We start from the raw sequence: 111,579 nt of genomic DNA on the forward strand, positions 1-111,579 counted from the left end.
CGCCGCCCGTATCGCCATAGACGCCGGTGGAGGAGAGGTAACCGACCCAACCGGCAGGCGCGATCGCGATGACGTCGCCGTAGCGCGTCAACACCGGATCCGGGCCCTTAGCGGGCGGCACGCTGGAGAGGATATGCGTCGCGCTGTGCAAGGCTGCGATGACCGACGCCGCGTCGTCAAAGGCAAGCGTGCCCTCGCGGCCGTCGCGCGTTGTCGCGGTCACGGTCCAGCCCCGCGCCAGGAGACGTCTGGCGAGACGGGTCCCGGTATAGCCCATTCCGAAAATCAGCATGTCGCTCATCGGCGGCCTTATTGCGCAGCCAAGGCACGAAGCCTAGACCTGCTTCCATGACCGACGCTTCTTCTGCTCCCGCCATTCCCGTCACCATTCATCGCGGCGACTATCGTCCGCCCGAATGGCAGATCCCCGACATCACGCTCGATTTCGCCCTGGGCATCACGATGACGCGGGTGACCGCTACGCTGTCGGTCGAGCGTGTCGCGCCCGCCCCCGCCCCTTTGCTGCTTCGCGGGGACGGGCTCACCGCAGCCGAGGTGCGTGTCGACGGCGCGGTGTGGAACGACTGGCGGATGGACGGAAGCGACCTGATCGTCGATCTCGGCCACCGCGGCGCGGCGAGCGTCGAGGTCGACACGGTGATCGACCCTGCTGCCAACACCCAGCTTTCAGGCCTTTATGCCTCGAATGGCATGCTGTGCACCCAGTGCGAGGCCGAGGGGTTCCGGCGCATCACCTTCCACCCCGACCGGCCCGATGTGCTGAGCCGCTACCGAGTGCGCATGACGGGCGACAAGACCGCCTTTCCGGTTCTGCTCTCCAACGGCAACCGGGTCGCGGCAGGCGAGGGCGCGGACGGTACCCATTGGGCGCTGTGGGAAGATCCGTGGCCCAAGCCCTCCTATCTCTTCGCGCTCGTCGCAGGCGATCTCGTCGTCAACCGCGACAGCTTCAAGACGAAGTCGGGCCGCGAAGTCGAACTGGGCATCTGGGTGCGCGCGGGCGATCTTGAGCGCACCCATCATGCGATGGCCGCGCTCAAGCACAGCATGCGGTGGGACGAGGAAATCTATGGGCGCGAATATGATCTCGACCTCTTCAACATCGTGGCGGTCAGCGATTTCAACATGGGAGCAATGGAAAATAAGGGGCTCAATATCTTCAACACCCGCTACATCCTTGCTGATCCCGACACCGCGACCGACGCGGATTTCGACGGTGTCGAGGGTGTCGTCGCGCACGAATATTTTCACAATTGGTCGGGCAACCGCGTTACCTGCCGGGACTGGTTCCAGCTGAGCCTCAAAGAGGGCTTCACCGTCTATCGCGACCAGAGTTTCTCGGCCGCGATGGGATCACCGGCGGTCAAACGCATTGAAGACGTGCGCCTCCTCCGCGCCGCGCAATTCCCGGAAGATGCGGGACCACTTGCCCATCCCATCCGGCCCGACAGCTATCAGGAGATTTCGAACTTCTACACCGCAACCGTCTACAACAAGGGCGCCGAAGTCATCCGGATGATGGCGACGCTGCTCGGAGCCGAGCGTTTCCGCAAGGGCACCGACCTTTATTTCGAGCGCCACGACGGCGAGGCGGCAACCTGCGAAGATTTCGTTCGCGCCATGGAGGAGGGCGGGGACATCGACCTCGGCCAGTTCCGCCGCTGGTACGAGCAGGCCGGAACGCCGAAACTCCATCTCGCGCTGGCCCAGGAAGGCAGGGAGTGGTTCCTCGACGTTACGCAGACGATTCCGGCGACGCCAGGGCAGGACACAAAGGCGCCGATGATGATGCCGCTGCGGCTTGCCGCTTTCGCGATGGATGGCAGCGGCGCGTTGCTTCCCGAGACGCTGGCGACGCTGACGGAAGCGGAGCAGCGCATCCCGCTCGGCCAGTTCGCGGCGCGGCCCGCGCTCTCGGTCAATCGGGGCTTTTCCGCACCGGTGATCATCGATCTCGAACGCGCGCCGGGCGAGCTTGCGTGGCTCGCGGCGCATGACGATGATCCCTTCGCGCGTTACGAGGCGCTCCAGCAGTTGATGCTCGACACGCTCGTCGCCGCCGTTTCGGGCGAGACGGACGACCGCGAGGCTTTGATCGGCGCCGTCGGGCAGACGCTGGAAGGCGCCGTCAACGATCCTGCCTTCGTCGCCGAAGCGGTACTGCTGCCCAGCGAAGCCTTCATCGGCGACCAGATGGTCACGGTCGACCCCGACGCAATCCGCCGCGAGCGGCTGGCGCTGCAGAGGGCGATCGGGACGGCGCTTGAGAAGAAATGGCGCGCGATCCTTGCGAAGACCGCGCCGGCTGCGACAGACCTCTCGCCCGAGGCGAAGGGGCGCCGCCGCCTACGCGGGGTGGCCCTCGCCTATCTGGCCGCAAGCGGACAGGAGGATGTGCCGGGCCTGGCCTTCGCGATCTTCTCGCAGGCCGACGGGATGACCGAACGCCAGGCAGCGCTTGCCACGCTCGCGCATGGAGACAGCGACGAGCGGACGCATGCGCTGGACATCTTCTATCAGCGCTATCGCGACAATCCGCTGGTGCTCGACAAATGGTTCCAGGTCCAGGCCTGGTCTCAGCGCGCCGATACGGCTGCGACCGTCGCTGAGCTCGCGCAGCATCCCGATTTCACGCTCACGAATCCCAATCGCGTGCGCTCGCTCTATGGTGCGTTTGCGGGCAATCAGGCCGCATTTCATCAGGCCGACGGCGCGGGCTACAGGCTGCTTGCCGATCTGGTGATCGCGCTCGATCCGAGAAACCCGCAAACGGCCGCGCGGATGATCCCGCCGCTGGGGCGCTGGAGACGGTTTGACGAGGGACGACAACTGCTGATGAAGGCCGAGCTTGAACGGATTCTGGCGCAGCCCGGGCTGTCGCGCGATGTGACCGAACAAGCGTCGAAGAGCCTGATGGGGTAAGGTCCGCGCGCGGTTTCAGCGTTTCGGGAGGGAGAAGAAGGGCACGCCTCCTTTCTAACCCGCCAGCCATCCCGCGACTTCGCCTGCGACCCTGTTCGCAGCTGCACTCAAGGCTTCACCTACCCGCTTCGGTTCGATCTTTCCGCCGACCGGCTCGCGCGCTTCGAAGCGACGCTGGGTGACGCTCTTGCCCCCGCTGTTCACCAGCATCGCCTGATAAACAACGACGGCCTCGTTGGTCGCCTCGTCGACGCCGAACTCCATCAACTGACCTGCAAGCTGTTCGCCCGGAGCTGTCAGATACTGCCCTTCATCGAGGACGACGCGGTTCGAGCGGGCCGCGACCGTTTCGGAGAGCAGGCGCTGGAACAGGCGCTGCGGCGCCTCGACCCATTGCGCATCCTTCACATAGGCAATGCTGGCATCATCCTGCTGCACGGGGATGCGCTGGGTACGCAGCTTCTGCGGCGCGGTGGGGATGAGGATGGTGAGCGCCTGTGCCTCGTTCGCGGTGCGAGCCTCGCCCGCCGAGGGCGAGACATCGGGGCTGAGCGTCAGCAGGAAGGGCGGTGGCTTGGCGCCGAAGCTGACGCAGGCGGACAGCGTCGCCGTCGCGAGAGCGGCGAGCACGGGGAGGCGTAGGCTGCGGAGCATGGCTGGATACCTCATGGCTTGTAATCGGGGAGCTTGCTGCCGCCGATTACCGCCCCAGCGCCCTGCTGGTCGAGCTTGTCGGTCAAGCTGGATAGCGAGGTGGAGGTACGGCGAAGGTCGCGGATCAGCGCGTTGGCTTCGGGGATTGTCGTTTCGCTGAAGGTCTTGAGGCCGGGGCGGGCGTCCGCGATCGCGCTTTCGAGCGTCTTCATGGATTCATTCGCGGACGCGAGCGTGTTGCGCAGATTCTGCATCGCGGGATCGACGTTACGGTCGATCGTCCCCTGCGCCGAGGCGGCGAGGTTCCCGATCTGCTCGGCTGCATTGCCCGTCTGCTGGATCGCGATGCGCGTGTCGGCAAGCGCTGCTTCGAGCGCCGGTCCGTTGCGGGCGAGGATCGCCGTGGATTGCTCGACATTTTTCAGGATGGCGGAAAAGCTCTCCTGATTCTTGTCGTCCGCGAGTTCGGCGAGCCGCTCGGTCAGGGTAGACAGGCGCTGAAGGAGCTGCGGCGCGGTGTTGAGGATCTCGCCGAGGCCGCCGACCCGGTTCGGTATCACGGGCTTGCCGGCGGGTCCCTTGTCCGTGATGGGCGGGGCGCCCTTCACCGCGCCGTCGAGCGAAATCTGGGAAACGCCGGTGAAACCGACACCCTCGAGCGCGGCGGTGGTCCCTTGAAGGATGGGGACGGTTTCGTCGACCTCGATGCGCACGCGCACGAATTGCGGATCGTCCCGCCACAGTTCGATCTGGCGCACCTGGCCCACTGGCACGCCCGAGAACTGGACCTGCGATCCCTTGTTCAGCCCGTCGACCGACTGCTTGAAGAATATGTCATACTCGCGCTTGGCGCCGCCGCTGTCATTTGCCATCCAGACGACGAAGATCGCAATCGCGAGGGTGAAGAAGAGCACGAAGGCGCCCACCAGCACATTGTTCGAGCGAGTTTCCATCAGCTTTTCCTGTCGTGCGCAGCGCGACCATGCGCGGTTGTCGCGGCGCGGCCGCGCGGCCCGTTGAAATAATCCTGTATCCAGGGATGCTCAGTGGCAAGCAGTTCCGGGATGGTGCCCACCGCGATCACCTTTTTCTCGGCGAGCACGGCGACGCGGTCGCAGGTCGCATAAAGCGAATCGAGATCGTGGGTAATGAGAAAGACCGTGAGGCCCATCGTGTCGGCGAGCTCGCGGATCAGCTCGTCAAACTTGGCAGCGCCGATTGGGTCGAGCCCGGCGGTGGGTTCATCAAGGAACAGGAGCGCAGGGTCGAGGGCCAGCGCGCGGGCCAGCCCGGCACGCTTGACCATGCCGCCCGAGAGTTCGGCCGGGAACTTGGGTCCGGCATCGGGCGGCAGGCCGACCATCGCGACCTTGTAGGCGGCGATCTCGTCGAGCAGGGCCTGGTCGAGCCTTGGATAATATTCGCGGAGCGGGACCTGGATATTTTCAGCGACGCTCAGCGTCGAGAAGAGCGCGCCGCCCTGAAACATCACACCCCAGCGACGGCGAAGGTCACGCGATTCCTCTTCATCGGCGATGGTGTCGAGCGACTTGCCATAAACCTCGATTTCGCCAGCGGCGGGGGTTTGCAGCCCGACGATCGAACGCATCAGCACCGACTTGCCGGTCCCGGAACCCCCGACGACGCCCAATATCTCCCCCGAGCGCACGTCGAGGTCGAGATGGTCGTGGATTACCGCGTCGCCAAACTGGTTGACGAGACCGCGTACGCGGATCGCGACGTCGAATTTCTCGGGCCGCACCGCGTCAGCCGACGCAAGCTCCTGCCGGATTTCGTCCTGCTCCTCTTCCTCGGTCATCAGTTCCACCCGATCGAGGAGAAGAAGACAGCGAAGAAGGCATCGAGGACGATGACGAGGAAGATCGCAGCGACCACCGCAGAGGTGGTGCGGCGGCCGACTTCCTCGGCATTCTGGCGCACCTGCATCCCCGAATAGCAGCCGGTGACCCCGACGAGGATGCCAAACACCGGGGCCTTGATCAGCATCGCCCAGAAATCGGTCATCGGGATGATCTCGCGCAGCCGCTGGATATAGGTGATCGGCGGGATGTCGAGCCCGACCCACGAAAAGACCCCGCCGCCTATGATCGCGCACAGGCTGGCGTAGAAGCCGAGGAGCGGCATGATGATCGTCGAGGCGGCGACGCGTGGGAGCACGATCGCCTCCATTGGCGAAACACCGATCGTTCGCATCGCGTCGACCTCTTCGGTCAATTTCATCGTGCCGATCTGCGCGGCGAAGGCCGATCCTGACCGGCCCGCGACCATGATCGCGGTCATCAGCAGACCAAGCTCGCGGATCGAGGCGCGACCGACGAGGTTGATTGTGAACACTTCCAACCCGAACTGGCGCAGCTGGACGGCCCCCTGCTGGGCGATGACAATACCGATGAGGAAGCTCATCAGACCGATGATCGGGAGCGCATCGACCCCAACGCTCTGGAACCGCGTCACGATCGCGTGCCAGCGGATTCGCCGACGTGCGCGCAGCTGAGTGATGAAGGCGACGATCATCGCGCCGAAGAAGCCGACAATGCCGATAAATTCGTTCCACACGCCGAGGCTCGCCGAACCAAGCTGCTCAAGCATGCGTGTCCACATGGGGCGGCGGTCGGGGTGGACGCGATAATCGCTCTTGTCTTCGGCCAGGGCCTTCAACAGCCGCTGCGCGTCCTCGCTGGCACCGGTGACTTTGGCATCATGCGCGCGGGCGGTGCGGGTTACGATCCAGGCGCCGACCGTGTCGATCCGCTCGACATCTGAAAGATCGAGTGCCGCGATCGGGCCGAGCGCGTCGAGCCGAGCCGGCAGGTCGCCGAGGCGCGCGAGGGTCAGGCGCCCCGTGAAGCGCACATCGACGCCGTCGGCTCCTTCGTCCGTTTCGAAATCCGCGCTGGCCGCCATTGCGCTTGGACCTTGGATGATTTGCCCAATAACGGCAAGCTAATCCGTGACATCCGTGCCGGACTTGGCCGGCAGGTGCTGGAAGGCTATGGCGCCGATATGGAAGTGCCCGCCGTCCCTCCGGTCGCCCACCGCGTCGCCATGTACGACATGGACCGCACGATCACGCGTGCGGGTACCTATAGCGGCTTTTTGATGCACGTCGCGCGGCGCCGGCAACCGTGGCGGCTGATGCTGCTGCCCCTCGTGGGTCTTGCGGGGATTGCCTACTCATTGCGGCTGATCGACCGGGCGCAGCTCAAGGCAATCAACCTTCGCCTCTTGGTCGGCAAACGCTTCAGCCGCGCCGAAATCGCCCCGCTGGCCGAGAGCTATGCCGACAAGGTCGTGGCGCGCGGCCTGCATCCGGCGGCGCTTGAGCAAATCGCGGCCGATCGTGCAGCCGGGTACCGGCTGCTCCTCGCGACCGCCTCCTTTCACCTCTATGTGGACGCGATCGCGCGGCGGCTGGGCATGGATGATGTGCTTGCGACGCGGCTCGACGAAGCCGATGGCGAGGACCATATTCACGCGCGACTGAGCGGCGACAATTGTTATGGCGAGGCGAAGTTCGCGCGCATCACCGGCTGGCTTGCCGACAATGCGATCACGCGCGAAGACGCTCATATTCGCGCCTATTCGGACCATGTTTCCGACCAGCCCATGCTCCGCTTTGCAGACGAAGCGGTTGCGACGACACCGTCTCGCAAGCTACGCCGTCTGGCGCCGAAAATGGGCTGGCAGGTGGTGGATTGGAGACGGCCCAAATAGCGCTTGGCTAGCGTCACCTGTGGGAAATCCCGAGGTGACGGCCAGAAGAGCCTCCGCGCGTCAGACCGCCGCGAGCGCCTGATCGAAATCGGCAATCAGATCGTCCGCATTCTCGATGCCGATCGACACGCGCACCAGATTATCGGTGATGCCGAGCGCCGCCTTTCGTTCGTCGGGAACCGACAAGTGCGTCATGGCCGCGGGGTGGCTGGCGAGCGTCTCGGTGCCCCCGAGGCTGACTGCGAGCTTGGCGATCTTGAGGGCGTCAAGAAAGCGGAAGCTCTCCGCCTCGCCGCCCTTGATGAAGAGCGAGAAGGTCGATCCCGCGCCCGTGCAGTGACGGTCGAAAATGTCCTTCTGGGATCCGGCATCGAGAAAGCCGAGATAACCCAGCCCCTCGACCTTTGGATGGTCCTTCAGGAAGGCGCAGACCTTTTCGGCATTCTCGCCTGCCCGGGTCATCCGCAATTCGACGGTCTCAAGGCTGCGCAGCAGCATCCAGGCCGTGTTGGGATCGCAGATCGTGCCGATCGTGTTGCGCATCATCCGGATGGGGCCGAGCCATTGCTTTGCTCCGAGCACGCCGCCCGCGACGAGATCGCTGTGGCCGCCGGCATATTTGGTGAGACTGTAAAGGACGATGTCGGCCCCATGCGCAAGCGGCTTCGACCAGAGCGGCCCGAGAAAGGTGTTGTCGATCGCGATGGGGGGACGCGCGTCCTCGGCAAAGGCGGCGTCGACCGCCGCTCGCATCGCCTCGACGTCGACGAGCGCGTTGGTGGGGTTGGCGGGGCTTTCAAGGTAGACCATCGCGACCTTGCCGCCCTGCTTGGCCGCCATGGCCTGCGCCTCGGCTAGGATCGCGTTCATTTCCTCGCGCGAAGCTTCGGCGGGAAAATCGACATAGGTGGCGCCAAAGCGCGACAATATCCGCGCGATCAGCGTCTCGGTTGCCGCATAGAGGGGGCCTGAATGAACGATGACATCATTCATGTTGACGTGGGCAAGCAGCAATGTCGCGATCGCCGACATGCCCGAGGAAAAGACGAGCGCGTCCTCGGCCCTTTCCCAGACGCCAAGCCGTGCCTCGAGTATCTCCTGGTTCGGGCCGTTGAAGCGCGAATAGACCAGGCCTTCGGCTCCCCCGGGGCGTTTGCCGGTGATACCCTCGAAGTGGCGCTTGCCCGCCGCGGCGCTTTCGAAGGCAAAGGTCGAAGTCAGGAAGATCGGCGGCTTCAGCGAGCCTTCGGACAGCATCGGGTCGTAACCATAGCCCATCATCAGCGTCGAGGGCGACAGGGCGTGGCCGCCGATTTCGGTGACGTCGGCCTTGGGCTTGCGGCGCGTGGTGCCGGTAAGGTCATTATTGTCGATGGCGGGCATGGTCGGACTCCGATGAATTGGTTTCACCTGCAACTAGCGCGCTTTTGAGCGCCGGTCACCCTGCCTTAACTCAGTCCTCGACGATAAGGCTGCGTTCGCGGGTTTCAGGGAGCAGCAGGGTCGCGACGCCGGCGAGCCCGATGATCAGCGCGACGTAGAAATAGAAGAGCCATTCAACGCCCTGACCCTTGAGCCAGAGCGCGACCATTTCGACCGTGCCGCCGAAGATCGCGTTGCCGATCGCGTAGGGCAGTGCGACGCCAAGCCCGCGGATGTGGGCGGGAAAAAGCTCGGCCTTCACCAGCGCATTATTTGCCGTGTAGCCGCTCTGCAAGGTGAGGGGGACAAGGATGACCAGCGTCGCCGCGATTGGCGAGGTGATGCGCTCGAGTGTGAAGAAGGTCGGCACGGCAACGACCGCCCCCCCGATGCCGAAAAGCAGCAGCATCGGCCGCCGCCCGAAACGGTCGGCGAGTGCGCCGAAGACAGGCTGCATCGCGGCGAACCAGAGCAGCGCCGCTGCTATGATCCAGGTCGCGGTTTCCTTGTCGAAGCCGACGCTGTTGAACAGGAATTTCTGCATATAGGTGATGTAGGTATAGGCACCGATCCCGCCGCCGGCAGACAAGAGGCCCACAAGAATGGCTTCGCGGCGGTGTTCGCGCCAAAGCCGCCGTGCGGTCGAGGCAGGACGGTCGGCCGCCTGGTTCTCGAAGGACGGCGTCTCGGCGAGATTTCGGCGCAGGACATAAACGCCGAGCGCCAGCAGCGCGCCGATCACGAAGGGGATGCGCCACCCCCAGGCGGTCAACTGGGCCTCCGTCAGAAAGGCTTGGAGAATGATGGCAACGAAGATCGCCGAGAGCTGGCCCCCGATCAGCGTCAGATACTGGAAGCTGGCCCAGAAGCCGCGGTGTTCGCGCGGCGCCATTTCGGAAAGATAAGTCGCGCTCGCCCCATATTCGCCGCCTAGCGACAGGCCCTGCAGGATGCGCGCGGTGACCAGAACCGCGGGTCCTGCGAGCCCCGCCTCGGCATAGGTGGGCGCAAGTGCAATCAACAGCGAGCCGCCGAACATCAGGGCCACCGACAGCGTCAGGCCTGCCTTGCGCCCGCGCGCGTCCGCAAAGCGTCCCATCACCCACGCGCCGATCGGCCGCATGACGAAACCGACGGCAAAGATCGTGGCGGTACTGAGCAATTGCGCGGTCGGATCGGCCTTGGGGAAGAAGACGGGCGCGAAATAGATGGCGAATGCGGCATAGGCGAACCAGTCGTACCATTCGACGAGATTGCCCGCCGAGCCGCCAATGATCGAGACGAGCCGTTTGCGCGGTATCGCAAGGGCCTTCATTGCGCTCCCCCTCTTCGTTGCGGTCAGCGGATGCCGATCACGGATAATTGCCGGCCGTAGCCCTTTTCACCGCGCAGGCACGCGCGGCGGTAGCTGAAATAATCGGCTTCCTGTGCGCACGTATCCTGCCCGCCAATTGCGACCGTGGGGACATGCGCTGCGGCGAGACGCGCCGCGACATAGGCTGCGATGTCAAACATCGCGTGGCCAGGCCGGCCGGCGGCGAAGAATCGTTCGTTCGCCGGATCGTCCGCAAGGAAGCGGCTCACGAAGTCTGCGTCGACCTCGTAAGAGGCGCGGCCGATGCAGGGCCCGATGGCGGCGGTGATGCGTGCGCGGCGGGCGCCAAGTTCCTCCATCGCCTCGAGCGTCGCCTCGGCGACGCCGGCGATGGCGCCCTTCCACCCGGCATGGGCGGCACCGACCACCCCGGCTTCCCGGTCGGCGAAGAGTATCGGAACGCAGTCAGCGGTGAGAATGGCGAGCAGGATTCCGGGCGTGCGGGTCGCAAGTGCGTCAGCCTTGGGCCGCGCGGCAAGATCGGTGGTCTCATCGACGATAATGCAGCGCCGGCCGTGCACCTGATACACCCCCGCAAGCGCTGCGCCGGGCAGGATAGCCGTGGCGGCCCGACGGCGGTTTTCGGCAATCAGCGCGGGGTCGTCGCCCGAACCGATGCCGCAGTTGAGCGACGCAAGATCGCCCGTGGACACGCCGCCCTGCCGCCCGAAAAAACCGTGAGGCAGCCCGCCGAGCGCGGCAGCGGTGGTAAAAGGGACCGTCACAGATCGAGTTTCCAGATTCGATCTTCGTCGACATGATTGCCCACGCGAAAGGCATTGCGGCCGACATCGACGAAACCGTAGCGGCGGTAGAAAGCCTGCGCGCGGGCGTTTTCCGAGAAAACCGAAAGGTAGAGAACAGCCGCGCGCTCGCGCGCCCAGGCGATGCCCCATTCGATCAGCGCGGGGGCGAGCCCGGTGCCTTTCGCATCCTCGCTGACGTAGAGCTGATGAAGTTCGATCGCGCCCGCCGCCGGTTGGTGTTCGGGCAGATCGAAATCGATCGGCCCGAGCTTGATGAAACCGGTAATGGCGCCGTCCTTGCCGCGCGCCAGCGCGATCGCCCAGTCGGGATCGGCAAGCTGTGCGCGGATGCGGTTGGGCGGGTTCCAGTCCGCGAGGAATGTGGCGAGGTCGTCGGGGGCATAGATGTGGCCGAAGGTGTGTCGGAACGAGCTCTCGGCAAAGGTGGAAAGAGCGTCGGCATCGCTGGCCTCAGCGCGAACGATAGCAATCATGAAGGTCCTCCCGGGTGCGCAAAACCCTCGGGCACCGGCCAGGTGGGTGCATGGATCGCCATTGCGCGAAAGAGTTCGCCCATCGCATCAGGCTCAACCAGCCGGTCGCGCTGACCGGCGAGTTCATCGGCGCGGTCCGGCGCAGCCGCAGCGAGCGCCTTCATCCGTGCGTCGATGCCGAGCCGCCTGAGCCATTCGCCCTGACTCACTGGCCCGGCCACCAGCGCTCCCCCCCCGAGCGCCGCAAAGGCAAGCGCCGAGAAATCCACATGCGCCGTCAGGTCGACCTCGCCCGGCTGCGCGAAGGGGTTCGCGAAGCGGTGATTCTTGACCGCCTGCAGCGTGTCGCCCGCGGCAGGGCCACTATAACCATAGTCGATGACCAGCATCGCGCCGCCACGGCGTGCGAGGCGAAAGGCGCAGCTCTGCATGATCGCGGCCGCAGCGGGCGCAGTCTCGACGATCGTGTCTTCGCCAAGATGGCGGAGCGCCTCGGGTACTGCTTCGTCGGCCGGGACGCTGCCCGCTCTGGGCATGAGCGCGCCGTGATCGCGCACGACCACGCGCTCGCGCCAGCCCTCGCCGGTGCGCACGAACTGGTGGATCGGCAGCGCGTCGAAGAATTCGTTGGCAACGATGATCGAGGCGACATCGTCTGGTGGGCTGGTGATGTCGCCATGATGCACGGCCGCAGGCAGCCGTGCGGCCTGCGCTGCGCGCAGCGCCGGGCTCGTCTCGACCAGATGGACGCCCTGCGGCACGGCGCCGAAGCGCGCCATCGCGCGTAACGCATCGCTGGCGAGCGTCCCGCGGCCGGGACCAAGCTCGACGTAGCAAAACGCCGGCCGGCCCGCGCGCAGCCACAGGTCCGCGATCCAGATCCCCACCATCTCGCCGAACATCTGGCTGATCTCCGGCGCCGTGGTGAAGTCCCCCGCGGCGCCGAGCGGATCGCGCGTCGCGTAATAATGCGCGTTGGCTGCCGCCATATAGTCAGCGACCGTCATTGCGCGCGTACTGGCGATCTGAAGCATGAGATGAGCAGGCGTTGGTGGGCCGTCAGGCAACGCTGTCGGTCCCCGCGATCGGCTCCACGCGCTGGCGACGTCCCTTTGCGGTTGCGACCAGCCAGACGCCCGCAACGAGCATCGGCACCGTCAAGGTCTGCCCCATCGTCAGTCCCCACGGCAGCGTGCCGAGCTGGACGTCGGGTTCGCGGACGAATTCGAGACCGAAGCGGCAGACGCCGTAAATGATCGCCGCCATGCCGAACAGGAAACCGGGTTTGTAACGCGCCTTCGTGCACCAGAATAAGTAGGCAAGGACCGCGAACATCATGATGCCTTCAAGGCCCGCCTCGTAGAGCTGGCTCGGGTGGCGCGGATCGATCGTCCCGCTATCGGGAAAGATGATCGCCCAAGGCACGGTGGTCGGCCGCCCCCACAGCTCGCCGTTCACGAAATTGGCAAGGCGGCCGAAGAAGAGGCCGAAGGGAACAACGCAGGCGATATAGTCGCAAAAGCGCAGAAAGCTGAGCTTTTCCTTGCGCGTTACATACCAGATCGCGATCAGCACGCCCGCGACACCGCCATGGAGCGACATGCCCCCGTCCCATAGTTTCAGTATCTCGACGGGAGCTTGGAGATAGTGGGCGAGGTTGTAGAACATTACATATCCCAGCCGCCCGCCGAGGATGATGCCGAGCATGGCATAAAAGATCATGTCGTCAGCGTGGCGGCGCGCCATCGGCGCACCGGGTTGTGCAATCAGCCGCAGAAGATACCAGTAGCCGACAAAAACACCGGCGAGGTAGGCGAGCGCGTACCAGCGGATGGGCAGGCCGAAGACGCTGAAGGCGATTTCGCTGTTTTCGCCCATCAAGTCGTGAAAATTGAGATATTGCGTTGCTTCCGTTAGGAGCGCAGAAATTGTCATATAGTCTCGGCCCTTCCCCAGGAGAGGCCTACCCCATAGGGGGTAAGCGCTGCGAGACCAAGAGGAGAGATATCCGATGCCATCCGCGCTCGATTTGCGCCTGGACGCCGCGTACAAGCTGATCACCGGTCCTGGGGGGCCAATCCAGGTCGGGACGATCGAGCGGGGCGGCCGCGAACTGCCTTTCATCACCAATGCACCGTCCAATATCGTCGATTATGCCGCCTATTTTTGTGCGCAGCATGGCGATGCGACCTTTCTGGTAGAGGGCAATGAGCGCCTGAGTTTTGCCGAATTCCATGCCGCGGCCCGCAAGGTCGCGGCGGGGCTGGTCGAAGGCTATGGGGTGAAGCGCGGCGACCGCATTGGCATCGCGATGCGCAATGCCAATGCTTGGTGCGTTGCCTATCTGGGTGCGCTGATGGCCGGAGGCTGTGCGACCTTGCTCAACGGCTGGTGGCAGGGCGCGGAGCTCGCCGCTGGGATTGAGGACAGCGGGACAAGGCTCGTCATCGCCGATCCGCAGCGCGCCGAACGGCTCGCCTGCGCCCAGCACAGCGCCAAGGTTGTCACCCTCGACATCACGCGCCCGATCGAGGAGGCGATCGCGCCGATCACCGCGGCAGGCGGCAGCGACGCGACCGCGCTGCCGCAGCTTGGTCCCGATGATCTGGCGACCATCCTCTTCACCTCGGGCTCGACGGGCCAGTCGAAGGGAGCCTATTCACGCCATCAGGCGGTTGTGCAGGGAACGTTCAACTATATCGCCCAGACCGCGAGCATCGTTCATCTGCTGACCGAGGACGGACAGATGACCGACCTCCAGCCCGCAACGCTGATCTGCACACCGCTATTCCATGTTACAGCCGAAATTCCCGTGTTCTTGCAGAGCTTTGCGCTCGGGCGAAAATTGGTGCTGATGCCCAAATGGAACGCTGAAGAAGCGATGCGGCTGATCCAGGATGAAAAGGTCAACTACTTCGTCGGCGTGCCGCTGATGAGCTATGAAATCCTCGTTCATCCGCATCGCGCGAAATATGATCTCTCGACATGCAAGAGCTATGCGGGGGGCGGCGCGCCGCGGCCACCCGAGCATGTGAAGCGCCTCGCCACCGAAATGGGCGAGGGCAAGCCACTGCTTGGCTACGGCCTTACCGAAACCAATGCGGTCGGGTGCGGGATCATCAACGAAAATTACCTCGCCAAGCCGCTCTCGACGGGTCCGGCGTCGAAGCCACTCGTCGATCTGGCGATCCTCGACGATAACGGCCGTGCGCTGCCCCAAGGCCAGGTCGGCGAGGTATGCATCCGCTCGATCGCCAATTTCGAAGGATATTGGAACAACCCGGAAGCGACAAAGGCCGCTTTTTTCGACAATGGCTATTTCCGGACCGGGGACCTTGGTTACCTCGATGAGGATGGATATCTCTTCATCGTCGACAGGAAGAAGGACATCATTATCCGCGGCGGCGAGAATATCAGCTGCCAGGAGGTCGAGGCGGCGATCTACGAGCACCCTGATGCGAAGGAATGTGCCGTTTTTGGCCTGCCCGACGAGCGACTTGGCGAAGTCGTTGGCGCCGTTGTGTGGATGGCGCCGGGCAGCAAGGCCGACGCTGCGATGCTGGCCGAATTCCTCGCGGAGCGGCTCGCGCCGTACAAGGTGCCGAGCAAGATCTGGCTGAGCGCTGAGGCGCTGCCCAAACTTGGCACGGAAAAGATCGACAAGGTAGCCCTGCGCAAGCAGTATCGGGAGGAATATGCAGCGGAGCACGCCGCGTAACCGCTGAACGCGGGGGAGCGAACCGGGAGCATGGGCGCCGCCGACACCCTTGACGCTTCGCCTCGGGCCGCCGGGCCGGTGCGCGTCTATCGCCACCGGCTTCCGGTGCGGCTTTGGCATTGGCTGAATGCCGCGACGCTGCTCGTCCTCCTGATGAGCGGGCTGATGATCTTCAACGCCCATCCGCGGCTCTACTGGGGCCAATATGGCGCAAACCACGACCATGCCTGGCTCGAGATCGGGTCGACGCGTGCAACGGGTTATCTGCGCGTCGGGTCGTGGAAGGTCGACACAACAGGCGTGCTCGGCCACTGGGCGGACGGTGATGGGGCGACGCAGCGCTGGGCTTTCCCAGGCTGGGCGACGATTCCCACCCGCTACAGCCTGGCGGATGGGCGGCGCTGGCACCTGAGCTTTGCCTGGGTGTTCGCGCTCGCGCTCAGTCTCTATATGGTTTGGACCCTGTTCGGCGGCCATCTGGCAAAGGATCTTCGCGTCCGGCGCGGCGAGTGGGCGCCGGGCGCCATCTGGCAGGACCTTAAGGCTCATGCGCAGCTGCGCCTGCCCACCGGCGAGGCGGCGCTACGCTATAATATCCTCCAGAAACTCAGCTATATCGGGGTTATCTTCCTGCTGCTGCCGCTGATGATCTTCACCGGCCTCGCCATGTCGCCCGGGTTCAACGCGACCGCCCCCTGGCTGATCGACCTGTTCGGCGGACGCCAGTCGGCGCGCTCGATCCATTTCATCGCCGCCACGTTCCTCCTGCTCTTCTTCCTCGTCCATGTCGCGATGGTGCTGCTCGCTGGACCCGCAAATGAATTGCGCTCGATCGTCACCGGCTGGTTCCGTCTGCCGCCTGCCAAAGGGGAAGGGCATGAATGACCTCATTCTGCCGCGGCGGCAGCTGATCGCGCGCGCGGGCGGTCTCGTCGCAGCTGCGGGCGCGCTGCCGCTCTTGTCAGGCTGCGATGCGATCAATGACGCGCCCGCCGTGCGCAAGATATTGTCGATGGGAGAGAAAATGCACCGCGCGAGCCAGCGGGCGCTGACCGACCGCGACGCACTCGCGCGCGAATTCACCCGCGCCGATCTCTCGCCTGTCTTTCGCTCAAACGGCACGCGGCTGCCCGAAGGCGATGCCTATGCTGCGCACGCCGCGCGCGGCTTCGCTGACTGGCGCGTTGCGGTGCGAGGACTCGTCGCGCGGCCGCTCGCGCTGTCGATGGCAGATATTCGCGCCATGCCGCAGCGCACCCAGATCACCCGTCACGACTGCGTCGAAGGCTGGAGCGCGGTGGGCGAATGGACAGGCGTTCAACTGGGCCGGGTTCTTGCCGCGGCAGGGCTGAAGGACAGCGCGCGCTATATCGTCTTTCGCTGCGCCGACCGCATCGGCGCGGCTGAATATTACGAAAGCTGCGACCTCGTCGACGCCCTGCATCCCCAGACGATTCTCGCCTGGGCCCTCAACCGGCAGCTGCTGCCGATCGCCAATGGCGCGCCGCTGCGCCTCCGCATCGAGCGCCAATTGGGTTACAAGCACGCCAAATATCTGCGCGCGATCGAAGCGGTTGCAAGCCTTGAGAATATCGGGGCAGGAAAAGGGGGTTACTGGGAAGATCGCGTGGACTATGAATGGTATGCGGGGATCTGAACAAGAAGAAGGAGGCCGCTCCCGATGTCCATTCTCCGACCCTTTCTCTCGCGCATCGTGCGCCAGGGCCGGCTTACCGTCATAGACCCGGACGGCGGTGAGGAATATTTTGGAACCGCCGCGCCGGGCTATCCCGATGTGACGATCCGCTTCACCAGTCGCAAGGGCATGCGCCGGATCATCCTCGACCCGCGGCTTGGCGCTGCCGAGGCCTTCATGGATGGTGAGATGCGGATCGAGCGCGGTGACATCATGGAGCTGATCACCCTCATCCGGGCGAACACGCCGTGGGATCGCGGCGCAAAGCTCAAGGACAAGACCGCGGTGGGCGAGGCCGTCGACTGGTTGAAAACGCGGATCAATTCGATCAACCGGCGAAGCCGCTCGCGTGCCAATGTCGCGCACCACTACGACATCGGCAACGATCTTTATCGCCTCTTCCTCGATAGCGACATGCAGTATAGCTGCGCCTATTGGGCGCGCGCCGGCATGACGCTGGAGGAGGCACAGGACGCCAAAAAGGCGCATATTGCGGCAAAGCTCGCGCTCGCGCCCGGGCAGCGCATTCTCGACATCGGCTGCGGCTGGGGCGGCATGGCGATCACCCTGGCGAAGCTCGCCGAGGTCGAGGTGCTTGGCATTACGCTGTCGGAAGAACAGCTGACGCTGGCAAAGGAGCGTGCCGCCGCGGCCGGGGTCGCCGATCGGGTCTCCTTCGAACTGATCGACTATCGCGACCTTGCGGCACGCGACGCCGGGCGTTTCGACCGCATCGTGTCGGTGGGCATGTTCGAGCATGTAGGCGCCCGCAACTTCGAAACCTTCTTTCGTGCCGCCGCCAATCTGATGACCGCGAACGGAGTCATGCTGCTCCACACCATCGGTCGCTTCGGCAAGCCGGGGGCAACCGACGCCTTCACCCGCAAGTATATTTTTCCGGGCGGCTACATCCCCGCGCTAAGCGAGACGCTCGCCGCGAGCGAAAAGAGTCGGCTGATCGTCACCGATGTTGAAACGCTGCGCCTTCATTATGCGCTGACCTTGCGCGAGTGGTACGCCCGCACCCTTGCTCATGAGGAAGAGATCGTCGGGATGATGGGCGAGCGGTTTTTCCGCATGTGGACCTTCTATCTTGCGGGGGCGACCTCCGCGTTCGAAAGCGGCGGAATGGGCAACTACCAGATCCAATTCGCGCGCAGCCGCCATGCGCTGCCGCTGACCCGCGACTATATAGCAGCAGCAGAACTGGGTTATGGGGGATGATGGCCGGCGAAGAAACTTCGCTCGCCTCGCTCGTCTCGCCGTCCTAGAGCGTGCCCCGGGGCGTCTGCCCATTTGTCTCTACGCTGGGATCGCACCATGACCCATTCACCCTTGTCGCAGGGCATCGCGCCCTTCCGGGCCATCGAGATCAGCCATCTTGCGCGACAATTACGTGCCGAAGGGCGCTCCGTGATTCATATGGAGTTCGGCCAGCCCTCCGACGGGGCACCGGCCGGGGCCGTCGCGGCGGCGAAAGCGGCGCTGGACGAGCCCGACATGGGCTATTGGGAGAGCGTTCCGCTGCGCCAGCGTATCGCACGGCACTATGGCGATCATTATGGGCTCGATCTCGACCCGCAGCGGATCTTGCTGACCTGCGGCGCGTCGCCGGCGCTCGTCCTTGCGCTCTTGACCGGGTTCGCGGCGGGGAGCCGCGTCATGACGGCGCGGCCCGGCTATGTCGCCTATCGCAATTCGCTGCGCGCGCTCGGGATGGTCCCCGTCGAGATCGAATGCGGCGCGCGCGACCGCTTTCAGATCCAGGCGCGCCATATTCGGGACGCTGATCCCGCGCCCGAGGGGCTGATCGTCGCCAGCCCTGCAAACCCTACCGGTACGATCATCCCGCCTGCCGCGCTCGCGGAGCTCGCCGATGCCTGTCGCTCGCGCGGAGTGCGCATCATCTCGGACGAAATCTATCACCGGCTAAGCTATGGCGCCGACACGCACAGCATGCTGCAATATGACCCCGATGCCTTTGTCATCAACAGCTTCTCGAAATATTACGGCATGCCCGGCTGGCGCCTCGGCTGGATCGTTTGCCCGGGTGGCCTCGTTGCCGAGGCACGGGCGCGGATGGGCAATCTTTTCCTCTCACCTCCCGCGCTCAGTCAGCAGGCTGCGCTCGCGGCTTTCGATTGCGAGGAAGAGCTTGATGCGCGCGTTGCCAGCTATCGCCGCAACCGAGAACGGCTGATCGAATGCCTCGCCCGCGTCGGCATCACCGACATTGCCCCGTCGGACGGCGCCTTCTACATCTATGCCTCGATCGCGCATCTGACCGACGACAGCATGTCGCTGTGCAAGCGCCTGCTTGACGAGACCGGCGTCGCCACCGCGCCGGGGCTCGATTTCGATCCCGAACGCGGTTCGCGCTTCATCCGCTTCAGCTATGCCGTGAGCACCGAATTGGCCGAGGAGGCCTGCGCTCGACTGGAAGCGTGGTTCGCCCTGCATTATCCCCCGCAGGACTGAGACAGGGCAACCGGCCGGAAGCTTAAGGCGCCATCAGGCCGTTGCGCCGGGCGGGCTCACCTGCTAGCCGCGCCCGCGTCATTTTCCGCCAAAAGGTTTAGCCATGTCCGAGTCCATCAAGCGCGTCGTCCTCGCCTATTCGGGGGGGCTCGACACCAGCGTCATCCTGAAATGGCTGCAGGTGACCTATGGCTGTGAGGTGGTGACCTTCACAGCGGACCTCGGTCAGGGCGAGGAGCTCGAGCCCGCACGCGCCAAGGCCGAGCTGATGGGCATCAGGCCCGAGCATATTTTCATCGACGACCTGCGCGAGGAATTCGTGCGCGATTTCGTCTTCCCGATGATGCGCGCGAATGCCCGTTATGAGGGCGATTATCTGCTCGGCACATCCATTGCCCGCCCGCTGATTTCGAAGCGACTGGTTGAGATTGCGAAAGAAACGGGCGCTGACGCGGTCGCGCACGGCGCGACGGGCAAGGGGAACGACCAGGTGCGCTTCGAGCTCTCCTGCTATGCGCTGAACCCCGACATCAAGGTTATCGCGCCGTGGCGCGAATGGGAGCTGACCAGCCGCACCGCGCTGATCGATTTTGCCGAAAAGAACCAGATTCCGGTTCCGAAGGACAAGCGCGGCGAAAGTCCCTTCTCGACCGACGCCAACCTTCTCCACACATCCTCCGAAGGCAAGGTGCTTGAGGATCCGTGGGAAGAGACGCCCGATTATGTCTATTCCCGGACGGTGAACCCCGAGGATGCCCCCGACGCCCCCGAATATATCACGGTCGATTTCGAAAAGGGTGACGGCGTCGCTCTGAACGGCCAGGCGATGTCGCCTGCAGCCCTGCTTGCTGCACTCAACGATCTCGGTCGCAAGCATGGCATCGGCCGTCTCGACCTCGTCGAAAACCGCTTCGTGGGCATGAAGTCGCGCGGCATGTACGAAACGCCGGGCGGCGAAATCTATGCGCGGGCGCACCGCGGGATCGAAAGCATCACGCTCGACCGCGGCGCGGCGCATCTCAAGGACGAGCTGATGCCGAAATATGCCGAGCTCATCTACAATGGTTTCTGGTTCGCGCCCGAGCGCGAGATGCTGCAGGCGGCAATCGACCATAGCCAGGCGAAGGTTTCCGGCACGGTGCGCGTGAAGCTCTACAAGGGCAGCGCGAGCGTGGTCGGTCGCAAGTCGCCGCATAGCCTCTACAGCGAACGACATGTGACCTTCGAGGACGACGCTGGCGCTTATGACCAGAAGGATGCGGCGGGCTTCATCAAGCTCAATGCACTGCGTCTGAAACTGCTGGCGAAGCGCGACCGCTAGGAGGTTTGCGGAACCTGCTGCGCCTCGGGCGCGTTCGATTCGTCGGATGCGCGGCCGGAGCGCGTCGCGTTCACTGCAAATTTATCGCCAGATCGTGCCAAAGTGAGGCCGGTCTGCACTATCGGCGTGTTCAAAAATGCAGCCAAAATGATAGCTTTGGCTCACTCCAGACGTTCGAAACAGCCAATCTGGAAACACTGATTCTCGTGGGGGGGGACTAGCTGCAATCTTGCTGTGAGGTTCCTATGTCGGTCCAAGCTTCGGGAGATTCTGCCACTTATGAATGGCAGCCCTGCTCCATCCTGTTTCCCCGCATCGGCACCATGCTCAGCCGTCATGGTGTGCGCACGCGCGTAATTCTCCCGGGTCATTATCTCGTCCGCCGATCGCGTACGCTCGGCGGGCGGATTTACCGGCGCGCGTCGGGAGGCGATGCAGACCTCGGTTGAGGCAGCTCGCCCGTGAAGATTGGCTGGCAACGGCGGCGCGACCTGCGCTAAGGCGCGCGGATGACTGCGACGCGCTTCTTCTCCGACAATGCTGCAGCCGTGCATCCTGCGGTGATGGAGGCTATAGCCGCTGCCAACCACGTCGATACCGCCTATGACGGCGACGCGCTCAGCCAATCGCTCGACGACGCATTTTCTCAGCTCTTCGAAACCCGCTGCGAAGTGGTCTGGATGGCGTCGGGGACAGCGGCCAACAGCATCATCCTCGCCCATTTTGTGCGGCCATGGCAGGGCATTTTCTGCCATGAAGAGGCGCATATCGAGGTCGATGAATGTGGGGCGCCAACCTTTTATTCGGGCGGTGCAAAGTTGATGCCGCTTCCCGGAAGCGGCGCCAAGATCGACGTTGAAGCGCTCCGAGAGCGGCTTGCCGCCATACGCAACGATGTCCATCAGGTTCAGCCCGCGGCAATCAGCATCACCAATGCAACCGAATATGGTCTCGCGTGGCGTCCGGACGAGATCGCTGCGATCGGCGAGGTTGCGCGCGCCGCGGGATTGAGGCTGCACATGGATGGCGCGCGCTTTGCCAATGCCATTGCCTTTCTCGACTGCGCCCCTGCGGATGTGACGTGGCGCGCGGGCGTTGATGCCTTGTCGTTCGGCTTTACGAAAAATGGCGCAATGATGGCTGAGGCGCTCGTTTTCTTTGGCGGATGCGGCGGTGCAGGGGTGCGCGAACTCAAGAAGCGCGGCGGGCATCTGCTCAGCAAGGGGCGCTTCGTCGCGGCGCAGATTCACGCGATGCTGCGAAACGACCTGTGGCTGGATAATGCGCGTGCGGCGAATGCCGGCGCGGTAGCGCTGGCCGCGGCCTGTGACAAGCGGCTGATCCACCCGGTCGAGGCAAATGAGTTGTTTGTCCGCCTGGCCGCAGAGGAAGCGACGCGTTTGCGGGCCGCGGGCTATGATTTTTATGACTGGGGCAAAGACGCGGCGCGCCTGGTCGTCAGCTGGGACCAGGACGCCGACGCGGTCGCACCGCTTGCCACTGCGATCGCTACCCTATGAGCGGGATGCAGCCGACGCTTCTCACGCCGCGCGTGCTCATCCCCTTCGCTTTGGTGACCCTGGTGTGGGGTTCGACGTGGATTGTGATCAAGGGGCAGCTCGGGGTTGTCCCGCCGAGCTGGTCGGTAACGTATCGTTTTACCGTGGCGGCGCTGGTGATGTTCGCCTTTGCCGCGCTGCGCCGCGAACGAATCTGGATCGACGCTCGCGCGCTGGCCTTCGCCGCGCTGCTCGGCGTGGCGCAGTTCACCTTCAACTTCAATTTCGTGTACCGCGCCGAACAGCATATCACCTCGGGCCTCGTTGCGGTGCTCTTCGCGTTGCTGATCGTGCCCAACACGCTGCTGGGCCGGGCCTTGTTGAAGACGCCGCTGGAGGGGCGATTCCTGCTCGGCGCCGGAATCGCGATCAGCGGGGTCGCCATGATGATCATCCACGAATATCAGGTCGCAGCGCTCGGCGCAGCGGCGGTGATCCTCGGAATCGTCTTGACCCTCTCGGGCGTACTCAGTGCCTCGATCGCCAATGTTATGCAGGGGACCGCCTTCGCACGCGCGCAATCGATGACGGTGATGATCGCCTGGGCGATGCTGTTCGGTGCCCTCGCCGACGGGGCCTTTGCCTGGATCACGACCGGACCGCCCGTGGTGGACATGCGCTTTGTCTACCTCGGCGGCATATTCTATCTCGGTGTCATCGCGAGTGCGGTAACCTTCCCGCTCTATTTCGGCATCATCCGCGCGGTGGGGCCCGGACAGGCGGCCTGGTCAAGCGTGCTGATCCCGATCATAGCGATGGGTTTCTCGACCCTGTTCGAAGGCTACCATTGGTCGTTGTTGTCGATCGCAGGCGGTGCTGTGGCGTTGGTCGGATTGGTGATCGCGGTCGCGAAGCGGCCGGCGCGGCCTTCGGTCAGCGGCAATATGGTGTCGCTTCCCTGCGAAGATGAGGCCGCTGATTAGCCCGCGCTGATTCGTTCAATATCGGCACCGACCGCCTGCAGCTTCTCTTCCAGCCGTTCATAGCCGCGATCAAGGTGATAGACGCGGTTGACCTCGGTCTGACCTTCGGCGGCGAGGCCTGCGATGATCAAGCTCATCGAGGCGCGCAGGTCGGTCGCCATGACCGGCGCACCGATCAGCCGTTCTACCCCGCGGACGACCGCGGTCCGACCCTTGACCTGAATGTCGCAGCCCATGCGGGCAAGTTCGGGAACGTGCATGTAGCGGTTCTCGAAAATCGTCTCGGTAAAGAGCGACGCGCCAGTGCCGAGCGTCGCCATCGCCATGAACTGCGCCTGCATGTCGGTCGGGAAGCCGGGGTAGGGGGCGGTCGAAAGCGTGACGGGGTAGGCGCGGCCTGTCATGGCAACGCGGATGCCCGCCTTGGTTTCCTCCACCGTGGCGCCCGCCTCGCGCAATGCGGCAAGCGTCGCTTCCATCTCGGCCGCCTTCGCACCGACCAGTTCCACATCGCCCTCGGTGATCACCGCAGCGCAGGCGTAGCTTCCCGCTTCGATCCGGTCGGCCATCACGCGATAGGTCGCGCCGTGCAGCCGGTCGACGCCTTCGATCGTCAGCGTCTCGGTGCCGATGCCGTCGATCATGGCGCCCATGGCGACGAGGCAGTTGCAAAGGTCGACAATCTCGGGTTCACGGGCCGCATTCTCAAGCACGCAACTTCCCTTGGCGAGCACCGCGGCCATCAGCGCATTCTCGGTCGCGCCGACCGAGACCACCGGAAAGGTATATTTGCCCCCAGGCAGCCGGCCGCCGCTCGGTGCGCTTGCTCTTACATAGCCCGAGGCAAGTTCAATCTCGGCGCCGAAGGCTTCAAGGGCTTTGAGGTGGAGATCGATTGGCCGGTTCCCGATCGCGCAGCCGCCCGGAAGGCTGACCGTCGCCTCGCCTGCGCGTGCGAGCAGCGGGCCGAGGACGAGGATCGAGGCGCGCATCTTGCGCACGATATCATAGGGAGCGACGGTCGATGTCAGTGTCGTCGTTCGGGCCGTCATGACCCGCCCGAAATCCTCGGGCCGCGATCCTTCTATTGTCGTCGAGCAACCGAGCTGGTTGAGAAGATGACCAAAGCCGTCGACGTCGGCGAGCCTCGGCAGGTTGCGAAGAGTCAGGGGCTCGTCGGTGAGCAGTGCGCAGGGGAGCAGCGTGAGCGCTGCATTCTTGGCGCCGGAAATAGGGATACGGCCCTTGAGTCGCTGGCCGCCGCGAATGACGATCTGATCCATCGGGTGTCTTTAGCCGATGCACGGGAGCGCGCAAGCGGCGCTGTCCTTGCGCACTTCACGGGCCTAGCTCGACCGTCCGGGTAATGCCGATCGCCTCCAGAAAGACCGTGTCATGGCTGACGACGAGCAGCGCCCCGTCATAGGCGGCAAGCCCAGCCTCGACCGCACCGAGCGAGTCGAGGTCGAGATGATTGGTGGGCTCATCGAGGATCAGCAGTTGCGGAGGCGTCGGCGCGCCGAGCGTGCAGGCGAGGCCCGCGCGCAGCATCTGACCGCCGCTCAGGGTCCCCGCGGCACGGTCGGCTGCAAGCGAACGAAAGCCGAAGCGTGCGAGCGCGGCGCGACATTGGTTGTTCGTTGTCCCGGGATTGAGACGCACAAAATTGTCCGCGATCGATCGAGCGGGATCGAGGAGCGATACGCGCTGGTCAAAGAAGGCGAAGGGGACCGGCGCTCGCACGCTGCCCTGCCACGGTTTCAGCGATCCCGCGATGAGGGCGAGCACGGTCGACTTGCCTGATCCATTGGGACCGGCAATGGCGATCCGCTCGGGACCGGTGATCATGAGCGAGAGATCGCGCACGACGGGTTTGCCCGGAAGATAGCCTGCGGTAACTCGGTCGAGCTTGAGCACCGTGCGCGACGGGGGCAGACCGCTTGACGCAAGTGCCACCGCGAGCGGATCCGCCGTCTCGACGCGGCGCCGCGCCTCGGCGAGCTGTGTCTCGGCGGCTTCGCGCTGTCGGTCGGCGAGACGGCTTCCGGCGGCGCGACTTTCTTCTGCGCGGCGCTTGCGGGCACCAAGGAGGATGTTCGGCATATCGCCGCGCGCCGCCTTGCGGCGTCCGCCCGCATCGCGCTTGTCCTGTTTCTCGCTTGCCGCCTGCACCCGGCGCCGAACCTCATCAACATTCTTTTCCGCATTCGCGAGCCTGGCTTCGGCGGCAGCCTGTTCGGCCTCCTTATGAGCTCGATAGGCGCTCCAGCCACCGCTCGTGCGCGTCGCCCCGAGCGCGGTCAGTTCGACGATCGCATCCATTTCCTCGAGCAGTTCGCGGTCGTGGCTGACAACAAGCGCGCCGCCGCGCCATCCCGCGAGCAGGTCGCGCACGGCTTCGCGGCCCTCGCGGTCGAGATTGTTCGTCGGCTCGTCGAGCAAGAGGAAATCGGGCGCGGCGAAGACGATGGCGGCGAGCGCAGCGCGCGTCCGCTGGCCTCCCGACAGCGCAATGAGCGGCGTCTCGAGGGGAAGCGGCAGGCGCGTCTTGGCGAGTGCCTCTTCGATGCGCGGCTCAACTGTCCAGTCGGTTTCGGCGATTTCGTCTACCGTGGCGTCGCCCGCTTCGGCCTTCCGCACGAGTGCGATTGCATCGCGCGCGCCGAAGAGGTCGACGATTGTTTCCATGTCAGGGACCTGCACCATCTGGCGCAGCATCGCGGTGCTGCCCTCGATGATGACACGTCCCGTCGGGGGGGAGAGTTCCTGCGCAATCAGACGCAGAAGCGTCGATTTTCCGACGCCGTTGCGGCCGACGATGCCGGTGCGCTCGCGCTGAAACTGGAGATTGAGGTCGGTGAAGACGGTCCGGCCGTCAGGGGTGGACCAGCGAAGATGGGCAATGGTGATCGAAGACATGGACAAGGGCTTTCCTGGCGGCAAGGCGTTCGGGCGTTGCGGTCAGTTTCTTGTCCATGACGGGGTCCACTCCGGTTCGTTCGGGCCGCCAATCTAGGGATTGCCGCTGCGCGGCGCAACGGGGATGGTCGGCTAGAGCCAGCCGATGCTCTTGAAGCGCCAATAGAGAAGCCCGCAGATGCCGCCCATCACCGCGAGCGCCAGGGGATAGCCGAAGCTCCAGCCGAGTTCGGGCATATGCGTGAAATTCATGCCGTAGATACCGGCAATCGCCGTTGGCACCGCGAGAATTGCCGCCCAGGCCGCGAGCTGGCGAGTGATCACGCCCTGGCGTTGCTGTTCGAGCAGCCCGTTGGTCTCGATCACGCTCGCGGCTATGTCGCGTAGTCCGGTCAGACGAAACTCCGCGCGTTGAACATGATCCCAGATGTCGCGAAAAAATGGGCGCACCGCATCATCGATGCACGGCAGCGGTGTCGTCGCGAGCTTGTAGGCGAGATCCTTCATCAATCCGGCAAGGCGCTGGAAACGGATGATTTCGTGTCGCTGGGCGTAAAGATGCCGGATTTCGGCGGCGTCGAGCGGTGTGTCCATCACGCTGTCCTCGAGGATCAGCATCTGGTCCTCGATCGCGTCGATCACAGGGAAATAGCCATCGACGATGAAGTCGAGAACGGCGTGGAGAACATAATCGGGGCCGTGGCCCAGCAGGGCGGGTGAGGCCTCGAGCCGCGCGCGCACCTCGGCGTGCCCCCGTGCCGAGCCGTGGCGGACAGAGATGATGAAATGGCGGCCGACGAAAAAAGCCGTTTCACCGGGCTGGATGGTGTCGGCTTCAAGATTGGCGGTCCGCGCGATGACGAAGAGCTGTTCGCCGTAGACGTCGGCCTTGGGGAGCTGGTTGGCCTTCAGCGCATCCTCAACCGCGAGCGGATGCAGGCCGAAACGCGCCGCGATTCGCTGTAGCTCCGTCTCGGTGGGCTCAAAGAGGCCGAGCCAGAAAAAGTCGCCCTCGGCGCATGGGTCGCAAGCTGCCTCATCGGGGTCGATGTCGCGCACCAGCTTGCCTTGGTTGTAAAGACGGGCGGCCATGATCGGCATCGGCGGGCATCCTGCTGCTTTGATGCGAGCATAGTCTCCAAGGGTGCCGCCGCAAAGCCGCTCAAAGCGTCATGCGATAAACGAGAAAGCCCGACCGTTCGGCAATGGCATCATAGAGACGGCGCGCGGTGTGATTGGTCTCGTGCGTCTGCCAATAGACGCGCGCCGCGCCCGCCTTGCGCGCTTCTTCGGCCACGCGCAGGATCAGCGCCGAGGCGATCCCTCGCCCGCGCGCGGCTTCGGCGGTAAACAGGTCCTGCAGGTAACAGATGTCGGCGATGGACGTCGTGCTGCGGTGATAGAGATAATGGACGAGGCCGACGAGTTCGCCTTCGGCCTCCGCGACGAGCGCATGGACCGGCTGGTCGGGGTCGAAAAAACGCACCCAGGTCGAGGAGGTGATATCCGGGGGGAGCGCCGTTGTCCCGCTGCGGCCGTAAAATTCATTATAGCCCTGCCACAGCGGAAGCCAGCGATCGAAGTCGCCTTGCACTGGCGGGCGGATCAGAAGCCTGGTGGTCATGGGATGTCGTGCCCTAGGCCGCCGGCAGCCGCGTGTCGGCGGCAATCCAATTGTCCTCCCACGTCACCCCGCCGTCGGCCGAATAGGCTTGTTCGAAGCGCGCCTCGTCGGCGGAGACGCGGGTAACGATGAACCGGACGAGGATGACCCGGCCGTCGACCCTGTCCTGCCCATAGAAAAGGCCGCGGCCTGCGGCGTCGAAACCGCCATAGACGGGGGCGGTGAGTTCGCCGCCCGCAGCGCTCGCATAGTTGAGGCTCCATTGACCGGTCATGCGATTGAAAAGCCGTAGCGAGCCGCCTTCGATCTTTCCCGCGTCACCTGATACGGAAAGATCAACGAAATTGGCGCGGCCGCCCATCAGCGGACGCACAACGCTGGTGCCGCGATATTCGCTCCAGTAGGCATCTGCCCCCGACAAGGGATTCTGCCGCACCTTCACGACCGTCGCCCATGTCCCAATCTCCCAATCGAAGGCGGAGCCACCTTCTGGTGCTGCGGATTTGGCGGGCGCAGGTTCGGCAGCAGCCGGGGCAGGGGCGAGGGCAAGGGCAGCACTGAGCAGCAGGGTGCGAGCGATCATGGGTCTTCCTTGGCAGGAGATACGCGATACCTCCATTGTGGCGCGGTGCAGCGAGGCTGTCCAACCGGGAAATGGGCACCAGAGCGCAGGGCAACAGAGCGCAGGATGGTTGCGTTCGCGCGCCTCTGACCGGGTCCAGACACATTTGAGACGCGAGGCTTGAGAAAGACTCGGGGGTCTTCGAAGCTGAGGTTGCAACACACCAGCTGAAGGAGACCCCCGATGCAAGTATTTCACCTGCCAGGCCGCGTTAGCAGAACCGCCCAGTTGATGTCTCGCCTGATCGGCGCGAAAGCCCCCGATAGCGAAGCGGCGATCAGGCGAGACATTGTTCATCGCTGGCGGCAGGCCATCCGCGAAGGGCTCTGCGCCGCTGCCGCGGCGAGGGCCGTGGGTGTCCCGCGCGCAACCCTCTACCGCTGGGAGAAGCGGCCCGAGCCGCTGAGCCGAAGGCCACTGCGGGTGCGCCAGCCGCGCTGGTCGCCAGCACTCGCCGAAGCGGTCGAGGAACTGCGGCTCGACAACCCCATGTGGGGCAAGCGCAAGATCGCCGTGCTGCTCGCCCGCGAAGGCTTCATGACCTCCGTCTCGACGGTCGGGCGCATCCTTCGAAGACTCGTCGCCAGAGGAGCAGTCGTCCCCGTGCCCCTGCTGCGCAGAAAACCCGGAGGACGCCGCTTCCGCTACAACAACAAGGAACGACACGCCCGTCGCCTGCCCAAAGGCCTCAGGCCATCGCTCCCAGGCCAGCTGGTCCAGATCGACACGCTGTTCATCAACATCCGACCCGGCAAGGCGATCAAGCACTTCACAGCCTATGATCCCGTCGCAAAGTGGACCCTCGGCAAGGTCGCCGCCAGCGCCACCGCCACCAATGCCACCGCCCTCCTCGACAAGCTCATCGCCGAAGCACCCTTCCCGATCACCGGTATCCAGGTCGACGGCGGCTCCGAGTTCAGGGCTGAGTTCGAGACCGCCTGCCAAATCCGCGGCCTCCCGCTCTTCGTCCTCCCTCCCAAAAGCCCCCAACTCAACGGCGCCGTCGAACGAAACCAGGGATGCTGGCGATACGAGTTCTACGAATCCTACGACCTGCCCCATCGCATCGATCAACTACAGCCATTCGTCGATGCCTTCGCACACCGCTTCAACCACGTCAGGCCACACGATGCTCTCGACATGAAAACCCCCGCCGAGTACCTCCAGTCCATCAGCTGCGGAAATCTCCAGCAGTCTCATATGTACTGAACCCGGACAGCCTCTTGCCCCCTTCGCCAATCCGGTATAGAGCGATGGTCAATGTCCGGCCGCCCCGTGAGGGGCGGCCCTTATTATTTCCGCTTGGAGAAACCCAGCCATGGCCAACGCCAATCCGACTCCGTTGATGCCGCACGCGACCGCCGCCTGGCTGGTCGATAACACCGGCCTCACCTTTGCCCAGATCGCCGAATTTTGCGGCATCCACATTCTCGAAGTGCAGGCTATTGCCGACGAGACCGCAGCGACAAAATATACTGGCCGCGACCCGGTACGCGCGCACGAATTGACCATGGAAGAGATTGAAAAGGGTCAGAATGACCCTGAATACAAGCTCAAGATGAGCGTGCAGGGGCAGGACACGATCCGCCGCACCCGAGGCCCGCGCTATACGCCGGTCAGCAAGCGCCAGGACAAGCCCGACGGTATCGCCTGGATCCTCAAGAATCATCCCGAGGTGTCGGATGGCGCGATCGGCAAGCTGATCGGCACGACGCGCAATACGATCAACGCGATCCGCGAGCGCAGCCATTGGAACAGCGCCAATATCGTTCCCAAGGACCCCGTGACGCTCGGCCTTTGTTCGCAGCGTGAGCTCGATGCACTCGTTGCCAAGGCAGCGAAGAAGGCCGGGATCAAGGCGCCCGAGGACAGCCGCTTCGAAGGCGACCGCGAAGCGCTCATCGAGGAACTGCGGGCCGAACGCACTGCAGCCGCCGAAGCGCGTGCCGCCGAGGAAGCTGAAGCCGGCGACGAAGCCTGAGGCGTGGCGAGCGACGGCGAGGATGACGGCATTCCGGCGGCCAGCGGTTCGCCGGATGCCTCGCTGACGCAGGACGACAGCTTTACCGCAACGAGCCATGCGGGCCTCACCTACCCATGGGGCGAGGCTGCCCCCGGGACGGGCGAGACGATCCGCATCGCCAACGGGATCCGCTGGGCGCGCATCCCGATGCCGGGCTCGCTCGGCCACATCAACAGCTGGCTTCTTGACGATGCGGATGGGGTTGCGGTCGTCGACACCGGCGTCTGCCTTACGCTGTGCTCCGACGCCTGGAAGGCGCTCTATGCGGGCGCGCTGAAAGGAGTGCCGATCACGCGCGTCATCGGCACCCATCTGCACCCCGACCATATCGGACTTGCCGGCTGGATCGCGAAGAAGCATGGCGTGAAGCTGTGGATGACGCGCGGCGAAATGCTCACCGCCCGGATGATCGTGAACGACACGAGCGAAACCGTCCCTGACGAGGCGCTCCGGCAGTCGCGCGCCGCGGGCTGGGACGAGGCGGCGATCGAGCGGCAGAAGAGCGAGGGCTGGGGCCGGTTCGGCATGATGGTTTTCCCCCTGCCGCGCAGCTATGTGCGAATAAAGGACGGCGACCGCATCGACATGGGCGCGCATCAGTGGCGCGTCGTCACGGGCTCCGGCCATAGTCCTGAACATGCCTGTCTATGGAACGAGCGCGAGGGTGTGCTCGTGTCGGGCGACCAGGTCCTCCCCCGGATCAGCTCGAATGTGTCGGTCAATATTACCGAACCCGATGCCGATCCGTTGGGCGAATGGCTCGCGTCGATCGACAAGCTGCTCGGCCTCGTTCCTCCCGACGTAATCACCTGCCCTGCGCACGGCGAGCCCTTCAAGGGGCTTCATGTTCGCTTGTCCGCGCTGCGCGATGAACACCGGATGCGGCTCTACCGGCTCGCCGAGACGATCGCCGACACGCCAATGCGCGCAGTCGACTGCTTCCCCCTGCTGTTCAACCGCCCGATCGGTGAGCATAATCAGGGTCTTGCAACCGGTGAAGCGCTCGCTCATCTCAAGCGTCTCGAAATCGAAGGACGGGTGCGAAAGGAAGACCGCGACGGTGTCTGGTGGTATCACGGAATGGTGTAACGCCGTCAGGCTGCTGGCCTCGCCTCAATCTCCCCGGTGCATGACCCAGCTGAATGCCAGCGCGTTGAAGATGGTGTAGAGGCCGTAGAGCAGCAGCCCGGTAAACCAGTTGCGCGTCGCGATCGCCATTGCACCAACGAGCAGCAAGAATTCGAAGACATAGGTCACATGAGGTCCGACGCGGTCGGCGAGGGGCCGCACCATCTGCTGCACCAGCGGGTCATCACTCTCCATAAAGGCGCGATGCATCGCGAAATTGCCCACGCCGGCGCAGAAAATGGCAAGGATCGCAATCAGCATAGGTTTGCAAATGGGGTCTTATCGCTGGAAATGCCAGCGGGATTGCGGTTATGGAGGGACAAAGGGAGGCGAAGCCCTTTATTCCGATCGAAAATCCTGCCCTCTTTCCCCCCGGAGAAGGACCCGTTCGATGAGACAAGCTGCGCGCCTCACGGCCGCCATTTTCCTGATTGCCGCCGGCGTGCGCCCGGCATGGTCGGCGGTGCCCGATCCCGCGCTTCCCGCGGCGATCGCCCCGATGGTTGTCGCAAGCATGGAAGCGCGCCCCTTGCCGCTTCCCGACCCTGTACGCGCGATGATCGAGGCTGCGATCGCGAGCGGCGAGCGCAAGGACGTCGAAACCGTGATTGCGCTCGCGAAGGCGACGAATCCGCGCTCGCTGACCGATATCGACGCGATTCTCGCCGCCTGGAAGGCGCAGGGCCAGGGCAAACCCGAGCCCGACCCGATCCGCCAGATGCTTGCGGCGGCGATGGCGAGCAAGAAGGACGGCGACGTCGAGGCGGTTGGCGCGCTGGCAAAAAAGACCAGCCCTGACCGGGTGGCCGACATCGATGCCTTGCTGATCGACTATCGTTCGAAGCGCGCTGCCGAGAAGAAGGCGGCCGCCGAGGCGGCGCGCGCGAAACTCGCGGCCTCGAAATTCTGGGAGAACTGGAAGGGCGAGGGACAGATCGGCGCATCGCACAGTAGCGGCAACACGGATTCGGTTGGGCTGAGCCTTGGCGTCGCGCTCAACCGGAAGGGGATCAACTGGAGCCACCGTCTGCGTGCGCAGGCCGATTACCAGCGGACGAACGGCCGCACGACGGTCGAGAAATTCCTGACCGAATATGAGCCGCAAGCCCGTATCGGCGACCACGCCTTCGCCTACGGGCTCGGGCGCTGGGAACGTGACCGGACCGCGGGCTATCACGCGCGCTGGAACCTGTCGGGAGGGCTTGGCTACAAGGTCATCGCGAAGAAGGACCTCACTCTCAATCTGAAGGCCGGGCCTGCCTGGCGCCAGATCGACCTCGTCTATGGAAACACCGAAAGTGAGCTCACGGGGCTTGCCGCGCTCGATCTCGGGTGGAAACTGTCGCCTACGCTCAGCCTGTCGCAGGTTGCCTCGACGATCATCGGCGAACGGACTACCACGACAAGTTCGCTCACTGCGCTCAACGCCAAGCTGACCGGCGCCCTGTCGGCGCGCGTGTCCTATTCGGCCGAGCTCGACACCAACCCGCCCGCCGGGGTCGAGAACCTCGACACGCTGACCCGCTTCACGCTGGTTTACGGCTTTTAGTCCAGCGCCTCGGTGCCGCCGATGTCCTGCCCCTCGGCGAGGAGACCGGTGCCGGGGACATGGTTGAATTCGATGCGGATACCATCGGGGTCCTCAAAGAGGATCGAATAATAGCCAGGCGCCCAGGGTTCCTCCTGCGGCGCGTGGACGATGGCGATATCGTCGCGGTGCCTGAGAAAGGCGTAGAGCCGGTCGACCGCAGCACGGTCGCGGAGGCGGAAATAGGCGTGGTGCAGCCCCGGTGTGCCCTGGTCGAAGCGTTTGCCTACATTCCCGGCAGTAGCGGGGCGCACGCCGATGGCGGTGCGGCCCCCCACTCCATAGAGCATGGCCTCATTGTCGAGCACGATCTTGAGCTCGAGATAGCGGATGAGCGCGCGCCAGAAGGCAGTCGAACGCACGAAGTCGCCCGCGGTCAGAATGACGTGCCCGACGCCGTTGAGATCGTTCATTCGCTCCGCTCCCAATAGTTCCGCATCAGGGCGCGCGACCAGTCGGGCTGGCGCACGTCGCCGCGCGGCAGAAATTCTGCCATGACTGGCTTGATGTCGAGCACCGGAGTGCCGTCGATCGCGTCAAGGCCTTCGACCTCGACCGAAAGGCCCTCGACCTTGACAATACGGCAGGTGGTAAGGCCGAGGCGGTTGGGGCGGTTCTTGCCGCGCTGCGCGAAGATGCCGACGAGCGGCCAGTCGGCACGGTTGCGCGGATGGCGGACACCGGTTTCGATCTTGTCTTCCGGCACCCGGTCGAAGAGGAAGATGACCTCCGCGTGGCTGAAATCCGAAAGTCCGGCGAGCGCGTCGGCCGTGAAGCGTGCGGGGTCGAGTTCGACCCGTGCGCGACTTGCGCCCCAATCGTCATCGATCGGTTCGCCGCGGCCGCCGCGGACGTGGCCTATGGGAGAAAGAGTCCAGCTCATGGCATCGGCCTCGTTTGAAGCTCACGGGTCACAAAGCGCATGATCTCGCGGCGATCCTCCTCCTCATGGCTCTCGCTCGCCTTCATCGCTACGCCCCCCAGGGCCATCATGAAGAGGGGAACGCCCGCAAAGATCGCGCCGAACAGCAGCGCGTCGGGGGCGAGCGAGCTAACCACCACGCCAATGATCACGAACATCGAAAGGAATCCGTACCAGGCGTAGGGGAAGATCCGGCCCGCCTTGGAGCGGCCAAGCGTTCCGGTGATGCGGGTGCCACCATCGCGGGGCTCCATCGAGGCATCGAGTTCAAGAGCCAATGCATTTTGTACGCCGCGCCGCGCATAGCGCAGCCGCATTCGATATTGGTCGCCTGAACCGAAGACGCGGGCCTTCGCGTCTTCCATCGGGTCAGCCATGATTGCCTGAAGCTTATGCGCGATCGCCTCGGGCGGGAGCGGTGAGACCAGATCGACCGCCCTTTGCCATCGTCCCGCCCCGTCCCGTCACACTCGCTCGAGCAGACCCTCGTCCCTGATCCGCTTCTGCCACACAAGCGGCGCGTTCACGTGGACGTTCTGGCCTTCGCTGTCGACCGCGACGGTGACGGGGAAATCCTTGACCTCGAATTCGTAGATCGCCTCCATTCCGAGATCGGCAAAACCGACGACCTTCGACCCCTTGATCGCGCGCGCGACAAGATAGGCCGCGCCGCCGACTGCCATCAGATAGGCGCTCTTGTGCTTGGCTATCGCGTTGGTCGCGGCGGGGCCGCGCTCGGCTTTGCCGACGCAGGCGAGCAGGCCCTGCTCGAGCATCATATCCATGAACTTGTCCATGCGCGTCGCCGTCGTCGGGCCAGCAGGGCCAACAATTTCCTCGCCAACCGGATCGACCGGGCCGACATAGTAGATGACGCGGCCCTTGAAATCGACGGGCAGCTCCTCGCCCTTCGCCAGCATGTCGGCGATGCGCTTGTGTGCAGCGTCGCGGCCGGTGAGCATCTTGCCATTGAGGAGGAGGCGGTCGCCCTGTTTCCAGCTCGCAACCACCTCGGGACTGAGAGTGTCGAGATCGACGCGGATCGCAGCCTTGTCGGGCGCCCAGTCGATCTCGGGATAGTCGGCGAGCACCGGCGGCTCGAGGTACGCCGGGCCGCTGCCGTCGAGCGTGACATGGGCGTGGCGCGTTGCGGCGCAATTGGGGATCATCGCGACGGGCTTCGACGCGGCGTGGGTCGGCCAATCCCTGATCTTGACGTCGAGCACGGTCGAGAGCCCGCCGAGCCCCTGCGCGCCGATGCCGAGCGCATTGACCTTTTCATAAAGTTCGATGCGCAGTTCCTCGATCGGGTTGCCTGGCCCGCGCGCGAGAAGTTCGGTCATGTCAATCGGGTCCATCAGCGATTGCTTTGCAAGCAGCATCGCCTTTTCGGCGGTCCCTCCAATGCCGATGCCAAGCATGCCCGGCGGGCACCAGCCCGCGCCCATCTGCGGCACCATTTCGAGCACCCAGTCGACGATCGAATCGCTCGGGTTCAGCATCTTGAACTTCGACTTGTTCTCGCTGCCGCCGCCCTTGGCTGCAACTTCGATATGGACCTTGTCACCGGGAACCATCTCGACATTGAGGACCGAGGGCGTGTTGTCCTTGGTATTGACCCGGCTGAACGCTGGATCGGCGAGGATCGAGGCGCGCAGTTTGTTGTCAGGGTGGAGATAGGCGCGGCGGACACCCTCGTCGACGACCTGCTGCAGGCTGCGCGGACTGTCGAGGCGGCAGTCCATGCCCCATTTGATGAAGACGGTCACGATACCCGTATCCTGGCAGATCGGGCGGTGTCCTTCGGCGCACATGCGACTATTCGAGAGGATCTGCGCCATCGCGTCCTTTGCGGCCGGCGACACCTCGCGCTCATAGGCCGCAGCGAGCGCGCGGATATAGTCCATCGGATGGAAATAGCTGATGTACTGGAGCGCGTCGGCGATGGTTTCGACGAGGTCATCCTCGCGGATGATGACGGTGTTCATATGCAGCCCTCTTGCCCGTGGTTCGGAGTCGGGGCTTCCCCTAGACCCGAGGGCGCGCGACGAAAAGGGGGCTTGCCAACCCGCGCAGGGTCAACGCCTTGTCACTGACACTCGGCGCACTTGCCCCGCACCTCGATGACCGGGCGTTCGGCAGCGAAGCCTGCGGCCTCGGCCGCCGCGCGGACACCATCCGACAGACGGTCATTGTCGACATGTACCGCGGCCCCGCAGGTATCGCAGATCAGAAAGATGCAATCGTGCAAACAGCCCGGGTGACTGTTTGCGACAAAGGCGTTGGCGCTTTCGACCCGGCGCACGAGGTTGTTGGCGACGAACAGGTCGAGGATGCGATAGACGCTGTTGGGGGCTACGCGCTTGCCGCGCTTCTGCGAGACGATATCCGCGATTTCGTAGGCACTCGCGGGCTTGCCGATTTCGGCGACCGCGTCGAAAATCTGGGCGCGCATGTCGGTCCACGCCTCGCCCGCGCTTTCCAATGCCCTTTGCGCGGCCGCGGAAAGCGAGGCTCCGCTGGCCTCGACGTGTGGATGATCATGCTTGCCCATCGGCGATTCCTCAGCGCGCCGCGCGGGTCTGCCGACGCCAAATGAATGTAGGACTTTCGGGGGGCGCCCGCAAGGCGCGGGGACGCTCTGCCTTCAGCGCGCGGCGCGGCGATTGAGATCGTGGCCAAGCGCGACCACGGCAACGCCAATCATCGTCGCCAGAACCTCGCTCCCATCATGAGGCCGCGACAGCGCCCCTGCCATCATGCCAAGCCCGAAACTCCCGACTGCAAAGGGCATCATATAGCCGTGGCTCAGCACCCCGGCGACCAGCGTCACCAGCGCAAAACCGATCGCGACGATCAGCCCGACCTCGTGGAAAAGGTGATTTTCCAGCACCCCGCTGACGGAGGCGATCGATGCGAAGAAGATGGTGCTGGCAAGACAATGGACGAGGCAGAGTCCCGAAAGCCCCATCGCGAGCTGATCGCCCGAAAGCGAGGTCAGCGGCCGCGCCTCGCGCGCAGCCCGAATGACCGCGCCGAGGCGCGTGCGGGCAGGGACAAGGCTGGCGACTTCGATCACCCGATTCTCCGTAACGGCATTTGCGATGCCTGATATGGCATAACATGACAGAGGTTACAATATCACATCGCAAGATTCTACGGGGACGCCCGCCGCGCCGCCGGACCGCGGCGGGGACGAACTCAATCCACGTCGAAAAGTCCCGCGAGCTGTTCGACCATCGTGCCGCCCAGTTGTTCGGCGTCCATGATCGTTACCGCGCGGCTGTAGTAGCGCGTGACATCGTGTCCGATTCCGATTGCGCAAAGTTCGACCGGTGACCGGGTCTCGATCCATTCGATGACCTGGCGCAGATGCTGGTCGAGATAGGCGCCATGGTTGACCGAGAGCGTGCTGTCGTCCACCGGCGCGCCGTCGCTGATCACCATGAGGATTCGGCGTTCCTCGGGGCGATTCACGATCCGGCTATGGGCCCAAATCAGCGCCTCGCCGTCAATATTTTCCTTGAGCAGTCCCTCGCGCATCATCAGCCCGAGCGATTTGCGCGCACGGCGATAGGGTTCGTCAGCCGGCTTGTAGATGATATGCCTGAGGTCGTTGAGGCGGCCCGGATGCGGCGGACGCCCGGCGGCGAGCCAGTCCTCGCGGCTCTGTCCGCCCTTCCACGTCCGAGTGGTAAAGCCGAGGATTTCGGTCTTGACCCCGCAGCGCTCGAGGGTGCGCGCAAGGATATCGGCGCTGATCGCGGCGATGCTGATCGGCCGCCCGCGCATCGAGCCCGAATTGTCGATCAGCAGCGTGACGACGGTATCGCGAAAATCGGTGTCGCGCTCGATCTTGTAGGAGAGCGAATGGCCGGGCGAGACAATGACCCGCGCGAGGCGGGCGGCGTCAAGTTGCCCTTCCTCCTGATCAAAATCCCACGAGCGGTTCTGCTGCGCCATCAATCGTCGCTGTAGTCGGTTCGCAAGCTTCGTCACCGCGCCCTGCAGGTGCGTCATCTGCTGGTCGAGATAGGCGCGCAGCCGCGTCAGTTCGTCGGCGTCGCACAATTCGGTCGCGGCGATGATCTCGTCGTGCTTTTCGGTGAAGCGAATATAATTGAAGTCGGGAACGTCGGTCGGCAGCCGGTTCGGGCGCACGGGCAGCATGCCCTCGTCGCCTTCGCCCCCCATCTCTGGCTCGCCGTCAGCCTCCATCTCATCCGCGTTCGGATCGGTGTCGCCCTCGTCGGCCTGATCGCCGGCCATTTCGGCGCGCGCGTCGACCTGGCTTTCCCCGCTGCCGCCCTCTTCGCTTTCCTGCTCCTCCTGGCGCTCCTCAGCCTCGCTCTCGTTGTCCTCGCCCCCGTCCTCGGCGCCTTCCTCGACGGGCTCGTCGCTGTAAATGAGGTCGAGGTGGCGGAGCGCGAGCTTCGCGGTTTCGGCAAAGGCCGCCTGGTCGTCGAGCAGCATCGAGAGGGCCGTCAGGTCGCCCCCGGCCTCCTTGTTGATCCATTCGCGCACCAGCGAGAGACCGGCTTCGGTGCCCTGCGGCGCCTGGTCGCCCGTCAGTGCCTCGCGCAGCATCAGCTCAAGGGCGCTCGAAATCGGGACATCTTCGCGGGTCTGCGCCCGGCTGATCGGGTCCGAGCGCATCCGCATAGCAAGGCTGGCCGCCAGATTGCCTCGCATCCCTGCCATATGCCGTGCACCGAGCGCCTCGACCCGCGCGCGTTCCATCGCGTCGAAGGCGGCGGCCGCCAGGGGTTCGGCGGGGCGCCCTGCTGCATGGAGCTTCTCGCTGTGATGCTTCATGCGCAGCGCATAGGCATCGGCGAAGCCGCGCGCTTCGGCGACCTGGTCGGCGGGAAGGGTGCGCGAAGGTGTGGGCACCTTTATCGCCTTGCCGATCTGCGCGGGCGCGTCTGCGGTAAAGCCGACCTCTACTTCCGGGTCGCGCGTCACCGCTCGCGCGACGCTCGAGAGCGCAGTCTTCAGGTCGTCGAGAGGGGAGGGATTGGTCATGGGGCTTCGGCGTCGGGAATCCGTTTGCAGAGGATGTTGTCGCGTTCCTTGGGCGTTGCGGGATCGGGAAGCAAGCGGAAGACGTGGGGAAGATGCGTCGGCGTGCGTTCGGGCCGCGTGTGCTTGTCCGCGACGACATCGATGAAATCGCGGCACGCGGCCGCGCTGCGCAAGAAATTGCTGTGTCCGGTCGAGCCACGCGAGACGTCGGTCGTATCGATGACGGTCAGGCCGGGAATCCCGGCGGGATAGCAGCGTTTAGGCAGTCCCTTTTCTTCCAGATCGGCGGCTTTGAACGGGTCGAAGCAATAGGGCGAGCCAAGCCTTGGATAACCGTGTAGCGCGCGCGAGGCAGCGAGCGCCTTGTCGCGCAGCGAGGTGTAGATCGTCATATGGCGTCCCCGCTCGACCCTTTCGGGAGCGAGGACATCGTCGCGGATGTCGCGTTCGAATGTCTCGCGATCGATGTCGGGGGAGGCGAGGACGATATTCGAGATGTTGGTCTCTCGCGCGGCGCGCCGCGACAGACGGTCGGCCGCCGCGACGGCGGGGATGACCAACCGGGCGCCCAGTGAGTGCGAGACGATGACGATTTCCTTGGCCCATGGCCGGTCGGCGAGCGTCCGCAGGAAGGTCCCAAAATGACGTACGTCGTGATACATGTTGGTTTCGTCGACCACATATTTCAGCACCTCGCCCTGCGAGGGCCAGCTATAGAGGATCACTGGACCGTCGAAGCCAGTCATTCGCGCAATTTGAGCGGCGTCCTTCGATGTCGTCTCGAATGTTTCGCGATAGCCATGGACGTAAAGAAGGATGCGTCCGTGCCTGCGATCGGTCTCGTCCTCGAGCGCTCGCCACCAGTCGCTTTCGTTCTCGAAAGCCATTGGGGTGCGAAATTTTTTCTCTTTCGCCCTCGCCTCGCGTGGCTCTGCGATGCGGCCGTAACGCAGGGTGTAGCCGCGATGGCGGGTAAGGGTGATCGCGGGCGTGCGGCAATCGGGCAGCCGGCTGGTCACAAAGAAAAGCGGTAGTGCTGCTGAATCGATCTGCTCGCCCGCCTTCGGCGAGCAGCGTGCGTCGGCGACATAGTCGGCGTGGCGGACGTCGCCATAGTCGACCGGCGTGATGCAGCCGGTGAGACTGAGCGCGGCGAGCGGGGCCATCCACGCCGAATGTCGGTTCATGCCGCGACCCTGCCCCATCGCTTGCGACTAGGCGGCAAGCCGCCAGATCTCGCTGCCCCTCGCGCCGAGCGGGCCGGAGAGGGCGGGCGCGGGCGCGGGCTTCACTTGCCGATCACGCTTTCGGGCAGGTCCTCGCCGAAGACCCGCTGATAATATTCGGCGACGATCATCCGTTCGGCCTCGTCGCACTTGTTGAGGAACGACAGGCGGAAGGCGAAGCCGATGTTGTTGAAGATCGCGGCATTCTGCGCCCAACTGATCACCGTGCGGGGGCTCATAACGGTCGAGATGTCGCCATTGATGAAACCCTGGCGGGTCAGATCTGCGACCTTGACCATATTGGCGACCGTCGCATCGTCGGTGCCCGGGACCTTGGCGAGGATGATCGCGCTTTCGGTCGCGGCAGGCAGATAGTTCAGCGTGACGACGATGTTCCAGCGGTCCATCTGTCCCTGGTTGATCTGCTGCGTCCCATGATAGAGGCCGCTCGTGTCGCCCAGCCCGACCGTGTTCGCGGTCGCGAACAGGCGGAAATGCGGGTTGGGGCGGATCACCCGGTTCTGGTCGAGCAGGGTCAGCTTGCCCTCCGCCTCCAGCACGCGCTGGATGACAAACATCACGTCGGGACGGCCCGCGTCATATTCGTCGAAAACGAGCGCGGTCGGGGTCTGCAACGCCCAGGGGAGCAGCCCTTCGCGAAATTCGGTGACCTGCTGGCCGTCGCGCAGCACGATCGCATCGCGACCGACGAGGTCGATGCGGCTGATATGCGCGTCGAGGTTGACGCGGATGCACGGCCATTTGAGGCGTGCTGCAACCTGTTCGATGTGCGTCGACTTGCCGGTGCCGTGATAGCCCTGCACCATCACACGACGGTTGAACTTGAACCCCGCCAGGATCGCGAGCGTCGTGTCGCCGTCGAAGACATAGGCAGGGTCGAGGTCGGGAACCCGTTCGTCGGCTTCGCTGAACGCGGGAATCTTCATGTCGATGTCGACCCCGAAGACCTCGCGCGCATCGACCTCGGTATCGGGCGCGGCGAGCAGCGTCGAGCCGTGATGGTCGGGGAGGCTGTTGGGGAGATCGGTCATCGTTGGTCGCCTTTCAAACCTTCTCTCCTGAGAGGAGAAGGATACGCAGCCTTGCCGGCTGGCCGACCAGGCGAAGGGGGATGAGGGTAGCGAAGCGCAGCTTCGCGCGAGCCAGGGGCCCGCATACCCCTCAACCAGCTTCGACCAGGCAACGAGCTGCCAAGTCTTCGCAGCCCCTCCCAGGGGAGAGGGAGTGGGAGAGTTCGGCTAGCGCGTATCCTCATGGGTTGCTGCTTGCAACGCCTTATTCAGAAGACGCCGAGCGCCTTCAGCACCGCAGCCTGGTCGTAATAGGGGCGCTCGCAGATGATCTTGTCGCTACCGGGCGCGAATTCGAAGCTAGCCGCCATGCGGATGCGGAAAGTCTTTCCCGTGGGTTCGACTGTGCGCAGTCCAAGCTTGAGCGGCCCCAGATGCGTGCCGGTCAGCCAGAATTCGACCAGAACCGTATCGGTTGCGGCATCGGCAGCGATTGCGATGACTTCGTTTGCCTGATCGGGAAAAGGCTCGCGCGACGAGGCAAAGTAGGAGCGCACCGCTGCCTCGCCATCGAAGACCGTGCCGGGGCCGAGCAGCTCGTAGCGTGGATGTTCGAAGGTTGCGAGAACGCCGTCCCAATCATGCGTGATCTCAAGCGCCATATGGCGGCGGACGGTTTCGATGCGCTTGTCGTCGAGATCGCTCATGGCCTCTCTCCCTATGCGAAAACGCGGCTCTTCCTCAAAAGCTGGTATGCTGCGACGACTTCGCTAAGCCGCGTTTCGTGGCTGCGGTCGCCGCCGTTGCGGTCGGGGTGATACTTGCGGACGAGCTCGCTGTAGCGGCGGCGAAGCGCGGCGCGGTCGGCATCAGGAGCGAGTGCCATGGTCTGCAGTGCACGATGCTCCTCGCGGCTGAAGCGCGGATCGGCGGCTTCGCGCCGAGCTTCGTCCATCCGCTGACGGAACCGGGCGCCCAGCGCGTCCATCGGGTCCCTGAAATCCGCCCAGCGCGGCGGCAGGTCGGCGCTTCCGGCGGCTCGAAAGGCACGGCTTTCGGTCTCCCAGCCAGCGGTCGGCGACTGGGCGGCCATGATCTGGTCCGCGCTCATGCCCTCGAAGAAATTATAGCCTGCATTGAACTCGCGGACATGGTCGAGGCAGAGCCAGCGCCAGGGCGGCGGGCCGTCGGGCGAGCGATGGGGCGAGAGGGGCGCGCGAAACTCGCCGGGTTCGCGGCAACCCGGAACGGCGCAAGCGGCTTCGCGCGGAACGCGGCCGTGGAATCGGTTGGGTCGGGGGCTTGTCATGCTGTGCTTTCGTGCCCAACATGGGGGCATGAGCGAAAAAGGTCCAGTGCAACGCGAAATGGAGGGGCTGCTTTCCGCTGCTTTTCCGGGTGCTTCCTTCACTCTCAGCAACGACAGCGCGAAGCATCATGGCCATGCGGGGGACGACGGCAGCGGCGAATCGCATTTCAGCCTCGCGATCGAATGGGCGGGCTTTGCCGGGCAGTCGCGCGTCGCGCGTCAGCGCGCGGTGAACAAGGCGCTCGGCGATTTGCCTGGAGAGCGCGTCCACGCGCTCGCGATCCGGGCGAAAGCACCCGGAGAATAGGGGACGTCGATGGGGAGCGAGCGGGTCTATCAGTACAGCTTCGCGAGCGTCTATCCGCATTATGTCGCCAAGGCGGAGCGCAAGGGGCGCACCAAGGCCGAGGTCGACGAGATCATCCGCTGGCTGACAGGTTACAGCCAGAAGCAGCTCGAGAAGCTGATCGCGGCCAAGACAGATTTGCGCCACTTTTTTGGCGAGGCTCCCGCGATGAACAGCGCGCGCAGCCTGATCAAGGGGGTGGTCTGCGGCGTCCGGGTCGAAGATATCGAAGAGCCGCTGATGCGCGAAATCCGCTACCTCGACAAGCTGATCGACGAACTCGCCAGGGGTAAGGCGATGGACAAGATCCTGCGGAGGCCCGACTAGAGCTGGAAGGAACTTCCGATTGTATAGCGTCATCACCCCCTCGACCCACGACATCGGCGCCTTCGACGTGCGGCGGACCTTGCCTGACAAGGAACGTACGATGGTCGGTCCCTTCATTTTCGTCGACCAGTTCGGTCCGGCGCATTTCGATATCGGGCAGGGGATGGACGTGCGGCCGCATCCCCATATCAACCTTGCGACCCTCACCTATTTGTTCGAGGGAGCGATCGACCACCGCGACAGCCTCGGCACCTATGCGACGATCCGCCCCGGCGCATGCAACCTGATGACCGCAGGGAGCGGGATCGTCCATTCGGAGCGCACCCCCGCCGCTGAGCGCGCGACGGGGTCGGCGATCTCGGGCATGCAGACATGGCTCGCGCTCCCCGACAGCAAGGAAGAGATCGACCCTGCGTTTGAGCATGTCGCGGCCGAGGAATTGCCGCTGGTCGAGGATGGCAAGGTCTCGGCACGCGTTATCATGGGCAGCCTCTGGGGCGCCACGGCCCCCACGACGCAGCACAGCGCGACCATCTACGCCGATATATTGATGAACGCCGACGCCAGCCTGCCTATCGAGGCCGAGGCCGATGAACGCGCGGTGCTTGTTGCACTGGGCGACGCCAGCCTCGATGGCGAGGCCCTTGAGCGGTACAGCCTCTATATCCTGAAGCCTGGCGAAGCGATGACGCTGCGTGCCGCGTCCGACGCGCGCGTGATGCTGCTCGGCGGCGAAGCCTTTACGACGCCCCGGCACCTGTGGTGGAATTTCGTCAGCTCGTCGCGCGACCGGATCACCGCGGCAAAGCACGACTGGAAGGACCGCAAGTTCCCGCTCGTTCCTGGCGATAGCGAAGAGTTCATCCCGATTCCGGAGGTGCCGCGGACACCGAGCTATCCATGAGTGCGGCGCTCGCCCTCGCGCTTGCCCTGTCGGCGCCCGCCCCGCTTCCGGGTCCGGTCTTCGAGTGTAGTTTCGGCGCCAAGGAGCTGCGCGTCACGCAGGAGAAAGGTGCACTCGTTTATCGCTATGGGACGAAGGCAAAGGCCGAACTGAGGATCGTTGCCGATGCTAAGAGCGGCCGCGTCTTTTATCACCGCACCCTCTATCCGCGCGGCGAGGACCAGACGCTGCGCTTTGTGAACGGCGATTATTCCTATGTCGTTTTCGCCCATTGGACCGCTCCGCCCTCGAACGACATCGAATTTGGCGTTCCCGCCGCCCAATATGGCGGGCTGATCGTGATGCGGGGCGAGGCGATCATTTCGACGCGCATCTGCAAGCAAGGGGGCGACATGGTCGAATGGCCGATCTTCAAGACCTTGCCGACCGATGCGGATAATCTGACGCCGCCGGTGTGATCCGGGGATCCGACCGCGGGCGCGATGATCTGGGCGCTTGCCTGTCGGACGCCGCTTCGCCAGACAGTTTCGAAATGAAACCAGAGGAGCGATGCATGAACGGCGATTTCGAGCAGGTGCGGCTGGCGCTTTCGACCGGCGTCGAGCTGGACGCGGTCGATATGGGGCCAAGGGACGCGCCAGCGCTGATCTTCCTGCACGGCTTTCCCGAATCGCACCGCACATGGCGGCACCAGCTTCCTCATTTTTCCGCGCGGTTTCGCTGCATAGCGCCGGACCAGCGCGGCTATCGCGGCTCATCCAAGCCGCAGGACGCAAAAGCCTATACGCCCGACAAGCTGATCGCGGACATTTTTGCGCTGGCCGACGCGCTGGGCATCGGAGAGTTCACGATCGTCGGCCACGACTGGGGCGGGGCGATTGCCTGGGGCGTGGCGCTCGGCGGCCAGCCCGGCGGCCTGCATCCCGAATGGGCAGGACGGGTGAGGCGCGCGGTGATCGCCAATGCGCCGCATCCCGCAATCTTTCAGCGGCTCTTGGCTGTCGATGCCAGGCAGCGGGCCGCGAGCCAGTATATCCGCATTTTCCGTGACCCCGCGAGCGATGCGATCCTCGAGGAACAGGGCATCGCGGGCCTCCTCGCCCACGCCTTCGAGGGGCGCGTGCCGAGCGGCGGAATCCAGCCGCCCGACGAGATCGCCCGGTTGCTCAGCGACTGGGAGGACCGCGACGCCTGCCGCGCAATGGTCAACTGGTATCGCGCCTCGCCAATGAACGTACCTGCAATGGACGAGCCATTCGTCGAGCCGCCCGCCGCCCCCTTCCCTAAGTTGACGATTCCGGCGCTCGTGATCTGGGCGCTCGACGATGTCGCGCTGCCTGCCTGCAATCTGGAAGGCATTGAGGAGCACGTTCCCGGCGTGACGGTCACAAAAGTACCGGGCTGCGGCCATTTTGTGCCCTGGGAGGCGCCGGAGGCGGTCAATGCCGCGATGGACGCCTTTCTCGAGCAGACGGTCGGGACCGCCTGAACCGGTCAGGCGATCCTCATTCCTCGGGTAGGAGCAGGCACCCGCTTGCGCCCGCAAAGCGCGCGCTGCGCGAGGCGAGCAACGGGACGCTGCCCGTAACAGTTTTCGTCTCGGGATCCTCGCGCACCGATACCATCTCCATGCCTGGCTCGAAGTCACTTTGGCAGCTTTCGAGGCTGCGGCCCTGAACGTAGCGGCACGAGCAGCCGATCCGCGCGGCATAGGCCGAGCCCAGCTCGGCCTGCGCCTTGAACGAGGGGAGTTTCCAGACGAGCAGGAGTGCGAGCAGGGCAAGCGCGATCAGCGCCCAGGGCAGGCATCCCGTCCTGCGGCTTGCTCGGCCACGCGCTCGCCCGGAGGGAGGCAACTGCGGCATTGGCTCGGGCGTTGCCGGCTCGGGCGAGTTGGTGTTAGTCACGGGACGCCATGATCACCAAAAAAGCCATGCTGGCAAGTGCCGCGCTCGCGCTCCTCGCTGCCTGGCCGCTGACGCAGGCGGCGGTTCAGGGGGCGATGGCGCCCGCCGCGCCCGCACCGCGTTTCGGCGCGTCGCTGCCGTCCGAGCCTGTCGACGCTCCGCCGCTGCTGCCCGCGCTCGATCCGCCGATCAAGGCGAAGGCCGACGCGCTGTTCACCGACGCAGACGCGGTGGGGGAGACGCGCGCGCTGCTGGTGCTTCGCAACGGCGAACTCGTCTATGAACGCTATGGCGCGGGCTTTGGCCCGGACAGCAAGCTGATCAGCTGGTCGATGGCGAAGAGCATCACCGCGGTACTCGTCGGATTCCTCGTCTCCGACGGGCAATTATCCCTCGACGGTCCCGCGCCGGTCGCAGCGTGGCAGCGCACCGGCGATCCGCGCGGGGCGATCGCGCTCAAGCATCTGCTCCACATGTCCTCGGGGCTCGAGCACGTCGAGGAGGGGGAACCCGTCTGGGCAGGCGACACGGTGGCAATGCTGTTTGGGGGCGGCGCGCAGGATATGGCGGGCTTTGCCGAAGCGAAGCCTGCCGTGGCGCGGCCGGGTGAGCTTTTCAACTACAGCTCGGCGACGAGCGTGATCCTTGCCGACATTCTCGCCAATACGCTCACACCCGCGCGAGGCCCCGAGGCACGGCGCGAGGCGGTGCGGGAATTCATCGCAGGCCGGCTGACCGAGCCGCTTGGCATGACCAGCCTCACGCCCGAGTTCGATGCGCGCGGTACGATGGTCGGCGGCTCGATCATGCATGCGACCGCGCGCGATTACGCGAAATTTGGCGAGTTTCTTCGCAATCACGGGGTGGTGAACGGCCAGCGCCTGCTTCCTGAAAGCTGGATGCGCTTCATGCTGACGCCTTCGCCAACGGACGGCGGCTACGGCGGCCATATCTGGCTCAACCGCGCGCGGCCCGCCGGGGTAACCGCCGCGCTGTGGCCCGACCGCGGTCCCAACGACCTGTTCGCCTGTATCGGCCACCAGGGCCAGTACATCATCGTCTCGCCCTCGCAGCGCCTGACGATCGTGCGGCTGGGGATCACGAAGGACGACCAGTTTCCGGAACTTCGCCGGCATCTGGCGGATTTGCAGGCGGCGTTCTAGGCTCCCCAACTCCTGCGAAAGAGGGGATGGGTCAGAGCAGGAACTCGCCCGTCAGCATCGTGACGCATTTCCCCGATAATTCCACCGCATCCCCCTCAAGCCGGCAGCCGACATGGCCGCCGCGGGCACTCGCCTGATAGGCTGTGAAGGCCTCGCGGCCGAGCCGCGCCGTCCAATAGGGGGTCAGCACACAGTGCGCCGATCCGGTCACCGGATCCTCATCAATGCCGGCGCCGGGCGCGAAAGCGCGGCTGATGACGTCGGCGCCCGAAGGATCGCCTTCGCCTGGGGCGGTTGCGATATAGAGAAGGTCGCCGCCGGCTTTGAGGGCACGAAAATCGGGTTCGAGCGCGCGGACGTGCGCGGCGTCCGCGTAGACGATCAGCGCATAGCCGCCCTCATGCCACAAGGTTTCGACCGGCTCGCCGCCCATTGCGCCAACAATCTCCGGCATCGCTTTCGGCGCAGGCGGATAGGCGGGAAGCGCCATTCGGTAGCCCGAATCCTCGCCCTCGCCCTCGCGCGCGACCCGTAATATTCCGGCCTTGCGCGTGCGAAAACGCATGTCGCTCCGCCAAGGCGCTGCCGACAGCAGCGCATGTCCGCTTGCGAGCGTCGCATGGCCGCACAGCGCGACCTCGACCCCTGGCGTGAACCAGCGCAGCTCATAATCCGCCTCGCCGGTCTCGTCGGGGATCAGAAAAGCGGTTTCGGCTAGATTGTTCTCGGCCGCGATCGCCTGCAGCGTTGCGTCATCGAGCCATGACTCGAGCGGCATGACTGCGGCAGGATTGCCGGTGAACGGGCGGTCGGCAAAAGCGTCGACCTGCGTGATGGGGAGCCGCCGCCAGCTCATGGATAGAGCAGCCCGCTGGTCCAGCCTTCGCTTTCGCGGACGAAGAGGGTGCGTTCATGGAGGCGGTGAGCGCGATCCTGCCAGAACTCGATCCGCTCGGGGATCACCCGCCAGCCCGACCAGCGCGGCGGGCGCGGCACGTCCTGTCCCGCGAAACGCGCTTGCACCTCGGCGAAGCGGGCCTCGAAGGTCGCGCGGCTATCGAGCGGACGCGACTGGTCGCTCGCCCAGGCACCAAGCTGACTATCGCGGCTGCGCGTTGCGAAATAGGCGTCGGCAATGTTGTCCGCAACGGGCTCGGCCGGTCCCTCGATGCGAATCTGGCGGCGCAGCGACTTCCAGTGAAACAGCAGCGCGACCTGCCGGTTTTCGGCGAGTTCGCTGCCCTTGCGGCTGTCGAGATTGGTGTAGAAGACGAAGCCGTCGGGCCCGTGTCCCTTCAGGAGCACCATGCGAACCGAGGGGCGGCCGTCCGGGGTCGCGGTGGCAAGCGCCATCGCGTTCGAATCATTGGGCTCGCTGGCGCGCGCTTCAGCGAACCAGCTGTCGAACAGGGCGAAGGGGTTTGTCGTCATGGCCCGGCTTCTACTGCGCCGCCGCTCCGCGGTCGAGCAAAAGCCGGCCAGGGTCCGGGGGAGCAAGGGAGAGGAGCGCCGGGGAACTTGACCGGCTTTCCTCTCATTCCCACATCGCGCGCGCAATCGGGCCTTTCCGGCCAACATCTTATCGGGCTACAGGAGAAAAATGGCAGATCCCTATTCCACCCTCGGCATCGCGAAAACGGCGAGCGAAGCTGAAATCAAGTCGGCCTATCGCAAGCTCGCGAAAGAGCTGCACCCCGACCGGAACAAGGACAATCCGAAAGCGGCGGAGAGATTCTCCGACGTCACCAAGGCTTATGATCTGCTCTCCGACAAGGCGAAGCGGGCCCAGTTCGACCGCGGCGAGATCGACGCCGACGGCAATCCTGCCATGCCATTCGGCTACGGCGGCGGCGGCTTTCGCGGCGACCCGCGCGGGGGACAGGGCGGTTTCGCAGGCTTTGGCGGCGAGGGCGCCGATTTTGGCGATATCTTCGAGGGGTTGTTCGGCGGCCGCGGCGGCGGCAGCCCCTTTGGCGGTTTCGGGGGTCGCAGCGCGCCGCCCCCCAAGGGCGCCAACGTCGCCTATCGCCTTTCGGTCTCATTTGTCGATGCCGCGACGCAGGCGATGCAGCGCATCACTTTGGCCGACGGGAAGACGATCGACCTCAAGCTTCCCGCCGGGGTCGAAACGGGGACGCAGATGCGCCTTGCGGGCAAGGGACAGCCGGGGCCAGGCGGCAATGGTGACGGGATCGTTACGATCACCGTCAAGGACCATCCCTTCTTCGAGCGCGACGGTGCCCACATCCGCCTCGACTTGCCCATTACGCTCGGCGAGGCGGTCAAGGGCGCGAAGGTCAAGGTTCCCACAGTCGATGGGCCGGTGATGTTGTCAATTCCGCCGGGCTCGTCCTCGGGCCGGGTGATGCGGCTCAAGGGCAAGGGCTTCAGCCAGAAGGGAGGCGGGCGCGGCGACCAGCTGGTCCGGCTGATGATCGACTTGCCGAAGGACGATGCCGGGCTGGTGAAGCTCGTGGACCAATGGACCGACAAGCGGCCGGTCAGGGCCGAGCTCGGCGTGTGATGCGTGGGTGATCGCAGCCAGACGGACTCCGCCGCCGCGATCGAGCGCGAAGTTGCCGAGGAAGTCGGCAGGGAATTTCTCGCAGAGGGTCATTCGCCCCATTCGCCCGAAGCGCGCGCCGAGCGCGCCAAGCGGACGCTTTTGCGCGCCCGCGCACAGGGCATCATCGAGCGGGGGCGTGAGCGGCTCGGGCCGGGCACGCGCGCCTTTCACATCGTCCGCCGGGTGATCATCGGCACCTATACCGACGGCTTCATTCATGCTGGCAATCTAGCCTATCTCGCGCTGATCGCGCTCTTTCCTTTCTTCATTCTTCTCGCGGCGGCCCTCAGCCTCTTTGGCGGGAGCGCAGGGGGCGAGGCTGCGATCGACGCGGTCTTTTCGATCATGCCGCCGACCGTCGCCAAGGCGCTTTCGGGACCGATTCGCGAGGTCATGGGTGCGCGCACCGGTCTTTTTCTATGGCTTGGCGCGCTCGTCGCATTGTGGACCGTCGGCAGCCTCGTCGAGACAATCCGGGACATTCTCCGCCGTGCCTACGGCACCCATTTCAGCCGCGGCTTCTTTCATTACCGATTGCTGTCGATCGGTATCATCACCGGTGCGGTGGTGCTGATGCTTCTTTCGTTCAGTATGCAGGTGCTGATCGTGGGTATCGAGCAGTTCGTGACGCGGGTGCTGCCGGCGCAATTTCAGGCGGCGGGGGTCGTGCTGATCTCGCGCAGCGTTTCGGGGCTGGGACTTTTCATCGCCATCTACCTCCTCTTCTACTCGCTCACGCCGGCCAAGTATCGCAGGCAGAAAAATTGCCCCAAATGGCCGGGTGCACTGTTCACCACCCTGTGGTGGATCGGGGTCACCCTGGCGCTTCCGCCTTTGCTGGCCAGCCTGCTCAGCTATGACGCGACCTATGGCAGCCTGGCCGGCGTCATGGTCGCGCTTTTCTTTTTCTACCTTGTCGGATTGGGTATGGTGATCGGCGCCGAGCTGAACGCCGCGCTCGTCGAGGTTGAGGATTTGGGGCACGACGCTATTGGGCGCGTGGACGATGCCATCGTGGAAGACAATAAGGTCGGAGAAACCAAATGACGGGTCTGATGAAGGGCAAGCGCGGGCTGATCATGGGCCTTGCGAACGACAAATCGCTCGCATGGGGCATTGCCAAGGCGCTGCACGGCGCGGAGGCCGAACTTGCCATCAGCTATCAGGGCGATGTGATGCTGAAGCGGGTGAAGCCGCTCGCCGACGAACTCGGCTGCGATTTCCTCATCGACTGCGACGTCTCCGACATGGCAAATCTCGACAAGGCTTTCGCGACGCTCTCCGCGCGCTGGCCGACGATCGATTTTGTCGTTCACGCGATCGGCTACACCAACAAGGAGGCGCTGCGCGGTCATTATGCCGATATCGGCCTTGACGACTTTTTGATGACGATGAACATCAGCGTCTACAGCTTCACCGCCGTGGCGCAGCGCGCGTCGAAGATGATGACGCCCTATGATCCTGAAACGGGGAAGGGTGGCGGCTCGCTGCTGACGCTGAGCTATTATGGCGCAGAGAAGGTCATCCCGCATTACAATGTCATGGGCGTCGCCAAGTCGGCGCTGGAGACCAGCGTGAAGTATCTTGCGAACGACTATGGCCCGCAGGGGGTGCGGGTGAACGCCATTTCGGCAGGACCGATCAAGACCTTGGCGGCCAGCGGAATCGGCGACTTCCGCCTGATCCTCAAGTGGAATGAATTCAACGCCCCGCTGCGCCGCAACGTCACGATCGACGATGTCGGCGGCTCGGCGCTCTATCTGCTGAGCGATCTTGCCTCGGGCGTCACGGGCGAAACGCACCATGTCGACGCGGGCTACCACACCGTTGGGATGAAGCAGGAAGACGCGCCGGATATCGCACTTGCCTGACGGCATCGTCATCCGCGCCGCAGCGGCGGCGGATGGCGAGGCGATTGACGCGATCATTCGCGCGGCCTTTGCTGGCTCCGAATTCGGCTACCAGGGCGAAGCTGAACTTGTGCGCAGGATCGAAGCCGATGGCGATCTGCTTGTCTCGCTCGTCGCCGAAGCGGACGGGACAATCGCCGGACATCTGCTTTTCAGCCGGATGGACGTGGAAGCCGACGGCGCCAAGCTTCTCGCCGGAGGCCTTGCGCCCGTGTCGGTCGCGCCCGAACGGCAGGGGCTTGGGATTGGCGATGCATTGATCCGGGCGGGGCTGGACGCCTTGCGCGCGAGCGGCGTCGCCATCAGCTTCGTCTTGGGTCACGAGACCTATTATCCGCGCTTTGGCTATTCGCCCCTCCTCGCAGCCCGCTTTGCCTCACCTTTTGCGGGGCCGCATTTCATGGCGATGATGCTGGACTCGGATGCACCCTGGCCGCTAGGCGGACGGGCGGATTATGCACCCGCATTCGGCCGGATGGGATAGGCGATGAGTTTCAACAGCTTTGGACGTGTACTGCGATTCACGACCTGGGGCGAGAGCCACGGACCGGCGCTCGGCGCGGTCGTTGACGGGTGTCCGCCGCGTCTGTCGCTCTCCGAGGCAGACATCCAGCCGTTCCTGGACAAGCGTCGTCCGGGCCAGTCGCGACACACGACGCAGCGGCAGGAGCCTGACCAGGTCCGCATCCTGTCAGGGGTTTTCGAGGGCAAGACCACCGGCACTCCGATCAGCCTGATGATCGAGAATGTCGATCAGCGCTCAAAAGACTATGGCGAGATCGCGCAGGCCTATCGGCCGGGACACGCGGACTATTCCTATGACGCCAAATACGGGATTCGCGACTATCGCGGCGGCGGCCGGTCGAGCGCACGCGAGACCGCGGCGCGGGTCGCGGCGGGCGGGGTAGCGCGGCTCGTAATCCCCGAGGTACAGATCCATGCATGGGTCGCCGAGATTGGCGGGGATGCAATCGATCCTGCGAACTTCGATCTCGAAGAGATAGGCCGCAATCCTTTCTTCTGTCCCGATCCTGCTGCTGCGCAGCGCTGGGAAGGCATGATGGACAGGGCGCGCAAGGCGGGCAGTTCGCTGGGGGCCGTCATCGAATGTGCAGCGAGCGGGGTTCCTGCCGGCTGGGGGGCGCCCGTCTACGCCAAGCTCGATGCCGACCTTGCCGCCGCGATGATGGGAATCAATGCCGTGAAGGGCGTCGAAATCGGGGCCGGCTTCCACGCGGCGCGGCTGCGCGGCGAGGAGAATGCCGACGCGATGCGACCAGCGACCGACGGCAGCAATCGACCCGATTTCCTGTCGAACAATGCGGGCGGTATTGCAGGCGGCATCTCGACGGGGCAGCCGGTGGTGGTGCGCGTCGCCTTCAAGCCCACAAGTTCGATCCTGACCCCTGTTCCCACCGTCAATCGCGCCGGCGAGGCGGCCGATATCGTCACCAAGGGCCGTCACGACCCCTGCGTCGGCATCCGCGGGGCCCCGGTCGTCGAGGCGATGATGGCTTTGGTCCTTGCCGACCATAAACTGCTCCACCGCGCCCAATGCGGGTAAGGCACGCATGATCGAGGCGGTGCGCGCGGCCATCGAGGCGCACCAGGCGGCGCTTTCGCTCCTGATTCTGGCCGCGATGTTTGTCGGATTTCTGCTGGAACGATTGCCAGCGACCGTGATCGCGATTCTCGGCGCCTGCACCTATCTCGCGCTTGGCATCCTCGATGCCGAGGCGGCCTATTCGGTTTTCTCCAACTCGGCCCCGATCGTCATCGGCGCGATGTTCGTGCTATCGGGTGCGCTCCTTCGCACCGGCGTGATCCAGCGCGTCGCCGACGCCATCATGGCGCGGGCCGAAAAACAGCCACGTCTCGCCATTGTCGAGGTGTTGCTCGGTGCGCTCGTCGCCTCGGCCTTTCTCAACAATACGCCTGTTGTCGTCGTGCTCCTGCCGATCATGATGAAGTTGGCAGACGTGACAGGGATCAGCGCGAAAAAATTGCTGATGCCGCTCTCGATTGCTGCGGTGCTCGGGGGCACGCTGACGCTGATCGGAACCTCGACCAACCTCGTCGTCGACGGCATCGTCCGCGACGCCGGGATGCCGCGCTTCGGCATTTTCGAGATCACGCCGATCGGCCTCGTCACCGCTGCGTCGGGTATGATCGGGCTTGCAATGATGTGGTGGCTGCTGCCGAGTGACAAACCGATCCCCGGTGCGGCGGGGACGCACGACGCGCACCAGTATCTGACCGAACTTGTGCTCGGCGATGACGATGCTCTTGTTGGCATGACGGTGGAGGCGTTTCGCGATCTGCCGCGCTCAGGCCGCGTTGTCGGAGTGCGCCGCGGCGCGACTGTGGTCCACGGCGCCGAGCTCGACCACTGGACGCTGGCGCCGGGCGACCGGCTCGTCGTGCGCATCGACGGTCAGACGCTGATGACCTGGCGCGAGCAGAGGCGTTTCCTCCTCGGGATCGGCGGCGGGACACCGTCTGCGAACGACATGGTGGTCGAAACGATGATCGCGCCGACCCATCCCTCGATCGGCCAGCGGCTTGCCGATATCCCCTTTCTCCAGAAAATCCGCGCGCGCATCATCGGGCTCGACCGGCCGCTCCACGAAGCGGGCCCTGACCTTGCAAATGTACGTATTCGCCCTGCTGACCGACTGCTCGTTACTGGCGGTCCGCGCGAGGTGGAGGCGCTGCGCGACAACCCTGGGCTGATTGGCGCCGACCTTGCCAAGACGCGGGCCTTTCGCCGCCGCAAGGCGTGGATCGCGATCCTGTGCATGGCGGGTGTCGTAGGTCTTGCGGCGCTCGACGTGATGCCGATTGGCGCCGCGGCCATTATCGCCATCGGGGTTATCCTCGTCACTCGCTGCATCGACAGCGACGAGGCATGGGGCACGATCGATGGCGATGTGCTGATCCTGATTTTCGCAATGCTCGCGGTCGGGCTCGCGCTCGAAAAGAGCGGCGCGGTCGCGATGATGGTGGGGGGGGTCGAGCCGCTTCTCGCCGATGCACCCCGCTGGGTGCTGGTTTTCGGCATCTACTTTGCCGCCTTGATCCTTTCCGAGCTGCTCAGCAACAATGCTGTCGCGGCGCTGATGACCCCGGTTACGCTTGCCCTTGCTGCCGAGCTCGGCGTCGATCCGCGACCCCTCGTCATCGCGCTGATGATCGGCGCGTCGGCCTGTTTTGCAACGCCGATCGGCTATCAGACCAACACCATCGTCTATGCCGCGGGCGACTATCGCTTCGTCGATTTCGTCAAGATCGGGGTACCGCTCAACATCATCACGGGCATCTCGAGCTGCCTTGCGATTGTCATATTTCTGACCTGACAGCGGCGGTTGCGCGGTTTCTCTCGCGCCGTTAGGGTCGCGCGCTTCATGTTCGCACAAGGGGAGACATTGATGGCCGAAGCAAGCATCGTGGCGCCGGCCGGGGGAGAAGAGGCGCGCGCCAGACGCCTGCAATGGCGGATGCTTATCGGCTTCATGGCGGGCCTGCTCGCGGGGCTGGCGGTCTATTACGGCGCCGCGGATGCGCCCTGGGTGGGTGCGGTTACCACCTATGTCACGGGACCGGTCGGGCAGATTTTCCTGCGGCTGCTCTTCATGCTCGTCATTCCGCTACTCGTGTCGGCACTCATCGTGGGCGTCGCCGAAATGGGGGAAATGCGCGCGCTCAAGACCGTCGGGCTACGCACACTTGTCTACACCGTCGTTGTGTCCTCGATTGCGGTCGCGGTCAGCCTGGTGGTCGTCAATCTGCTTCAGCCCGGGGCGGGCGTTGACCCCGTGCTTGCCAAGACGCTGCTTGCCGAAGGCGCGGCGCGCGCGGGCACTATCATCCAGAGCGCGCATGAGTCGAAATCGGGAGTCGCGGCGGTCGTCGCGATCGTCCCCGACAATTTCTTCAATGCGATGAGCCAGAACGACGTGCTTGCGGTGATGTTCTTTGCGCTTTTCTTCGGCATCGGGCTGATGCTCGTCCAGACGCCGCAGACGCAGGTGCTCAAAACCGCGATCGAAGGCGTCTTCGAGGTGGCGATGAAGCTGATCGGGCTCGTCATCCAGCTCGCGCCGATTGCGATCTTCTGTTTCATGTTCAACCTTGCGGCCCAATTTGGGTGGGACCTGATTGTCCGCCTGTCGGCCTATGTCGGGGTCGTGCTGCTCGCGCTGGGGCTCCAGATGTTCGTCATCTTCCCGATCATCCTGAAAACGCTCGCGCGGAAATCGCCAGTCGCCTTCTTCCGCGAGACACAGGAGGCCTTCGTAATGGCCTTCGCCACCGCCTCGTCGAATGCGACGCTGCCAACGTCGCTCCGGGTTGCGCACGATCAGCTTCGGCTCCCGGACCGGGTTGCGCGTTTCGTGCTGACGATCGGGGCCACCGCGAACCAGAATGGCACCGCGATGTTCGAGGGCGTCACGGTGATCTTCCTTGCGCAATTTTTCGGTATAGATCTCACGCTGACGCAGCAGATTTCCGTGATGCTCGTCTGCATTCTCGGCGGTATCGGCACCGCGGGGGTTCCCGCGGGATCGCTACCTGTCATCGCGCTGATTCTCGCCTCGGTCGGGGTCCCCCCCGAGGGGATCGGCCTCGTGCTGGGCGTCGACCGCTTCCTCGACATGTGCCGAACCGTTCTCAACGTCATCGGCGATCTGGTCGCGGCGACCGTCGTGGCGGCGGGCGTCGATGAGACGCCGGCGGAGGCACCGCCGCCCGCCTGATCATCTATTGATCGCGCTGCGCGCGGATGCGGTCACCGCGGTTCGGACGCGCTGCGGCCGGGCGTTCGGCGCGCGGCGCGGGACGTTCCGCAGAGGCGCGCGGCGGGGGGACAGGGCGAGCAGCCGGAGCAGGGCGAGCGGCCGGCGCGCCGCGCGCCGCGGGCGCGCTGCGCTCTGGCCTGGCGACAGGCTGACGCGCGGTCGGCTTACTCGCCGAAGGCGGCCGCGGCGTCGCCGCATCGCGCGCAGGACGACCCGTCAACACCGAGCGGATCTGGGGTTTCTTCCCGTCAGGTCGCGTTGCCGCGGGCGGGGGCTTGGGACTTCCAGGCCGCGTGCCGTGCGGCGGCCGGTTTGCGTCATCATTTCCACTCCAGCCACCGGGGCGTCCCGGCCGGCCCTGATGATCGCCTTTGCCACCGTGCCCGTCCGGTTTGCTGTGGTCGCCCGGCCGACCTGGTCGGCCGCCGTAGCTGCCACCCTTTCCGCCGTGATGGCGCCACCAGGCGCGGCGGCCACCCCAATAGTTCAGATGGCGGCCGCTTAGCGGATAGCGATTGCGGTACCTGTCGAACATCCACAGGCCATAGCCAGGGTAATAATAACTGTCGTACCACCCTCCGCCGAAACCGATCTGCACGAAACCGCTGCCATAGTCGCCCGAATCGTAGCAATCATAGCCATATCCGTCGTCATAGGCGTAGGGATCATAGTCATAATAATCGCCCGCACACACGCCCGAGGAAGCGTAGCTTGCCCCGTAGACGTCGCCGTAATAGCAGCCGCCGAGCGTGCTGGTCGCCAGCGCGCCGATGGCGAGGGAGAAGGGGCGCCGAAATATGCTGGCCATCATCTTGTCCTTTATGAGAGCCCATGATGAGGACACTCTGTCTTGAAACCCGGAATGCGCGAGTCGAGTTGAATTTGCGGTGAATGGGACCGGGCCCCGCCTTCACGCATTACTTGCATTGATGTCAGTAGTTGGATAGGCTGATCCAAAGCCACAATGACAGAGGATGCTGATCGCGATGAATGCCCCTGCACGGATCGAATGGTCGGAAGCGCGCTTTGGTCCCGATACGCAGCATTGGCTGCCGCGCAACCCCGACAGCGCGCTCGATCATATTCCCGGCGAGGATGGTCTGCCGATCCTCGGCAACACGCTTGACCAACTTCGCGACTATCCTGCCTTCACGCGGCGCATGGTCGCAAAATATGGCCATGTTTATCGCAACAACAGCTTTGGCGGACGCAGCGTTTCGCTTCACGGACCGGACGCCAATGAGTTGGTGATGTTCGATCGCGAGAAGATTTTCTCGTCCGAACAAGGTTGGGGTCCGGTTCTCAACCTGCTCTTCCCGCGCGGGCTGATGCTGATGGATTTCGAAAAGCATCGCGCCGATCGCAAGACGCTGTCGGTCGCCTTCAAACCCGAACCGATGCGCCACTATGCTGAATCGCTTAACGAGGGGATCCGACATCGCGTCGCAGCATGGAGCGGCAGCACCTTCAAATTCTATCCGGCGATCAAGGAACTGACCCTCGATCTCGCCGCGACCAGTTTTCTTGGCATTCCGTGGGGACCCGAGGCCGACAAGGTCAACAAGGCCTTCGTCGACATGGTGCAGGCGTCGATAGGCGTCGTGCGCGTGCCGCTCCCCTTCACTGCGATGGGCCGCGGGGCAAAGGGCCGTGCCTATCTGGTCGATTATTTCAGCCGGATGGTGCCCGACCGCCGCGAAGGCTCAGGCGCCGACATTTTCAGCCAGATCTGCCGTGCCCTCGACGACAATGGCGATCATCTGCCGGTCGATGCGATCGTCGACCATATGAACTTCCTGATGATGGCCGCGCACGATACCATCACCAGCTCGATCACCACGCTCGTCTGGCAGCTTGCTGATCATCCCGAATGGCAGGACCGGCTGCGTGAGGAGATGCTGCGCGTCGCGCCGGCGGGCGAGGGCGTCGGGCATAACAGCCTCGGAGAGCTTGAGCTTACCGAATGGGCCTTCAAGGAGGCATTGCGGCTCGTGCCCCCCGTGCCGAGCTTCCCGCGCCGGGCGCTCAAGGATTTCGAATTCGGGGGCTACCGAATTCCTGCGGGCACCTCGGTCGGGGTCAGTCCCGCCTTCACGCACATGATGGAGGAGCATTGGCCCGAGCCTGAAAAGTTCGATCCAATGCGCTTTTCGCCCGAGGTCGCGCGCGAGCGGCACAAATATGCATGGGTCCCCTTCGGCGGCGGCGCGCATATGTGCCTCGGGCTGCACTTTGCATATATGCAGGCGAAAATCTTCTTCCATCATGTGCTCACGACGCACCGTATCGTCGTCGCGCAGGGGTATGAGCCGGAGTGGCAAATATTGCCGATTCCACGTCCCAAGGACGGGCTTGTGGTGACGTTCCAGCCGCTCTGAGCTTGCCGCCCGGCGCGCGATGCCCCAGTTGGGGAGGATGGCAAGCCTGCGTCCCTATCTGCTCTGGTTCGGCATCGCCGTCCTGCTCACGCTCGCTGCAATCCGCGGCATGGCGTGGCTGCGCGCGCATCCTGAGCATAACCCTGCCGCCCGTTTCGAGCTTGCGCACCGGCAGGGCTGGGCAACGCACCGCAAGCTGGCGACGCTTGTGGAAGACGATGCGGGATGTTTTGCGGCCTTCGACCGGGCGGGCGCCGGCTATTTGCGAAGGCCGCCAATGGGAAAGGGCGCCTGCCGCGCCTCGCAGCGCATGCTGCTGACCGGCAATCGCTTCGTGCCGACGATGCGTCCCGCGAATGCCGCGCCGGGGTGCGCGGTGACCGCGGCGATGATCCTGTGGACCCGCGATATTGTCCAACCGCTTGCGCGCAAATATTTCGGGCAGCGAGTGGTCGAAATGGAAAACCTCGGTGCCTACAATTGCCGGACGATCGCTGGACGCCCAGCGCAGAGCGAGCATTCCACTGCCAATGCAATCGACATTTCGGCCTTCATGCTTGCCGACGGGACGCGCATCTCGCTGATCGGCGACTGGGACGATAATGATGTGCGCAGCGAGTTTCTCCGCGCGGTTCGCGATGAATCGTGCGGCCTGTTCTCGACCGTCCTCTCACCCGACTATAACGAAGCGCACGCCGATCATTTCCACCTCGACATGGCAGTGCGGACGGCGGGCTGGACGATTTGCCACTAGAATTCGATTCAAGGGGAACTGCCGCTTAGGCAGCCGTCCCGACGGCATCGGACACCTTCGCAAAGCCGTCGCGGGCAGCAAGACGCTCCAGCCCGCGCGCGATGCGGCGGGCAAGGCCCGGTCCTTCGAACACCATCGCCGAATAGATCTGAATGAGGCTCGCCCCGGCGCGGATGCGTTCCCACGCCTGTTCGGCAGTCGCAATGCCGCCGACGCCGACCAGCGGCAGCCCGCTGCCGCTCGCGGTCCGAAAATCCTTGAGCCGCTGGAGCGCGAGGTTGCCAAGCGGCGCGCCCGAGAGGCCACCCGCTTCGCCCGCATGGCGCGAGGCGAGCGGCGGACGCTCGATCGTCGTGTTCGACACGATCACCGCCGCCAGCTTCTTGTCGAGCGCAACCGCGACGATGTCGTCGATGTCGGCGGGTGCGAGGTCCGGCGCGACTTTCAGGAACACCGGCTTCGGTGTCTCGCCATGCGCCGCCGCGACCGCGTCGAGCAAGGCCTCGAGCGCGCCCTTGTCCTGGAGCGCGCGAAGTCCAGGCGTGTTCGGCGATGAGATATTTACCGTCAGATAGTCGGCGAGCGGCGCCATGGCCGCGGTGCCCTTCGCATAGTCTGCGATGCGGTCGGCGCTGTCCTTGTTCGCCCCGATATTGATGCCGAGCGGTACGGGAAGACCAAAAGAGCGCAGGCAGGCAATGTGCTCGGCTGCCGCTGCCTGACCGCCGTTGTTGAAGCCCATGCGGTTGATGATCGCACCGTCCTCGACCAGCCGGAACAGCCGCGGGCGCGGATTGCCCTCCTGCGGCAGAGGGGTGAGCGTACCGACCTCGACGAAGCCAAAGCCAAAGTGCGGCATCGCATGGGCGACGCGGGCATCCTTGTCGAAGCCTGGGGCAAGCCCAACCGGATTGGGAAAGGCGATTCCGGCGAGCCTGGTCGCAAGCGCCGGGCTCGTCAGCGCGCGCCGGGCACGGGGTAGCGGCTGGAGCGCGCGGAGCGTCAGTTTATGCGCTGCCTCGCCATCGCTCGCGTGGACAAGCGGGCGCACGCAGGCATAGGCGGCATCGGCGGCGGAAGCGAAAAGCGACATGGGCCCGCCATTGCGCTGCGCGGGGCGCTATGGCAAGCCCGCGATGGCCGAAAAATCGGGAGAAAATCGTGTCGCATCGCCGCCTTGCCCTTGCTGCCTCCGTCTGCGTCGCCGCGCTCGCCCTGTCGGGGTGCGCTGCCCCAAATGCGCAGGTGGCTGCCGCGCCGGCCGCCCAGGAGCCGGCGCCTGCGGGCGCGGGCCTCGACGAGTTCTTCCGGAAATATGACGCGGCGCAGCTGTCGCTGAGCCCAGAGGCGAAAGCCTATCGCGGCATCCGCGACGAAGACTATGGCCGCTGGGATGATGTCGGTGACGAGGCTGCGGTGGCGCGGGACAAGCTGTTGCAGGCGTCGGCGGCCGCGATGCGCTCCAGCTTTGATCCCGCGGCGCTTGATGCCAACGATGCGCTGTCGTTCGAGTTGTTCAACGCGCAGGCTGAACGCAATGCGCGCCTGTTTCCGTTCCGTGACTACAGCTATATTTTCAACCAGATGAGCGGGTCGCAGAGCCAGATGCCCGCCTTTCTGATCAATATTCACCGCGTCACCGGTGCCGAAGACGCACTCGCCTATATCGAGCGTATCAAAGGAATGGGCCCACTGCTTGACGCGTTGAGCGCGCAGTCCGCCGAACGTGCGGCGCGGGGTATTCAGCCGCCTCAATGGGTCTATGGCTACGTCATCGCAGATATCCGCAACCTGACGACGAGCGATCCAGCCCGCCCTGCACCGAATGCGGTGCTCGCCGATTTTTCGGCAAAGGTCTCGAAACTCGACATCGACGCGGACGCGAAGGCGCGGCTCGTCAGCGATGCTCAGGCAGCCTGGCAGGATCATGCGTATCCCGCCTACCGGCGTCTGCTCGCCGAAATGGAGCGCCAGCAGGCTACGGCGCCGAGTGAGGACGGCGTCTGGCGGCTGCCCGACGGTGCGGCCTATTATCAGGCGTTGCTCGCCAGCTATACGACCACCAACATGACGGCGCAGCAGATCCACGACCTCGGTCTGTCCGAGGTTGCCCGCATCCACGACGCGATGCAGGCGATAATGGCGAAGGTCGGGTTCAAGGGTACGCTGGCGCAATTCTTCGACCATCTGCGCACAAGCCCCCAATATTATCACACGACGCGCAGCGCCTATCTTGCCGAGGTCGACGCACATGTGAAGGCGATGGAGGCGCAATTACCTGCCTTCTTCAACACCCTGCCCAAGGCGCCGCTGCAGGTGAAGGCGGTCGAAGCGTTCAGGGAGGAATCGGCGGGGAAGGCCTTTTATCAGTCGCCCTCGCCCGACGGGACGCGGCCGGGCACCTATTATGTCAACCTTTATGACCTTAAGGACATGTCGAAGACCGAGCTCGAGGCGCTGGTCTACCACGAAGGCATCCCGGGTCATCATTTGCAGCGCGCGGTGCAAACCGAGCTCGAAGGCCTGCCCCCTTTTCGCCGCTTCGGCAATTTTACCGCCTATACCGAAGGCTGGGGCCTCTACGCGGAGGAATTGGGCAAGGACATGGGTTTCTACACCGATCCCTACAGCGATTTTGGCCGCCTCGGCATGGAGCTGTGGCGCGCGTGCCGGCTCGTCGTGGATACTGGAATCCACGACAAACGCTGGAGCCGCGCCCAGGCGATCGCCTATCTGAAGGCCAACACTCCCAATCCTGACGGTGATATCGAGAAAGCGGTCGAGCGCTATATCGTCTATCCGGGACAGGCGACCGCCTATACAGTGGGCAAGCTCAAGATCATGGAGCTGCGCACCCGCGCCGAGGCGGCGCTCGGCGATCGCTTCGATATTCGCGCCTTCCACGATGTCGTGCTGCAATCGGGGCCCGTGCCGCTCGACATATTGGAGCGTCGGGTCGATGGCTGGATGGCTGGTGAAAAGGAATAGCTTTGGATAAATTGCGGCTTGACGCACCGCAACAAAAGGAAAATTATACGGATCGTAAACAGGCGGCAATAAAGCTGCCGGGGGTCGGTCTCGTCATGTCGGACACTATTTTGCCGCCAGAGGGCGCGAACGGCGATGCGCCGTTTGAACTGCAATATTTTCCGCCGGATCCCGATCTCGCGGACATGGTGTCCAGTTTTTACGTCGCGCGGATCAACATGCCGCATTTTGACGAGTATGAACGCGCTGACCGGCCGCAATTCCGCTTCGTCACGGCGGCGGACGGCGAATATGTCTTTGCCGATGGTCATCGCTCGCCCGTCTGCCGTGCCAACATCGTCGGTCCAACAAGTGGTCGCGTGCGCGCGATCAGCCATTGCCCCACGCGCATGTTCGGTTTCGGTCTGCTTCCGGCTGGGTGGGGGGCCCTGATGGGTGACCATGCCGAAAAGCTTACCGACCGTGCGATCGACGCGGCCGACCTTTTCGGTGACTGGGTAGATGCTGTCGCCACCGCCCTTGCAAGGGCCGCCGACGTCACCGAGCAGCTGGTTATCGGCAATAATTTCGCGCGCGAGGTGCTGCAGAAACAGGAAGCGGCGCCGATGTGGTTCATCCGCACGGTCGACAAGTGGCTCACCGACACCGCATCGCCGCAAGTCGCCGATCTCGTCGAGGCCACGGGCATGTCGATCCGCTCGGTCGAACGCATGACCAAACATTATTACGGCCTGTCGCCGCGAATGCTGGCGCGCAAGTACCGCGCGGTACGCGCCGCTTCGGCGCTCGCGCGAGGCGAAAATCTCGACACCGCGCAGCTGGGCGACGCCTTTTACGACCAGTCGCATCTGATCCGCGAGATCAAGCGCTTTGCCGGGGCGACACCCGGACAGCTGAGCCGCCCTTCTCGCTATACCGAGGCCACAACCCGCGGCCGCAAGGAGCTCGCAGGCAAGGTCAGTCCGCTCGTGTCGGAAACCTAGCGCGCATTAACCATCTAAGGCGATCACGCTGTCATTTTTGGCGTTTCCATACAATCGCGAATCGCTGCGCGCGCCTAATCGGAAGCTGCGACCCAGAAGAGCTCTTCCTCTTTGCGAGGACTGAGACCTTCATCTTGGCACTCATTTGGCTTCGGCCGGATGGGTGCCTTTTTTTATCGTGCGCAAATGCGCCCTCGGTTGCGCGCCGCGGGAGCGGTGCCTATATAAGTGGAGTAAATTGCTCCAGTTAAGAATCGTTCGCAAGAATGCGAACGGGGAAACGATGCGACTGTCAAACCTTGCCGATTATGCCGTGGTGCTGATGAGCGCCGCCGCGCGACAGTGCGGATCGGTCCCGCTGCACGCGGCCTTGCTCGCTGAGCAGACCGGGATTCCTGGCCCCACTGCGCAAAAGCTGGTGAGCAGCCTTGCGCGCGCCGGTCTGCTTGTCGCCTCGCGTGGCAGCGGCGGCGGGGTACGGCTTGCGCGGCCTGCGGCCGCGATCAACGTCGCGGAGATTATCGAAGCGGTCGAGGGTCCGATTGCGTTGACGGCTTGCTGCGACGACGGCCGTCACGACTGCGGCTTTGAGGGCAGCTGTCAGGTGCAGCCGCATTTCAGCGTCGTCAACGGTGCGGTGCGTGCAGCGCTTGCCGAGATCAGCCTGGCGAGCCTTGCCGTTGTCCCGGCCAGAGCGGGGCATGCTCGACAATCCGATCCTGCCCCGGCCGGCAAGCCGGTAGCGGCTCCGGCCTTCGCCGGGACAACGAGTTAGAGATATGACCGATAACACCGAAACTCCCGTCAAGGATCAGGCTGCGCGCGAGGCTGCCCTGCGCGTCGCTGATTATGAGCATGGCTGGTCCGCCGATATTGAGCAGGAATTCGCGCCCAAGGGGCTTTCGGAAGATATTGTCCGCTTCATCAGTGCGAAGAAGAACGAGCCCGAGTGGATGCTCGACTGGCGGCTCAAGGCCTATCGCCACTGGCTCACGATGACGCCGCCCGACTGGGCAAAGCTCAACGTCCCGCCGATCGACTATCAGGATGCTTATTATTATGCCGCGCCGAAGGCCAAGCCGAAGCTGAACAGTCTCGACGAGGTCGATCCCGAAATCCTCGAGGTCTACAAGAAGCTCGGCATCCCGATCGAGGAGCAAAAGGTACTTGCCGGCGTCGAAGGCGCGCGCAAGGTTGCGGTCGATGCCGTCTTCGACAGCGTCAGCGTCGCGACGACTTTCCGCGAAGAACTCAAGAAGGCGGGCGTTATTTTCCTGTCGATCAGCGAGGCGATCCGCGAACATCCCGAGCTCGTCAAAAAGTGGCTCGGCAAGGTCGTGCCGCAGCATGACAATTATTTCGCGGCCTTGAATTGCGCGGTCTTTTCGGACGGTACCTTCGTCTATGTGCCCAAGGGCGTTCGCTGTCCAATGGAGCTGTCGACCTATTTTCGCATCAATGCCGAGAATACGGGACAGTTCGAGCGCACGCTGATCGTCGCCGACAAGGGCGCGTATGTGAGCTATCTCGAAGGCTGCACAGCGCCGATGCGTGACGAGAACCAACTCCACGCCGCGGTGGTCGAGCTCGTCGCCCTGGACGATGCCGAGATCAAATATTCGACCGTTCAGAATTGGTACCCGGGCGACGCCGACGGCAAGGGCGGCATCTACAATTTCGTGACCAAGCGCGCGCTCTGCCAGGGCGCAAGATCCAAGGTATCATGGACGCAGGTCGAAACCGGCAGCGCGATCACGTGGAAATATCCAAGCTGTGTGCTGAACGGCGATGACAGCGTTGGCGAATTCTACTCGGTCGCGGTCACCAACAATTATCAGCAGGCCGACACCGGCACCAAGATGATCCATAATGGCAAGCGCACCCGCTCGACGATTGTCTCGAAGGGCATCAGCGCGGGCCGGTCGAACAACACCTATCGCGGGTTGGTTCGTGTCGCGCCCAATGCCGAGGGCGTGCGAAACTTCACCCAGTGTGACAGCCTTCTGCTCGGCGACCGCTGCGGTGCGCACACCGTGCCCTACATCGAGGTTCGCAATCCCTCGGCGCAGGTCGAGCATGAGGCGACGACCAGCAAGATCAGCGATGACCAACTTTTTTACGCGATGCAGCGCGGCCTTTCGCAGGAAGAGGCGGTGGCGCTGATCGTCAACGGCTTCGCCAAGGAGGTGTTGCAGCAACTGCCGATGGAATTTGCGGTCGAGGCGCAGAAGCTGTTGGGGATCAGTCTGGAAGGAAGCGTCGGGTGATGTTTCGGTCGCACTTTCGCAGGCGGCGTCCGGTCGTATCGGGTTCGCACCCGGAACTGGTCGCGAACCCCCATAACCAGATCGGCGGCGCACACGAATTTGTCGCAGTTCCGCAGGACGAGGCCCTGATGGTCAATGGCAGTCCCGTCCAGATTGAAGCCAATGAATACAGGATCGACGGCAATGCTAAGAATTGAAAATCTCCACGCAACGGTCGCCGACAAGCCGATCCTGAAAGGGCTCTCACTCACTATCAACGCGGGTGAAATCCACGCGATCATGGGCCCCAATGGCGCGGGCAAGTCGACGCTGTCCTATGTTCTTGGCGGGCGCCCCGGCTATGACGTCACGGAGGGTTCAGCGACGTTTGAGGGGCAGGATCTGCTCGAGATGGAGCCGCACGAACGCGCCGCTGCCGGCCTTTTTCTGGGTTTTCAATATCCAGTCGAAATCCCCGGTGTCTCGAACGTCCAGTTTCTGCGCGAAAGTCTCAATGCCCAGCGCAAGGCACGCGGCGAGGAGCCGCTCTCGGGCGGCGATTTCCTGAAGGTCGCGCGCGAAAAGGCGGGACTCTTGAAGCTCGACATGGATATGCTCAAACGTCCGGTGAACGTCGGCTTTTCGGGCGGCGAAAAGAAGCGCAACGAGATGGTGCAGATGGGCGTCCTCGACCCGAGGCTCGCGATTCTCGACGAAACCGACTCAGGTCTGGACATTGATGCGCTGCGCATCGTGGGCGACGGGATCAATGCGATCATGCGCCGCCCGGACAAGGCGGTGCTGCTGATCACCCACTATCAGCGCTTGCTCGACTATGTAGAGCCCGATTTTGTCCACGTCCTCGCAGCTGGGCGCATCGTCAAGTCGGGCGGCGCAGAGCTCGCCCTCGAACTCGAACGCGAGGGCTATGCGGAGATCGCGGCTTGACCATCACCGCTCTTCCGTCCCGCCGCGACGAAGCGTGGCGCTATAGCGACATCGAGGCGGTCGCTGCGGCGTGGCCGCTCGCTCCGGCCGAGACGATCGTCGTCCCCGCGGGCGGGGATTTTCGGCGGGCGATCGTGCAAGATGCCGGCACGATCCACCGGATCGAAATGAGCGTCGGCAAAAGCGCGGCTGCCTCGCTTCACATCCTCAATATTGGCGGACTCTACGGTCGGATTGAAGTCGCCGTGACACTCCACGAAGGCGCCGACTTCACACTCGGCGCGGCGCAGATCGGGGGCGGCACACAGAATCTCGAGATCGTCACGACAATCATCCATGCCGAACCCGGCGCGACATCGCGGCAGAAGATACGCTCGGTTCTCGCCGGCACTGCGACCGGCACCTATCTCGGAAAGGTCGCGGTGGCGCGCGATGCGCAGCAGACCGACAGTGAGCAGAACGTGAAGGCGATGCTGCTCGACCGCAGTGCGACCGCCAATGCGAAGCCCGAGCTCGAGATCTTCGCGGACGACGTCAAGTGCGCGCACGGCTGCGCGATTGGCGAACTCGATGGCGAGGCGCTTTTCTATATGCAGTCGCGCGGGATGCCCCCCGCGGCGGCGAAGACGATATTGCTTCAGGCGTTCGTCGCCGGGGTGTTCGACGGGGCGTCGGATGAGGCACGGCTCCAGGACCTGGCGCTCGCAAAACTTGGAGAGCTGGTGTGAGCACGAAAACCGCCGTTCGCGCGCTGCCCGATGTCCGCGCCGATTTTCCCGGTCTGACCCCCGGCTGGCACTATCTCGACACCGCGGCTACCGCGCAGAAGCCGCAGGCCGTGATTGACGCGACAGTGAAGGCGATGGGCCGCGACTACGCGACTGTTCATCGCGGCGTCTACGCGCGCTCGGCCGACATGACGCTCGCCTATGAGGCGGCCCGGCGGCGGATTGCGGCATTTATCGGCGCGCGCGAGCATGACGTCACCTTTGTGCGCGGGGCGACCGAGGCGATCAATCTGGTCGCCTACAGCCACCCCCGCAAGGGCCGGGTCCTGCTCTCAATTCTCGAACATCACAGCAATATCGTGCCGTGGCAGCTCGCGGGGTGGCAAGTCGATGTCTGCCCGCTGACCGAGGATGGGCGCATAGACCTTGTTGCGGCCGAAAAGCTGCTCACGGCTGAGCATAGCATGGTCGCCTTTGCCCATGTCTCGAATGTGCTCGGCAGCCCGCTCGATGTCGCGCGCGCGGCGGAACTTGCTCACCGCGTCGGCGCTGAACTCCTGATCGATGGGTGCCAGGCCGTGCCCCGATTGCCGGTCGACGTCGGGGCCTTGGGCTGCGACTATTATGTGTTTTCCGGGCACAAGCTTTATGGCCCCACCGGGATCGGGGTACTTTGGAGCAACAAGCTCGAGGCGCTGCCGCCGTGGCAGGGTGGCGGGTCGATGATCGACCGCGTGACCTTCGAGAAGACGAGCTATGCTCCGGCTCCAACCCGCTTCGAGGCCGGAACGCCGGCGATCGTCGAGGCGCTGGCGCTGGCCGAAGCGGTGGAATATGTCGCGCAGCAAGGGGTCGAGGCGATCCACGCGCATGAATGCGCGCTGGTGGCATCGCTGCGCGATCAGCTTGCGCGCAAGAATAGCATTACCCTTTTTGGCCCCGCGAACAGCGCAGGGATCGTGAGCTTTGCGATGGCGGGGGTGCACCCTCACGATATCGGAACGATCCTGGACGAGAATGGGGTCGCTATCCGCGCCGGACACCATTGCGCGCAGCCGCTGATGGACCATCTGGGTGTGCCGGCCACGGCGCGGGCAAGCTTCGGACTTTACAGCAATCAGGATGATGTGACCGCGCTGATCGAAGGGCTGGCGCGCGTCGAAAGGATTTTCGGATGAACGAGGAACGCACGATTCGGGTCGAGGAAGTGGAAAGCGTGTCGCCGCCGCCGAAGGCGCGCGTCGAGGACGCCGAGCCCGCTGCCGACAAGCTCGAGCGCAAGCGCGATTATCTGGAGGGTTTTCTTGCCGCAAAGCCGGCCGAGGTTGATCCGCACGGGGTCGGCGGCGACCTTTACGAAGCCGTGGTGAACGCGCTCAAGGATATCTACGACCCTGAAATCCCGGTGAATATCTATGATCTTGGGCTCATCTACAATGTCGAGATCAACGACGGCCACGTGATGATCACCATGACACTGACGACGCCGCATTGCCCGGTCGCAGAATCAATGCCCGGCGAGGTTGAACTTCGCGTTGGCGCGGTGCCCGGGGTCGGCGATGCCGAGGTTAACCTTGTGTGGGATCCGCCCTGGAGTCCTGCGAGCATGAGTGATGAAGCGCGTCTTGAACTGGGGATGCTGTAACCGCCCTCCCGCCCTTTCGGGGGTTGGGGGTGGGCGCAGCGTCAAACCATCCCTATATAAAGCCGAGTGACCGCCCACCTCTCCCGCGATCGCGGGAGGAGGGAGATGATGATTATGACCGATACCCAGACCCGCATCCGTCCTGCCGCAGTGACGCTCACTCCCGCCGCGGAGGCGCGGATTGCGAAGCTGATGGCGTCAGCGCCCGAGGGCGCCATCGGCGTCAAGCTGTCGACCCCCCGGCGCGGCTGCTCGGGGCTCGCCTATTCGGTCGATTATGTCACCGAGGCCGACCGATTCGACGAGAAGATCGAAACCCCGGGTGGAACCTTCTACATCGATGGTGCTTCGGTCCTCTACTTGATCGGCAGCGTCATGGACTGGGTGGAGGATGACTTCTCCGCAGGATTCGTCTTCGAAAACCCCAATGCAAAGGGCGCGTGCGGCTGCGGCGAGAGCTTCACCGTATAGAAGACGAAACAGGGAGTTCTCCCGTGCCGCCGGACTTGCGCAGCCGGGGCCCTCGCGCCAATGTCGCGCGCATGATCAAGCGACTCCTTGCGGCCTTCAGCCTGTTTGTCATCGTCCTTCCGTCGCTCGCCGCGGCGCAGGGTGTCACCTCTTCTGCCGATCCGCGCGCGACCGAGGCCGGGCGCGAGATACTGGAAAAGGGCGGCTCGGCCGCCGATGCCCAAATGGCGATGATGCTGGTCCTGACTCTGGTGGAGCCGCAGTCGAGCGGCGTCGGCGGCGGCGGGTTCTTCCTGTATCACGATGCCAGGACGGGCGAGATCACGACGATCGACGGCCGCGAAACGGCGCCTGATGCTGCGAAGCCCGATCGCTTCCTCGGCAAGGACGGCAAGCCGCGGGGCTTCATGGATGTCGTCCCCGGCGGGCTTTCGGTGGGCGTTCCTGGCAATATTCGCCTGATGCAGGAGGTGCACAAGCGCTGGGGCAAGCTGCCTTGGGCTGATCTCTTCGCACCGGCGATTGCACTTGCAGACAAGGGCTTCGAGGTCACCCCCGTCCTCCACAATCTGATGAACAGCTATGCCGATGTCTGGAAGGATTTTCCCGAGATACGCGCGATCTACTATGTCGATGACAAGCCCGCGCCGGTGGGAACGGTCATCAAGAATCCCGCCTATGCAACGATGCTCCGTGAGGTGGCGGCGCGGGGCCCCGACGCTTTTTACAGCGGCGCCAATGCGCAGGCTATCGTCAAGGCGGTGACGCAGGCGCCGCGGAACCCAGCGAAGATGACGCTTGCCGACCTTGCAGCCTACCAGGCGAAGGAGCGACCCGCGATCTGTACGACCTACCGCATTTACAAAGTTTGCGGCATGGCGCCCCCCTCGTCGGGCGCGACCACGGTATTCGGCATTCTGGGCATGCTCGAAGCCTATGACATGAAGGCGATGGGCAAGGATAATGTGATGAGCTGGCATCTGCTCGCCGAGGCGATGCAGCTCGCCTATGCCGATCGCGGACACTATCTTGGCGATAGTGATTTCGTGGACGTTCCAGTGAAGGGTCTGCTCGACAAGCAGTATCTCGCCGCCCGCCGCATGCTGATATCGCCCTATGGGGTGCGCAGCACCTATCCGGTCGGCACGCCGCCGGGTGCCGAGCCGCGCACGCCATCAGGCCCGGTCGCCGAACATGGAACGACCCATTTTGTCGCGGTCGACCGTGAAGGAAATGTCGCGTCGATGACCTCGACCGTCGAGTCGATCTTTGGCAGCCATCTGGTCGCCAACGGCTATGTGCTTAACAACGAACTCACCGATTTCACCTTTGCGAGCGAGCAGGACGGCAAACCCGTTGCCAACCGGGTCGAAGCGGGCAAGCGGCCGCTCTCCTCGATGTCGCCCACGATCGTCTATGGCCCCGATGGTCAGCCGATCCTCGCTCTCGGTTCGGCGGGCGGCAAGCGTATCATCATGCATGTGACCAAGACGCTGATCGGCGTTCTCGACTGGGGGCTGACCGCGGAACAGGCGATCGCGCTCCCCAATCTCTTCTTCGACGAGCAAGGCGCAATCATCGAGGATAATGCAATGGGCAAGATCCTCGCGCAGCAATCGGCCGTGTTCGGCAAGCCGATCCGTCCCGCGAATTTCGGGTCGAAGGTCAATGCCGCCGAGCGAACGCCGACAGGCTGGCGCGGCGCCGCCGATCCGCGTACGCCCGGTAGCTGGGCGTACGCCGATCCGACGGCTGCCGCCGAATAATATCCAGGCGACTTATCCTCCCGGGAGAGAAGAGGCATGAAGCTTGAAAATCCGCATCTCGACCATTTCCCGAGTCTGGTCGCGATGTTCTTCGACCGCGCGACGCGCGGCGGTGACGACCCGTTCCTGTGGCGCAAGGTGGATCGCGCGTGGCAACCGCTGAGTTGGCGGCAGGTTGCGCATCAGGTGGCGGCACTCGCGCACAATTTGCGCGAATTGGGGTTGAAAGAGGGCGACCGGGTGGTGCTGGTCAGCGAAAATCGACCCGAATTCTGCATCGCGGACCTTGGCATCATGGCCGCAGGCTGCATCACCGTTCCGACCTACACAACCAACACGGAGCGTGATCACCAGCATATTCTGGACAACAGCGGTGCGCGCGCGGTGATCGTGTCGACCGCCAAGCTTGCGCGCGTGCTGATGCCCGCCGTCTTGCGCTCAAACGCCAATATCGTGGTCAGCATGGAGTCGCTGCGCGTGGGCCAGCAGGGCGACGTCCGGGTGCTCGACTGGGGCCCGCTCGTCGCGGGTGGCGAAGCGCATCTGGAGTATGCAAGGGCGCGGGGGCTCACGATGAAGCGCGAGGATCTTGCCTGCCTCATCTACACGAGCGGCACTGGCGGCGCCCCGCGCGGGGTGATGCAGCATCATGGCGCCATTCTGCACAATGGCGCCGGTGCGGCCGAGATTCTGGTCAATGACTTCGGGATCGGCGACGAAGAGGTGTTCCTCTCCTTCCTGCCGCTCAGCCACGCCTATGAGCATTCCGGCGGACAGTTCCTGCCGATCATGGTTGGCGCACAAATATATTACAGCGAGGGACTCGAGAAGCTCGTCTCGAACATCGAGGAGACAAAGCCGACGATCATGGTCGTCGTCCCGCGTTTGTTTGAGGTCATCCGCGCCCGGATGATCAAGTCGGTCGAAAAGCAGGGCAAGCTTGCAAACTGGATGCTCTCGCAGGCGCTGCGTGTCGGCGAGAAGGATTATGAACGCCGCATGGGTCTTCTCGATCGCCCGGTCGATCTTATCCTCAACAAGCTTTTCCGGCCCAAGATCCAGCAGCGCTTCGGTGGCCGGATGAAGGCGCTGGTCTCGGGCGGGGCGCCTCTCAACCCCGAAATCGGTGTATTCTTCCACTCGATCGGCCTCACGCTGCTTCAGGGCTATGGTCAGACCGAGGCGGGGCCGGTGATCAGTTGCAACCGCCCGTCGGCGGGGCTCAAGATGGATACGGTCGGCCCGCCGCTCATGAATACCGAGGTGCGGATTGCCGATGATGGAGAGATTTGTGTGCGCGGCGAACTCGTCATGCAGGGCTATTGGCGCAATGAGGCGGAAACCCAGCGGGTTCTCGTCCCCGATCCCGCCGAACCCGACAAGGGGCCGTGGCTCCACACCGGGGACATCGGCCATATCGACCCCAAGGGCCGCATCGTCATTACCGACCGCAAGAAGGATCTGATCGTCAACGACAAGGGGGACAATGTCTCCCCGCAGCGGGTCGAGGGCATGCTGACGCTCCAGCCCGAAATTCTCCAGGCGATGGTCTATGGCGACAAGCGCCCGCACCTCGTCGGCATCCTCGTTCCCGACCCCGAATGGGCGGCCGAATGGGCCGAGGCCGAGGGGCTGCCCCGGGAGCTTGAGCTGCTGCGCGAGCATGAAAAATTCCGCGCCGCGGTGCGCTCGGCGGTCGATCGTGTGAATGACCAGCTTTCCGTCATCGAAAAGGTACGAAAATTCGATTTCGCCGACGAACCCTTCACGATCGAGAATGAGCAGATGACGCCTTCGATGAAGATCCGCCGCCATGTGCTGAAAGAGGTCTATGCGGGCAAGATCGCAGCGCTGTACGGGAGTTAGACGAACTCGGGTCCGTCGCCTGCCGGGACGTAGGTCTTGCAATTGGCAGGCGGGCTGCGACCCGAAGAGCTCGGCGCAAACCGGGCCCGCCTGCCGCTGAACCGGGGGCTCAGCCGGCGTCCCCCGCCGGTTTGCGATAGGGGACGAAGTCGCCGAAGACGCAGGTCGGGCCGCGGATACCGCTCGAGCGGTCGACCAGGTGGAAGAAATCCCCATTGCAGACTTGCGATCCGAACTGCTTGATCACCATGATGTCGCTGTCGCGCGCGAGGCCCGGGCAACTTCCCTTAAGGTCGTTACGGTAAACGAGATTGCTTCCAGAGCGGTAGAGCAGAATGGTGTCCGACACGCGGATCGCGTCGTTGGTCCGGAAGCCTGGGAGGCATTTTTCAGGGGCGCCTGCCACCTTGCCTGCGAGCTGCTTGTCGAGCGTCTCGGCCTGTTTGGGCGTGAGCGCTGCCGCTCCTGCCTCGGCCGTGCCGGACGGCGCGCAGCTTGCGAGAATCGGGCCGGTTGCCGTCATCAACGCGGCGGCGCAGAGGAGATTCCATTGAGCCATGATCACACTCCTTGCACTATGCGGGGGCCGTAAAGCCTACCCAATGAATGGGGGCTGAAATGGCGGGCGATGTCACGCGGCATCCTTGAGCGCGCGGATCCGTCCAAGTTCGGCTGCGCTCGGTGCGCGCAAGAAAGGGTTGGTCGCTCGCTCGTCGCCGATCGTCGTGGGGACGGTCGCCTCGCCCGCGGCGCGCGCGGCCTCGACCTCGGCAAGGCGCGCTGCCAGCGCATCATTGTCGGGCTCGACGGTCACCGCGAAGCGCGCGTTCGACAGCGTATATTCATGCGCGCAATAAACGCGCGTCGCATCGTCGAGGGTGCCGAGTCGCTGCATATTGGCAAACATCTGTTCCGCCGTACCCTCGAACAGGCGGCCGCAACCCATCGCAAACATCGTGTCGCCGACGAAGATCGCGCCGTCGTCGGCAAAATGATAGGCGATATGGCCCGCGGTGTGTGCGGGCACGTCCCATATGTTCGCGACATGCGTGCCGAGCTGGACACGATCGCCCCCTGCCACCAGCCGGTCGGCGGTGGGAATACGCTCGCGCTCGGCCGCCGGGGCGATGATCTCGCAGCCGGTCTTCGCCTTTATGCTGGCGTTGCCGCCGGTGTGATCGGGGTGCCAGTGGGTGTTCCAGATTGCAGTGATCGTCCAGGCGCGCGCGTCAGCCTCGGCGAGCACCGGCTCGGCTACCGCGGGGTCGACCACCACCGTCTCCAGGCTTTGCGGATCGTGGACGAGCCAGACATAATTGTCGCTGAGGACGGGGATACGGACGATATCGAGCTGTGCCACGATTGTCTCCTTTCGCTTCCGGCCTCTTGCTCTCCTTCGACGGAGCGGGCAGCCTTCAGCCTTGGTGGTCGGTAATGCCTCTACCAGTTTCCGCTGTTCGGCATTGATGCCCAAGGCTCCTGCGGGGGCAAGTGACCGTCCTGCAGCAGTTCGACCGAAATGCCGTCGGGCGACCGCACGAAGGCCATATGCCCATCGCGCGGCGGCCGATTGATGGTCACGCCCGCGTCCATCAGCCGCTGGCAGGTCGCGTAAATATCATCGACGCGATAGGCGAGGTGACCGAAGTTGCGCCCGCCCGTGTAGGTCTCGGCCGGGCTGCCGTCTTCGGGCGGCCAATTATAGGTCAGCTCGACCTCGGCAATCTCCTCCTGGCCGGGAGCGGCAAGGAATATCAGTGTGAAGCGCCCTGCTTCATTGTCAAAGCGGCGAACCTCCTCGAGCCCGATGAGCTTGAAGAAGGCAACGGTCGCGTCGGGGTCGGTGACGCGGATCATGGTGTGAAGATATTTGGTCATGCCCTTATCTAGGCGCGAAGGGGCCGTCCTTCAAACGCTTCGAACATCGCGAGCAGTTCCTCGGGCACCGGTGCCGGTGCGCCGCGCGCCTCTGCGACGTGGACGCTGACCTCAAGGCCCGCTGCACGAAGGTCGTCGCGCCCCGATCCGTGCAACTCGAAGAGGAAGGTCATCGAGCTTCGCCCGACCCGCGAGCAGCGCACGCAAATGTCGATCTGCTCATCGAGAAGGATAGGCGCCCTGTAGTCGACTTCGGCCCGCGCGACATGGAATTCGGGGCTCTCGTGATGCGGCCAACGGTCATAAACCCCCACCGCACGCCAGTATTCGGTGATGCCGATGTCGAAATATTCAAGATAACGGCTGTTGAACACTACCGCTTGCGCGTCGATTTCGGCGTAGCGGACGCGTTTGGTAAGGTGGAAACGGAAATCGCTGCGGGCCATGATTTTCTTTCAGACAGGGGTCGCGATAGGCGCGACAGGGGTGCCGGTCGCAAAACGTGCGACCGTGTCGATCAGAAGCGCGATGTCGCCCTCGCGGGAGAGACGGTGATCGCCTCCCTTGACCAGCGTGATCTGGACGTCATCGCTCGCCAGCGCCGCCGACAGGCGAAAGCTGACCTCGGGAGGAACGTCACCGTCCGCCTGTCCATGGAGCAGGCGCACCGGACAGCTAAGCGGAATTTCAGCGCCCAGAAGACGGTTCGCCTCGCCGGACTGCCAGAAGGCGCGGGTTGTGACATAAGGTTGCTCGCTATAGGGCGTCGCCTCGATCAACGCGCCTTCGGCGAGGATGATCGCCTTTTCTTCCGGCGTGAAACCCCAGTCGGTAAAATCGGGCGCCGCGGCGATGCCGACCAGCCCCGCGAGCCGGCCTGGTCCGTCACGCCCCTGAAGCAGCAGCGCCACCAGCAGCATCAGCCAGCCACCCATCGATGATCCAACGAGCAGCACCGGGCCGTCCGTCTTGGCGTCGATCAGGTCCAGCACGTCGCCGCGCCAGTCGAGCAGTGTCTGGTCGCGAAACAGTCCGTCCGACGCGCCGCAGCCCGCATAATCGAGAAGCAGGCAGGCGCGTCCTTCGGCCGCAGCCCAGGCGAACAGCGCGCTCGCCTTTCCTCCTTCCATGTCGGACATATAGCCGGGAAGAAAGACGATCGTCGGCCCGGCGCCTTCGACATGGCGATAGGCGAGGCGGGGGCGACCGGTTCGGTCGAGATAGGCAGGCAGGGGATGCTCCGACATGAAACGCGGTCAGATAACCCAGTCGACCGTCTGCATCTGCATCACGGCCTGTCCCTTGGCACGGCGCTGTTCGACCATGATGCGGTTGAGACGCTGAATCGTATCGCTGCCGGTGGTGATGCACCATCCGGGGACGAACGCATGAACGAGCGCGCACAGCCCGCCCCAGATCATCGTCAGGCCAAAGCGCGAGGCGACACCGAAATGTTCGATGTAATTTTCGTCGACGCTTCGCGGATGGTCGAGGAACAGGCGCTTGAACATGAAGGTTCCTTTCCGGTTGCCGCTTCCCCTAGCGGGGGCAGGCGATCCGGGCAAGGCAGGCCCACATCGTTCGCGGTTCTCAGCGCGCCTCCGAACGAGAGGCAAACCTCACTCTGCCAGGAACGCATCAAGCGCCTTGGCGAACACCTCGGGCTGGTCGAGCATGATGAAATGGCGGCTACCCGTCACCATTTGCGCCTTGAAGTTCGCTACGCCCTCATATTGAGGCTCGAAGGCTGCCTTGGCGGCGTCGGCGGTCATGATGCTGTCGTCCTGCGCATAGAGCAAGGTGACTGGCGCCGCGATTTGCCCGAGTTCTCCGCGCAGGTCGGTAGTCAGATCATCGTAGAAAAGCTGGGCGCTCACCCGTGGGTCGGCGTCTCGCATCCAGCCTGCCACTGCGATACGGCCCGCGGGGGTGTTCGACATGCCCCCGGCCATGCTTGCCGGGCCGGGATCGGCGACGGGGGCCGCTGGCTTCGGCGCCCCATATTGCGCGCGCATCGCGGCCGCCATCGCTTCGGCACGCGGCTTCATCATCGCGGCCGTCGCACCGGGTGCGAAGATGGTGCCGATAAATGGTACCGCGTCGACAACCATCAGCTTGCCGACTTTCTGCGGCGCGCGCGACGCGATCATCAATCCGGTCAACCCGCCGAGCGAATGGCCGACGATGGCAGGGGCGGGGCGCCCCGCGTTGATGATGCAATCGGCGATATAGTCTGCGACCTCGTGCATCATCGGTTCGAGCACCGGACCTTCCGCGTTGACTCCCGCTTCGTCTCCAAACCCGCGCACCTGCACCAGATGGAGCCGATATCGGCCCTCCAGCTGCTGAGCGCTTGAACCCCACACTGCGCGCGGCGAGGAAAGCCCGGGGATCAAGACGACGTCCGGGCCTTCGCCCTCGACCTCGACGGTGATCCGCTTGCCCTTGATGTATGGCGCAGTGCAGGAGGTCGCGGGCGGGGCGGCGTCAGCATGGGCCGCGAGATTGGCGAGGAGGAGCGCGAAGAGCGCCACGACGGGGACAGGTTTTCGCATGACCTCAATCCTTCAGGAAAATCTCTTCGATGGGGAGGCCGAACAGGTCGGCGATGCGGAACGCCAGGGGAAGCGATGGGTCATATTTGCCCGTCTCGATCGCGTTGACCGACTGGCGCGATACTTCGAGGCGTTCGGCAAGATCGCCCTGGCTCCAGTCACGCTCGGCGCGCAAAACCTTGAGGCGGTTCTTCACGCGCACCCCCCGTCTCCGAACGTCAGCTTGTTGACCGCGGCACCTACCCCCAGCCCGAGGCACCAGATTGGAAATACCCAGAAGACGGGAAGGCGCGGGACGTCGGTATAGATTTCAAGAATGCCCCAACTGCTCGCGACGCCGAGGGCGAGCGCTGTTGCAACCAGCGCTTTGCGGATCTCGAGCAGGCGCAGATATTCGTCGGTGAGCTCACTGAAATAGCGTCCGATTGCCCAGATGAAGCCGAAGACCGCAAGACCCGGCAGCAGCGCGATCGCGACGCTGAGGGGCGTCGCAGGCGAGCCCTTCGGCAAGAGCGAGCCTGCCAGAAAGATCGCGGCCACGTAGGTTACCGATACGACCATCATTCGGCCGAGATAACGGCGCTGCGCCGGGTTCATCGTCATGTGTCAAGCTCCCTTGTTGAACTGTAAAGGAACATTGACACTACTCAGCGCAAAAGTCAAGTAACATTGACAAAGTGCTTGGTTTGCTTGTCTAAGATGCGCGAAAGGCTGCGCGAATGCTGGCGATTTACCGGATCAGCCGACTGGGCCAGCCGACGCGCACCAAGGTGTCGCTTGGGTCTGAAACAGCGAATTCATACATTCCCCACGGCGTGTGAGTCGGCGCCTTGACCGGGCCGAGGATCGCGTCCCGGACGGTCTTTGCGATCTCAGCCACCTTGTCGGTGTAGAAATAGAGGCCGAAGGGATTTTGTCCCGCCACCAGCCATTCGGGAGGCGACTCGCTCGTAAGGTGAAGCTGCCAGCCTGCGCCATCATCGAGCAGGCGATAGCTGCCATGGTCGCTTACGAGTTTCAGCCCAAGCCGCTCGTAAAAGGCCGTGCTGGCGTCTAGGTCGCGGCAAGGCAGGATCGCGGCGATGCTGTGGCGGGGTGCGTCGGACATGGCGCCAGCATAGCCTTTGCGCCGCGCTCCGCCAATCGACTCCAATCCGCCCCTTGCCGCTCCCCGCGCATACTGGCAAAGGGGCCCGGCAATTCCGCCCCGAAAGGCCTGTTTTCACGATGTCCGACATGATCCGCGTCACCCTTCCCGACGGCTCTGCCCGAGAAGTTGCGCGCGGGACCACCCCGGCGCAGATTGCGGCGGCCATCGGCCCTGGTCTTGCGAAGGCGGCGCTCGCTGCCAGGGTCGACGGCGAAGTGCGCGACATCATGCGTCCGCTCGAAGCCGACGCGACCCTCGCGCTCATTACAAGCCGCGACGAAGCTGACGCACTCGAACTCGTGCGTCACGATTATGCGCATATCCTGGCTGAAGCGGTGCAAGCGCTGTGGCCTGGAACGCAGATCACTTTCGGTCCCGCGACCGAGGACGGTTTCTACTACGATGTGAAGGCGCCCGAGAGCCGCGATCCCTTCTCGATGGACGACCTGCCCGCGATCGAGGAGAAAATGCGCGAGATCATTCGCGCTGACAAGCCGCTCCGCCGCGAGGTATGGAGCCGCGACGCGCTCATTGCCAAATGGGAAAAGGAGGGCGAGGTCTTCAAGGCCGAGTGGGCGAAGGAACTGCCCGAGGGCGAGGAGCTGACGGTCTACTGGTCGGGCGACGACTGGCTCGACATGTGCCGGGGCCCCCATCTTGCGAGCACTGGCAAGGTCGATCCCCAGGCTTTCAAGCTGATGCGGGTCGCGGGGGCCTATTGGCGCGGCGACCAGAAGAATGCACAGCTGACCCGCATCTACGGTACCGGTTGGCTCAACAAGAAGCAGCTCGATGCGCACCTTCACAAGCTCGAGGAAGCTGCGAAGCGCGACCATCGCCGGCTTGGCCGCGAGATGGACCTCTTCCACCTGCAGGAGGAGGCGCACGGGAGTGTCTTCTGGCATCCACATGGCTATATCGTCTGGCGCGAACTGGAAGCCTATATGCGCCGCGCCATCGACGGCGCGGGCTACAGGGAAGTCAAGACGCCGCAGGTCATGGACGCGCGCCAGTGGGAACAATCGGGCCACTGGGGAAAATATCGCGAGAATATGTTCGTCATCCCCGACGAAATCCCCAACACCGCGGACGAAGGTCCGCTCGTGTCGGACGAGGCGCAGTGGATGGCGTTGAAGCCAATGAACTGTCCCGCGCACGTCCTGATCTTCCGCCAGGGGATCAAGTCGTACCGCGACTTGCCGCTGCGGATATATGAAAATGGCTGTTGCCACCGTAACGAGCCGCATGGCGCGCTTCACGGCCTGATGCGCGTGCGCCAGTTCACGCAGGACGACGCGCATATCTTTTGCCGCGAGGATCAGATCATCGATGAAGTGCGCCGCTTCTGCGCGCTCGCCGATCGCATCTACAAGGACTTCGGCTTTTCCTATGCGATCAAGCTCGCGCTGCGTCCGGAAAAGCGGTTCGGCAGCGAGGAAATGTGGGACCTGTCGGAGGCGGAGCTGCGTGACGCGGTAGTCCGCGCGGGGCTTGCCACCGATGAATATGGGTGGGAAGAGCTGCCGGGCGAGGGCGCCTTTTATGCGCCCAAGCTCGAATGGCATCTCACGGACGCGATCGGTCGCACCTGGCAGGTGGGAACCATCCAGTCCGACCGGGTTCTCCCCGAGCGTCTCGACGCAAGCTACATCGGCGAGGATGGCGAGCGCCACCGCCCGATCATGCTCCACCGCGCGATCTTCGGTAGTTACGAGCGCTTCATCGGAATCCTGATCGAGCATTTCGCAGGCCGCTTTCCGACCTGGCTCGCGCCAGTCCAGGCGGTGGTTGCCACGATCGTATCCGACGCCGACGATTATGCGAGTGACTTTGCGGCGCAACTTCGCAAGGCGGGCATCCGCGTCGAGAGCGATCTTCGCAACGAGAAGATCAACTACAAGGTACGCGAGCACAGCCTCGCCAAGGTCCCTCATCTCCTTGTCGTCGGCAAGCGCGAAGCCGAGGAAGGCACGGTCGCGGTCCGCACGCTGGGTCAGGAGGGGCAGCGCATCATGCCGCAAGCCGAGGCGATTGCGATGCTGAAGGCTGAGGCCACGCCGCCCGACCTGCGCACGGCTTGACAGCGCTGGGCGAGATACTCGGATTTGCGCCGCTGACACTTGCGGGTGCGGCGGCGATGACCTTTGGAGCCGCCTATGTGCGCGGGCTGACCGGCTTCGGGATGGCGATCATCCTCGTGCCGCTGCTGGGGCTTATCATCCCGCCCGCGCAGGCGGTGGTTCTCGGCATATTGCTGCAGTTGCTCATCGGCCCGGTGGGAATAGGACTGATCCACGCCGACGCTGACCGGCAAACCGCGCTTCCGATCGGTCTGATCGCCATGGCAACGACGCCGATCGGAATGGCGGTGCTCGACGTTACGCGCCCCGACGTCGCGCGGCTGCTGATTACGGTGGTTGCAGTCGGAGCCTTCGTTGCCGTGCTGCTGCCAAAGCAGCCCGAGGGGCACCGGCCGGGACGCGGCGCGGTGGTCGGCACCGGGGTTGCCTCGGGAATATTGACGGGCTTTGCGGCGATGCCGGGACCTCCCGTGGTGCCCTTCTATCTTCGCCGCCACCTCGAGCCGCGCGTCGCGCGCGCCTCGATGCTCCTCATCTTCTTTCTGACCTCGATCGCCGGGACGGCGGCGGCGCTGTGGGTGGGCATCGCGACGCAGCGGCTCTTCCTGATCGCCCTGCTGCTCTTCGTCCCGATGTGGCTCGGCAATCGGGCCGGGGGGCGCCATTTCGGCCGCGTGCCGCCGCATGTCTGGCAGGCGATGGTTGCGGTGGTACTGGGCATTGCTGCCATTTCGGCGGTGGTCCGGCTGCTGAACTAGAGGCTTCGCAGTGCGCGCGCGGGGCGCGCCGAGAGCAAGGGCCAGCTTCCCGCGATACCGATCAGAAAGGATAGGCCGGCGCCGCCAAGCAGGGTCAGGCCGACGATGGCGGGATCGGGCGCAAAGCGAAAATCGAAGAGCTGCGTGACCACATACCAGGCCGAGGCGAGGCCCAGTCCGAGCGCCAAAATTGCAAGCACCCCCGCGAGCAGGCCGTATTCGACTCCCTGCGCTGCGAGTATCTGTCCGCGCGTTGCGCCGAGAAGTTTCAGGATTACGCTGTCATAGACGCGCCGCTCGCGGCTCGCCGCAATCGCGCCGATCAGAACCGCTATGCCGGCGAGGATCGCAATGCTTGCCGCGGCGGCGATCGCCTGGCTCATCTGGGTGAGAAGAGCTGTCACCTGCGTCACCACGTCGCGCACCGCGACGAGCGAGGCCGAGGGGAAGGCGCGCGGAATGTCGCGGGCGAGCGCGGCTTCGGCCGCCGGACCGACCGCCACGGTTGCGACCATATTATGCGGCGCAGCGTCGAAGCTTCCCGGCGAGAAGACGAGGACGTAGTTAAGGCCGAAATTGTCCCATTCGACCGCGCGCAAGGAGGCGACCCTTGCTTGCACTTCCACGCCCAGCACATTGACTGTCAGGGTATCGCCAAGTTTCAGACCCAGCGATCTGGCGACCTCCTGCTCGACGCTGACCAGGGGCGGGCCCTGGTAGTTTGCCGGCCACCAGCTGCCGCCGACCAGAGCGCTTCCTTGCGGCAGCTCGGCGCTATAGGTGAGGCCGCGATCGCCGCGAAGCACCCATGCGCCCTCGGGCAGCTCCGCGAGCTCGTCGACGCGCTGGCCTGCAAATTCCGTGATGCTACCCCGCAGCGCCGGGATGAGGTTGATCTCGGCCTTTGGCTCCGCGTGCGTCACCAGCCCGCGAAAGCGCTCCGCATTATCGCGGGGCACGTCGAGAACGAAAAAGCTCGGCGCACGCTGAGGCACGGTTCGCGCGATTTCGGCCGTTATGCTCGTCTGGATTGCGGCGAGGGTGACGAAGAGGGTGAGGCCAAGCCCCAGCGCAACGACGAGTGCGCCCGTTGCGGCGCCCGGCCGGTGAAGATTGGCGAGCGCGAGACGCAGAAGCGGACGGCGCGGCCGCGGCAACCTGCTCGCGCCGCGTCGCACCAGCCAGCCGAGCCCCACAAGAAGGAGGAGAAGTCCTGCCGCGGCGCCAACAAAGCCGAGCGCGAACCAGGGCTCGCGCGCGGTACCGACCGCAAGTGCGACAATGGCAGCAAGCGCCGCGCCGACCGCAAGGACGGTGCGCTTCTCGGGCCGCGCGGGTCGGTCGACGGTGGCGCGGAACAGACCTGCCGAGGGCACCTGGCGCGCCGCTGCGAGGGGAGGAAGGGCGAAAGCGACAGCGATCAGCAGGCCATAAGCGGCGCTGACGACAAGCGGCAGCGGATAGATGGCCAGTCCTGGCTTCACCGGCAACACATCGCCCGCAATGGCCGTGATAATCGTCGGCGCAAGCGCCCCCACTGCAAGGCCAAGGACAATGGCGCCAGCTGCAACCACGAGGATTTGGAGCGCATAGATGCGCATCACAGCGGCGCTGTCGGCGCCGAGGACTTTCAGCGTCGCGAGCGCCGGACGCTTGCCCGCGAGATAACTTGCAACCCCGTTACCGACCCCAATGCCCGCGATGACGAGCGCGGCAAGCCCGACCAGTGACAGGAACTGGCCCATGCGCTCGATAAAGCGCCGCGTGCCTGGTGCGCCGTTGTTGCGGTCGGTAATGTCCCAGCCGGCATCGGGACAAGCGGCGGCGAGCCGTTTGCCTGCCGCCTTGACGTCGGCACCTGTCGGCAGACGGATGCGGTACTTGCTTTCGTAAAGGCTCCCGGGTTGGATCAGTTGCGTCGCGGGGAGGTCCCCCAGCCCGATAATCGCGACCGGTCCGAGCGTGAAGCCCTCGCCCAGCCGGTCAGGCTCATCGGCGATGATGCCCTCCACAACAAATGTTTTTTCGCCGAATTTCACACTGGACTCGCGTTCGAGGCCGAGCCGGGAGGCGAGATCCTGGCCGATCCAGATGCGCCCGGGGGGCGGCGCGCCATGGCGCGCGCCCTCCTCGAGCCGCAGCGTGCCGTAGAGCGGATAGGCGTCGTCGACGGCTTTGAGCTCGGACAAGAGCGCCTCGCCGTCCGCATTGTTCGCCATGGCGCGCAGCCGCACAGTGGCCGAGACGCGGCCTTCGCGGCGAAAGGCGGCCATTTCGTCCGCGGTCGCTTCGCGCTGGGGCAGGCCAAATTCGATATCACCGCCGAGAATCGTCTGCCCGCGCGCTTCAAGCTCGGACGTGATGCCGCGGGTCAGGCTGCCGATTGCGGCAAGCGTTGCGACGCCGAGGAAGAGACAGACCGCGAGCAGCCGGAGCCCGCGGATGCGCGCGGCAAGGTCGCGGCGGGCGATCCGCCAGAGGACCGCGAGGGGGATGCTCAAGATCCCAGCCTCAAAACAGACAAGGGGCTCAAGCCGCGCGCTCCTCGATCCGCCCGTCATGCATCGTGATTACACGGTCGCAGTGTTCGGCAAGCTCGGGGTCGTGGGTGATGATGAGGAGCGTCGCGCCCAGGGCGGCGCGGCGGGAAAAGATCAATTCGATGATGGAGTGGCCAGTCGCGGTGTCGAGATTCCCAGTCGGTTCGTCGGCAAAAATAATCTCAGGTTCGCTCGCCATAGCGCGCGCAATGGCCACGCGCTGCTGCTCACCTCCTGATAGCTGCGCGGGATAATGGGTCAGCCGATGCCCAAGACCCACGGCCTCCAGTTCGGCCCGTGCGCGGCGAAAGGGGTCGGCCACGCCCGCAAGTTCGAGCGGTACTGCAACATTTTCCAGAGCCGTCATCGTCGGCAGCAGGTGAAAGGCCTGGAGCACGATACCGATCCGTCCGCGCCTCGCCCGAGCAAGCTCATCCTCGTCCATCGCCGTGAAATCGAGGCCTGCAACGCGGATGCTGCCACCGTTTGCGCGTTCGAGCCCGGCAAGAACCGCCATCAGCGAGCTTTTGCCGGACCCCGATGGCCCGAGCAGCGCGACCGACGTGCCGGCCTCGACCTCGAAATCCACGCCGCGCAATATTTCGACGGGGGCCTTGTCGCTCCCGAGCGTCAGCGTCACATTATGGGCGGCGATCGCCAGCTCTGGCGCCAGAGAGGTCTGGAGTCGGGGAGCGTCGGGCAAGGAAGGAACCCTTTGGAATGAAAACGGCCGGATGGCGTTCTGTCGGGATATATGGTTGCGCAATCGCGCTTTGCCAACCACTCGCCGCGTGCGGCAGCGCCGATGCGCCGCCGGCGCCGCGCGAAGAGGCGAAAGCCGACGCACCCGCAGCGCTCCCCTCCGACGCGCCGCTTGTCATAGCCTTTGGCGACAGTCTCTATGCCGGCTACCGGCTAGGGCCCAGGGAAGGCCTTGCGCCGCAGCTTCAGGCGCAGCTTCTCGCCGACGGAATTCGCGTGCGTGTCCAGAACGCCGGCGTTTCGGGCGACACCACCGCGGCAGGACGACAGCGCCTCTCCTTCGTCCTCGACAATGCGAAATCCAAACCTGCGCTCGTGGTGCTGGGGCTCGGCGGCAACGACATGCTGCGCGGTATCGGTCCCGACCAGACGCGCGCCAATCTCGACGCCATGCTCGCCGAGCTTAAACGGCGCGGCATTCCGGTGCTGTTGACCGGAATGGTTGCGGCGCCCAACCTAGGGGCCGACTACGCCAAGGCGTTCAACCCGATCTTCCCCGAGCTCGCGACGAAATATGGGGCGAGCCTCTATCCCTTCATCCTCGACGATGTGGTCACCGACCCGTCGCTGATGCTCGACGACCATGTTCATCCCAATGCCAAGGGGGTGAAGGCGATCGTGCAGGGGCTCGCACCGCTGGTCGAAGCGGCGCTGCCGGAGCCCCAATAGTCCGCAACGCTTCGGACGTGCCGCCGGCGACGAAGTGATCTGCCGCCAATTTCCGGCGCGGCAGCCACCGAGAATTTGTCTCGCGGCCTTCGGCTTGCAAGCGATCGATCTAGGCGAGAAGTTTCTCCGCTCGCGCCCGCCAGCTGGCCGCGAGCGCCTCCGTCTCGGCGAGCCTGCGCAGGGCGTCGGGCTCGCGTTTTCCAGCGCCTCCGATCAGCAGGGCAAACACGCGCGCGACGGTCCAGTCGGGCAGTGAGCTCTCGACACGCTCGAGCGCATCGCCCTCGGCGACCGTGCCTTCTTCGATCACGCGGTAATACCAGCCGCTGCGCCCACTGCTCACCACCGTCGCGGGAACACTGGCGACGCCGAAACGGTGCCCGAGCTTCCAGCAGGGCTGGCGTCCCTGGCTGATCTCGACCAGCGCGCTGCCGAGTCGGAACCGGTCACCGATGCAGACAATTTCTTCGGTGAGGCCGCTCGTCGAGATATTCTCCCCAAACGCGCCCGGCGCGGCGAGAAGTGCATGGTCGGCGAGCTTTTCGCGCCAGAAGGGATAATGATCGCGCGGATAGTGATGGATTGCCTTGTCCGGGCCGCCGTGGACCGAAAGGTCAGCCTGCTCATCGCCCTCGATGCCGAGGAAACCGACGCGCCTCGGCCCCGTAACGGGGATTTTGGCAATTGCGCTCGCTTCGCCCTTGTCGCCGAAGCGCCGTGCTTTTCCGGTCAGGACCGTGTCGATGGTGATACTCATGCAGGACTGCCGCGCGGGCCGAAGAGGATGATCGCGGCTCCGCCGAGGCAGAAAAGCCCGCCAAGAAGGTCCCAGCGATCAGGCCGAGCACCTTCGACTGCCCACAACCACAGAAGTGCCGCCACGATATATACGCCGCCGTAGGCGGCATAGGCGCGCCCCGCATGATTGGCATCGACGAGTGTCAGAAGCCAGGCAAAGAGCGCCAGCGAGGCCATGCCGGGCAGGAGCCAGACGGCAGACTTGCCCATCCGCAGCCACGCCCAGAAGGCAAAGCATCCGGCAATCTCGGCGAGTGCGGCCCCGATATAAGCGAAAGCGGTCATGCCTCACCGTGGCCCGGCGATGCCCGAAAGGGAAGGGGGTATGGGAAGGGCGGCGGGATCGTCTCGATCGGGAGATGCCTCGTTTCCACTAAACGCCAAGTCCCAGCCCGGAACCGACGCGGCCGCGATCAAGCACGGCATTGCGTCCCCGTCTGATGGGAGCATATTCGTGACCCGTACCGGGTCGATGACGTGCGGTCCAAAGGAGGATTGCAGCGCTGCTTCTGCCTCACGGCCGCAAAGCGCCTCGAGCTCACGAAAGAAGCGGTTTCGTCCGTATCCCCGCGGGCCAAATCGCGGCACCTTTTGCAGCAGCTCTTTTGAGGAGAGCGAGGTCATAGTGTCCGCCCGCCGCTTCGATGACAGGGGGCTGGGCTGAAAATCGCACGGGCCGCGACGGTCTTCAATCGATCGGCTTGCATTGCCGAGAGATGCAAGGGTCCGCGGCGTGCCCGATACAAGGAAAAGGGGCGGCCCCGCAGGACCGCCCCTCTCGCTTAATCCTGTCGGAACGGATCAGAAGGCAAAGCCGACGCCAACGGCGAAGGTGTCGAAATCGCTGAAGTTGCCAATGAACTGGTGACGATATTCGACCTTGCCGTAGAGGTTCGTGCCAAGCTTGTGCTCGTAGCCGACGCCCGCATAAGGATCGTCGATGTCGCTGAACGTGTAACCGCCCGCGGCGTAGAGCTTGCCCTTCTCGCCGATCTTCGCGCCGACGCGGCCGCCGGCCGAGAACTGAACGTCGGCACCGTCGATCAGCACCTTGTCGCCGGCCACTTCGGCGCCGACGAAAGTCGTCGAGCCGAGGTCGAAGTCATAGCCGGCCGCAGCGCCCAGGGTGGCGTCGTCGAGACCACTGCCGGTGACGTAGCCGCCGCGCACTTCGACGCGGGCTTCGCCGCCTTCGGCGGCCATGGCGGGGACGGCAACAACGGCCGAGAGGAGAGCGGCTGCAACTGCGAACTTCTTCATTTTCTCTTCCTTTTTCTCTGAGAGGGACCGCGCCCTTTGGGTCGGGGCCCGCGCCCCTAGATGGCGTTCGGACCTGTCGCGTCAATGAACGGTCCGTTCAGAATTAGACAATTTTCTTACCTGTGTTATTTTTACAACACGGTACAGAAAGGCGCCGCTGGTCAGAGTCCGCACGCGGACCCTTGGAAACGTGCCGGTTTGATCCGGATTTCAAGGATTTATCCCGCAGCTGCGGGGCTCGCCGAAAGGAACGGCGCGCGAATGCCTTATCCCAGCGCGGCCTGCTTTTCCTCGGCGATGCGGTCGAGTTCGGCGCGCGTCGGCTTGGTCGCCGCGCTTTTCAGCTGCCCGCAGGCTGCCATGATGTCTCGCCCGCGCGGCGTGCGGATGGGGGCAGAGATGCCGGCCTCGAAAATCAGGTTACTGAACGCGCGCACCCGTTCGGGCGAGGAGCATTCATAGGGTGCACCGGGCCACGGGTTGAAGGGAATGAGATTGACCTTGGCGGGCAGCCTGTACTGCTTGATGAGGCGCACAAGCTCGCGGGCATCCTCGTCGCCGTCATTCTTGTCCTTCAGCATCACATATTCAAATGTGATGCGGCGCGCGTTGTTCGCGCCCGGATAGGCGGCACAGGCCGCGAGAAGTTCCTCGATGCCATATTTGCGGTTGAGAGGCACGATCTCGTCACGGATTTCCTTGGTCACCGCGTGGAGCGAGACGGCGAGATTGACGCCGATCTCTTCGCCGGCGCGCGCCATCATCGGGACAACGCCGCTGGTCGAAAGGGTGATGCGCCGCTTCGACAGCGCGAGGCCATCGCCGTCCATGACGATCTTCAGCGCGCCCTTGACCTCGTCGAAATTGTAGAGAGGCTCGCCCATGCCCATCATGACGATGTTGGTGAGCATCCGGCCGTCGGCGGTGTAGTGCCCCGCGTCATCATCCTCGTCGTCGGCGCCCCCCGCCATCGTCCCCTTTGGCCATTCGCCGAGCGCATCGCGCGCGAGAAGCACCTGCCCCACGATCTCGCCGGCGGTCAGGTTGCGCACGAGGCGCATGGTGCCGGTGTGGCAGAAACGGCAGTTCAGGGTGCAGCCCACCTGGCTCGACACGCAGAGCGTTCCGCGATCGGCGTCCGGGATGAACACCATCTCATATTCCTGGCCGTCGGCAGCGGCGAGCAGCCATTTGCGCGTGCCGTCGTTTGATACCTGCGCGGTCACGACCGTGGGCCGGCCGATGATGAAGCGCTCGGTCAGCCAAGGGCGCATCGACTTTGCAATATCGGTCATCGCGCCGAATTCGGTGACGCCCCGATGATAGATCCAGTGCCAGATCTGCTTGCTGCGCAGCTTTGCAGCCTTGGCGTCGAGCCCGGCGTCCTCGAGCGCGGCGCGAATCCCTTCGCGTGTCAGGCCGACGAGATCGACGCGATTGCCGCCGCGCAGCGGAACGGTGCCCGTGGTAACCGGGTCGATATGGCCTGGGATCTGCATGATGCGCGCGCATATAGGGCGGAAGGGCAGTTTGCGCAATCCGCGAGCTCCTCCCCGCAGCCACACCGCGGGCAGGAGGTGGGGGTCAGAGCGCCTTGAGTAATGCCAGCCGCTCGGCGACGGCGCCCTCGGCCTCGGCATTCCGCAGCGGCAGAACGTTGCGCACGAGGATCTCCGATGGGGTCGGCTCGAGCGCGAAAAGCGACATCACCTCGTCGGCGAAGTCGCCGAGCGGCATATAATTCTCGCGCGTCGATTGGCCCGGAGTGAGTTCGGTACGCACCGCGGGCGGCGCGAGCTCGATCACCTCGACCTTGCCTTCGAGCTGGACGCGCAATGCCTGCGTGTAACTATGCAGCGCCGCCTTCGTCGCCGAATAGGTCGGTGCCTTGGGCAGCGGAACGAAGGCGAGGCCCGAGGTAATGTTGACGATCGCGCTGTCGGGCGCGGTGACCAGATGATCGATCAGTGCGTCAATCAGCCGGATCGGACCAAGCAGGTTGGTGATCACCGTCGCTTCCGCGTCGGCGAGCTCGCGCCTGGCGTCGATCGTCTCGTACATCATCACGCCCGCGTTGTTGACGAGGACATTGATGGCCGGGAAGCGGTCGGTCACCTCCTTCGCGAAGTCGGCGATGGCGTCGGGGTCGGCGACGTCGAGTGGCACCGCATGGAGGTTTGCCCGGCCGGCAGCGGCGGCCTTTAGCTTCGCAGGGTTGCGGCCAGTGACAATCACATGATTGCCGGCGTCATGCCAGCGCTGCGCCAGCGCGAGGCCTATGCCCGAGCCGCCGCCAGTCAGTAGGATAGTGTTGCCGGTGGTCTTCATCGCGCGAACTCCTCAACTCAGGTGGTGAGGACGCCTATTTATGCCTATACTCTCCAAAGGAAAGTAGGCACCCGAAAGTGCTATAGTTACTCATGAGAGAGAAATGGGTTTTTCAACATGCTACAGCCTGAAAAAAGGTCCCCCGGCCCTGACGCGCCGGTCGATCCGCGCGTCGAGACGCTCGTCAACGAGCTGATCGGGCGAGTCGCGGACAAGTGGACGCTTCTCGTGCTCGAGGAGCTGGAAGAGCATGGGACCTGCCGCTTTACCCGCCTCGCGAAGCTCGTCCCCGGCATTAGCCAGAAGATGCTGACACAGACACTGCGTGCGATGGAGCGCGACGGCCTGGTTCACCGCACCGTCCACCCTGTGATTCCGCCGAAGGTCGAATATCGGCTGACCGACCTCGGTCGTAGTCTGGGCGAGGCTTTTTGCGGCGTCTGGCACTGGGCCGAGGCGCACCTGGGCGAGGTCGAGGCCGCGCGGGCCGCGTTCGACGGGCGCGACTGACGCGCCCACCCCTTTTACTTGCGGCGGGTCGTCACCTGAAGCGGCCGGGCTCGCGCCGCGTCTGCCACCACCCGTTTGGCCTCGTTTAAGGCGATTGCGCGGGTTTCGCGGCGGCATTCACGCACTTCGTTCCTGCCCTCAAGGTCATAATCGGAGGCCGTCCCGCACACGCTGACGACGGCGCGCCAGATGCGGCGGTCGAGAGCCTTGGCGCCCTTTTCGGTCGCAAGGTCGAGATCGCTGTGGGTGACGACCGCGGTTCGAGGTTGGGTGACCGCCTGCGCTGTCGCGGGCTGCGCGAACGAGACGGCGGCGAGAGCGGCGAGGATCAGAAGCTTGGACATCTTTTGTCTCCATCGTCCGGCTGTGAGGGAGGGGAGGAAGCCGGTGAACCCAAGGTAGAGGGCCAGGCAGAGACAGAGGAGCAACGATGTTGCGCGAGTATTCTGCAAAATTGCAGAATGCCATCGCGGTGGCTATTGGGCAAAAGACGCCATGTTCGATTGGGACGATCTTAAATCCTTTCTCGCGGTCGCGGAAACGGGCAGTACGCTTGCCGCAGCCCAGGCGCTGCGCGTCAGCCAGACGACGGTTGCGCGTCGCATCGCAGCGCTCGAGGCGGCGACGGGGCTCAATCTCTTCGAGCGCCGACAGGCGGGTTACGCACTGACTCCGGTGGGTGAGGCGATGATGCCGAGCGCATCGGCGGTCCGCGATGCGGCGGCTCGCTTCAGCGAAGCTGCAGGGGCCCGCTCGCGCGACGCTGGCGGGACGGTCAGCGTCACGGTGATGGAAATCTTCGCAATCACCATCCTTCCGCCGATCCTGCGCGATCTGCGCGCAGCGCACCCCGAAATCCATATCCACCTTGATACCGCGGATGAGCCACGCGATCTCGGCGCTGGCGCGGCGGACATCGCGATCCGCAGCAGCAAGCAGCCAGCGGGTGCGGGTCTTGTGGGGCGACGGATCGCCGACAACAGCTGGACGGTCTATTGCAGCCGCGATTATGCCGACCTTCACGGAATCCCGCGGAGCCGCGATGAACTGGTAACGCATCCCTTCATCGGCGGTGGAGGCTCGGTATGGGAGCCCTATCAGGCGTGGCTGCGGCAATATCGGCTCGAGGAATCGGTGGTCATGCAATATGATTCGGCCTCGGGCCTGCTCGCAGGGGTGCGCGCCGGCATGGGGCTCACCATCCTGCCCGCCTTCCTCGCCGATCGCGAACCGGACCTCATCCGCTGTCTGCCGCCGAAGGCGGAAGATACGACGGGCTTGTGGTTGCTCACCCACGAGCGGCTGCGCCATGTGCCGCGCGTGCGCACGGTGCTCGATTTTCTGGCGAGCGCGCTGACGAGACTGGCACGGAGCTAGGCCGTGGACTCATAAGCGTTGATCCAGAGGCGTGCTGAGAAGAGCTTGATGGCGGCGAGGAAGTTGTCGGCTCGCTTGTCGTATCGGGTGGCCAAGCCTCTGGCGTGTTTGAGTTTTCCGAAGAAGCGTTCGATCAGGTTGCGATATCGGTAGAGGAAGGTGCTGAACACAAAGCCCTGCCTGCGATTGCGCTTGGCGGGAATGTTGGCGAAGCCGCCTTGTGCTGTGATCCGCGCGCGGATGGCGTCGCTGTCATAGGCCTTGTCGGCGAGGAAGGTGCTGCCTTCCGGCACGGCGCCGAGCAGCGGATCAGCTTGTTTGCAATCGCTCGCCTGTCCTTCGGACAAGTGCAGCTGGATCGGCAGGCCTCGTCCATCAACCAGTGCGTGGATCTTGGTCGTCAAACCGCCGCGGGAACGTCCCATGCAGCGATTTGGGTCCCCCTTTTTAAGGTCGCACCGTGCTGGTGGACCCGGATGGAGGAACTGTCGATCATCACCAACTCGCCGTCGAAGGCATGGGAAACTGCCGTCAGCAGCCGATCCCACACACCGGCTTTGCGCCAGCGCACGAAGCGATTGTAGCAGGTGGTGTGTGGACCATAGCGTTCCGGAATATCCGCCCAGGGGCTGCCTGTGCGGAACCGCCACAATATCCCGTTGATCACCCGGCGATCATCCACACGTGGCACGCCCCGCGGCTTGTTCGGAAGCAGCGGCTCGATCACAGACCATTCGAAATCTGTCAGCTCAAAACGGCGACGCATCTCCAAGACTCCTTTCCCGAGCCTTGAATCAATCACTGCCGCCTCGCGCAACTCAGTTTATGAGTTTACCGCCTAGATTAACCCACGCGCGCGCAGCCGAGCGCCGCAGCATCGATCGCAGTTGCGGCGCCGCGCAGGCGGTAGGTGTCCGCGATGGCTCCTCCGCGCGCCGAGACGCTTTCAATGCTCATGCTCGGCGCTGAGCGCATCGCTGCGACAATCCCCGCGTCCATCCGCGCGTCGCTCGCCCAGCCGTGCACGCCATTGCCCGCGAGGATGAAGCGGCGGCTGCCGATCGTCAGCCTCAGTTCGGCGCCGTCGCGGCGCGCCTTCGACAGGCGCACGTAGAATTGGCCCCGTATGCCCGATTTGGGCCAATAGCCGACGCTCGCATAGGCTTTGACTTCGGGCGCGCCAATCGTCGCTGCGGGCGCGGCGATGGCATAGCAGCGCGGAGTGGCCAGGTCGCGGAAGGCGCCCCAGCCGTCAAAGACGCCAAGAGCTGCGGGTGCGGCGACCGCAGCGACGGGAAGGAGCAGCATCGGAAGAAGAGGAAGGGCGCGGCGCATCGCGCCCTCGTTTGCGCGATTGGGAATGCTTTGCAAGCATGGCTTGCGCGGCGCGATGCGTGCGTTAAGGAAGGTTGGCATTTTCAGGGGCAGGGAATCGCGACGCCGAATCGCCCGCGAGCCGCCGCCCCTCCAGGGACTTCTCCCGAACAGGCAGGGATGACGAATTAGAATGAAAGCGACGATCGAACGCGCAGTGCTCCTGAAAAGCCTCGGCCACGTCCAGTCGGTGGTGGAACGGCGCAATACCATTCCCATTCTGTCGAACGTGCTGATCGAGGCCGATGCCTCGGGCCAGCTGAAGCTGATGGCGACCGACCTTGATCTGCAGGTCGTGGAGACTGTCGCAGCGAAGGTCGAGACGCCGGGTACTACCACTGTGTCGGCGCACACGCTGTTCGAGATTGCCCGCAAGCTCCCCGAGGGCGCCGAGGTCAGCCTGTCGGCGGCCGAGGGCAAGATGCAGGTCAAGGCAGGCCGTTCGAATTTCAACCTGCCGACGCTCCCGCGCGACGATTTTCCCGTGATCGCCGAGGGCGACCTGCCGACGAGTTTCGAGCTGCCGGTGGCGGAGCTTATCCAGATTATCGACAAAACGCGCTTCGCCATCTCGACCGAGGAAACGCGCTACTATCTGAACGGGATTTTCCTGCACGTCGCGGAGGATGCAACGGGGCCGGTGCTGAAGGCGGCCGCGACCGATGGCCATCGCCTTGCGCGCTATACGGTTACGCGTCCCGAAGGGGCGACAGGCATGCCCGACGTGATTGTGCCGCGCAAATGTGTGGGCGAAATCCGCAAGCTGCTCGATGAGGCCGAGGGCAATGTCGAGATCAGCCTGTCGGCGTCGAAGATCCGCTTCCAGCTCGGCAACGCGGTGCTGACCTCCAAGCTGATCGATGGCACCTTTCCTGATTATAGCCGCGTGATCCCGACCGCGAACGACAAGCTGCTGAAGGTGGATCCCAAGAGTCTCTTCCAGGGCGTCGATCGTGTCTCGACGATCGCGAGTGAGAAGACGCGCGCGGTAAAGGTCGGGCTCGACAAGGATCGCATCACGCTCAGCGTCACCAGCCCCGAGAACGGCACAGCGGCCGAGGAACTGGCAGCGGGCTATGACAGCGATGCGATGGAGATCGGCTTCAACGCCCGCTACCTGTCCGACATTCTGGGTCAGGTCGACGGTGACAGTGTCGAGCTGCATCTCGCCGATGCCAACGCGCCGACGCTGATCCGCGAGAGCGAGAAAAGCCCGGCGCTCTACGTGCTGATGCCGATGCGGGTTTGACGGGGCTGCGTCGGTTTTCGCCTCCGCCGACCGTGGGCGCGGCGTTCCTTGGATCGATGGGTACGGCGCCGGCTGATCGCGCAAGCCCCGGCGTGACGGCGCAGGATAAGGCCGAACTTGCGGCCTCAACACTATCAGATTTGCCGCCTCGCAAGCGGGATATTGAAGCAGGGACGCCGGCTGAGCCGGCCCCGCCTCACCCGGCCTTTGCCACCCGCCAGATCACCCCGCCGGTATCGTCGGCGACCAGCGCGCTGCCGTCCTTTGCGATCTTGACGTCCGCGGGGCGGCCGCGGGTGGTCTTGCCGTCATTGGCTAGGAAGCCGTCGAGAAGTGGGATCGGCAGCGCATCGACCGGTTTGCCCCGCGCGCCAAACTTCACGAATATCACGCTGTAGCCCGAGACCGGCTCGCGGTTCCACGATCCGTGCAGCGCGATCAGCGCTCCGTCCGCCCAGCGCTCGCCAAGATCGAGCCCGTGCGTAAAGGTGAAACCGAGCGGCGCGACGTGAGCGCCGAGAGCATAGTCGGGGCGCTTCACATATTGCCGGCGATCCTCGGCGTCAGGCTCGACGCGCGGGTCGACGAAGCCGCCCCAATAATACCATGGCCAACCGAAGAAATCGCCTTCGTCGACGTTGGTCAGATAGTCGGGGACAAGGTCCGACCCGAGCATGTCGCGTTCATTCACCACCGTCCAGAGCTGGTCGCTCCCGGGATACCAGGCGAGGCCGACGGGGTTGCGCAGGCCCGCGGCGAAGGTGCGGACATAACCGTTCTCTGGTCGCACCTCGAGCACGGCGGCGCGGCGAAACTCGTTGTTGATGCCCTTTTCGCCGATATTGCTGTCGGCACCGACGCCGACATAAAGCCAGCCGTTGGGTGCCGCGACAAGGCTCTTGGTCCAGTGGCGGTTCGTGCCCTTCGCGGGCAGGTCGACGATCTTTTTCGGCTTGCCGCTCATCCTGACGTCGCCTTCGACATAGGGGAAGGCGAGGATGGCATCGGTATTTGCGACGTAGAGAGTGTCGCCGACGAGCGCCATGCCATAGGGCGAGTTGAGGCCGGTGATATAGGCGCTCTTCACCTCCGCCTTGCCGTCGCCGTCGGCGTCGCGGAGGAGGGTGATGCGGTTCGCCGACTTGCCGCCCGCTCCGGCCTTGCTCATCAGGCTGCTCATCACCTTGCCCTCGATGCCCGAAGTGTCGCGCGGCGGGCTCTGCGCCTCGGCAACGAGCACGTCGCCATTCGGGAGCACGAAGATCGAGCGCGGATGGTCGAGGCCTTCGGCGAACCGTTGGACCGCGAGTCCGTCAGCTGCAACCGGCGCCTGCCCGGCGGGCCAGTGCGTCGCTTCGGGTACGTTCATCGTCGGGAAGGTCTCGGGCCGCTGCGCCGCCATCACCGGCACCCGGCCGCTGAGCTCGGCGGTCGAGAAGCGCGCCACGTCGGGGCGCGACATCACGTAAAGGGTGATCCCGCCCGCGACCAGAAGCACGACGAGAGCGAGGGCGGCATATTTGAGGATTTTGCGCATATTGCCTGTCTACACCGAGCGCTCGCAGCGGCAAAGGGGCGAAACGGGGGAGCCACGTTAATGCGCAGCTGTCCTGAATTAACCTTACCTTCCCGTTCATCACGGTTGGGAACGGCGCGGTGAGAGCGGCGCGCTATGCTAGGGTCTTCACGCAGGAACCGGGGATACCATGCAGCTTTCAGTACCTTTTCTCGCCGATCGCGCTGCGGTCGATGACGCCTGCGCGCTGATCGACCTGCACGGGGAGGAAGCGGGATTTGCTGCTGCAGCGCGGGCCGAGCAATATCGTGCGCTCGGCAACCATCTCCACTTCGCGCGCTGGCGTCAGATCGAGCGGTTGATCACCTATCTGTCGGTTGAGAGTGCGCTCGACACAGTGCAATAGCCGCCTTCTCGAAAGGGCCTAGAGCCTGAGGCCTGCCGTTTCGGATAGGCCCGCCATGATATTGAGGTTCTGCACGCACGCTCCGCTCGCGCCCTTGCCCAGATTGTCGAGCCGCGCGACGAGGCGTGCCTGGCTGCCATCCGGACTGGCAAAAACGAACAGGTCGAGCCGGTCGCTACCCGCGTTGGAGGCGCGCAGCAGCAATTCGCCGTCTTCGGGCGCTTCTCCCATGCCGACAACCGGACTGTGGGCATAGAAAGCGGCAAGCGCGTCGCGAAGCCGTTCCGGTGTCGCCGCGCCCCGCATCGCAGCGAGCGGTACCGGCACTTCGACAACCATACCGCGATGAGCCGGGATGACGGCGGGCGAGAAGAGCGGCGCGACCGACAGCCCGCAGCGCGCTTGCATTTCGGGTACATGCTTGTGACCGAGTGCCAGAGCATAGCTGCGCCACGCAATGTCGCGGTCGACTTCGAACCGCTCGATCAGCGCTTTGCCGCCGCCCGAATAGCCGCTGACCGCGTGGCAGATGTATGGCCAGTCGGCGGGCAGGAGCCCTTCGCGTACCAGCGGTGCGACCAGCGCTATGAAGCCGGTCGAGTAGCATCCCGGGTTCGACACGCGCTTCGCCCCGGCGACGGCGTCGTGGCCGCTGACTTCGGGAAATCCGTAGACCCAGCCCGGCGCCACCCGATGCGCGGTCGAGGCATCGATAACGCGGGTGCTCTTGTTAGCGATCATCGCTACCGCCTCGCGCGCAGCGTCATCAGGAAGGCAAAGAATGACGAAATCGGCGGCGTTGAGCGCGTCGGCGCGTGCAGTGGCATTCTTGCGGTGCGCGTCGTCGAGGGTGACCAGCGAAAATTCGGACCGCCCGCCAAGCCGCTCGGCGATTTCGAGACCCGTCGTGCCCGCCGCGCCGTCGATGAAAACCGTCTGTGTCATGATGAGCTTATCGCAATCTTTTCATGCCGCTCACCGGCGGCTGATGTCCTTTCTCCGCCGAATGCGCGATCACGTCGGCGAGTGGCTCGGTTCTGACCTCCATCCATCGTTGGCTCGCATGGATGATCCTCTCGTGGTCGGCCATGATCCCGACATGGCCGGGGAAGAAGACGAGATCGCCGCGCGCCAGGTCGGCGGGCGCGACATCCTTGTCAGGACCAAGGGAGGCAAGCTGCAGGTCGCTGTCGCGCGGCAACTGTATGCCAGCGGCGCTCCAGGCGAGCTGGACGAGACCCGAACAGTCGATGCCGTGGGCAGTGCGCCCGCCCCACAGATAAGGCGCGCCGGTCATTGCCTCGGCGATCGCTGCGGGATCTGCATCCGCTGATCCGGCCTCGACCAAGGCTGCGAGCGGCAGGTAGCCGTGCGGCGTCTTGAGCCATTCGCCCTCGACCGCGCCCATCACCATCGCCCCAAAGGGCAGCACGGCGGGACCTCCGCTGGCCGCGTCGGGCGCCGAATGCAGCATAGCCTCGGCCATGTTCACGCGGTGCGTCGGCGCGATCGGCGCCCCGAGCGCATCGGCGGCGAGATAGCCTACATAATGATCAGCGAGGCTGTAGCCCCAAGCCCAGCCGCCCGTCAGGTCGAGCAGCGCGAAGCCCTCGCCGTACAAAAGTTCGCTCGACTGGTCGGCGTCAAGCGACGGCGCCGCGCGCATCGCGGCGGCGGGCAGCGCGCAGCTGCGCATCATCGGCGCGGCATAGTGGGGAGCGAAATGAACCCCCGCAACCGCGATGTCAGCGAGGTCAGGGCGGATCGCGACGACGCGCGGATCAAAACTGTGCGACGCACCAGTCAGGCCAAAGCGATCGCGCCCTGCGCCAGCGACGCCCGGGCGTCCCATGCGCACGCCGTCGATCGCGGAATGAAGGCCCGTTTCTGCTGTCACATGCCGTCCTGTTAATAGCATCTCCGCCTCAGAGGCGGCCAATCGCGCGCCATTAGACCAGCCCAGCGGACTTGATCAAGAAAGTTCAATCGGCCGCGCGATTGCGCCCGCGGCGGTCGTAGCGTCCCTGAAGCATGGCCCAGGCGGCGCGCAGGCCGAGCGCGGCACCGCCCTTAGGGCGGCCCGGTTTGGGCGAAGGGCGCCAGGCGAAGGTGTCAAAATGCGCCCAGCTTGTGCCCTCGGGAATGAATCTCTTCAGAAACAGCGCAGCGGTGATCGACCCGGCAAAGGCGGAGCTTCCCGCATTGCCAAGGTCAGCGATGTCGGTTTCGAGCAGGTCGGCATAGCCGTCCCACAATGGCATACGCCACACAGGATCGTCGCGGTCGACGCCGCATGCCATCAGCTCGCCTGCGAGCGCATCGTCGTTCGCATAGAGCGCGGGCAGGTCGGGGCCGAGCGCGACCCGCGCCGCGCCGGTCAAGGTCGCGAAGTCGATGATCAATTCGGGGGTCTCCTCACCTGCCCGCGCCAGTGCATCGCCGAGCACGAGCCGACCCTCAGCGTCGGTGTTGCCGATCTCGATCGTAAGGCCTTTACGGCTCTTGAGCACGTCGCCAGGCCGGAAAGCATCGGCGGAAATGGCATTCTCTGCCGTCGCGACGAGGCAATGGAGGCGGATCGGAAGACCCGCCGCCATCACGAGCTCGGCGAGTGCGAGCACATGCGCTGCGCCTCCCATATCCTTTTTCATCAACCGCATTCCCGCGGCGGGTTTGATGTCGAGCCCGCCGCTGTCGAAGCTGATGCCCTTTCCGACCAGGGCGACGCGTGGATGGTCCTCCTTGCCCCAGACGACCTCGATCAGCCGCGGGGCGTGGTGTTTGGCGGCGGCGCGGCCGACCGCGTGGATCATCGGGTAGCCCTGTTCGAGCGCCTCGCCTTTGGTAACGGTGAGCGTCCCGCCATGCGCCTTGGCGATGCGTTCGGCCTCGGCCTCGATCTTGGCAGGCCCCATATCTGCCGCCGGTGTGTTTACCAAGTCGCGGACCAGCGCGACGCCGCGCATTTCGGCGACCATGGGCGCGATCGCGCCTACGTCGGCGGTCAGCAGGACGCGGGAGCCCCGCGCCTCGGTCTTGGTGCGATAGGCGTCGAAACGATATTGCGCGCTCATCCAGCCGAACAGCGCCTTGCCCGGCTGGCGCCCGTCGAGGCGATAGCGGCCCTCGGGGAGTGACTGCGCAAGTTTTGAAAGACACCAGGCTGACAGATTTTCCGCATCGGCCACCGCGGTGACGACCGACCAGCTCTCGGCCGCATCACCAGGCAGGATTGCGTGGGCGAAGGCATCGGGTTTGTACAGCGTAGCAGCAAGATGGGCGCGCTCGCGCGCGCTGCGGCCCTTCAGCCACTCATCATAGCTTTGCTTGTCGACGAGGTGGATGGCGTGGGCGTCCTGCCCCTTGTCGGGCTGGATCAGGTCGGAATAGTCGATCATGCAATGGTGCTAGGCTTCCGGGGAAACTTTGTCGATTCCCGGCGTTAAGCCCTCATGACGACGATCCGACGGCATCGAACGAGGCTGCTCCTCCTTTCGAGCGCGCTGCTTACGTCCGCCTGTTCCCAGAAGGCCCCGACCCCCGCCGAGGTAGCAGCGGCCGCCGAGGTTCCGGGCGCGCCTCCGAGCACTGCTGCAGATGTCGCTGCGAAGGAAGCGAGTGCATCCAGCGTCAAGGAGTCGAACGAGCTGATCGCGTTCGCCTATAGCTACCCGGTCGAGGCGGCGCGCATCCCGGACCTGGCGGCCTTTCTCGATGCCGGCCGCGCCGCGCAGCGCCGCGCGCTTGTCAAGGCGGCAGCGCGCGACAAGGCAGTCGCGGACAAGGAGGGCTTTTCCTACCGTGCGCACAGCCACCTTCAAAGCTGGAGGCCGATCACCGACACGCCTCGTTTCCTCAGCCTTTCGAGCGAGATTGCGACATATATGGGCGGGGCGCACGGCATGCAGAGCTTTGATTCGCTGCTGTGGGACCGCAGCCATGCCACGCGGCTAAAGCCGCTCGACCTGTTCAAGAGCGGCGAAGCGTTCGACAAGGCGGCGAACGACGATCTGTGCGCCGCGGTCGAGCGCGCGAAGGCGGCGCGGGGCATAAGCTGGTCGCGCGATCCCGACAGTCCGTTCGGCAAATGCCCCTCGGCGTCGGCACAGACGGTCTGGCTGGGCTCATCGGACGGCAAATATCTCGACCGCCTCACCATCGCGATCGCGCCTTATGAGATCGGCCCCTATGCGGAAGGGAGCTACAAGATCAACTTGCCGATGTCCGAGGCGATCGTGAACGCGGTGAAGGTAGAATATGCGCGCAGTTTCCGGCCCACAAGCTGAGGAGAGACGAAATGGTCAAGCAATCCAAGGCGGGGAAGATCGGGGAAACGCGGAAGGAGAAAGAGGGCAAGAAGCGCGCTGCCGCGAAACTCGCGAAGGAGGTCGGCCGGACCAAATCCATCGCGAAGCCGCCGATGGATCGCGAAGCCGATCTCACGCGAGCACCTCAATGGGAGCCGCGCTACCCCGGCTCGGGACGCCTTGAAGGGAAAGTTGCGATCATCACGGGCGGCGATAGCGGCATCGGCCGCGCTGTCTGCGCGCTCTTCGCGCGCGAGGGGGCGGATGTTGCGATCGTTTATCTCGACAACAAGGCGGATGCTGACGACACGGCTGCAATGGTTCGCGATGAAGGGCGCCGCGCCATCACCATCAAGGCTGACGTCGGAAAGGTCGCGGCAGGGGAAAAGATCGTCGCCCAGACGGTCAAGGCGTTCGGCCGGATCGACGTGCTTGTCAATAATGCTGGCGAACAGCACCCCGCCGAAGACATACGCGATATCGCCCCCGACCAGCTCCAGCGCACGTTTGCGACCAACATCTTCGGCATGTTCTACCTGGTGCAGGCGGTGCTGCCCCACCTTTCAAAGGGGGCGGCTATCGTCAATTGCACGAGTGTTACCATGTACCAGGGATCAAAGGGGCTGCTCGATTACAGCGCAACCAAGGGCGCGATCACTGCCTTTACCCGGTCCTTGAGCGAAAACCTCGTGGAGAAGGGCATTCGCGTCAATGCGGTCGCTCCGGGGCCGATCTGGACGCCGCTCAACCCGCGGGGCGGCGCTCCGGCCGACAAGGTTGAGCATTTTGGCGAAAGCACGCCCATGAAACGGCCGGGCGAGCCCAATGAAGTCGCGCCGGCCTTCCTGTTCCTGGCCTGCGACGACAGCAGCTATATGTCGGGTCAGGTGCTGCATCCCAACGGCGGGACGATCGTTAATGGCTAGCGGGGGGCAGGCAGGAGACGAGATATGCCAGCCAAGTCCAAAGCCCAGCAAAAAGCCGCGGGCGCGGCGCTGAGCGCCAAGCGCGGCGATACGCCCAAATCCAAGCTCAAGGGAGCCTCGCGCGAAATGGCCGACAGCATGAGCGAAAAGCAGCTTGAGGATTTCGCGAAGGGCTCGCGCAAGGGCAAGCCCGAGCACGTCGACTGATTGATTGTCCTTGCCAGCCAGGGGTGAGCGCCCCGATACGCTATCGATGGCGCCGCGGCGCGCTTACTCCGCCGCTTCCAGTTCCGTCGGGGCCGGATGCGCCTGCGGGAGTCTGGCGCGGCTGAATGTAAGGATACCGTCGTCGATCGCGCCGGTACGCATATCGATGCGGTCCTGGACATAGTTCTGGTTGAGCCGCCACGGCAACTTGTCCGCATTCTTGGGCATGATATGCAGCGAGCGCTGGATATAGCCTGAGGAGAAATCGAAGATATTCTCCTCGGTCAGGCTGGAGGGATCAGCGAGCACCGGCGTTGCCACCTCGGACCCGGTGTCGCGCATATGGTTGAGAACGCGGCAGACATATTCAGCCACAATGTCGGCGCGCAGCGTCCAGGAGGCATTGAGATAGCCGAACACGACCGCAAAATTCGGCACGTTCGAGAACATGCACGCCTTGTAATAGAAATGCTGGCTCCAATCGACCAGATCGCCGTCGACGCGCACCGGAATCTTGCCAGCCACCGCGAGCTTGAGCCCGGTCGCGGTAATGATGATGTCGGCGTCAAGGTGCCCGCCCGATTTGAGTTGGATGCCGGTCTTGTCGAAGCGCTCGATATGGTCGGTCACGACCGATGCCTTGCCGGCTTTCATTGCCTCGAAGAAATCGGCGTCGGGGACAAGGCAAAGCCGCTGTTCCCAAGGGTTGTAGGGCGGAGTGAACGCCTTTTCGTCGTAACGGTCGCCAAGGGCGGCCTTCAGCTTCTTGGTCAGGAACTCGCGCACCTTCTCGGGCTTTTCCCGCGCGCGTCGAAAGGCGAGGTCCTGCAGCCGCACATTCTTGAAGCGCGTGATCTTGTAGGCAAGCTTCTCGGGAAGAATTTTTCTGAGAAAATTTGCAAGCCCGTCCTTCGCCGGACGGATGAAATACCAGGTTGGGGTGCGCTGAAGCATCGTGACATGCGCGGCGCCCTTGCCGTCGCCGTTCTCGGTCATCGACGGGACAATGGTAACCGCGGTCGCACCCGACCCGATGACGACTACCTTCTTGCCCGAATAGTCGAAATTCTCTGGCCAGAATTGGGGATGGACGATCTGCCCCTCAAAATCCTCGCGGCCAGGGAAATGGGCGTCGTAGGGCTCGTCATAGTCGTAATAGCCCGAGCCAAGATAGAGCCAGCGCGCCGTCGTCGTCGAGGTCTGCCCGGCCTCATCCTCCATCGTCACCGTCCAGCGAGCATCCGTGCTGCTCCAGTCGGCACCGACGACCTTGCGGTTGAAACGGATGCGTTCGCGAATGCGGCGTTCATCGACGATACGGTTCAGATACTCGAGGATCGCGGGCCCGTCGGCGATCGACTTTTCATGTTTCCAGGGTTCGAAGACGAAACCGAGCGTGTGCATGTCGCTGTCCGAACGGATGCCGGGATAGCGAAACAGATCCCAGGTGCCGCCCAGATTGGCGCGGCGCTCGACGAGGCCGAAGCTGCGGTCGGGACAGTTCATCTGGAGATGCACCGCCATGCCGATGCCCGAAATGCCTGCGCCGACGATCAGCACATCCTGATCAACCGGAGCAGCCTTTGTGCCCGCGGGGCGTTGCATCGTCGCCGTGCTTGCCATCATCTTGTCTCCCGTCCATTCCAGCGAATATGGCGCGGGCCCGTGTTCGGGCTCTCGGTTTCAGGCACGCAGCTTACGCATAGCGTTGCAATTTGCAATCGAATTGACGTTTACGGAAAGCGGGGGCGGATCCAGCGCGGCCATTGCCGCTGAGGCGATATTGTCATAGGGGCGTCCCCAACTTGCCATCACCAGCCGCTGCCAGGAAAGGGAGGGCTTTCGAATGCGTCAGATAGCCGTCCTTCCCTATCGTTTCGGCGGTCCCGGAATGGATGGGCCGACCGAAATTCTGCTGATCACATCGCGCGGCACCGGGCGGTGGGTGATTCCCAAGGGCAACCCGCTCAACGGCTTGCCCCGCCACGCGTCGGCCGCAATCGAAGCCGAGGAGGAGGCGGGCGTGATCGGCGCCGTTTGTCCGACTCCGATCGGCAGCTATCAATATCGCAAGCGGCGCCCCAACGGTGCGTCGGTCATGCTCGACGTCGAGGTCTTTCCGCTTGCCGTAACCCGGGAACTCGGCGAGTGGAAAGAACAGAATGAGCGCGAGCGGCGCTGGTTCGCATTCGACGAGGCGGCAAAGGTGGTCGATGAGGCCGATCTGCAGGCGCTGATCCGCTCGTTCGGCGACACGGGCTTTCGCGCCGTAGCCCGCAGCAGCGGCGTCGTCGTAAATATTGCCGAGAAAACGGGGGTTAGCCAAATGTTCGCCTGGTTTCAGCGCCTGCTTCCCAAGCAGGGCAATTTCTTCGATCTTTTCGAAAGCCATGCAGCGACGCTCGCGGCGGGGGCGGAGGCGCTCGCACGGTTGCTGCAGGGCGGCGAGGGCATGGCAGACCATATCCAGGAGATCGTCGAGCGTGAACATGACGCCGACGCGATCACGCGCGAGGTGCTGCAGACCGTGCGCCGCACCTTCCTCACCCCGTTCGACCGCAGCGCGATCACCGACCTGATCGCCTCCATGGACGACGCGATCGACGAGATGCAGAAAACCGCGGGCGCAGTCGATCTTTACGATGTGCGCGAATTCTACCCCGAGATGCGCGACATTGCGGGGATCATCGTCGACGCTGCGCGGCTGACCGTCGAAGCACTGCCGCTGCTCCGCAATATTTCGGCGAACGGCGCGCGCCTCCACGAACTTACCGAACGACTGGTGCGCATGGAGGGTCATGCCGACGAGATCCACGCCGCCGGATTGAAGCGCCTGTTCCGCGAACATGGCGAGACGAATACGGTCCATTTCATGATCGCACGCGAACTCTACAGCCACCTCGAGCGCGTCGTGGACCGGTTCGAGGACGTCGCGAACGAAATCGACGGCCTGGTCATCGATCACGCCTAAGGCGGGGCGCTTACCATGCACGAACTGGCATTTCCCCTTCTCGCTGGCCTCGTCGTGCTGGCGTTGGCGTTCGACTTCCTCAATGGACTGCACGACGCGGCGAACAGCATCGCGACGGTCGTTGCGACGCGGCTGCTGCGGCCGGTCCAGGCAGTGCTGTTCGCGGCTTTCTTCAATTTCGCCGCCTATTTCCTCAGTCTCGCATTCCCTGCGCTGCACAAGGTCGCCGAGACCATTGGTGCTGGACTGATCGACAAGGATCTGGTGACCCCTGCGGTCGTGTTTGGCGCGCTGGTCGGCGCGATGTTCTGGAACATAGTCACCTGGCTGAAGGGCATTCCCTCATCTTCGAGCCACGCGCTGGTCGGCGGCGTGGTCGGCGCGGGCGTCGCGCACGCGGGGTTCGAGGGCATCCAGTGGGCGGGGCTGAACAAGACCGTCATTGCGATCTTCCTGTCGCCCATGCTGGGGATGCTGCTGTCGATGCTGGTCATGCTGGCCAGCAGTTGGGCGCTGCGGGGCGTGACCGCGAAATTCGCCGAGCGCAGCTTTCGGACGCTGCACCTTTTCTCCTCGGCCGCCTACTCGCTCAGCCACGGGCTCAACGATGCGCAGAAAACGATGGGGATCATCGCGGTACTTCTTTATTCGACCGGCTATATGACGGGCGAATTCCATGTGCCGCATTGGGTCGCCTTTTGCTGCTACATCGCGATCGCCTTCGGCACGCTGTCGGGCGGATGGAAGATCATCGAGACGATGGGGGGACGCATCACGAAGCTGTCGCACCATCAGGGCTTCGCTGCGTCGACCGGTGGCTCGATCATGGTATTCACCGCGAGCTTGCTCGGTATTCCCGTCTCGACGACGCATACGATCACCGGCAGCATCATCGGCGCGGGCGTCGCGCGGCGCGCAAGCGCGGTGCGCTGGGGCGTCGCGGGGAACGTCGTCGCGGCCTGGTTCATCACCATTCCCGCAAGTGCAGTCGTCGCCGCGCTCTTCTACTCGTTGACGCGCCTTTTCTGACGGGCAGGCGCTTTACGCCGCGATCACCCCGAACAGATCATGCTCATCGGCGTCCTCGATCTCGACGTCGACGATATCGCCGGCCTTCAGCGTCTCTGCAACGTCGCGAAGGTAGACATGGCCGTCGATCTCCGGCGCATCGGCCTGGCTGCGGCCGGTGGCGCCGATACTGCCATCTTCGTCAGCCTCGCCTACCTCGTCGATGATCACGGGCAGGGTCCGGCCGATCTTGGCCTGGAGCTTGGCGGCGCTGATCGCGGCGGTCTTTTCCATGATGCGCTGATAGCGCTCTTCCTTGACCGCCTCAGGTACCGGGTCGGGCAGGGCGTTCGCCTGTGCGCCCGCGACCGGCTCGAAGCGGAAGGCGCCGACTCGGTCGAGCTGCGCTTCGTCGAGCCAATCGAGAAGATATTGGAAATCCTCCTCGGTCTCTCCGGGGAAGCCCACGACGAAGCTCGAGCGGATCGCGAGGTCGGGGGCGATGGCGCGCCAGCTTTTCAACCGTTCAAGCACCTTGGCTTCATTGGCAGGGCGCTTCATTGCCTTCAGCACCCGGGGGCTCGCGTGCTGGAACGGGATATCGAGGTAGGGGGTGAGCAGGCCCTCGGCCATCAGCGGGATCACTGCTTCGACGTGGGGGTAGGGGTAGACATAGTGGAGGCGAACCCAAGGGGCACGGCCTTCCGACGTCCGGAGCTCTCCAAGGTGCCGCGCAAGATCGGTCATGTGGGCGCGAACCTCGGCGCCGTGCCACTGGCGGCTTTCGTGCTTTAAGTCGACGCCATAAGCCGAGGTGTCCTGGCTGATGACCAAGAGTTCGCGCGTTCCGGCCGCCACAAGCTTTTCAGCCTCGCGCAGCACCGCATCGACGCGGCGCGACACCAGCTTTCCACGAAGATCGGGGATGATGCAGAAGGCGCAGCTGTGGTTGCAGCCCTCGCTGATTTTCAGATAGCTGTAATGCCGGGGCGTGAGCTTAAGTCCGCCCTCGGGCACCAGATCGACGAAGGGGCCCTGCGTCGGCGGCGCGGCTTCGTGAACTGCATCAACGACCTGCTCATATTGATGCGCGCCGGTGACCGCGAGCACCTTCGGGAAGCGCGCACGGATCGCCTCGGCCTCATTGCCCATGCAGCCGGTAACGATGACGCGGCCATTCTCTGCCATCGCCTCGCCGATCGCCTCGAGGCTTTCTTCCTTCGCCGAATCGAGGAAGCCGCAGGTATTGACCAGCACGACGTCGGCGCCGGCATAGTCGGGCGAAAGGCCGTAACCATCGGAGCGCAGCTTGGTCAAAATGCGTTCGCTGTCGACCAGCGCCTTCGGGCAGCCGAGCGACACCATGCCGACTTTCGGCTGGGCGGGAAGAGTCTTGGTTGTCATGATTGGGCGCGCCCTTAGTCGATTTTGCAGCGCTTGTCACGCACGGCGCGCGGCGGCATGCAGGAGCGGAGATCTACGAAAGAGAGGGTTAGACACGATGCTGGGCATGTTGGCAGCAATTTCCGCGGCGCTGGCCGTGGCGGCGGGGGCCTTTGGTGCGCATGGTGCCTCGGGCGAACAGGAGGCCGACTGGCTGCGCACCGGCGGTCTCTATCAGTTGCTTCACGCGGTTGCGGTGCTCGCGATCATGGCCAATGCGCGCGGACCGGCGATCGTGCTGCTTGCCGGCTCCGCACTGTTCGCTGCCACCCTCTATGTGATGGCGCTCGGCGGGCCGCGGTGGCTGGGGGCCGTCACGCCGGTGGGAGGCGCGCTGCTGATTGCCGGATGGCTCTGGGCTGCCTGGCTGTTCTGGCAGGACTAGCGCCGGGATTTCAGGGCGTAGCCTCGCGGGGGGTGCAGCGCACGACTTCGACGACATGGTCGCCCGCCTGGAGCCGCTTTGCCTCGTCTTCCCAAAAGCCATAGGGTTTGCCGTCGCGGTAGATGCGAAGACCGCGGCCGCCGGTGACAAGCTGCTCGAGGCTGCGTCCGACCTCTTCGTCGCTGACTGGCCGCTCAACGAGCTGAACGCGCCCCGCGATGCCCGCGAGGTCGGCCATATAGTCGGCCACATGCGCCCCCTCGGCCGATCCGGCGAGCAGCAGGCCGGTAAAGCTGACCGGGTTGATGACGTTATTTGCGCCCGCCTGGCGTGCCAGCAGCTCATTGTCCTGTGCGCGAATCACGACACTGATCGGGACATTCGGCGAGAGATGCCGGACCGTGAGGACTATGAGGATCGACGTGTCGTCGCGGCCCGCGGACACGAGCACCGAGCGCGCCTGTGCAATGCGGATATGGATCAGTGTATCGTCGTTCGAGGCGTCGCCCTCGAGCACGTTGCAGCCCAGATGCTCGGCGGCATTGATCCGCCCGCGCGCCTGGTCGATGACGACGATCCTCGCGGGGTCGGTTCCGCGCGCGATGAGTTCCTTGACCGCTTCGCTGCCGCTGACGCCGAAGCCGAGGACGACGATATGGTCGGTGAGCTTTGCCTGGATGCGGGCCATGCGCCATTTTTCCCATGTGCGTTTGAGGACGAATTGATAGGCGGTGCCGATGAAGATGAAGAGCACGGCGATGCGGATCGGCGTCACGATCACAGCTTCCATCAGCCGCGAACGGTCGGACACGGGGGTGATATCCCCAAAACCTGTCGTCGTCACCGAGATCATCGTGAAATAGACGACGTCAAGGAAGCTGACATCACCGTCGTAAAGGTCCTGAAGCCCCTCGCGGTCGCTCCAGTGGACGAGAACGACGATGCCGATCAGCAAAAAGGCGACGCCGAGCCGCGTCGCGAGGTCGGCCCACACTGGCCAGCGCGTCGCGCGGCGCAGCACATCGAATTGCCGCTGGACGCTTTTGCTCAATCGCCTTGCCATCGCGCGCCATGGTGGGGGCAGTCGCTTCGCCGGGTCAACTGCTTTCGATCGACGAGGAGAAATGATCCTCGCCGCTGCGGCGCAAGGTGCCCACGGCCAGGGCCCGCGGTGGGTCCAGGCCTGTCAGCACTTCTCTCGCCCCTCCAGCGCCTTTTGCGGGTCCGGCCTATGGGCGACACGGGGAATATGGGGGGCGCCCCTGGCCGGCGACCCCGCCCCTGACCCTAACTTTCATACGCGCTGCGCAACGCGGCGAGCGAGGCGTCGTGGGTGAGGTCGAGCTGGAGCGGCGTCACCGAGACATAGCCATCGTCGATCGCCTCAAGATCGCTGTCGTGCCCCAGCGAATGTTCGATGCCGTGGAGGCCGAACCAGTAGTAGGTGTAGCCGCGCGGGTCGGTGCCCTCGACGATCGAGCCGCGGCCGTAATCGTGGAAGCCCTGCCGCGTTACACGGATGCCGCGCACCGCGTCGGCGGGGAGGGCGGGGAAGTTGATGTTGATGAGGGTGCGCGGGGTCATGGGCGCCTTGAGCAACGGCGCGAGCACCTTCGCGCCCCATGCTTCTGCCGCGCCGAACGGCACCGTGTCGCCCATGCCCTCGCGCGCATAAACCTGGCTCAAGGCAATGGCGGGAATCCCTGCAAGTGCGCCCTCGATCGCCGCCGAGACTGTGCCCGAGTAAGTGACATCGTCACCGAGGTTGGCGCCGCGGTTGACGCCGGAGAGGACGAGGTCGGGGCGTTCGGGCATCAGTTTGCCGATCGCGATCATCACCGAATCGGTGGGGGTGCCGGTGCACGACCAGCGCCGCTCGCCATGTTGGCGAACGCGCACAGGCTGCGAGAGCGTGAGCGAATGGCCCGCGCCCGACTGTTCCTCGGCAGGTGCGCAGACCCAGATATCGTCGCTGAGCTGGCGTGCGATCGCTTCGAGCACCGCGAAACCGGGGGCGTGATAACCGTCGTCGTTGGTGAGAAGGATGCGCACGATAGTCTCTTTCTTGTCTTATGACTTTTCTGGCGGTTGTGGGCATTAAGGGCTGCCCGATCCGGGGTGGCCACCCCGGATCGGGCGGAAGGGGATGGATCGAAGTTGTCTCGGTCGTGGAGGACCGTCGATTAGTGTGATCACCCCTTTCTTTTCCACCAGACCTGGACGGAAACCAGGGCTTCGGGCCCGGATGACAAGAGTAGGACAGCGGAAAAGATGGACAATCCCATACCCCAAACCATCGGCATCGACATCTCAAAAGCGACCCTTGATGTATATGCCCATCCTGCAGGCTGCGAGCGGCAATTCACCAATACCGCCAAAGGCCACAGGGAGCTGATAGATTGGCTCGGGCAATGGCAGATCGATCGGATCGCCTATGAGGCTACTGGCGCATACCACCGACAGCTCGAGCAGGCTTTATCGGACCTGCCATGCGTCAAGCTCAACCCGGCTCGCGCACGGCGGTTCGCCCAAGCGATAGGCACTCTCGCCAAGACGGATAAGATTGATGCGGTGATTCTGGCCCGTATGGCGACGACGCTCCAGCCTCCCGTACGCCCGGCAAATACGCCCAAGCAAGCCAAGCTCGCCGAATTGATCAGCGCTCGCGATGGCTTGGTCCGTGATAAGATCGCGCTTCAAAATCAAGCGAAGAACCTGACGCTACCTCTCCTCAAGCGTCAGCACAAAAAGCGCCTGGATCAGATTGAGCAGCATATCAAACAGGTCGATGTCGAGCTTGCGACGATCATTGCTGCTGACGCAGAGTTGGCGCGGCGGCACGAAATCATCTCCAGTATTGCCGGGGTAGGCACACGTACCGCCGACCAGTTGGTCGCAACCATGCCAGAGCTAGGAGCACTGGATCCTAAACAAGTCGCTTCCCTTGCAGGCCTGGCTCCCGTCGCCCGTCAATCGGGGCAATGGAAAGGGCGCAGTTTTATTCAAGGGGGACGGGCCAATGTAAGACGTGCGCTTTACATGCCGGCCCTCGTTGCCGCCCGCTACAATCCAGATCTCAAAGCAAAATATCAAAGCCTCATCGCGTCCGGAAAACCGGCAAAGGTCGCTGTGGTCACACTTATGCGCAAGCTCATCGTCATGGTCAACGCGCTGATTAAAGCCGACCGCCTATGGGTTGAAAAACGGGCTTGATCACAACGGAAACTATTCGCTGTGGGCCGCCCCGCTCTCCTCGAACTTGCCCCGCTTATCACACGGTTGAGCCAAAGCAGGCGGTAGGGGTCAGGGCGTCAGCCGCGTAATCCCGCCCATATAGGGGAGAAGCGCCTCGGGAATGTCGACGCTGCCGTCGGCTTGCTGGTAGTTTTCGAGGATCGCGACGAGGGTGCGCCCAACGGCGAGTCCCGAGCCATTGAGCGTATGGACGAACTCGGTGCCCTTGGCGCCCTCGCGGCGGAAGCGAGCGTTCATGCGCCGCGCTTGAAAATCGCCGCAGTTCGAGCAGCTTGAAATCTCGCGGTAGCTGTTCTGTCCCGGCAGCCACACTTCAAGATCGTAGGTCTTGCGCGCAGCAAAGCCCATGTCGCCCGCGCAAAGCAGCATCTTGCGATAGGGAAGTTCGAGCGCCTCAAGGATCGCCTCGGCCGCCCGGGTCTTGCGCTCAAGTTCGGCGTCGCTGTCCTCGGGGCGGACGATGGAGACCAGTTCGACCTTCCAGAACTGATGCTGGCGGATATAGCCCCGCGTGTCGCGGCCTGCGGCCCCGGCCTCCGACCGGAAGCAGGGGGTGAGGCCGGTCATGCGAATCGGCAAATCGGTTTCCGCCAATATTTCCTCGCGCACCGCATTGGTGAGACTCATCTCGGAGGTCGAGATCAGCCACATTCCATTGGTGGTCTGGAACAGGTCCTCGCGGAACTTGGG

The 111,579-nt window shown here is 64.2% G+C and carries 117 protein-coding genes (2 of these 117 cut by a window edge); 55 read left to right on the forward strand and 62 right to left on the reverse strand.

Annotated elements, in window-relative coordinates; translation table 11 throughout:
• Positions 1-301: the 5' portion of an epimerase gene (locus tag LH20_RS02240; RefSeq protein ID WP_053552826.1), read on the reverse strand. 491 nt of this gene lie to the left of the window's left edge; 301 of the gene's 792 nt are visible here — the first part of the coding sequence; the start codon lies at positions 299-301; its stop codon lies beyond the left edge, outside the window.
• Positions 302-348: 47 nt separating this feature from the next.
• Here LH20_RS02240 and pepN point away from each other — a divergent pair, with 47 nt between their 5' ends.
• Positions 349-2,943 (forward strand): aminopeptidase N, encoded by a 2,595-nt coding sequence (gene pepN / locus LH20_RS02245; protein ID WP_053552827.1) that lies wholly within the window; start codon positions 349-351, stop codon positions 2,941-2,943.
• A 54-nt stretch (positions 2,944-2,997) separates the two neighbouring features.
• Here the strand turns inward: pepN and LH20_RS02250 are convergent, their stop codons facing one another.
• Genes LH20_RS02250 through LH20_RS02265 form a run of 4 tightly spaced genes read right to left on the reverse strand, consistent with a single transcriptional unit; the run spans position 2,998 to position 6,522 of the window.
• Entirely contained in the window at positions 2,998-3,597 is a 600-nt protein-coding gene (locus LH20_RS02250; RefSeq protein ID WP_053552828.1) for an ABC-type transport auxiliary lipoprotein family protein, read from the reverse strand.
• A gap of 11 nt (positions 3,598-3,608) precedes the next feature.
• A complete protein-coding gene (locus tag LH20_RS02255) occupies positions 3,609-4,550 on the reverse strand; it encodes an MlaD family protein (RefSeq protein ID WP_053552829.1) in 942 nt (313 codons plus the stop codon).
• Positions 4,550-5,416: an ABC transporter ATP-binding protein gene (locus LH20_RS02260; RefSeq protein ID WP_053552830.1), complete on the reverse strand. Its 867-nt coding sequence runs from the start codon at positions 5,414-5,416 to the stop codon at positions 4,550-4,552. Before LH20_RS02260 ends, LH20_RS02255 begins: the two co-directional genes overlap by 1 nt.
• Positions 5,416-6,522 carry an ABC transporter permease gene (locus LH20_RS02265; protein ID WP_053552831.1) on the reverse strand — a complete coding sequence of 369 codons (1,107 nt, stop codon included), beginning with the start codon at positions 6,520-6,522 and terminating at the stop codon, positions 5,416-5,418. The genes LH20_RS02260 and LH20_RS02265 overlap by 1 nt, the downstream gene beginning before the upstream one ends.
• Positions 6,523-6,621: 99 nt before the next feature.
• Between LH20_RS02265 and LH20_RS02270 the strand changes: the two genes are divergently transcribed.
• The gene (locus LH20_RS02270) at positions 6,622-7,332 is read left to right on the forward strand and encodes an HAD family hydrolase (RefSeq protein ID WP_200905471.1); all 711 of its coding nucleotides are present in this window, start codon (positions 6,622-6,624) and stop codon (positions 7,330-7,332) included.
• Positions 7,333-7,392: 60 nt separating this feature from the next.
• Here LH20_RS02270 and LH20_RS02275 read toward each other — a convergent pair whose 3' ends face one another.
• The 6 genes from LH20_RS02275 to lgt all read right to left on the reverse strand — a co-directional run bounded on the left by LH20_RS02275 (position 7,393) and on the right by lgt (position 13,247).
• On the reverse strand, positions 7,393-8,715 hold the full coding sequence (locus LH20_RS02275) for a cystathionine gamma-synthase family protein (RefSeq protein WP_053552832.1): 1,323 nt from the start codon (positions 8,713-8,715) through the stop codon (positions 7,393-7,395).
• 70 nt (positions 8,716-8,785) lie between these two features.
• Entirely contained in the window at positions 8,786-10,069 is a 1,284-nt protein-coding gene (locus LH20_RS02280) for an MFS transporter (protein ID WP_053552833.1), read from the reverse strand.
• Positions 10,070-10,092: 23 nt separating this feature from the next.
• Positions 10,093-10,854: a peptidoglycan editing factor PgeF gene (pgeF, locus tag LH20_RS02285; protein ID WP_053552834.1), complete on the reverse strand. Its 762-nt coding sequence runs from the start codon at positions 10,852-10,854 to the stop codon at positions 10,093-10,095.
• Positions 10,851-11,369 (reverse strand): GNAT family N-acetyltransferase, encoded by a 519-nt coding sequence (locus LH20_RS02290; protein WP_053552835.1) that lies wholly within the window; start codon positions 11,367-11,369, stop codon positions 10,851-10,853. The genes pgeF and LH20_RS02290 overlap by 4 nt, the downstream gene beginning before the upstream one ends.
• Positions 11,366-12,376: a class I SAM-dependent methyltransferase gene (locus LH20_RS02295; protein WP_235527085.1), complete on the reverse strand. Its 1,011-nt coding sequence runs from the start codon at positions 12,374-12,376 to the stop codon at positions 11,366-11,368. Before LH20_RS02295 ends, LH20_RS02290 begins: the two co-directional genes overlap by 4 nt.
• 52 nt (positions 12,377-12,428) lie before the next feature.
• A complete protein-coding gene (gene lgt, locus LH20_RS02300) occupies positions 12,429-13,247 on the reverse strand; it encodes a prolipoprotein diacylglyceryl transferase (RefSeq protein ID WP_442800458.1) in 819 nt (272 codons plus the stop codon).
• Positions 13,248-13,380: 133 nt separating this feature from the next.
• Here lgt and LH20_RS02305 point away from each other — a divergent pair, with 133 nt between their 5' ends.
• From LH20_RS02305 to LH20_RS02340, 8 genes are all read left to right on the forward strand, one after another.
• Positions 13,381-15,087 carry a class I adenylate-forming enzyme family protein gene (locus LH20_RS02305; protein ID WP_053552838.1) on the forward strand — a complete coding sequence of 569 codons (1,707 nt, stop codon included), beginning with the start codon at positions 13,381-13,383 and terminating at the stop codon, positions 15,085-15,087.
• Positions 15,088-15,117: 30 nt separating this feature from the next.
• On the forward strand, positions 15,118-15,972 hold the full coding sequence (locus LH20_RS02310) for a cytochrome b/b6 domain-containing protein (protein WP_053552839.1): 855 nt from the start codon (positions 15,118-15,120) through the stop codon (positions 15,970-15,972).
• Positions 15,965-16,744 carry a molybdopterin-dependent oxidoreductase gene (locus tag LH20_RS02315; RefSeq protein ID WP_053552840.1) on the forward strand — a complete coding sequence of 260 codons (780 nt, stop codon included), beginning with the start codon at positions 15,965-15,967 and terminating at the stop codon, positions 16,742-16,744. The genes LH20_RS02310 and LH20_RS02315 overlap by 8 nt, the downstream gene beginning before the upstream one ends.
• Positions 16,745-16,768: 24 nt before the next feature.
• Positions 16,769-18,007 carry an SAM-dependent methyltransferase gene (locus LH20_RS02320; RefSeq protein WP_053552841.1) on the forward strand — a complete coding sequence of 413 codons (1,239 nt, stop codon included), beginning with the start codon at positions 16,769-16,771 and terminating at the stop codon, positions 18,005-18,007.
• Between the two features lie 96 nt (positions 18,008-18,103).
• Complete coding sequence (locus LH20_RS02325) at positions 18,104-19,261, forward strand: pyridoxal phosphate-dependent aminotransferase (protein WP_053552842.1); 1,158 nt, start codon at positions 18,104-18,106, stop codon at positions 19,259-19,261.
• Between the two features lie 103 nt (positions 19,262-19,364).
• Positions 19,365-20,582, forward strand: coding sequence for an argininosuccinate synthase (locus LH20_RS02330; protein WP_053552843.1), 1,218 nt, complete (start codon positions 19,365-19,367; stop codon positions 20,580-20,582).
• 509 nt (positions 20,583-21,091) lie between these two features.
• The gene (locus LH20_RS02335; RefSeq protein WP_053552844.1) at positions 21,092-22,102 is read left to right on the forward strand and encodes a threonine aldolase family protein; all 1,011 of its coding nucleotides are present in this window, start codon (positions 21,092-21,094) and stop codon (positions 22,100-22,102) included.
• Positions 22,099-23,064 (forward strand): DMT family transporter, encoded by a 966-nt coding sequence (locus LH20_RS02340; protein WP_053552845.1) that lies wholly within the window; start codon positions 22,099-22,101, stop codon positions 23,062-23,064. Before LH20_RS02335 ends, LH20_RS02340 begins: the two co-directional genes overlap by 4 nt.
• Here LH20_RS02340 and murA read toward each other — a convergent pair.
• From murA to LH20_RS02365, 5 genes are all read right to left on the reverse strand, one after another.
• Positions 23,061-24,347, reverse strand: coding sequence for a UDP-N-acetylglucosamine 1-carboxyvinyltransferase (gene murA, locus LH20_RS02345; protein WP_053552846.1), 1,287 nt, complete (start codon positions 24,345-24,347; stop codon positions 23,061-23,063). The genes LH20_RS02340 and murA overlap by 4 nt on opposite strands.
• Before the next feature lie 55 nt (positions 24,348-24,402).
• Entirely contained in the window at positions 24,403-25,983 is a 1,581-nt protein-coding gene (locus LH20_RS02350; protein ID WP_053552847.1) for an ABC-F family ATP-binding cassette domain-containing protein, read from the reverse strand.
• 132 nt (positions 25,984-26,115) lie between these two features.
• Positions 26,116-27,084, reverse strand: a complete 969-nt coding sequence (locus LH20_RS02355; RefSeq protein ID WP_053552848.1) for a magnesium and cobalt transport protein CorA — start codon at positions 27,082-27,084, stop codon at positions 26,116-26,118.
• Between the two features lie 61 nt (positions 27,085-27,145).
• Positions 27,146-27,607, reverse strand: coding sequence for a GNAT family N-acetyltransferase (locus LH20_RS02360; RefSeq protein ID WP_053552849.1), 462 nt, complete (start codon positions 27,605-27,607; stop codon positions 27,146-27,148).
• Between the two features lie 13 nt (positions 27,608-27,620).
• Positions 27,621-28,190, reverse strand: coding sequence for a hypothetical protein (locus LH20_RS02365; RefSeq protein ID WP_053552850.1), 570 nt, complete (start codon positions 28,188-28,190; stop codon positions 27,621-27,623).
• A gap of 222 nt (positions 28,191-28,412) precedes the next feature.
• Between LH20_RS02365 and LH20_RS02370 the strand changes: the two genes are divergently transcribed.
• From LH20_RS02370 to LH20_RS02380, 3 genes are all read left to right on the forward strand, one after another.
• Positions 28,413-29,438, forward strand: a complete 1,026-nt coding sequence (locus LH20_RS02370; protein WP_053552851.1) for an integrase core domain-containing protein — start codon at positions 28,413-28,415, stop codon at positions 29,436-29,438.
• A gap of 109 nt (positions 29,439-29,547) precedes the next feature.
• Positions 29,548-30,210: a DUF1013 domain-containing protein gene (locus LH20_RS02375; RefSeq protein WP_235527086.1), complete on the forward strand. Its 663-nt coding sequence runs from the start codon at positions 29,548-29,550 to the stop codon at positions 30,208-30,210.
• A gap of 3 nt (positions 30,211-30,213) precedes the next feature.
• Positions 30,214-31,341, forward strand: a complete 1,128-nt coding sequence (locus LH20_RS02380; RefSeq protein ID WP_083455248.1) for an MBL fold metallo-hydrolase — start codon at positions 30,214-30,216, stop codon at positions 31,339-31,341.
• 24 nt (positions 31,342-31,365) lie between these two features.
• Here the strand turns inward: LH20_RS02380 and LH20_RS02385 are convergent, their stop codons facing one another.
• On the reverse strand, positions 31,366-31,641 hold the full coding sequence (locus LH20_RS02385; protein ID WP_053552852.1) for a hypothetical protein: 276 nt from the start codon (positions 31,639-31,641) through the stop codon (positions 31,366-31,368).
• Positions 31,642-31,771: 130 nt separating this feature from the next.
• Between LH20_RS02385 and LH20_RS02390 the strand changes: the two genes are divergently transcribed.
• Positions 31,772-32,929 carry a DUF481 domain-containing protein gene (locus tag LH20_RS02390; protein WP_053552853.1) on the forward strand — a complete coding sequence of 386 codons (1,158 nt, stop codon included), beginning with the start codon at positions 31,772-31,774 and terminating at the stop codon, positions 32,927-32,929.
• Here LH20_RS02390 and LH20_RS02395 read toward each other — a convergent pair.
• The 11 genes from LH20_RS02395 to LH20_RS02445 all read right to left on the reverse strand — a co-directional run bounded on the left by LH20_RS02395 (position 32,926) and on the right by LH20_RS02445 (position 42,481).
• A complete protein-coding gene (locus tag LH20_RS02395) occupies positions 32,926-33,381 on the reverse strand; it encodes a VOC family protein (protein WP_053552854.1) in 456 nt (151 codons plus the stop codon). The genes LH20_RS02390 and LH20_RS02395 overlap by 4 nt on opposite strands.
• Positions 33,378-33,851, reverse strand: a complete 474-nt coding sequence (locus LH20_RS02400) for an SAM-dependent methyltransferase (RefSeq protein WP_053552855.1) — start codon at positions 33,849-33,851, stop codon at positions 33,378-33,380. The genes LH20_RS02395 and LH20_RS02400 overlap by 4 nt, the downstream gene beginning before the upstream one ends.
• A complete protein-coding gene (locus tag LH20_RS02405; RefSeq protein ID WP_144423489.1) occupies positions 33,848-34,267 on the reverse strand; it encodes a hypothetical protein in 420 nt (139 codons plus the stop codon). The genes LH20_RS02400 and LH20_RS02405 overlap by 4 nt, the downstream gene beginning before the upstream one ends.
• A gap of 87 nt (positions 34,268-34,354) precedes the next feature.
• Positions 34,355-35,878, reverse strand: coding sequence for a fumarate hydratase (locus LH20_RS02410; RefSeq protein ID WP_053552857.1), 1,524 nt, complete (start codon positions 35,876-35,878; stop codon positions 34,355-34,357).
• 101 nt (positions 35,879-35,979) lie between these two features.
• Positions 35,980-36,444 (reverse strand): Fur family transcriptional regulator, encoded by a 465-nt coding sequence (locus LH20_RS02415; protein ID WP_053552858.1) that lies wholly within the window; start codon positions 36,442-36,444, stop codon positions 35,980-35,982.
• 93 nt (positions 36,445-36,537) lie between these two features.
• Positions 36,538-36,969 carry a MerC domain-containing protein gene (locus LH20_RS02420; protein ID WP_235527087.1) on the reverse strand — a complete coding sequence of 144 codons (432 nt, stop codon included), beginning with the start codon at positions 36,967-36,969 and terminating at the stop codon, positions 36,538-36,540.
• A gap of 122 nt (positions 36,970-37,091) precedes the next feature.
• Positions 37,092-38,915: a cobaltochelatase subunit CobT gene (gene cobT / locus LH20_RS02425; RefSeq protein WP_053552859.1), complete on the reverse strand. Its 1,824-nt coding sequence runs from the start codon at positions 38,913-38,915 to the stop codon at positions 37,092-37,094.
• Entirely contained in the window at positions 38,912-40,102 is a 1,191-nt protein-coding gene (locus tag LH20_RS02430; RefSeq protein WP_053556029.1) for an alpha/beta hydrolase, read from the reverse strand. Before LH20_RS02430 ends, cobT begins: the two co-directional genes overlap by 4 nt.
• Positions 40,103-40,203: 101 nt before the next feature.
• The gene (gene cobS, locus LH20_RS02435) at positions 40,204-41,193 is read right to left on the reverse strand and encodes a cobaltochelatase subunit CobS (RefSeq protein WP_053552860.1); all 990 of its coding nucleotides are present in this window, start codon (positions 41,191-41,193) and stop codon (positions 40,204-40,206) included.
• 248 nt (positions 41,194-41,441) lie between these two features.
• Positions 41,442-41,879, reverse strand: a complete 438-nt coding sequence (locus LH20_RS02440; protein WP_053552861.1) for an ester cyclase — start codon at positions 41,877-41,879, stop codon at positions 41,442-41,444.
• An 11-nt stretch (positions 41,880-41,890) separates the two neighbouring features.
• Positions 41,891-42,481 carry a DnaJ domain-containing protein gene (locus LH20_RS02445; RefSeq protein WP_053552862.1) on the reverse strand — a complete coding sequence of 197 codons (591 nt, stop codon included), beginning with the start codon at positions 42,479-42,481 and terminating at the stop codon, positions 41,891-41,893.
• A gap of 28 nt (positions 42,482-42,509) precedes the next feature.
• Between LH20_RS02445 and LH20_RS02450 the strand changes: the two genes are divergently transcribed.
• From LH20_RS02450 to LH20_RS02470, 5 genes are all read left to right on the forward strand, one after another.
• On the forward strand, positions 42,510-42,788 hold the full coding sequence (locus LH20_RS02450; RefSeq protein WP_442800447.1) for a BolA family protein: 279 nt from the start codon (positions 42,510-42,512) through the stop codon (positions 42,786-42,788).
• A 9-nt stretch (positions 42,789-42,797) separates the two neighbouring features.
• Entirely contained in the window at positions 42,798-43,154 is a 357-nt protein-coding gene (locus LH20_RS02455; protein ID WP_053552864.1) for a DUF2200 domain-containing protein, read from the forward strand.
• Between the two features lie 19 nt (positions 43,155-43,173).
• Entirely contained in the window at positions 43,174-44,058 is an 885-nt protein-coding gene (locus LH20_RS02460; RefSeq protein WP_053552865.1) for a pirin family protein, read from the forward strand.
• Positions 44,055-44,516, forward strand: coding sequence for a hypothetical protein (locus LH20_RS02465; protein WP_053552866.1), 462 nt, complete (start codon positions 44,055-44,057; stop codon positions 44,514-44,516). Before LH20_RS02460 ends, LH20_RS02465 begins: the two co-directional genes overlap by 4 nt.
• Positions 44,517-44,611: 95 nt before the next feature.
• Positions 44,612-45,547, forward strand: coding sequence for an alpha/beta fold hydrolase (locus LH20_RS02470; protein ID WP_053552867.1), 936 nt, complete (start codon positions 44,612-44,614; stop codon positions 45,545-45,547).
• Positions 45,548-45,563: 16 nt separating this feature from the next.
• Here the strand turns inward: LH20_RS02470 and LH20_RS02475 are convergent, their stop codons facing one another.
• Positions 45,564-45,965, reverse strand: a complete 402-nt coding sequence (locus LH20_RS02475; protein WP_235527088.1) for a hypothetical protein — start codon at positions 45,963-45,965, stop codon at positions 45,564-45,566.
• Between the two features lie 8 nt (positions 45,966-45,973).
• Here LH20_RS02475 and LH20_RS02480 point away from each other — a divergent pair, with 8 nt between their 5' ends.
• Positions 45,974-47,128 carry a serine hydrolase domain-containing protein gene (locus tag LH20_RS02480; RefSeq protein ID WP_053552868.1) on the forward strand — a complete coding sequence of 385 codons (1,155 nt, stop codon included), beginning with the start codon at positions 45,974-45,976 and terminating at the stop codon, positions 47,126-47,128.
• Between the two features lie 31 nt (positions 47,129-47,159).
• Here the strand turns inward: LH20_RS02480 and LH20_RS02485 are convergent, their stop codons facing one another.
• A complete protein-coding gene (locus LH20_RS02485; RefSeq protein ID WP_053552869.1) occupies positions 47,160-47,984 on the reverse strand; it encodes a PhzF family phenazine biosynthesis protein in 825 nt (274 codons plus the stop codon).
• Entirely contained in the window at positions 47,981-48,559 is a 579-nt protein-coding gene (pdxH, locus tag LH20_RS02490; RefSeq protein ID WP_053552870.1) for a pyridoxamine 5'-phosphate oxidase, read from the reverse strand. The genes LH20_RS02485 and pdxH overlap by 4 nt, the downstream gene beginning before the upstream one ends.
• A 169-nt stretch (positions 48,560-48,728) precedes the next feature.
• Here pdxH and LH20_RS02495 point away from each other — a divergent pair, with 169 nt between their 5' ends.
• The 7 genes from LH20_RS02495 to LH20_RS02525 all read left to right on the forward strand — a co-directional run bounded on the left by LH20_RS02495 (position 48,729) and on the right by LH20_RS02525 (position 56,361).
• Complete coding sequence (locus tag LH20_RS02495; RefSeq protein WP_053552871.1) at positions 48,729-49,652, forward strand: DnaJ C-terminal domain-containing protein; 924 nt, start codon at positions 48,729-48,731, stop codon at positions 49,650-49,652.
• Positions 49,653-49,655: 3 nt separating this feature from the next.
• The gene (locus LH20_RS02500) at positions 49,656-50,741 is read left to right on the forward strand and encodes a YihY/virulence factor BrkB family protein (RefSeq protein ID WP_083455250.1); all 1,086 of its coding nucleotides are present in this window, start codon (positions 49,656-49,658) and stop codon (positions 50,739-50,741) included.
• The gene (locus tag LH20_RS02505; protein ID WP_053552872.1) at positions 50,738-51,565 is read left to right on the forward strand and encodes an SDR family oxidoreductase; all 828 of its coding nucleotides are present in this window, start codon (positions 50,738-50,740) and stop codon (positions 51,563-51,565) included. The genes LH20_RS02500 and LH20_RS02505 overlap by 4 nt, the downstream gene beginning before the upstream one ends.
• A complete protein-coding gene (locus LH20_RS02510; protein WP_158501086.1) occupies positions 51,558-52,088 on the forward strand; it encodes a GNAT family N-acetyltransferase in 531 nt (176 codons plus the stop codon). The genes LH20_RS02505 and LH20_RS02510 overlap by 8 nt, the downstream gene beginning before the upstream one ends.
• 3 nt (positions 52,089-52,091) lie before the next feature.
• Positions 52,092-53,168 carry a chorismate synthase gene (gene aroC / locus LH20_RS02515; RefSeq protein WP_053552873.1) on the forward strand — a complete coding sequence of 359 codons (1,077 nt, stop codon included), beginning with the start codon at positions 52,092-52,094 and terminating at the stop codon, positions 53,166-53,168.
• 7 nt (positions 53,169-53,175) lie between these two features.
• Positions 53,176-54,960 (forward strand): SLC13 family permease, encoded by a 1,785-nt coding sequence (locus LH20_RS02520; protein ID WP_053552874.1) that lies wholly within the window; start codon positions 53,176-53,178, stop codon positions 54,958-54,960.
• A gap of 72 nt (positions 54,961-55,032) precedes the next feature.
• Complete coding sequence (locus LH20_RS02525; RefSeq protein ID WP_144423490.1) at positions 55,033-56,361, forward strand: dicarboxylate/amino acid:cation symporter; 1,329 nt, start codon at positions 55,033-55,035, stop codon at positions 56,359-56,361.
• Positions 56,362-56,365: 4 nt separating this feature from the next.
• On the opposite strand, the gene LH20_RS02530 is transcribed toward LH20_RS02525, so the two are convergent.
• Positions 56,366-57,211 (reverse strand): hypothetical protein, encoded by an 846-nt coding sequence (locus LH20_RS02530; RefSeq protein WP_144423491.1) that lies wholly within the window; start codon positions 57,209-57,211, stop codon positions 56,366-56,368.
• Positions 57,212-57,389: 178 nt separating this feature from the next.
• Between LH20_RS02530 and LH20_RS02535 the strand changes: the two genes are divergently transcribed.
• Both LH20_RS02535 and LH20_RS02540 read left to right on the forward strand, forming a co-directional pair.
• On the forward strand, positions 57,390-58,781 hold the full coding sequence (locus LH20_RS02535) for a cytochrome P450 (protein WP_053556034.1): 1,392 nt from the start codon (positions 57,390-57,392) through the stop codon (positions 58,779-58,781).
• 37 nt (positions 58,782-58,818) lie between these two features.
• Positions 58,819-59,535 (forward strand): extensin-like domain-containing protein, encoded by a 717-nt coding sequence (locus LH20_RS02540; RefSeq protein WP_235527089.1) that lies wholly within the window; start codon positions 58,819-58,821, stop codon positions 59,533-59,535.
• A 25-nt stretch (positions 59,536-59,560) separates the two neighbouring features.
• Here LH20_RS02540 and LH20_RS02545 read toward each other — a convergent pair whose 3' ends face one another.
• Positions 59,561-60,628, reverse strand: coding sequence for a quinone-dependent dihydroorotate dehydrogenase (locus tag LH20_RS02545; protein ID WP_053552877.1), 1,068 nt, complete (start codon positions 60,626-60,628; stop codon positions 59,561-59,563).
• A 68-nt stretch (positions 60,629-60,696) separates the two neighbouring features.
• On the opposite strand from LH20_RS02545, the gene LH20_RS02550 reads away from it, so the two are divergent.
• The 12 genes from LH20_RS02550 (at position 60,697) to LH20_RS02605 (ending at position 73,176) form a co-directional block, all read left to right on the forward strand.
• Positions 60,697-62,523: a DUF885 domain-containing protein gene (locus LH20_RS02550; protein ID WP_053556035.1), complete on the forward strand. Its 1,827-nt coding sequence runs from the start codon at positions 60,697-60,699 to the stop codon at positions 62,521-62,523.
• A gap of 95 nt (positions 62,524-62,618) precedes the next feature.
• Positions 62,619-63,506: an AraC family transcriptional regulator gene (locus tag LH20_RS02555; protein WP_053556036.1), complete on the forward strand. Its 888-nt coding sequence runs from the start codon at positions 62,619-62,621 to the stop codon at positions 63,504-63,506.
• A 283-nt stretch (positions 63,507-63,789) separates the two neighbouring features.
• Positions 63,790-64,281 (forward strand): SUF system Fe-S cluster assembly regulator, encoded by a 492-nt coding sequence (locus tag LH20_RS02560; protein ID WP_053552878.1) that lies wholly within the window; start codon positions 63,790-63,792, stop codon positions 64,279-64,281.
• Positions 64,282-64,285: 4 nt separating this feature from the next.
• The gene (gene sufB, locus LH20_RS02565; RefSeq protein WP_053552879.1) at positions 64,286-65,773 is read left to right on the forward strand and encodes a Fe-S cluster assembly protein SufB; all 1,488 of its coding nucleotides are present in this window, start codon (positions 64,286-64,288) and stop codon (positions 65,771-65,773) included.
• Positions 65,773-65,970, forward strand: a complete 198-nt coding sequence (locus LH20_RS02570) for a hypothetical protein (RefSeq protein WP_053552880.1) — start codon at positions 65,773-65,775, stop codon at positions 65,968-65,970. Before sufB ends, LH20_RS02570 begins: the two co-directional genes overlap by 1 nt.
• A complete protein-coding gene (gene sufC / locus LH20_RS02575; RefSeq protein ID WP_053552881.1) occupies positions 65,957-66,700 on the forward strand; it encodes a Fe-S cluster assembly ATPase SufC in 744 nt (247 codons plus the stop codon). The genes LH20_RS02570 and sufC overlap by 14 nt, the downstream gene beginning before the upstream one ends.
• Positions 66,697-67,428: a SufD family Fe-S cluster assembly protein gene (locus LH20_RS02580; RefSeq protein ID WP_053552882.1), complete on the forward strand. Its 732-nt coding sequence runs from the start codon at positions 66,697-66,699 to the stop codon at positions 67,426-67,428. The genes sufC and LH20_RS02580 overlap by 4 nt, the downstream gene beginning before the upstream one ends.
• On the forward strand, positions 67,425-68,606 hold the full coding sequence (locus tag LH20_RS02585) for an aminotransferase class V-fold PLP-dependent enzyme (RefSeq protein WP_083455253.1): 1,182 nt from the start codon (positions 67,425-67,427) through the stop codon (positions 68,604-68,606). Before LH20_RS02580 ends, LH20_RS02585 begins: the two co-directional genes overlap by 4 nt.
• Positions 68,603-69,073: an SUF system Fe-S cluster assembly protein gene (locus tag LH20_RS02590; protein WP_053552883.1), complete on the forward strand. Its 471-nt coding sequence runs from the start codon at positions 68,603-68,605 to the stop codon at positions 69,071-69,073. The genes LH20_RS02585 and LH20_RS02590 overlap by 4 nt, the downstream gene beginning before the upstream one ends.
• Positions 69,074-69,187: 114 nt before the next feature.
• Complete coding sequence (locus LH20_RS02595; RefSeq protein ID WP_442800459.1) at positions 69,188-69,544, forward strand: HesB/IscA family protein; 357 nt, start codon at positions 69,188-69,190, stop codon at positions 69,542-69,544.
• 71 nt (positions 69,545-69,615) lie between these two features.
• The gene (gene ggt, locus LH20_RS02600; protein WP_053556039.1) at positions 69,616-71,310 is read left to right on the forward strand and encodes a gamma-glutamyltransferase; all 1,695 of its coding nucleotides are present in this window, start codon (positions 69,616-69,618) and stop codon (positions 71,308-71,310) included.
• A gap of 36 nt (positions 71,311-71,346) precedes the next feature.
• Positions 71,347-73,176 (forward strand): AMP-dependent synthetase/ligase, encoded by a 1,830-nt coding sequence (locus LH20_RS02605; protein ID WP_053552884.1) that lies wholly within the window; start codon positions 71,347-71,349, stop codon positions 73,174-73,176.
• 109 nt (positions 73,177-73,285) lie between these two features.
• Here the strand turns inward: LH20_RS02605 and LH20_RS02610 are convergent, their stop codons facing one another.
• From LH20_RS02610 to LH20_RS02655, 10 genes are all read right to left on the reverse strand, one after another.
• Positions 73,286-73,735, reverse strand: coding sequence for a hypothetical protein (locus LH20_RS02610; RefSeq protein WP_053552885.1), 450 nt, complete (start codon positions 73,733-73,735; stop codon positions 73,286-73,288).
• 72 nt (positions 73,736-73,807) lie between these two features.
• Positions 73,808-74,536 (reverse strand): hydroxyacylglutathione hydrolase, encoded by a 729-nt coding sequence (gloB, locus tag LH20_RS02615; protein ID WP_053552886.1) that lies wholly within the window; start codon positions 74,534-74,536, stop codon positions 73,808-73,810.
• Between the two features lie 80 nt (positions 74,537-74,616).
• A complete protein-coding gene (locus LH20_RS02620; protein WP_053552887.1) occupies positions 74,617-75,054 on the reverse strand; it encodes a VOC family protein in 438 nt (145 codons plus the stop codon).
• Positions 75,055-75,062: 8 nt separating this feature from the next.
• The gene (locus tag LH20_RS02625) at positions 75,063-75,500 is read right to left on the reverse strand and encodes an acyl-CoA thioesterase (protein WP_053552888.1); all 438 of its coding nucleotides are present in this window, start codon (positions 75,498-75,500) and stop codon (positions 75,063-75,065) included.
• A gap of 9 nt (positions 75,501-75,509) precedes the next feature.
• The gene (locus LH20_RS02630; RefSeq protein WP_053552889.1) at positions 75,510-76,301 is read right to left on the reverse strand and encodes an alpha/beta fold hydrolase; all 792 of its coding nucleotides are present in this window, start codon (positions 76,299-76,301) and stop codon (positions 75,510-75,512) included.
• Between the two features lie 9 nt (positions 76,302-76,310).
• On the reverse strand, positions 76,311-76,565 hold the full coding sequence (locus LH20_RS02635) for a DUF6356 family protein (protein ID WP_053552890.1): 255 nt from the start codon (positions 76,563-76,565) through the stop codon (positions 76,311-76,313).
• 108 nt (positions 76,566-76,673) lie between these two features.
• Entirely contained in the window at positions 76,674-77,609 is a 936-nt protein-coding gene (locus LH20_RS02640; protein ID WP_053552891.1) for an alpha/beta fold hydrolase, read from the reverse strand.
• Positions 77,610-77,613: 4 nt separating this feature from the next.
• Positions 77,614-77,805 carry a helix-turn-helix transcriptional regulator gene (locus tag LH20_RS02645; protein WP_053556040.1) on the reverse strand — a complete coding sequence of 64 codons (192 nt, stop codon included), beginning with the start codon at positions 77,803-77,805 and terminating at the stop codon, positions 77,614-77,616.
• Entirely contained in the window at positions 77,802-78,212 is a 411-nt protein-coding gene (locus tag LH20_RS02650) for a hypothetical protein (protein WP_053552892.1), read from the reverse strand. Before LH20_RS02650 ends, LH20_RS02645 begins: the two co-directional genes overlap by 4 nt.
• Positions 78,213-78,339: 127 nt before the next feature.
• The gene (locus LH20_RS02655; protein ID WP_053556041.1) at positions 78,340-78,717 is read right to left on the reverse strand and encodes a VOC family protein; all 378 of its coding nucleotides are present in this window, start codon (positions 78,715-78,717) and stop codon (positions 78,340-78,342) included.
• Positions 78,718-78,836: 119 nt separating this feature from the next.
• Between LH20_RS02655 and thrS the strand changes: the two genes are divergently transcribed.
• Positions 78,837-80,840, forward strand: coding sequence for a threonine--tRNA ligase (gene thrS / locus LH20_RS02660; RefSeq protein ID WP_053552893.1), 2,004 nt, complete (start codon positions 78,837-78,839; stop codon positions 80,838-80,840).
• Positions 80,837-81,598: a sulfite exporter TauE/SafE family protein gene (locus LH20_RS02665; protein ID WP_053552894.1), complete on the forward strand. Its 762-nt coding sequence runs from the start codon at positions 80,837-80,839 to the stop codon at positions 81,596-81,598. The genes thrS and LH20_RS02665 overlap by 4 nt, the downstream gene beginning before the upstream one ends.
• On the opposite strand, the gene LH20_RS02670 is transcribed toward LH20_RS02665, so the two are convergent.
• Positions 81,595-84,102, reverse strand: a complete 2,508-nt coding sequence (locus LH20_RS02670) for an ABC transporter permease (RefSeq protein WP_053556042.1) — start codon at positions 84,100-84,102, stop codon at positions 81,595-81,597. The genes LH20_RS02665 and LH20_RS02670 overlap by 4 nt on opposite strands.
• Positions 84,103-84,127: 25 nt before the next feature.
• Positions 84,128-84,841: an ABC transporter ATP-binding protein gene (locus LH20_RS02675; protein WP_053552895.1), complete on the reverse strand. Its 714-nt coding sequence runs from the start codon at positions 84,839-84,841 to the stop codon at positions 84,128-84,130.
• Between the two features lie 17 nt (positions 84,842-84,858).
• Between LH20_RS02675 and LH20_RS02680 the strand changes: the two genes are divergently transcribed.
• Positions 84,859-85,569 carry an arylesterase gene (locus tag LH20_RS02680; protein ID WP_053552896.1) on the forward strand — a complete coding sequence of 237 codons (711 nt, stop codon included), beginning with the start codon at positions 84,859-84,861 and terminating at the stop codon, positions 85,567-85,569.
• Between the two features lie 109 nt (positions 85,570-85,678).
• Here LH20_RS02680 and LH20_RS02685 read toward each other — a convergent pair whose 3' ends face one another.
• From LH20_RS02685 to LH20_RS02705, 5 genes are all read right to left on the reverse strand, one after another.
• The gene (locus LH20_RS02685) at positions 85,679-86,326 is read right to left on the reverse strand and encodes an MOSC domain-containing protein (protein WP_053552897.1); all 648 of its coding nucleotides are present in this window, start codon (positions 86,324-86,326) and stop codon (positions 85,679-85,681) included.
• A complete protein-coding gene (locus LH20_RS02690; RefSeq protein WP_053552898.1) occupies positions 86,323-86,652 on the reverse strand; it encodes a YnfA family protein in 330 nt (109 codons plus the stop codon). The genes LH20_RS02685 and LH20_RS02690 overlap by 4 nt, the downstream gene beginning before the upstream one ends.
• 516 nt (positions 86,653-87,168) lie before the next feature.
• Positions 87,169-87,627 (reverse strand): outer membrane protein, encoded by a 459-nt coding sequence (locus LH20_RS02695; RefSeq protein WP_053552899.1) that lies wholly within the window; start codon positions 87,625-87,627, stop codon positions 87,169-87,171.
• Positions 87,628-87,893: 266 nt separating this feature from the next.
• Complete coding sequence (gene rlmN, locus LH20_RS02700) at positions 87,894-89,126, reverse strand: 23S rRNA (adenine(2503)-C(2))-methyltransferase RlmN (protein ID WP_053556043.1); 1,233 nt, start codon at positions 89,124-89,126, stop codon at positions 87,894-87,896.
• Positions 89,127-89,211: 85 nt separating this feature from the next.
• Complete coding sequence (locus tag LH20_RS02705) at positions 89,212-89,955, reverse strand: SDR family oxidoreductase (protein ID WP_053552900.1); 744 nt, start codon at positions 89,953-89,955, stop codon at positions 89,212-89,214.
• A 117-nt stretch (positions 89,956-90,072) separates the two neighbouring features.
• Here LH20_RS02705 and LH20_RS02710 point away from each other — a divergent pair, with 117 nt between their 5' ends.
• Positions 90,073-90,465: a winged helix-turn-helix transcriptional regulator gene (locus LH20_RS02710; RefSeq protein WP_053552901.1), complete on the forward strand. Its 393-nt coding sequence runs from the start codon at positions 90,073-90,075 to the stop codon at positions 90,463-90,465.
• A gap of 14 nt (positions 90,466-90,479) precedes the next feature.
• Here LH20_RS02710 and LH20_RS02715 read toward each other — a convergent pair whose 3' ends face one another.
• Positions 90,480-90,809: a UrcA family protein gene (locus LH20_RS02715; protein WP_053552902.1), complete on the reverse strand. Its 330-nt coding sequence runs from the start codon at positions 90,807-90,809 to the stop codon at positions 90,480-90,482.
• Between the two features lie 151 nt (positions 90,810-90,960).
• Here LH20_RS02715 and LH20_RS02720 point away from each other — a divergent pair, with 151 nt between their 5' ends.
• Entirely contained in the window at positions 90,961-91,842 is an 882-nt protein-coding gene (locus tag LH20_RS02720) for a LysR family transcriptional regulator (RefSeq protein WP_053552903.1), read from the forward strand.
• Here LH20_RS02720 and LH20_RS22680 read toward each other — a convergent pair.
• Together LH20_RS22680 and LH20_RS02735 are read right to left on the reverse strand one after the other, a co-directional pair.
• A protein-coding gene (locus LH20_RS22680) for an IS5 family transposase (RefSeq protein WP_144423492.1) occupies positions 91,839-92,608 on the reverse strand; the annotation gives its coding sequence in 2 pieces (ribosomal slippage) (positions 91,839-92,293 and positions 92,293-92,608; 771 coding nt in all). The genes LH20_RS02720 and LH20_RS22680 overlap by 4 nt on opposite strands.
• 77 nt (positions 92,609-92,685) lie before the next feature.
• Positions 92,686-93,177 carry a hypothetical protein gene (locus LH20_RS02735; RefSeq protein WP_053556044.1) on the reverse strand — a complete coding sequence of 164 codons (492 nt, stop codon included), beginning with the start codon at positions 93,175-93,177 and terminating at the stop codon, positions 92,686-92,688.
• 172 nt (positions 93,178-93,349) lie between these two features.
• Here LH20_RS02735 and dnaN point away from each other — a divergent pair, with 172 nt between their 5' ends.
• The gene (gene dnaN, locus LH20_RS02740) at positions 93,350-94,465 is read left to right on the forward strand and encodes a DNA polymerase III subunit beta (RefSeq protein ID WP_053552906.1); all 1,116 of its coding nucleotides are present in this window, start codon (positions 93,350-93,352) and stop codon (positions 94,463-94,465) included.
• 196 nt (positions 94,466-94,661) lie between these two features.
• Here the strand turns inward: dnaN and LH20_RS02745 are convergent, their stop codons facing one another.
• Positions 94,662-96,002: a PQQ-dependent sugar dehydrogenase gene (locus LH20_RS02745; protein ID WP_053552907.1), complete on the reverse strand. Its 1,341-nt coding sequence runs from the start codon at positions 96,000-96,002 to the stop codon at positions 94,662-94,664.
• 169 nt (positions 96,003-96,171) lie between these two features.
• Between LH20_RS02745 and LH20_RS02750 the strand changes: the two genes are divergently transcribed.
• A complete protein-coding gene (locus tag LH20_RS02750; RefSeq protein ID WP_053552908.1) occupies positions 96,172-96,387 on the forward strand; it encodes a hypothetical protein in 216 nt (71 codons plus the stop codon).
• Positions 96,388-96,405: 18 nt separating this feature from the next.
• Here the strand turns inward: LH20_RS02750 and argC are convergent, their stop codons facing one another.
• The 3 genes from argC to LH20_RS02765 form a co-directional block, all read right to left on the reverse strand.
• Entirely contained in the window at positions 96,406-97,332 is a 927-nt protein-coding gene (gene argC / locus LH20_RS02755) for an N-acetyl-gamma-glutamyl-phosphate reductase (protein ID WP_053552909.1), read from the reverse strand.
• Between the two features lie 7 nt (positions 97,333-97,339).
• On the reverse strand, positions 97,340-98,284 hold the full coding sequence (locus LH20_RS02760; RefSeq protein WP_235527090.1) for a C40 family peptidase: 945 nt from the start codon (positions 98,282-98,284) through the stop codon (positions 97,340-97,342).
• Between the two features lie 85 nt (positions 98,285-98,369).
• Complete coding sequence (locus tag LH20_RS02765; protein ID WP_053552910.1) at positions 98,370-99,785, reverse strand: leucyl aminopeptidase family protein; 1,416 nt, start codon at positions 99,783-99,785, stop codon at positions 98,370-98,372.
• Positions 99,786-99,839: 54 nt separating this feature from the next.
• On the opposite strand from LH20_RS02765, the gene LH20_RS02770 reads away from it, so the two are divergent.
• The 3 genes from LH20_RS02770 to LH20_RS02780 all read left to right on the forward strand — a co-directional run bounded on the left by LH20_RS02770 (position 99,840) and on the right by LH20_RS02780 (position 101,827).
• Positions 99,840-100,673 (forward strand): DUF3298 and DUF4163 domain-containing protein, encoded by an 834-nt coding sequence (locus LH20_RS02770; RefSeq protein WP_053552911.1) that lies wholly within the window; start codon positions 99,840-99,842, stop codon positions 100,671-100,673.
• A 134-nt stretch (positions 100,674-100,807) separates the two neighbouring features.
• Positions 100,808-101,620, forward strand: coding sequence for a glucose 1-dehydrogenase (locus LH20_RS02775; protein ID WP_053556046.1), 813 nt, complete (start codon positions 100,808-100,810; stop codon positions 101,618-101,620).
• A gap of 24 nt (positions 101,621-101,644) precedes the next feature.
• On the forward strand, positions 101,645-101,827 hold the full coding sequence (locus LH20_RS02780; RefSeq protein ID WP_053552912.1) for a DUF3008 family protein: 183 nt from the start codon (positions 101,645-101,647) through the stop codon (positions 101,825-101,827).
• Positions 101,828-101,890: 63 nt separating this feature from the next.
• Here the strand turns inward: LH20_RS02780 and LH20_RS02785 are convergent, their stop codons facing one another.
• Positions 101,891-103,450, reverse strand: a complete 1,560-nt coding sequence (locus LH20_RS02785) for a flavin-containing monooxygenase (protein ID WP_235527189.1) — start codon at positions 103,448-103,450, stop codon at positions 101,891-101,893.
• 223 nt (positions 103,451-103,673) lie between these two features.
• Here LH20_RS02785 and LH20_RS02790 point away from each other — a divergent pair, with 223 nt between their 5' ends.
• Together LH20_RS02790 and LH20_RS02795 are read left to right on the forward strand one after the other, a co-directional pair.
• Entirely contained in the window at positions 103,674-104,798 is a 1,125-nt protein-coding gene (locus tag LH20_RS02790; RefSeq protein WP_083455255.1) for a DUF47 family protein, read from the forward strand.
• A 15-nt stretch (positions 104,799-104,813) separates the two neighbouring features.
• Positions 104,814-105,827 (forward strand): inorganic phosphate transporter, encoded by a 1,014-nt coding sequence (locus tag LH20_RS02795; RefSeq protein ID WP_053552914.1) that lies wholly within the window; start codon positions 104,814-104,816, stop codon positions 105,825-105,827.
• A 12-nt stretch (positions 105,828-105,839) separates the two neighbouring features.
• Here the strand turns inward: LH20_RS02795 and rimO are convergent, their stop codons facing one another.
• Positions 105,840-107,210, reverse strand: a complete 1,371-nt coding sequence (rimO, locus tag LH20_RS02800) for a 30S ribosomal protein S12 methylthiotransferase RimO (RefSeq protein WP_053552915.1) — start codon at positions 107,208-107,210, stop codon at positions 105,840-105,842.
• 97 nt (positions 107,211-107,307) lie between these two features.
• Between rimO and LH20_RS02805 the strand changes: the two genes are divergently transcribed.
• Positions 107,308-107,634 (forward strand): DUF423 domain-containing protein, encoded by a 327-nt coding sequence (locus tag LH20_RS02805; protein WP_053552916.1) that lies wholly within the window; start codon positions 107,308-107,310, stop codon positions 107,632-107,634.
• A 10-nt stretch (positions 107,635-107,644) separates the two neighbouring features.
• Here the strand turns inward: LH20_RS02805 and LH20_RS02810 are convergent, their stop codons facing one another.
• Both LH20_RS02810 and surE read right to left on the reverse strand, forming a co-directional pair.
• A complete protein-coding gene (locus LH20_RS02810; RefSeq protein WP_053552917.1) occupies positions 107,645-108,697 on the reverse strand; it encodes a potassium channel family protein in 1,053 nt (350 codons plus the stop codon).
• Between the two features lie 224 nt (positions 108,698-108,921).
• Positions 108,922-109,686: a 5'/3'-nucleotidase SurE gene (gene surE / locus LH20_RS02815; RefSeq protein WP_053552918.1), complete on the reverse strand. Its 765-nt coding sequence runs from the start codon at positions 109,684-109,686 to the stop codon at positions 108,922-108,924.
• Between the two features lie 219 nt (positions 109,687-109,905).
• On the opposite strand from surE, the gene LH20_RS02820 reads away from it, so the two are divergent.
• Positions 109,906-110,847, forward strand: coding sequence for an IS110 family transposase (locus LH20_RS02820; protein ID WP_053552601.1), 942 nt, complete (start codon positions 109,906-109,908; stop codon positions 110,845-110,847).
• A gap of 90 nt (positions 110,848-110,937) precedes the next feature.
• On the opposite strand, the gene serS is transcribed toward LH20_RS02820, so the two are convergent.
• Positions 110,938-111,579, reverse strand: the 3' portion of a protein-coding gene (serS, locus tag LH20_RS02825) for a serine--tRNA ligase (protein WP_053552919.1). Its footprint extends 633 nt past the window's final position; the window shows 642 of its 1,275 coding nt (coding positions 634-1,275); its start codon lies off the right edge, out of view; the stop codon is at positions 110,938-110,940.

This window comes from Sphingopyxis sp. 113P3, from assembly GCF_001278035.1.
Lineage (GTDB): Bacteria > Pseudomonadota > Alphaproteobacteria > Sphingomonadales > Sphingomonadaceae > Sphingopyxis.

Coding starts and splice junctions, on each gene's coding strand:
- LH20_RS02525 (WP_144423490.1), top strand. CDS start 55,033: ATGGCCGAAGCAAGCATCGTGGCGCCGGCCGGGGGAGAAGAGGCGCGC.
- LH20_RS02595 (WP_442800459.1), top strand. CDS start 69,188: ATGACCGATACCCAGACCCGCATCCGTCCTGCCGCAGTGACGCTCACT.
- LH20_RS02505 (WP_053552872.1), top strand. CDS start 50,738: ATGACGGGTCTGATGAAGGGCAAGCGCGGGCTGATCATGGGCCTTGCG.
- LH20_RS02250 (WP_053552828.1), bottom strand. CDS start 3,597: ATGCTCCGCAGCCTACGCCTCCCCGTGCTCGCCGCTCTCGCGACGGCG.
- LH20_RS02795 (WP_053552914.1), top strand. CDS start 104,814: ATGCACGAACTGGCATTTCCCCTTCTCGCTGGCCTCGTCGTGCTGGCG.
- LH20_RS02320 (WP_053552841.1), top strand. CDS start 16,769: ATGTCCATTCTCCGACCCTTTCTCTCGCGCATCGTGCGCCAGGGCCGG.
- LH20_RS02805 (WP_053552916.1), top strand. CDS start 107,308: ATGCTGGGCATGTTGGCAGCAATTTCCGCGGCGCTGGCCGTGGCGGCG.
- LH20_RS02480 (WP_053552868.1), top strand. CDS start 45,974: ATGATCACCAAAAAAGCCATGCTGGCAAGTGCCGCGCTCGCGCTCCTC.
- LH20_RS02350 (WP_053552847.1), bottom strand. CDS start 25,983: ATGTCTTCGATCACCATTGCCCATCTTCGCTGGTCCACCCCTGACGGC.
- LH20_RS02340 (WP_053552845.1), top strand. CDS start 22,099: ATGAGCGGGATGCAGCCGACGCTTCTCACGCCGCGCGTGCTCATCCCC.
- LH20_RS02715 (WP_053552902.1), bottom strand. CDS start 90,809: ATGTCCAAGCTTCTGATCCTCGCCGCTCTCGCCGCCGTCTCGTTCGCG.
- rimO (WP_053552915.1), bottom strand. CDS start 107,210: ATGACAACCAAGACTCTTCCCGCCCAGCCGAAAGTCGGCATGGTGTCG.
- LH20_RS02295 (WP_235527085.1), bottom strand. CDS start 12,376: ATGACGGTCGCTGACTATATGGCGGCAGCCAACGCGCATTATTACGCG.
- LH20_RS02415 (WP_053552858.1), bottom strand. CDS start 36,444: ATGGGCAAGCATGATCATCCACACGTCGAGGCCAGCGGAGCCTCGCTT.
- LH20_RS02680 (WP_053552896.1), top strand. CDS start 84,859: ATGAAAACGGCCGGATGGCGTTCTGTCGGGATATATGGTTGCGCAATC.
- LH20_RS02370 (WP_053552851.1), top strand. CDS start 28,413: ATGCAAGTATTTCACCTGCCAGGCCGCGTTAGCAGAACCGCCCAGTTG.
- LH20_RS02605 (WP_053552884.1), top strand. CDS start 71,347: ATGAAGCTTGAAAATCCGCATCTCGACCATTTCCCGAGTCTGGTCGCG.
- pdxH (WP_053552870.1), bottom strand. CDS start 48,559: ATGACGACAAACCCCTTCGCCCTGTTCGACAGCTGGTTCGCTGAAGCG.
- LH20_RS02470 (WP_053552867.1), top strand. CDS start 44,612: ATGAACGGCGATTTCGAGCAGGTGCGGCTGGCGCTTTCGACCGGCGTC.
- LH20_RS02335 (WP_053552844.1), top strand. CDS start 21,092: ATGACTGCGACGCGCTTCTTCTCCGACAATGCTGCAGCCGTGCATCCT.
- LH20_RS02310 (WP_053552839.1), top strand. CDS start 15,118: ATGGGCGCCGCCGACACCCTTGACGCTTCGCCTCGGGCCGCCGGGCCG.
- pepN (WP_053552827.1), top strand. CDS start 349: ATGACCGACGCTTCTTCTGCTCCCGCCATTCCCGTCACCATTCATCGC.
- LH20_RS02330 (WP_053552843.1), top strand. CDS start 19,365: ATGTCCGAGTCCATCAAGCGCGTCGTCCTCGCCTATTCGGGGGGGCTC.
- LH20_RS02465 (WP_053552866.1), top strand. CDS start 44,055: ATGAGTGCGGCGCTCGCCCTCGCGCTTGCCCTGTCGGCGCCCGCCCCG.
- LH20_RS02410 (WP_053552857.1), bottom strand. CDS start 35,878: ATGAACACCGTCATCATCCGCGAGGATGACCTCGTCGAAACCATCGCC.
- LH20_RS02620 (WP_053552887.1), bottom strand. CDS start 75,054: ATGACCAAATATCTTCACACCATGATCCGCGTCACCGACCCCGACGCG.
- LH20_RS02390 (WP_053552853.1), top strand. CDS start 31,772: ATGAGACAAGCTGCGCGCCTCACGGCCGCCATTTTCCTGATTGCCGCC.
- LH20_RS02590 (WP_053552883.1), top strand. CDS start 68,603: ATGAACGAGGAACGCACGATTCGGGTCGAGGAAGTGGAAAGCGTGTCG.
- LH20_RS02720 (WP_053552903.1), top strand. CDS start 90,961: ATGTTCGATTGGGACGATCTTAAATCCTTTCTCGCGGTCGCGGAAACG.
- LH20_RS02440 (WP_053552861.1), bottom strand. CDS start 41,879: ATGAGCGATCTCGACGACAAGCGCATCGAAACCGTCCGCCGCCATATG.
- LH20_RS02655 (WP_053556041.1), bottom strand. CDS start 78,717: ATGTCCGACGCACCCCGCCACAGCATCGCCGCGATCCTGCCTTGCCGC.
- LH20_RS02280 (WP_053552833.1), bottom strand. CDS start 10,069: ATGAAGGCCCTTGCGATACCGCGCAAACGGCTCGTCTCGATCATTGGC.
- LH20_RS02695 (WP_053552899.1), bottom strand. CDS start 87,627: ATGAAGAAGTTCGCAGTTGCAGCCGCTCTCCTCTCGGCCGTTGTTGCC.
- LH20_RS02540 (WP_235527089.1), top strand. CDS start 58,819: ATGGCAAGCCTGCGTCCCTATCTGCTCTGGTTCGGCATCGCCGTCCTG.
- cobS (WP_053552860.1), bottom strand. CDS start 41,193: ATGACCGATCTCCCCAACAGCCTCCCCGACCATCACGGCTCGACGCTG.
- LH20_RS02765 (WP_053552910.1), bottom strand. CDS start 99,785: ATGATCGACTATTCCGACCTGATCCAGCCCGACAAGGGGCAGGACGCC.
- LH20_RS02365 (WP_053552850.1), bottom strand. CDS start 28,190: ATGATCGCTCGCACCCTGCTGCTCAGTGCTGCCCTTGCCCTCGCCCCT.
- LH20_RS02690 (WP_053552898.1), bottom strand. CDS start 86,652: ATGACCGCTTTCGCTTATATCGGGGCCGCACTCGCCGAGATTGCCGGA.
- LH20_RS02530 (WP_144423491.1), bottom strand. CDS start 57,211: ATGGCCAGCATATTTCGGCGCCCCTTCTCCCTCGCCATCGGCGCGCTG.
- sufC (WP_053552881.1), top strand. CDS start 65,957: ATGCTAAGAATTGAAAATCTCCACGCAACGGTCGCCGACAAGCCGATC.
- LH20_RS02705 (WP_053552900.1), bottom strand. CDS start 89,955: ATGAAGACCACCGGCAACACTATCCTACTGACTGGCGGCGGCTCGGGC.
- LH20_RS02455 (WP_053552864.1), top strand. CDS start 42,798: ATGGGGAGCGAGCGGGTCTATCAGTACAGCTTCGCGAGCGTCTATCCG.
- LH20_RS02355 (WP_053552848.1), bottom strand. CDS start 27,084: ATGCCGATCATGGCCGCCCGTCTTTACAACCAAGGCAAGCTGGTGCGC.
- argC (WP_053552909.1), bottom strand. CDS start 97,332: ATGACACAGACGGTTTTCATCGACGGCGCGGCGGGCACGACGGGTCTC.
- LH20_RS02375 (WP_235527086.1), top strand. CDS start 29,548: ATGGCCAACGCCAATCCGACTCCGTTGATGCCGCACGCGACCGCCGCC.
- LH20_RS02770 (WP_053552911.1), top strand. CDS start 99,840: ATGACGACGATCCGACGGCATCGAACGAGGCTGCTCCTCCTTTCGAGC.
- ggt (WP_053556039.1), top strand. CDS start 69,616: ATGATCAAGCGACTCCTTGCGGCCTTCAGCCTGTTTGTCATCGTCCTT.
- LH20_RS02290 (WP_053552835.1), bottom strand. CDS start 11,369: ATGATTGCTATCGTTCGCGCTGAGGCCAGCGATGCCGACGCTCTTTCC.
- LH20_RS02445 (WP_053552862.1), bottom strand. CDS start 42,481: ATGACAAGCCCCCGACCCAACCGATTCCACGGCCGCGTTCCGCGCGAA.
- LH20_RS02785 (WP_235527189.1), bottom strand. CDS start 103,450: ATGGCAAGCACGGCGACGATGCAACGCCCCGCGGGCACAAAGGCTGCT.
- LH20_RS02450 (WP_442800447.1), top strand. CDS start 42,510: ATGAGCGAAAAAGGTCCAGTGCAACGCGAAATGGAGGGGCTGCTTTCC.
- LH20_RS02315 (WP_053552840.1), top strand. CDS start 15,965: ATGAATGACCTCATTCTGCCGCGGCGGCAGCTGATCGCGCGCGCGGGC.
- LH20_RS02405 (WP_144423489.1), bottom strand. CDS start 34,267: ATGGCTGACCCGATGGAAGACGCGAAGGCCCGCGTCTTCGGTTCAGGC.
- LH20_RS02560 (WP_053552878.1), top strand. CDS start 63,790: ATGCGACTGTCAAACCTTGCCGATTATGCCGTGGTGCTGATGAGCGCC.
- LH20_RS02555 (WP_053556036.1), top strand. CDS start 62,619: ATGTCGGACACTATTTTGCCGCCAGAGGGCGCGAACGGCGATGCGCCG.
- LH20_RS02640 (WP_053552891.1), bottom strand. CDS start 77,609: ATGCGAAAACCTGTCCCCGTCGTGGCGCTCTTCGCGCTCCTCCTCGCC.
- LH20_RS02400 (WP_053552855.1), bottom strand. CDS start 33,851: ATGAGCTGGACTCTTTCTCCCATAGGCCACGTCCGCGGCGGCCGCGGC.
- cobT (WP_053552859.1), bottom strand. CDS start 38,915: ATGACCAATCCCTCCCCTCTCGACGACCTGAAGACTGCGCTCTCGAGC.
- LH20_RS02630 (WP_053552889.1), bottom strand. CDS start 76,301: ATGTCGGAGCATCCCCTGCCTGCCTATCTCGACCGAACCGGTCGCCCC.
- murA (WP_053552846.1), bottom strand. CDS start 24,347: ATGGATCAGATCGTCATTCGCGGCGGCCAGCGACTCAAGGGCCGTATC.
- LH20_RS02265 (WP_053552831.1), bottom strand. CDS start 6,522: ATGGCGGCCAGCGCGGATTTCGAAACGGACGAAGGAGCCGACGGCGTC.
- LH20_RS02385 (WP_053552852.1), bottom strand. CDS start 31,641: ATGCTGATTGCGATCCTTGCCATTTTCTGCGCCGGCGTGGGCAATTTC.
- dnaN (WP_053552906.1), top strand. CDS start 93,350: ATGAAAGCGACGATCGAACGCGCAGTGCTCCTGAAAAGCCTCGGCCAC.
- LH20_RS02750 (WP_053552908.1), top strand. CDS start 96,172: ATGCAGCTTTCAGTACCTTTTCTCGCCGATCGCGCTGCGGTCGATGAC.
- LH20_RS02820 (WP_053552601.1), top strand. CDS start 109,906: ATGGACAATCCCATACCCCAAACCATCGGCATCGACATCTCAAAAGCG.
- LH20_RS02780 (WP_053552912.1), top strand. CDS start 101,645: ATGCCAGCCAAGTCCAAAGCCCAGCAAAAAGCCGCGGGCGCGGCGCTG.
- lgt (WP_442800458.1), bottom strand. CDS start 13,247: ATGGGCGAAAACAGCGAAATCGCCTTCAGCGTCTTCGGCCTGCCCATC.
- LH20_RS02520 (WP_053552874.1), top strand. CDS start 53,176: ATGATCGAGGCGGTGCGCGCGGCCATCGAGGCGCACCAGGCGGCGCTT.
- LH20_RS02685 (WP_053552897.1), bottom strand. CDS start 86,326: ATGAGTATCACCATCGACACGGTCCTGACCGGAAAAGCACGGCGCTTC.
- LH20_RS02395 (WP_053552854.1), bottom strand. CDS start 33,381: ATGAACGATCTCAACGGCGTCGGGCACGTCATTCTGACCGCGGGCGAC.
- LH20_RS02255 (WP_053552829.1), bottom strand. CDS start 4,550: ATGGAAACTCGCTCGAACAATGTGCTGGTGGGCGCCTTCGTGCTCTTC.
- LH20_RS02535 (WP_053556034.1), top strand. CDS start 57,390: ATGAATGCCCCTGCACGGATCGAATGGTCGGAAGCGCGCTTTGGTCCC.
- LH20_RS02745 (WP_053552907.1), bottom strand. CDS start 96,002: ATGCGCAAAATCCTCAAATATGCCGCCCTCGCTCTCGTCGTGCTTCTG.
- LH20_RS02260 (WP_053552830.1), bottom strand. CDS start 5,416: ATGACCGAGGAAGAGGAGCAGGACGAAATCCGGCAGGAGCTTGCGTCG.
- LH20_RS02775 (WP_053556046.1), top strand. CDS start 100,808: ATGGATCGCGAAGCCGATCTCACGCGAGCACCTCAATGGGAGCCGCGC.
- LH20_RS02735 (WP_053556044.1), bottom strand. CDS start 93,177: ATGCGCCGCGCCCTTCCTCTTCTTCCGATGCTGCTCCTTCCCGTCGCT.
- LH20_RS02270 (WP_200905471.1), top strand. CDS start 6,622: ATGGAAGTGCCCGCCGTCCCTCCGGTCGCCCACCGCGTCGCCATGTAC.
- rlmN (WP_053556043.1), bottom strand. CDS start 89,126: ATGCAGATCCCAGGCCATATCGACCCGGTTACCACGGGCACCGTTCCG.
- LH20_RS02610 (WP_053552885.1), bottom strand. CDS start 73,735: ATGGCTCAATGGAATCTCCTCTGCGCCGCCGCGTTGATGACGGCAACC.
- LH20_RS02635 (WP_053552890.1), bottom strand. CDS start 76,565: ATGTTCAAGCGCCTGTTCCTCGACCATCCGCGAAGCGTCGACGAAAAT.
- LH20_RS02545 (WP_053552877.1), bottom strand. CDS start 60,628: ATGTCGCTTTTCGCTTCCGCCGCCGATGCCGCCTATGCCTGCGTGCGC.
- LH20_RS02570 (WP_053552880.1), top strand. CDS start 65,773: ATGTTTCGGTCGCACTTTCGCAGGCGGCGTCCGGTCGTATCGGGTTCG.
- LH20_RS02275 (WP_053552832.1), bottom strand. CDS start 8,715: ATGCCCGCCATCGACAATAATGACCTTACCGGCACCACGCGCCGCAAG.
- LH20_RS02810 (WP_053552917.1), bottom strand. CDS start 108,697: ATGGCAAGGCGATTGAGCAAAAGCGTCCAGCGGCAATTCGATGTGCTG.
- LH20_RS02625 (WP_053552888.1), bottom strand. CDS start 75,500: ATGGCCCGCAGCGATTTCCGTTTCCACCTTACCAAACGCGTCCGCTAC.
- LH20_RS02305 (WP_053552838.1), top strand. CDS start 13,381: ATGCCATCCGCGCTCGATTTGCGCCTGGACGCCGCGTACAAGCTGATC.
- LH20_RS02710 (WP_053552901.1), top strand. CDS start 90,073: ATGCTACAGCCTGAAAAAAGGTCCCCCGGCCCTGACGCGCCGGTCGAT.
- sufB (WP_053552879.1), top strand. CDS start 64,286: ATGACCGATAACACCGAAACTCCCGTCAAGGATCAGGCTGCGCGCGAG.
- LH20_RS02485 (WP_053552869.1), bottom strand. CDS start 47,984: ATGAGCTGGCGGCGGCTCCCCATCACGCAGGTCGACGCTTTTGCCGAC.
- LH20_RS02790 (WP_083455255.1), top strand. CDS start 103,674: ATGCGTCAGATAGCCGTCCTTCCCTATCGTTTCGGCGGTCCCGGAATG.
- LH20_RS02325 (WP_053552842.1), top strand. CDS start 18,104: ATGACCCATTCACCCTTGTCGCAGGGCATCGCGCCCTTCCGGGCCATC.
- LH20_RS02495 (WP_053552871.1), top strand. CDS start 48,729: ATGGCAGATCCCTATTCCACCCTCGGCATCGCGAAAACGGCGAGCGAA.
- thrS (WP_053552893.1), top strand. CDS start 78,837: ATGTCCGACATGATCCGCGTCACCCTTCCCGACGGCTCTGCCCGAGAA.
- LH20_RS02650 (WP_053552892.1), bottom strand. CDS start 78,212: ATGACGATGAACCCGGCGCAGCGCCGTTATCTCGGCCGAATGATGGTC.
- LH20_RS02360 (WP_053552849.1), bottom strand. CDS start 27,607: ATGACCACCAGGCTTCTGATCCGCCCGCCAGTGCAAGGCGACTTCGAT.
- LH20_RS02430 (WP_053556029.1), bottom strand. CDS start 40,102: ATGAACCGACATTCGGCGTGGATGGCCCCGCTCGCCGCGCTCAGTCTC.
- aroC (WP_053552873.1), top strand. CDS start 52,092: ATGAGTTTCAACAGCTTTGGACGTGTACTGCGATTCACGACCTGGGGC.